Origin of the sequence: Sporolactobacillus sp. THM19-2, from assembly GCF_004153195.1 — a bacterium.
Taxonomy (GTDB): Bacteria; Bacillota; Bacilli; order Bacillales; family Sporolactobacillaceae; genus Sporolactobacillus.
In genome coordinates this window covers 1-115,343 of record NZ_SEMC01000008.1, presented here as the reverse complement: position 1 = coordinate 115,343, position 115,343 = coordinate 1, and the positions used below count along the sequence as shown (strand labels likewise).

The window sequence follows — 115,343 nt, the reverse complement described above, 5'->3', positions numbered from 1 at the left end:
GCAGAGTTCGGTCCGGAAGAATTGAAAACACATATGCATAAACATTACAGGCCGGATAATATTGTGGTATCCATTGCAGGGAATGTCTGTGATTCATTTATTAATGAAGTTGAAGCCATATTTTCAGGTTATCAGGTACCAGATCTGGAAGAGCCACAGCCGGCTCCTTTATTTCATCCTGGAAAAATTGCGAGAAAAAAGGAAACCGAACAGGCACATATATGTTTTGGCTTTCCCGGTGTTTCAAGCAGTAACAAGGCATCGGTCCCTCTTATCGTGATGAATAATATTCTGGGAGGCGGAATGAGCAGCCGGCTTTTTCAGGAAATACGTGAGGAAAAAGGGCTCGCTTATTCTGTTTTCTCTTTTCATACGGCGTTCAGAGACAGTGGCCTTCTGACGGTTTACGGAGGCACCGCAGCGGACAGAATCGGTGAACTCGGAGAAAATATGCTTAACAGCATACAGCGGATGATACACGAAGGGGTTTCAAAAGATGAGCTTGACAGCAGTAAGGCTCAAATTAAAGGAAATATTATTTTCGGGCTTGAGAGTACGAGCGGGCGGATGAGCAGAAATGCCAAAAATGAACTTATTCTGGGACATGACCGTCCGGTAGATCAGATGATCAGTGAAATTGATACGGTTACCGTGGATGATGTACACGATATTGCTGAAAAAATATTTCAAAAGCCCTACTCCTGTTCGATTGTCAGCCCGACAGGAGATCTGCCGGCAGCGATATAATAAAACTTGTTATCCCATGAAAAAGGGTCTGGTAAACTTTTACCGGGCTCCTTTTTTACGTGAAAAAAACTGAATTTTCAGCATGAAAGGGTTCAGGAAAAATGAAGCTTCACGCCGTGCAACGCGTCAGCCGGCAGGTTTTTCTTTACGTCTCGTGCTTTTCACAATGCCAGGTTTTTATCATAACATAAAGTGTTAAATGAAAACCGGCTATATAAATGGCTGAGCGGAGGGAAAGCCAGTGCTGACAGACAGACATATTGTGATCCTGGGGGGCGACGCCCGGCAGATTGAAGTGATCAATAAACTGGTTGCACTTGATGCCCGTTTGTCCCTCGTCGGCTTTGATCAGCTGGACAGAAATTTCAATGGCGCGATCAAAGTGAATATGGATGAAGTACAGGCCGATGCGGTTGACAGTCTGATTTTACCAGTAAGCGGTACAGATAAAAAAGGCTTTGTCGAAACAACGTTTTCAAACGAAAACGTTCAATTAACAGCCGAATGGCTGGAGAAAACACCGGAACACTGCACAATTTACTCAGGTATTTCGACAGATTACCTGGATAAAGCGGCAGTTGAGGCCGGCCGTTCGGTTGTCAGATTATTTGAGCGGGATGATGTGGCCATCTATAATTCAATTCCAACTGTTGAAGGAACATTAATGATGGTGATACAAAATACAGATATTACCATCCATAATGCTCAGGTGATGATTCTTGGCCTTGGCAGAACAGGAATGAGCCTGACGCGGGCTTTCCACGCTTTGGGTGCCCATGTCAAAGTCGGAGACAGGCATCCGGAACATTTGGCGAGGGCACAGGAGATGGGGGTTCAGACGTTTTATCTGACTGATCTGGAAAATCAGGTTCAGGATAATGAGATCTGTATCAATACGATACCGGCACTTGTGCTCACCAGTAAAGTTCTTTCCAGGATGCCTTCCGGAAGTTTTATTCTTGATGTCGCTTCACTTCCCGGAGGAACGGATTTCAGATATGCCAAAAAAAGGGGAATTAAAGCCATGATCACACCCGGTTTACCAGGACTGGTCGCTCCTAAAACGGCGGGCAGGATTATCGCAAATGTCATGGCAGAATTACTCCTTGAAAAATTTAACAAAGGAGGAAACCCGATATGAGCCTGAAGGGCAGACACATTGGTTTTGGCATTACCGGTTCTCATTGTACGTACAGTCAGGTCATCCCGGAAATAAAAAAGCTGATCACTCTGGGATGTCAGGTGACGGTTTTCGTTACCTATACCGTGAAAAATACCGTTACCCGTTTTGGAAGCGGTAAAGACTGGGTCAGTAAGGCCGAGGAAATCACGGGCAATAAAGTCATTGATTCGATTGTTGAAGCTGAACCCTACGGTCCGAAAAAACCGCTTGATTGTATGATTATTGCTCCTCTGACGGGAAATTCAATGAGTAAATTTGCCAATGCGCAGACAGACTCGCCGGTGCTCATGGCAGCAAAGGCAACCCTCAGAAATGGCAGACCAATTGTCCTTGGTATTTCAACGAATGATGGACTGGGACTCAATCTGCAGAACATTGCAAAACTGATCGTAACGAAGAACATTTACTTTATTCCGTTCGGTCAGGATGATCCGGTAAATAAGCCAAATTCCCTCGTTGGACATATGGATTTGATGCCTGAGACGGTTGAATCAGCTCTGCTCGGGAAACAGCACCAGCCCCTGCTGCTTGAAAAAAAGTAGTCAATCCGGTGATTGATCTCTCCTTCTGACAGGATTATGATAAAATAAGGTTGTCATGATGTATGCTGTCAGACTGATACGTTCATTTGCTTTTTAACCGGTAGTGGTCTGAGAGAATGATGCTCAGAATATCGTAACTGGCTGCAATCTGAATTTTGTTTTTTCCGGACATTGGCTGTATGTTGAGATGAAGAGAACCAGTGATCTCATGATATCACCCGGCCGGGATTCGGATGTACATGAAGGGATGTAAACGAATTTGAAAATAATTGTTCAAAAGTTTGGCGGGACATCCGTTCAAACTGCAGCAATGAGGAATCACGCTGTTCGTCATGTTGTGCAGGCAGTAAACATGGGTTTCAAAGTGATTGTCGTCGTTTCGGCCATGGGACGCTCGGGCGATCCTTATGCAACGGATACACTGCTGGGTCTTGTGAAGGAACATAACAGTTCTGCCCGTGAAAGGGATATTTTGATGTCATGCGGAGAAACCATATCCATGGTGGTCTTCTCCAGTTTGCTTAAGGCAGCAGGTGTCCGTTCTGAAGCGTTAACAGGTGCTCAGGCCGGATTTCGCACAAATGCGACATTTAATGAAGCAAAAATCGTGGAAATGAAAGTAAAGCCGTTGCTCCGCAGGCTCGAAAAACTGGATGTGGTCGTCGTTGCGGGTTTCCAGGGACAGACCCAGGATGGTGAAATCACGACGCTCGGACGCGGTGGAAGTGATACATCAGCTGCTGCTCTTGGAGCGGCAGTCGGCGCCGAGTGGATTGACATCTTTACCGATGTGAACGGCGTGATGACAGCCGATCCGAGAATCGTAAGCAATGCGCGACGACTTTCCGTACTCACATACAACGAAGTATGTAATCTGGCTTATCAGGGCGCTAAAGTGATCCATCCCCGGGCGGTTGAAATTGCGATGACTGCGAAAATACCGATCCATATCCGATCCACTGTTTCTGACGAACTCGGGACGCTGGTCACGACAATGACTCAGTCCGGAAGGGATCAGGATATCAGGGAACGCCCGGTAACAGGCATCACCTATGTAAAAGGGGTGACGCAGATTCGAGTACGGGCAGGAAAGGATGAATATGATCTTCAGGCAAAAGTGTTTAAAGCCATGGCAGAGCAAGGGATCAGTGTCGACCTGATTAATATAAGTCCTAATGGTGTGGTTTATACGGTAAACGGAAAGGCCAGTGAACGGGCGGTCAGTACATTGAAAAGTCTCGGATATACTCCGGAAGTTCTGACCGGCTGTGCCAAGGTTTCTGCCGTAGGAGCAGGAATGGCCGGCCTGCCGGGAGTCGCTTCACGGATTGTCAATGCCCTTACAGAAAAGGGAATTCGTATTTTACAATCCGCGGATTCACATAACACAATCTGGGTACTGGTTGATGAATCCAGAATGGAGCAGGCCGTAAATGCCCTGCACCATGCGTTTCATTTAGAAAAAGTTCAGGATCAAATTCAGACGGAGCAACAGAAACAGGAGTGAGGAGAATGGATTTTGGAAGTTTGCTGACCGCAATGGTCACCCCTTTTGATGAAAAAGGAAATGTAAGTCTTGAACGCACGACAAATCTTGTGGAACATTTACTTAAAACAGGATCAGAAGGCATTGTTGTAGCCGGAACAACCGGAGAGTCACCGACGCTTACAACAGATGAAAAGTTGCGTTTGTTTGAACATGTTGTCAAAACGGTCGCCGGGCGCGCTAAAGTCATCGTCGGAACGGGGGGAAATAATACCCGGACTTCTGTTGCGCTTTCAAAAGAAGCGGCAAAACTTGGCGTCGATGCCATCATGGCTGTTGCTCCTTTTTACAATAAACCGAATCAGGAGGGCATATACGCACACTATAAGGCCATTGCTTCGAGTGTGGATTTACCGTTAGTGATTTACAACATACCGAGTCGCTCGAAAGTGAATATTACGGCCGATACGATTATCCGCCTGTCCAAAATCGATAATATTGTAGCTGTTAAAGAAGCGAGCGGAAATCTTGATCAAATGGCAGCCATCATCAGCGGTACTGACGAACACTTTCACCTGTACAGCGGGGATGACGGCCTGACGCTTCCTGTTCTTTCCATCGGCGGGCAAGGCGTGATTTCAGTTGCTTCGCACGTTATTGGTCCGGAAATGAAATCGATGATTACAGATTATCAGGCAGGCAACAATCAGCGGGCGGCCGAAGCTCACCGGATGATGCTTCCGTTTATGAGAGAACTGTTTGCTGCCCCGAGTCCTGCTCCTGTTAAAACTCTGTTGAATGATCTGGGCATTGCCGTCGGTCCTGTACGTCTCCCGATGGTACCACTCAATAGCAGGGAGCATCAGTTACTGACTGAATCGTACACGGCCTTAAAGAACAAACAAAAGGTTCAGGATAAAGTTTCCAAATAATGATCACGATAAAGGTGAACGGTAAAGATCCGGTTCACCCTTTCTTTTTATGAGGACAGGCTGCCACTTGCGTCAGCAAGTGGCACGTGCTGATACCAAACGGGGAGTGAAGTGCGAACGGGAGGATTATGAACTGGCCGCTTTTTTTCCCTTTGTTAAAAAATTGTACTTTAGTGCACGTTTGGTTATAATGAGGTTAATGATTAGTTCGGATCAAAAGCGATGACTGCTCAATTAAATAGGAGGAATGCCCATTGTCACGTTCTAAGCAGGACAGTGTGAGAATTTACGCAATGGGCGGCGTTGGTGAACTGGGAAGTAATATGACAGTCATTGAAGTGAATCATGATTTATTTATTATTGATGCAGGTCTGATGCATCCGCACGAAGATATGCTTGGTGTGGATACGGTGATTCCGGATATATCTTATCTGGATACGAAACGTGATCTTATCCGTGCAGTTCTTCTGACACATGGCCATCAGGCCAACATCGGTGGCCTTCCTTATCTTCTGAACGATATTCATGCACCGGTTTACGGAACAGAACTGACTCTCGCCTTAGTGAGAGAGACGATGAGAGATGCTGGAGAAAAATATCGTAAAGACCAGTTTGTCACCATTGATCCTGATAAGGATCTGAAAATTGGTCATACACGTTTCTCTTTCTTTCGTACGTACCACAGTGTTCCGGATTCGATTGGTATTGCGGTGCATACTGCTCAGGGCATTATACTTCATACGGGTGATTATAAATTCGACTTTACACCTGTCGGTCGTATACGGACTGATGTCAGTAAACTTTCAGATTTTGGTGAGGAGGGTGTCCTGTGCCTGCTTTCCGACAGTAAGCATGCGGAAATACCAGGCACGGCACCTTCTGATTCCGTTATCGGAGATCAGTTCAGCCATATTTTTTATTCATTGGAAGGCCGGGTCATCGTGGCCATTCATGCGACAAATTTACATCGCATTCAGCAATTTATAGATGTGTGTGTCATGCATGGAAAGAAAATAGCCATTGATGGAGAATATTTGAACAGAATCATTTCGATAGCTGTAAGAAAGGGCTATCTTAAGATCCCGCATCATATTATTTTGTCCTGGGACAAAGCAATGAAATACCCGAACAATAAACTTGCGATCCTGACCAGCGGGGCTGATGGAGATCCACTGACACCATTAACCAGCATGGCTAATCATATGCATAAAAAATTAAAGCTTGAAAAAGACGATCTGATTATTTATTCTGCATCACGGACCCCAAGTAATGAAAAGACTGTAACCAATGCGATCGATCAGCTGATGAGTGAAGGCGCACAGGTGATCTTCGGCAGCAGCGTTCATGTTTCCGGACATGGGTCACAGGAAGACATTAAGCTTATGCTTCAGCTGACACGTCCAAAATATCTGGTTCCGGTTGATGGAGAGTTTAAAATGATGAAAACTCACCAGAAAATTGCCGAGTCAATGGGTATGCCTTCAAAGAATATCTATTTACTGGATAAAGGGGATGTGCTGGAGTTCACCGGTGGGGAAGCGAAGCAGACGGAATCTGTTCCAGCCGGCCAGCTTCTTGTCGACGGTCTCGGTGTTGGCGATGTAGGGAATATCGTCCTGCGCGACCGGCGCCTGCTGTCACAGGATGGTACAGTAGTCATTGTCGTTACACTCGGACGCAAGACGAAAAAGATTCTTGCAGGACCGGAAATCATTACCCGCGGATTTGTATATGTCAGAGAATCAGAAGATTTGCTGGATCAGGCTAATCAAATTGTTGCCGAAGTGCTTTCAAAAGCACTGACACAGCATGTTTCTGAGTGGTCATCGCTTAAAAGCGGAATTCGAGATGCATTGAGTCGTTACTTTTTTGATAAAACCAAACGCCGTCCAATGATATTGCCAATTATCATGGAATTCTAAAAAGGTCAGGCCCGGACAGGTCTGATCTTTTTTCACATCAGACAACCTTTGCGAAAATCAGGGCAGTAGAGTAAATTAGAAAGGGCGGGAGCAGTCTTCCGTCGCTATTTGTATAGCAGTTATCTGAAGCAGAAGATGTCATTGGATTAATTTAGAGGTGTATACATGGCAGGCAAGAGAAAGAAAAGAGCAGGCAAGTCAAAAAAAGGATGGAAGGGGACGCTGATTTATGAGGTAGGCGGTCTTTGTATGTTCTCCCTGACCTGTATCGGGATCAGCGGTCTTGGAGCAGCAGGAGAGGTGCTGAAGGAAATGGGCCGGTTTCTGACCGGTGACTGGTGGATTATCCCAATGCTCGCCGTCCTGGCACTGTCCGTCTATTATATTCTTTACCGCAGACAGCCGGCGTTTTTCACTCGGAAACTGACTGGTGCTTACCTGTTATCGCTGGCTATTCTGCTGATCAGTCACGTGAAATTATTTGAGACCCTTTCATCAGTAAACCAATGGCAGAATCGTTCCGTTATTTACAATACATTTGTTCTTTTTCGTGGTGAACTGAACGGGACGCTACCTGTTTACGGACTGGGCGGTGGAATGATCGGTGCGATCAGTTTTGCATTTTTCCATTATCTGTTTTCAACAACCGGCACGCTGTTCATGGCCGCTTTTCTGGTCCTGGTCGCCTCCATTCTGATTACCGGGAGATCTCTCAGAGATACAGGGAAAAAACTGTTCGGAGGTATGTTTAAAGGACTGAGAAGCAGCGGTAAAAAAGGGATCGAAGCTCTGCACGGGTATTTTTCCGGAAAGAAAAAAAAGAAACAGGCAGCCGGATCAGACGTGCATCATCCTCAGGAAAGAAACGAACCAGATCCTGTTGTTCGATCAGAATATGAACCGGAAATACATGACTTTAATGAACAGCAGACCCTTTTTCCTGAAACGGAAACCACACCGCAGGAGCACGCCGGAACAACAGCGAATGAAACAAAACCTGAAGATCAGGTGCCTGACTTTATGCAGGAGCACGTCGAAAATGAGGATTATCAGCTCCCGCCGATAGATCTGCTCAATCATCCCAGAAAGAATGCACAGAATAATGAGCGGAAACACATTTCCGAAAATGTTCGGACACTGGAACGGACATTTGAGAGTTTCGGGGTACGCGCATCGGTCCGTGAAGTCCATCTTGGTCCTGCAGTAACGCGGTACGAGGTGTATCCGGAGGCGGGTGTTAAAGTAAGCAGAATTCTTGGGCTCAGTGATGACCTGGCACTGGCACTGGCAGCCAGGGATATTCGTATCGAAGCGCCGATACCCGGAAAATCAGCAGTGGGTATCGAGGTGCCCAACCAGGAAATTGCCATGGTCGGTCTGCGTGAAGTTCTCGAATCGAACAATGCCAAAAAGGCACGTTCAAAACTGACCATTGGACTTGGGAGAGATATCTCAGGTGAACCCATCCTGTCCGATCTGAATAAGATGCCGCATCTTCTTGTTGCCGGGGCTACCGGAAGCGGGAAAAGTGTTTGTATTAACAGTATCATTGTGACACTTCTTATGAGAACGAAACCAAGTGAAGTTAAACTTTTTATGATTGATCCAAAAATGGTGGAACTGAACGTTTATAACGGCATTCCTCATTTACTGACACCGGTGGTTACGGATCCGGCCAAGGCAGCGCAGGGGTTGAAAAATGTTGTCGGTGAAATGGATCGACGCTATGAACTGTTCTCAGAAAGCGGTACGCGTAATCTGGAAGGGTATAACGAGCATGTTGCAAAATATAATTCGGAACATGAAGACAAGCAGCCCCTGATGCCTTATATCGTTGTGATTATTGATGAGCTGGCCGATCTGATGATGGTCGCATCAAAAGATGTGGAAGAGACAGTGACCCGGCTTGCGCAGATGGCACGGGCTGCAGGTATTCATCTGATCATTGCAACGCAGCGGCCTTCAGTAGATATTATCACCGGCGTGATCAAAGCAAATATTCCGTCACGTATTGCTTTCAGCGTCTCATCAATGATGGATTCACGTACCATTCTTGATTCCGGAGGTGCTGAAAAACTGCTCGGGAAGGGAGATATGCTGTTTCTCCCTATAGGTGCATCCAAACCGATTCGTATCCAGGGTGCCTTTTTGTCCGATGAAGAAGTGGAGCATGTTGTTCAGTATGTCATCAGTCAGCAGAAAGCAAATTATCGCAAAGACTTAATTCCTCAGGATCATCCTGAGCAGAACAGGGAGAAAGTTGACGACGATTTATTTGATGACGCTGTTCAGCTGGTCGTCAATATGCAGACAGCAAGTGTATCCATGCTGCAGCGCAGGTTCCGGATCGGTTATACACGGGCAGCACGATTGATTGACGCCATGGAAGACAGGCACATCGTCGGCCCTTATGAGGGCAGCAAGCCGCGCGCAGTTCTTGTTCCGAAACAGGATGATGAGGCATCCAGTCATAATTGAGCGACAGAGGTAAGGTGGACGAAGAGTCATGAGAAATATACTGATCACAGGTGCAAGTGGTTCAATTGGTCAGGCAGTAGCCGGGAGAATCGCAATGTCCGGTGCGTCTCTGTATCTTCATTACTGCACAGGTGTTGATCGGATTCAGAAACTTTCCGGCAAACTCAGAAATAAATTTCCTGAACAGTTTTTTACATGTGTTCAGGCAGATCTTGCAGATGAAAACGGGCCGGATAAACTGCTTCATCAGCTGGATCAGCAGGTTGACGGCGTTATTTATACAAGCGGGCAAAGTCAGGTCGGACTTTTCCAGGATGTCCCTTTAAAATCAGTGCAACAGCAGATCCAGCTCCAGCTGATCAGTCCGTTCCGTATCATTCAGAGCCTGATTCAACCGATGATCAGGGAAAAGCAGGGAAAAATTGTGATTGTTTCTTCCATCTGGGGACTGACTGGTGCTTCTACCGAAGTTCTGTATTCCATGGTCAAAGGCGGACAAAACACGTTCGTTAAGGCGCTGGCAAAAGAAGTCGCGCCCAGTGGTATTTCCGTCAATGCCGTTGCGCCGGGAGCTGTTGATACCCCCATGATGGACGAGTTCAGCAAACAGGATATCGCGCTCGTTAAAGAAGATATTCCCATGGACAGACTGGCTGAACCTGAAGAAGTCGCTTCACTCGTTGCCTTTCTTATGCGCCCTGAATCCAGCTATATCAGCGGACAGGTCATTTCGATCAATGGGGCATGGTACTGCTGACTGGAATTTCCGTAATAAAAGAGCAGAATCGAGACAACCTAAACATGCACAAAATATAGCAGGGAGGTTGTCTCATGTCTGTATTGGAAAACTGGGATAAATGGAAAACATTTCTTGGAGAAAAAGCAGATCAGGCGCAAAAAATGGGTGTAGATGAAGAAACGCTGACAGGTTTTGCAAAAAAAATCGGGGATTATCTCAGCCAGAATGTGGACCCGAAAACAGATCAGGAACGTGTGCTTTCCGATTTGTGGCATGTCGCAGAGGATCATGAGCGGGAAATGCTGGCTCACTTAATGCTTAAGCTTGTTGATCAGGATGCACACCGGATGCAGCCACAGAGTTGAACCTGAATAAAGAAAAAAGAGAGGCCCGATGGCGTCTCTTTTTTCTTGTACCCTGTCGTTAAAATGTAAGGTTTATGATAATATTAACTAAGGGTGTAAAGAAGGACATGTGCTGATATAAGGATGTGGACCTTCTTTCATTTTTCGGGCATCTTTATACGAAAGTCTGTTTTTACGGAGAGGGCAAGCATCCATGAACGACGGCAATGAATGGTATCTGGAATATGAAATACATAGAAATGAGCCGGGGCTTCTTGGAGATGTCGCATCGCTCCTTGGTAAGCTGGAAATCAATATTCTTACGATAAACGGTATTGATCATAAACGGCGCGGACTCCTTGTTTGTACGGATAAAGATCAACAGATTTATCGTTTTCTTGAAATTGTTGGAACCATGAAGAGGATACATTTGACGAAGGTACGTCGAACGACTTTAATGGACAGGCTGGCCGTACGCCACGGAAGATATGTCGAGAGGGATACAGATGACCGGAAAACTTTTCGTTTCACCCGGGATGAAATCGGACTTCTTGTTGATTTTATGGCCGAATTGTTTAAAAAGCCAGGTCATCTCCTGATCGGTATACGCGGGATTCCGCGTGTGGGAAAATCCGAATCCATTATCGCGGCAAGCGTATCCGCAAACAAACGCTGGATATTTGTCTCTTCGACTCTGCTCAGGCAGACCATCCGCACTCATCTGTCCGAAGACGAACGGTTAAACGATCATATTTTTGTCATTGACGGACTGGTCTCAATGAAACAGGGTACGGAATCTCACTGGAGGCTGATCCACCAGATCATGCGCCGGCCGGTTACCAAAGTTGTGGAACATCCGGATGTTTTTGTCCGTCATACGGAGTACACAATGGACGACTTTGATTATATGCTCGAGCTCCGTAATCATCAGAACGAAACCATTGATTACGATTCTTATATGAATGAACTTAATCTTTTCTGAAATTGATTTTAATAAGTATTGGTAGGTGTTTTTCATGAGTGAACTTGGTCAGGCATTGAAGGACGCCAGAGAAAATAAGGGACTGACTCTGGATGAACTTCAGGAACAGACAAAAATTCAGAAACGTTATCTCCAGGCAATCGAGGAGGGTCATTTTGAACGTTTACCCGGTGCATTTTATACTCGGGCCTTTATTAAGAGTTATGCCGAAACCGTCGGTCTCGATTTCGCAGAGTTGACAGAAAAATACGCATCAGAAATGCCGAAGGTTCATCATGAGTCTTCAGAAATTCGTACCCTTCCTCCTGATGGAACGGATGACTTGCCTTCAAGAGCTTCCCGTCCGGGCAAAAAAAGGTCTGGGAACTGGTCGTCTGTGATCAACAAAGCGATCATTATCGTCATCTGTCTCATCGTACTCATGATCGTATATATTCTGATTTCCAATTTTGCAGGAAGCCGTGCAGAAAAGGCTCCGGATACGAATCAGGGAACGGGCTCCTCCATTTCTTTCAGTGGGACCACTCATTCTGATTCAGGCAGTTCCATAGCCGATTCAGGAAACAGCCAGTCCGGATCCTCCCCATCGACATCGCAGAAACAGAGTCTGAAGCCGGAACAGACGCAGGGAAATAAGAGCACCTATACACTTACAGGAACAACGGAATTCAAAGTGAATATCGCAACGAAAAACGGTAACCCGGCCTGGTTCCGCGCTCAGGACGAAACGGGTAAAATACTTCTTGAAGGAACCGCTTCGGATGCAGGTAAAAAATCGTACAGCTTTGATGCAGGGAATGTGAAATCACTTTCTATCAAGTTCGGCAGCGTGCCCAACACTGAGTTTAAGGTTAACGGTCAAGCATTCCATTTTCCAAACAAAAATATAATCCAGACGATTATCATTAAATTCAACAAATAACCAGCCTGAGAACGGGGCTTGTCTGATGACGACAGCCCTTTTTTCAATGATGATATTTTGAAAAATATGATAGAAATGTGTCAGATGATCTTTTTGACAATAATTTTTGCACGTATAAGGAGGAATTTAATGTGAATATAGCCAATAAGTTAACTGTGTCCCGTATGGTTATGATCCCCATTTTTTTGATCTTTCTTCTGGCCCCTCTTCAACTGGGCACAATTGGCTCAGGTGATTTTACTCTTCCCGTATCTCAGATGATCGCCGGATTTATTTTTATGCTCGCTTCTTTCACCGACTGGCTTGATGGACAAATTGCCCGGAGAAGGCATCTTGTGACCAATTTCGGCAAGTTCTCCGATCCGCTTGCCGACAAACTGCTTGTCATGAGCGCGTTTGTTTCTTTTGTCGGAATGGGCAGGATGGCTTCCTGGATGATTATCGTGATTCTCGCCCGGGAATTTGCAGTAACCGGATTACGTCTTGTTGCAGCAGGAGAGGGGGATGTTATTGCGGCAGGAAAAATGGGAAAATGGAAAACATTGTTCCAGATGGTTGCTATTATTTTGTTCCTGTTCAACAATATTCCATTCGGTATCGATGGCTTTCCTCTTGATCAGATCATTCTCTGGATTGCGGTTATCCTTACCATTGTGTCGGGAGCTGATTATTTTTATAAAAACCGGGATGTGATTCTTCGGTCAAAGTAATTCTTTCCGGTTGCACTTCGCAACCTCCTGAATGATAATAAGATTAAAGAATGGAAGATTGTGCGATTAAGAATTGGAGTCCTGATTTCATGAACGCAGAGATTATAGCAGTTGGTTCTGAACTCCTGCTTGGGCAGATTGCAAATACGAATGCGCAGTTCATATCGGAGCACCTTGCCACACTGGGGATTAACGTCTATTTTCATACGGTATGCGGCGATAATCGCAACCGCCTCCGTGACACCATCAGACACGCTGAAGAAAGATCCGATCTGCTTATCTTTACAGGCGGTCTTGGTCCGACAAAGGATGATTTAACGAAAGAAACGGTTGCAGAATGTCTGGACAGAAAACTGGTGACGGATCCTGATGCAATGAATAGTATTATGGCTTATTTTAAGGAAACAGGCAGAGAAATGACGCCCAATAACCGGAAACAGGCACTGGTTATCGAAGGAAGCCGGGTATTGCCGAACAGGCAGGGAATGGCACCGGGAATGGTCGCTGAAAAGGACGGACGCATGTATGTATTAATGCCCGGGGTTCCTTCAGAAATGAAGCCCATGTTTCTGGAATTTGCCGCCAGTCACCTCGCTCTGAGCAGCAAAGAACACATTGAGTCTCGTGTGTTACGCTTTTTCGGTATTGGGGAATCTGCGCTGGAAACTAAAATTATCGATCTGATTGATAACCAGTCGAATCCCACGATTGCTCCGCTGGCCAAGGAAGGCGAAGTAACTCTTCGCCTGACGGCCAGACACCGCAGACGGGAGAGCGCCATTCAGATGCTTGATCGCGTTGAGAAGCAGATTGATGAGCGAACAGGCGGGTATCTGTACGGCTACGGCGAGGAATCACTGGCTGAGCACGTCTTTCGTTTGTTAAAAAAGAAGGGCAAAACCATTGCTTTTGCTGAAAGTCTGACCGGGGGCATGGCAGCGGAATGGATGACCGGTTTTTCTGGCGCTTCGTCGGTGTTGAACGGGGGTATCGTCTGCTACACAAATGAGGTGAAGGCCCATGTTCTTGGCATTCCCCAAACTTTGCTGCACTCTGCGGGAGCGGTCAGCGCGGAGTGTGCGAAACAAATGGCATCGTCCGTCAGAAATCTGTGTGCTTCGGACATTGGTGTGGGCTTTACAGGAGTGGCCGGACCGGAAAAAAGTGAGGGTAAAGATGTCGGCACGGTTTATATCGGTATTGCTGACCAAGATGGCTCAGAAAGTTATCTATACAAGTTGGCCGGTTCACGGAGAATGATCAGGATCCGTTCGGTTAAAACAGGTTACGACCTGGTCAGAAGGCATCTTCTGAAGTTACCTCTTATTGAACGGTTATAATGATACGAATAAATATTTGGGGAACACTTGTGCTTATTCATTAAAAAAGGTATGATTTAATAAGAAAGTTTTAAGGAGATGATCCGGGAGAATGGCTGGGAAAAATGACAGAAAGGCAGCACTGGACAGTGCACTGCGTCAAATCGAAAAACAATTCGGAAAAGGTTCGATCATGAGGCTTGGTGAACAGCCGGAGCAGCGTGTGTCGACCGTTTCGAGCGGTTCTCTGACACTTGATATCGCCATGGGTGTCGGAGGATATCCACGTGGACGGATCATTGAAATATACGGGCCTGAATCCTCAGGTAAAACGACGGTGGCCCTGCATGCTATTGCTGAAGCTCAGAAAGGTGGAGGACAGGCCGCCTTTATTGATGCAGAACATGCTCTTGATCCTGTTTATGCAGAACACCTGGGCGTCAATATAGATGAACTGCTCCTGTCACAGCCGGATACAGGTGAGCAGGCACTGGAAATCTGTGAAGCATTGGTCAGGAGCGGTGCCATTGATATTGTTGTTATCGATTCTGTAGCTGCTCTGGTTCCAAAAGCTGAAATCGAAGGTGAAATGGGTGATTCCCATGTCGGGTTGCAGGCGCGTCTCATGTCTCAGGCATTGAGGAAATTGTCAGGAGCCATCAGTAAATCAAAAACAACGGCTATTTTTATCAACCAGATCCGTGAAAAAGTCGGTGTGATGTTCGGAAATCCTGAGACGACACCAGGAGGACGCGCGCTGAAATTTTACGCCTCCGTCCGCCTTGAAGTCCGTCGCGCCGAAGCGTTAAAAGTTGGGAATGATATTGTAGGAAACCGTACAAGAATTAAAGTAGTGAAAAACAAGGTTGCCCCTCCTTTCAAACAGGCGGAAGTGGATATTATGTATGGTCATGGTATTTCCAGTGAAGGTGAGATCCTCGATATCGGTTCTGATCTGGATATTGTGGAAAAAAGCGGGTCCTGGTATTCATATCATAAAGAGCGGCTCGGTCAGGGAAGAGAAAATGCAAAATTATTTTTGAAAGAAAATGAGCCGATCAGGGAAGAAATCAAGAAACAAATCAGGCAGCATTATCATTTGGATGAAACACCAGATGAAACACCGGATGAATCAGCGGATAAAGAAGCTGTGGTTCATAGTTCGGATGCCCCCAAAAAATAATTGAAGGATATCAGGGAAAAAGATTGCGTCAGAGGAACGCAATCTTTTTTTATAGCCAGAATACCTTTGGGGTGATTTGCCTAAAACATGTAAGGTTGACAACCTATATACGCAACTATACAATTAACTTGTGACTTATCAGTCACATATTTCATGTTCATGTAAATTTTTCTGCCAGTAAGTGCTTAACGGATAATGTCATAATGACTGAAGGGAAGCTGTAAATAGAACCGGAGACAGATGAAAGCTGTTCATTGATTCCGTATCCCTCAGTTTCTTATCGTTTCTTTTAAGCACCATGCAAAAGTAAAAGTGACAGATTTTACTTCTTGACGATACGGAAAAGCAAGGAGGTGAAATGATGACGATTATTACAATCATCTCCATTGCGCTGATCTCTGTTGTTTGTCTGTTTGTTGGTTATTTTTACAGGAAAAAAATTGCTGAGGCAAAAATCGCTTCTGCTGAGGCAGCAGCTCATCGGATTATTGAGCAGGCCCGGCGTGATGCGGAAGCATTAAAGAAAGAAACTCTCCTTGAAGCTAAGGATAAGATTCATACGCTGAGGTCTCAGACAGAAAATGAAGCCCGGGATAGAAGAAATGAACTTCAAAAACAGGAAAATCGCCTGGTTCAAAAAGAGGATCTGCTCGATCGCAAAAGCGAATCTCTTGATAAAAAAGAAGGTTCATTAGAAAAAAGGGAGGAAGCACTTAGCAAGAAACACCGACAAATTGAAGAGATGGAAGGCAAAGTGGAGGAAACACTGCACAAGCAGCAGGATGAACTTGAGAGAATTTCCGGCCTGACGAATGATGAAGCAAAAGAATTGATCCTTAATCAGGTCAGACAAGAGTCATCACATGATGCGGCACAGATTGCCAGAGATATTGAAATGAAAGCGAAGGAAGATGCGGAGAAGAAAGCAAAAAGCATTTTATCCCTTGCCATTCAACGTTGTGCCGCTGATCACGTCACAGAGACAACTGTTTCCGTAGTCAATCTTCCAAATGACGAGATGAAAGGCAGGATCATCGGGCGTGAAGGACGTAACATTCGTACCCTTGAGACGCTGACAGGTATCGATCTGATTATCGATGATACACCTGAAGCAGTCATCCTGTCGGGGTTTGACCCGATCCGTCGTGAAGTGGCCAGAATTGCTCTTGAAAAGCTGGTTCAGGATGGTCGAATTCACCCGGCCCGCATTGAGGAAATGGTGGAGAAGTCACGCCATGAAGTAGACGAAAAAATACGTGATTATGGCGAACAGACCACCTTTGAAGTCGGAATTCACGGCCTGCATCCGGATCTGATCAAGATCCTGGGACGTTTGCATTTCCGTACCAGTTACGGCCAGAATGTGTTGCAGCATTCCGTTGAAGTTGCCTTTTTAACCGGGATGATGGCTGCGGAGCTTGGAGAGGATGAAATGCTGGCCAGACGGGCAGGACTGCTCCATGATATTGGTAAAGCCATTGATCATGAAGTTGAGGGCAGTCATGTTGAAATCGGTGTGGAACTGGCAACCAAGTATAAAGAACATCCTGTTGTGATCAACAGTATTGCATCACATCACGGAGATACGGAGGCTACTTCTGTCATATCTGTTCTGGTTGCGGCGGCTGATGCACTGTCTGCTGCACGGCCGGGCGCACGGCGCGAAACGCTTGAGAATTACATTCACCGTCTCGAAAAACTTGAAGAAATCTCTGAGTCGTTCGAAGGCGTTGAGAAATCTTATGCTATACAGGCAGGACGAGAGATCCGGATCATTGTTCAGCCGGATATCATAGATGATGCAAAATCTTACCAGCTCGCTCATGATATCACCAAAAAGATAGAAAGCGATCTTGACTATCCTGGTAATATCAAAGTGACAGTGATTCGTGAAACACGTGCTGTTGAATATGCAAAATGAAAAAGCGGCTTTAAGCCGTTTTTTCATTTTTACAGGAATGATTTACATTTCAGAGATGATACCGGATCAGGTTAAATAAGGCTCAGCCGGTAACAGAGGTCGGGCTCCGTCAGGTTTTCTTTATACGATAAAAAACAGAGAAAATAATAGGGCAGGATGTGACTATTTCTTGAAGATACTGTTCATTGGAGATATTTATGGCAAAACAGGAAGACAAATGATCGACAACTATTTACCTCAATTAAAAAGCCGCATTCATCCGGATGTGACGATTATTAATGCAGAGAACGCAGCTCACGGAAAAGGGATAACGCAAAAGATATATCATCATCTTCTTGAAAAGGGAGCAGATATCCTGACAATGGGAAACCATACATGGGACAATAAGGATATTTTTGATTTTATCGACCGGGCTGATCGTCTGGTAAGGCCGGCCAATTTTCCTGAAGGGACACCTGGAACAGGGATGAGAATCCTTCACGCCGGAAACAAGCATGTTGCAGTGATTAACTTGCAGGGCAGGGTGTTTCTTCCGGCCCTTGATGATCCGTTTCGATTGGCAGATCGCCTCGTTGCTGAAGCGAGAGAAAAAACGCCTGTTATTTTTGTCGATCTGCATGCTGAAACGACAAGTGAAAAATTGGCCTTAGGGTGGTATCTCGATGGAAGGGTTTCCGCAGTTATCGGGACACATACGCATGTTCAAACTGCTGATGAGCGGATACTTTCTCAGGGAACAGCCTATCTTTCGGATGCGGGGATGACCGGGCCTTATAACGGCATTATCGGCGTGACCCGGGAGGCGGTAACAAGGAGGTTTCTGACGGCAATGCCTGTCCGATTTGAAAGTGAAGAGGGTGAAGGACAGTTGGGCGGCGCGGTGATCACGGTAAATGATACAACAGGAAAGGCCAGTAAGATCGAACGGGTACTGATTAACCCGGATCACCCTTATTTTGATTAACATGGAGGGCTTTTTCAACCTTGTCAGATCCATGAGGGCATAGTCCCCTTTTTATGGGAATATAGTTTAATACGGGTAATTCTCAGAAGGAGATGACAAGCAGCCATGGATGTGTTAAAAGTTTCAGCAAAATCTGTTCCTAATTCTGTTGCCGGTGCCCTGGCACATGCGATGCGCGTGCAAAAATCTGCAGAAATTCAGGCTATTGGAGCCGGAGCACTAAATCAGGCTGTTAAAGCTGTCGCCATTGCAAGAGGTTTTGTCGCTCCAAGCGGGCTGGATCTGATCTGTATTCCAGCCTTTACAGATATTAAGATTGACGGTGAAGAGAGGACAGCGATTAAGCTGATTATCGAACCGAGATGAAAGTGTACAGGTTTTCTGGTGTCTTCAAGCAGTCAGGAAACCTGTTTTTATCCAGTGGTAATACCCTCCCACCTCAGAGTCATGGGGATAAACGAACACTTCCAGGTGGGGATCACTGCCCGCAGCAGCCCGATGGGTTCAACGAACAATCAGTGGAGTAGGAAGCGCCCACTGATTTGAAATTTCATTTTATTGAAAACGCATACATTATATGATGTATAATGAATAGTGAAGAGGGGGAGAGGAGCGGGTAAAGATGCTTGTCAGACAAGTCATGATTACAGATGTTGTATCCGTCCATGAAGATGATCTCATTTCAGTCGTACTTAAGAAAATGATTGATCATCGAATCGGTATCATCCCGGTTCTTGACAGTAAGGACAGACTGTCAGGCGTGATCACAGATGGTGACATAATGAGAACTCTGCTGCCAAAACAAATGACTGTTTATGATTGGTACAGCCTCATCGCGTCAGTGAAGGTGGAGATCACACGTGGCCATTTAGAAGATTTATTAAACAAAAAAGTCAGCAAGCTAATGAGAAAACGAAATATCCTGACTGTCACGGCTGAACGGGACCTGGGGGATGTGCTCCGAATGCTGTCGCATCATCATCTCAAACGCGTGCCTGTCATCGACAGGGAGCATCATGTCGTTGGTCTGATCGGCCGAAGTGACGTGCTCCGATACCTGGGTGAACAGGTTCTCGGAGAAGTATAAACCGGTCCATCTGCTGTCACAGCATGTTCACCTCACATTAATTACAAGGGTATCTTATTTTTCTTCTGCCTTCCCCCTACAAAGCCCTGCCCCGAACCATGCGTCGATTCTTCCATTCACACGCATAGTTTGTTATAATTTAAAGATTGAAATAAAAAAAGGGGGCAAAGCTGTGGTCGAGTCAAAATTCAGCAAAGTGGATTTTTCCAGGTACTTCCAGCCGCCTTCTCTTAAAGCGGCAAGAAGACGTCGCAGAGAAAAGGTTCATATCATAAATGATTTCAGTATTCCTGATGAAATGAAAGGTATCGGTCGAAATAAAAAGTACTTAATCGAAACCTATGGCTGCCAGATGAATGAGCATGATACCGAAGTCATGGCCGGTATTCTTCAAGAAATGGGGTACAGCGAAACAGCAGAAATTGCTGAAGCAGATGTCATTCTGATTAATACCTGTGCGATTCGGGAAAATGCAGAAAACAAAGTGTTCGGACATATTGGTTATCTGAAACCGCTCAAAAGAGAGAACCCCGGTTTAATCATCGGTGTCTGCGGCTGCATGGCTCAGGAAGAAACAGTAGTAAATAGAATTCTGCACAAATATCCTCAGGTTGATCTGATCTTTGGTACGCATAATATTCACAGATTGCCGCAATTGCTTCAGGAAGCCCTGTTCAGTAAAGAGATGGTCGTTGAAGTCTGGTCCAAGGAAGGAGATATCATCGAAAATCTTCCCCAGGCACGTAAAGGCCATTTTCAGGCCTGGGTTAATATCATGTACGGTTGTGATAAGTTCTGCACCTACTGTATTGTTCCTTATACACGCGGAAAAGAACGCAGCCGGCGTCCGGAAGAAATTATTGAGGAAGTTCGTGACCTTGCCCGACAGGGTTATAAAGAAGTGACGCTTCTGGGTCAGAATGTTAATGCTTATGGTAAAGATCTTAAGGATCTTGATCATTATGGACTGGGCAATCTGATGGATGAGATCCGCAAAATCGGTATTCCGCGTGTCCGTTTCATGACCAGTCACCCTAAAGATTTCGATGATCATCTGATCGAAGTACTGGGTAAGGGTGGGAATCTCTGTGAACATATTCATCTTCCTGTTCAGTCCGGTAATTCCGATATCCTGAAGATCATGGGGCGCGGATATACACGTGAACGTTACCTTGATCTCTTCTATAAAATAAAAAAAGTAGTTCCTGGTGCTTCATTTACAACCGATATCATTGTCGGTTTTCCGAATGAAACGGAAGCACAATTTGAGGATACCCTGTCTCTTGTCAGAACGTGCCGGTTTGATGGAGCCTATACGTTTATCTACTCTCCACGGGCCGGGACTCCTGCTGCACGAATGAAGGATAATATCCCAATGGAAGTCAAAAAGGAACGTCTGCAACGGCTCAATAAACTGGTTGATCAGCTGGCGGAAGAGAGTAATGCAAAATATCAGGATCAGGTGGTTGAAGTTCTGGTAGAAGGAACCAGCCGGAAAAATGCAGAAATGCTTACTGGTCATACCCGAACCAATAAAGTCGTTAATTTTTCCGGCCCTGAATCGCTGATTGGTCAGCTTGTGCAGGTCAAAGTGACTGAAACAAAAATGTGGTCACTGGATGGAGAGTGGCAGAGAGAGCCGGAGGTCAGCCAATCATGACCAGACCGCAGTATTCGAATGAGGAAATTATGGCGAAGGCAAAGGAACTGGCTTCACGAATGGGATCAACAAATCAGATTCAGTTTTATAAGCATGCCGAAGCCAAAATCAGCGCAAATCAAAAAGTCCTTCAGCTAATAGACCAGATCAAACGTTATCAAAAGGAATCAGTAAATCTACAGCACTTTCAGAAACATGAGGCATATAAACGAAATGAGGAGAAACTTCATCAACTTCAGGAGGAACTGGATGCTATCCCTGTCGTTCAGGAATTTAAACAATCCCAGGGAGAAGCAAACGATTTTCTTCAGCAGATTACACGCCTCATCTCCCGCCGTGTAACGGGAGATCAGTAAAAATAAAGAGATACTGACAGATGATTGTTTCCCTGCAATGGATGCAGGGATTTTTTTTTATATGCAGGTGTCACGAGAGATTCACACGTGTTATTCGCCCTGCATAACATGAAGTGAAGAAGGCAAAGGAGGTTTGTACTTTTGGCAGATCATGCTTACAGGGAAATCATCACGAAAGCTGTTTGCGGTAAGGGAAAGAAATTCAGCCAGTCCGCTCACACCTTAACACCGACGCATAAACCTTCGAACATCCTTGGATGCTGGGTCATCAATCATAAATATAGAACGAACTATCAAAAGGATGCAGTGGTCATCGAAGGGACATATGACATTAATACATGGTATGCCTATAACAATAATACGCGTACCGAAGTGGCCTGTGAAACGGTCAGCTATCGCGATAAAATCCGGCTGACCCTGCGCGACAAGAATCTGATTGCTGATAATGTCACGTGCAGCGTACGCCCGCTGCAGGGACCGAACTGCCTGGAAGCGAAAATTTCATCTTCCGGTAATAAAGTGATGGCTCAGGTAGAACGGGAATTTCTGGTTGAAGTGATCGGGGAAACAAAAGTTACTGTCCAAGTAGAAGGAGACGGGCTCGAAGAAATCGATTATGATGATGATGAGCTGGAGAAGGAACTTAATGGACTGGACTCCGAGTTATTAACAGATGAAGACGAGTGACAGGAGAAGAGGCGTCTCTCCTTTTTTTCTGAACGAAAAAAGATGGGTCAGTTCAAGACCCATCTTTTTTATCGTCATCTACTGAAGCGTTCAGGTTTTTCCGAGCGCGTATGAATCAGAAAGATGAAAAACGTGAGGAATGAGAGTACAGCCGACAGGATAAAAACGAATCGAACACCGAGTTGATCCGCAAGAAATCCGATCAGCACGGTGCCTGACCCGAACATGACCGATACGATCGCATCCAGTGCAGCATAGATCTTCCCCATTTTTTCTTTCTTCGTGTTCGTCTGAATCAAAGTCTGGAATGAAATCTCCTTCATCTGATTGGCCATTCCGACCAATAGAGAAAGGAAGAGGGCCAGCCATGGGTATGTGTTGCAGCCAAACCAGAGTGTCACAAGTCCGGTGATGAAAAGCCCGGCCAGTGCCGCCTGCTTCAGGTTATCCTGTATGAATGAGGACCAGCGCAATCCGGCTGCTCCGCTAATCAACAGTCCGGCGAAAAAGGAAAAATTAATATACCCCCAAAAGGCAGCTCCGACATGGAGGACTTCCTGGACGTAAACATAAATGATAGCTGCGATCCAGACGACAAAAGCCAAAGATTCCATTCCGTCAATGATCGCAATCACGCGCAGGACCGGCGTACGCCAGAGCATGATCCATCCATCCCTCACCGTTTGCCATGGACTTTCCCCGGACATGGGCTTTCTCCGGACACGATCATCCGTATAGCTGATCATGGCCAGACTTCCCGTAGAGAGGGCAAACAGAATACCGGTCAGCCAGATCATGGATGAACCTCCCAGCCAGGCGGCGAATACGCCTCCAACAGCCCAGCTGCTCATGTTGATACATTGATCAAGCATCGAGAGAAAACTGTTCGCCCTCACCAGTTTTTCAGGTACAACCAGGTTTGGAATCATGGCATTTCGTGACGGGGTTGCCCATCCGTCGAGAAAACTGATGATCGCAACGAAAAGAAAAATGACCCAGAGGGCATCCTTTATATCCAGTGATGACAGGACTGCAAAAAAGAGCAGCAGCAGGGTTTTACCAGCCTGAGAAACAACAAGCGTCCGTTTCACTCCTGCAGATTCGATCATTAAAGGAGCGGTGAGATCACCGGTAAACCTTGAAAGAGTGTTAACAAATGGAACAAGCGCCATCAGGAATGCTGAACCGGTGTCCGCGTAAATGACCGTCATCAGACCAACAACATAGAATACATCACCACAGTTAGCCAGCGACTGACCCATCCATAGATAACGGAATGCGTGATTTTTCGTCATCAAAGTTGCTCTCCTTTAAAATAGATATTCAATTTTTGAGAGATAACTTTGACGAAATCACATACTTGGTTTTTTCATTCCCCTCTGTCAGGTCTATTCTAGGATAAAGAATAAGAAAAGTATATCCAGTTCTGCTGATGGGATCAATCGTTATGGGCTGTTTTGTCGCGGGAGACTTCCTTTTCCCGGATTAAATGACGAATATGCTGCAATGACTGAAAAAAAGCTTTTGTTTCGCATGGCGATAACGCCTGTCGCCCATATCTCACTTTCTGATAACCGGTGATGAGCGGGAGGCCCTGACTGTAAAGGCCGATCCGCTGAAACCATTCAGAAAGCGATTCGCTGCTATATCTGGTGCAGTGATGTTTTGCTGCCAGCTTTTGAAGCTGGAAAATATTTTTTCTGACTGGATTCTTTGGCGGAATCAATCGTCCGAAACGTCTCCGTCTGTTTTTCTTGTCAGGATGACGGGGAGAGATAACCGACTGGACTCTGGCGGGCATGATCGCACCGGTCAGGTGGATTCTTCTTTTTTTGAAGAGCAGAATCAAAATCAGAATTACAGCTGCAATGATGCAGGCTCCAATCAGGAAACTGTAATCCTGATATGGCGGAATTTGCGACATTTTATCCGCTCGCTCATTCATCTGGTCTGACGCGTTTGAACCATGAAATGCTTCCTGAATCCGTGCACCGGTGTCTGCCCTGGTCAGACTGTTCAGGAGGGTATTTAAACCATCAGCAATAGCGTATAATATATTTTTAAAGAAAAAGTTGAAAATAAAATCATAGATCCACACGATGACTGGTTTAAGCAGAAGTATGATGCCGGTCAGCACGCCCATGCCGAAAAGGAAGAGCAGCGTCATTCCTGGGAGAAAACGGATAGCTTTCCTCTGCTCTGTGATGATAAATGCGGTCAGGAGTAGCAGTTCCGTAAGGAGAAGAAGAAACAGAAAAGAAGAATTCGGAAAAGTAAGGAACAGGTAATAGAAAACAGACACAACTGCCGATATCAGAAACAGACGCCAGAGGAAGTGGGATGTTCTCTTCTCCAGAGCGCTCATGGAAAGGGATGTAAAAAGCAGAATAACCAGACAGCTCGCTGTCAGGGTGAAACTGAAGAGAAAGTATGCCGCACCTGCGCTGAGTGTCGAGAGAGTCAAAACGAGTGACAGCCGGATTTCTCTTTTATTCAGAATAACTCTGATTACGCCCCCCTGAACGAGTAAAAGGATCAGAAGTGGGAAAAAGACACGCCAGCCCCACACAGTTAAAGGGATCAGTACCAGACAGGTAAATGTATAACAGAATCCGATAAAACAAAGAAAAGGTAAATCAGGCAGCCGTTTAAACACTCATCTCACCTCCTGAAGCGGGCACTGTACTGAAAAATAAGGCATCTCCTTCTATATGAAGGAAAAAGACAACGTGTCCAAAGTTCAGCCATTTAAGTAAATACGGGCTGTTTTCTGATACACGGTCCCAGTCCATGATAAAAAGGGTCTGTGATCTGCTTAGGATCTGATCTATTGCCCGCATAGACTGATCAACAGGTGTCTTAATCTGCCATTTCTGCATAAAGGCCAGAAATTCCCACGCTTTTCTCAGCTGTGCTGTACCGTGACCTTCCTCAAGTTCAGTGATGATCTTTTTGCCCATCGGTTTGTTGTTACAGTAAATAGAATAGGAGATCTGATTTTGACAGGAAAATTTCGTCATATAAGCGGTGGCTGAAATCCGTTTTTCAAAATCATCTGTCGTTCGGTTTGCGGTGTTCCCCGGATCTGTCAGGAACACAAAACACCAGGACAGGTGAGCCACTTTTTCGAACACTTTCGTTTGCAGCCTGCCTGATCTTGCACTTGCTTTCCAGTGGATGTATCGAAATGGATCCGATGTTAAATAATCCCTCGTACCGGACGGCGCGGTATCATCATGAAAAAGTGCATGCGCGGCAGGATCAAAACCGGGATGCCGGGGGCGTAACTGGCTGACATTAGCCACCGGCAGCGGCTTCGGATAAATGATGAGTCTGTTTCTGATCAGTTCATTCGGCCTGAGCAGGACGCGACAGATATGGAGCGGGTCCTCACAGGTCAATTGAAAGGAACGAATTCTTGCCGTGCCCCGGGAGATGGCAGTGATCGGACAGGTTATGCTAATCGTTTTACCGGCGGGAATGGAAAAGGTGAAAGTGCAACTCTGTGGATGTTCATGTGTACTTTCGCGAAATTCAGCGATCGCATCAATTTCCAGTTCTCCCTGAATTGAGAAAAAAGGAAGGCGCGAGGTGTTTGTGAACATCAGCGTCAGCTCCCCATTTTCGCCAATGGACAGACGGGTGTCTGTTTTCTTGTTAATCAGCATAAGATGGCGGGTAAGATAGAGCATATATTTTTCAGATGTGTAGCCAAGCACGATAAAGAACAGCCCAATAAAGAGCAAAAACGGCTTGAAACGTAAAAATCCGATGAAGAAAACAGCGACGCCGAGCAGATAGAACAGAGACTGCATCCGCCTGTTCCGATCTTCAACCGACCAGTTCATCGATGCTGTGCCCCCGATTCCACAGGAACTTCAACCTGCTCGAGTAATTGATTCAACAGTTTCTGTCTGGTTGTGTGCAGATTTCCCTCCATAGACAGGACAAGCCTGTGGGGCAGAACACAGGCTGACATCTCTTTAACGTCCTCCGGGATAACAAAAGATCTTTCTGACAGAAGTGCTTTAGCCTGAGCCGCTTTCATGAGTGCCAGTGTGCCACGGGGACTGACCCCGTTTGTAATCCACTCATGGTTTCTTGTTGCACGGACGATGTGGAGCAGGTAATCTTCAACCGTTTCATCCATTCTGATTTTTCTGGCCTCATCGTGAAGCGAACAGATCTCATCCAGTGTGAGGACCGGTTCAATCGTATCCAGTGGCTCCTGCTCGCGATACAGATGCATCATCTGTTTTTCTTCAGCTTCAGAAGGAAAACCGGAGGATAACTGCATGAAAAAACGATCCATCTGAGCTTCGGGAAGGGAGAATGTTCCCTGGGATTCAATTGGATTCTGCGTGGCAATCACGATAAACGGAGACTTGATCGGATAGGTTTTCCCTTCAATCGTGACCTGCTGTTCTTCCATGACTTCAAGCAGGCTGGACTGCGCGCGGGGTGTTGCACGGTTGATTTCATCCGCAAGCAGCACATTCGTCATGACCGGCCCGATCCTCAGCTCAAACGTTTCGGATTTCGGATTAAAATACTCAATCCCTGTGATATCGGATGGTAGAATATCCGGCGTAAACTGGATCCGTCTGAACTGCCCTTTAATCGATTTAGCTAGTGTTTTTGCGAGCATCGTCTTCCCTGTTCCGGGAACGTCTTCCATGAGAATATGTCCGTGACAAATCAGTGCAATCATTATATATTCTACGAGCTGATCTTTCCCTGTCAGGACTTTACTTACATTATTTTTCAAATTTTCGAATGCCCGGATCATTGAATGGTCCCCTTCCTCCTGCACGCAAAGTTTCATTTATTATATCACGAATCACTGGATGAGAAAGAGCGACTGATCCCGGCTGTACGGAAAACCATGTGTTATAATTGAGAGATGAGAAATACACGGTTGGAGTGGACGTGGATGAGTTATACACCAATGATTAAACAGTATCTGGCCATTAAAGCCCAGTACCCGGACGCTTTTCTATTTTTTCGTCTCGGCGATTTTTACGAAATGTTCTTCGATGATGCAGTCAAAGCGTCGAAAGAACTGGAGATTGCTCTGACTTCGCGGAACGGGGGCAAGGATGAATACATACCGATGTGCGGCGTGCCTTATCATGCTGTGAAACAATATATAAAAGTTCTGATTGACAAAGGTTACAAGATTGCTATCTGTGAGCAGATGGAGGATCCAAAACTTGCAAAGGGCATGGTGAAACGTGAAGTCGTCCAAATGATCACGCCCGGCACGATTATGGAAGATGATTCAATCGAACCGAAGAAGAATAATTATCTTGCCGCGCTCAGTGCGTTCAGTGATGGATCAGGCGGCCTTGCCCTGTGTGATCTGACAACCGGCGAAACAAAGGTTACTCTGATTTCGACATGGGATGCCGTACTGCAGGAACTCGCTGCAAATGATGTACGTGAGGTGGTCATTGATCCTGAATTTGACTCAGAGAAGCGCAGCAGCCTGACTGAACAGATGAACCTGACGATTTCTGAGGATGCCCGGGATGAGGTTCCGGCTCAGCTAACGCCTATTACAAAAGGGATTGATCAGGAAAAGTTGCTCCGGCCACTGGGCAGATTGCTGCATTATCTTGTGACCACGCAGAAGCGCACACTTGATCATTTGCAACCGGCAGATGTTTATCATATTAATGCGTATATGATGATTGATCAGCATTCACGGCGTAATCTGGAGCTCACGCACACGAATCGGGACAAAAAAGTCTATGGATCACTGCTCTGGCTTCTGGATGACGTTAAGACGGCAATGGGGGGCAGGAAGCTGAAACAATGGATTGAGAAGCCGCTTTTGAACCAGGAGGAGATTGAGGACCGACTTCATGCGGTGGCCGCACTGAAGACGCATATGCTGGAAAGGGAAACACTGCGCTCGGCACTCAGCGATGTGTATGATCTTGAGCGGCTCGTGGGTCGCGTCTCATTTGGCAATGTGAATCCACGTGAAGTCCTGCAGCTGAAACGGTCCCTGGATCAGATTCCTGCCATCCGCCAGACGCTTTCTGAAATTCCTGAGCCTTCCCTTAAAAAGTACAGTCAGGAAATGAACCCCTGCACAGAAATCCGCGATCTGATTAACTCGGCTATTGTCGATGACCCGCCATTCTCGACAGCAGAAGGCGGCATGATCAGAAACGGCTACGACAAAACGCTGGATACCTACCGCGATGCCACGAAAAATGGGAAGCGATGGATTGCCGAACTGGAAGCCAAAGAGCGTAAGGAGACCGGAATCAAATCACTGAAGGTCGGTTATAATCGCGTATTTGGCTATTATATTGAAGTTTCCAGGCCAAACCTGAAACTCCTGCCGGAAGGCCGTTATGAGCGACGCCAGACCCTTTCAAATGCAGAGCGCTTTATTACCCCGGAACTGAAAGAAAAGGAACGCGTCATCATGGAGGCGGAAGAAAAGCGCATCGGTCTTGAATATCAGCTGTTCAGTGATGTTCGGGCTAAAATCAAGGAACACAGTGCGGAGCTGCAGAAGCTGGCCCGCCTGGTCAGTGGCCTTGATGTCCTGCAGAGTTTCGCCTCGGTCAGTGACCGAAATGGTTATGTTGAGCCGGAGTTTTCTCATGACCGGACTCTGTCCATTTCAGGCAGTCGGCATCCGGTGATTGAAAAGGTAATGAAAAAGGGTGCCTTTGTTTCAAACGACATTCACATGGATGCCTCGAGTGATATGCTGCTGATTACCGGGCCAAACATGGGTGGTAAAAGTACCTACATGCGCCAGGCGGCACTGACTGCGATTATGGCGCAGATCGGTTGCTTTGTTCCGGCGGACAGGGCTGTACTTCCGATATTCGATCAAATCTTTACCCGAATTGGCGCAGCTGACGACCTGGTATCCGGACAGAGTACCTTTATGGTTGAGATGGACGAGGCCAGATATGCACTGACCCATGCCACACAGAACAGCCTGATCCTGCTGGATGAGATTGGACGCGGGACATCGACTTACGATGGCATTGCAATCGCTCAGGCGATAGTGGAATATATTCATGATCACATCGCGGCAAAAACCTTTTTTTCAACCCACTATCACGAGTTGACCTTTCTGGAGAACAAACTGGATAAGCTGAAAAATATCCACGTGGGAGCAATGGAGGAAAATGGAAACGTCGTCTTTCTTCACAAAGTCGTGGAAGGTCAGGCGGATAAAAGTTACGGCATTCATGTCGCAAAACTCGCCGGACTGCCTGACGACCTGATCCGACGCGCAGCTGAAATTCTTAGCGGGCTGGAAAAGGGAAATGATTCTCCGAAACATAAGCCGGTCGACGCCGGCGCCCGCCAGGAAACCGCAGTTGCCCGGGAAACTGCAGATGCAAAAGGCCCCGAGCAGCTTGCCCTGTTTCCGGAACCGGCGGGAAAGTCGAAACCGGGAGAAAAACATAGCCATAAAATAATTCGTGAACTGGAAAACCTGGATTTGCTCACAATGACACCGATGGACGCGATGAATCAGTTGTACAAGCTGCAAAAGGAAGTAAAAAAAGATCCGAAGAAATAAAGATAAGGGAAACACCGATTCAAGGAGGAACAGTGGATGGGTATCATTCAGAAACTGAGTGTGTCACTGGCAAACCAGATCGCTGCCGGAGAAGTCGTTGAACGCCCTGCATCTGTTGTCAAGGAACTCGTTGAAAATGCGATTGATGCTCAGGCAACAGCGGTTACAATTCTGATAGAAGAGGGTGGATTGAAATCCATCACCGTTCGGGACAATGGGGCAGGATTAGCACCGGAGGACTGCCAGGCGGCTTTTGAACGGCATGCAACGAGTAAAATACACAAGGATTCCGACCTCTTTCATATCCGGACCCTGGGCTTTCGGGGAGAAGCTCTGCCAAGTATTGCAGCTGTCTCTTATCTCGAGATGAAGACTTCCGACGGACAGCATCCGGGAATTCATCTGGTCCTTCAGGGGGGACATGTCATACAGTCAGGTCATACGGAAAGCCGGAAGGGGACCGAGATTAAGGTCAGCCGGCTGTTTTACAATACGCCTGCGCGTCTGAAGTATCTGAAAAGTTTTCATACAGAACTTGGGAAAATATCAGATGTGGTCAACAGGATGGCGCTTTCTTATCCGCATATTCAATTTACCCTGACTGAAAACGAAAGAACCGTTTTTCAGACGAACGGAAGCGGTGAACTCAGCCATGTACTCGCTGCCATTTATGGTGTGCGCACAGCGAAGGCTGCTGTCCCCTTTTCAGGTGATTCACTTGATTTTCATGTTGAAGGTCTGGCGGTGAATCCGCAGATCAACCGTGCCGGACGGCAATATGTCTATATATTTGTAAATGGCCGTTTTATTAAAAATTACCCGATCTTTAACAGTATTATTGAAGGTTATCATACACTACTTATGGTCGGGCGTTACCCGATCTGTGTGATTCATATTAAAATGGATCCATCACTGGTCGATGTGAACGTCCACCCGGCAAAACTTGAAGCGCGAATCAGTAAGGAGAAGGATTTGTGCACGCTTATCACAGGAACGATCCGTGAAGCATTTCACAGGCAGCGTCTGATTCCGGCTGTAGGCACAAAGATGCACCGCGAACATCCTCAAGTCGAGCAGCAGGCAATGGATTTTTCTCCTGATGTGGCCATCGGTCCGGATCTGTCCGCCTCAGGATCACCTGCTGCAGAACATTCACCGGTTTCTGAGGAGCAGCCTCCGAAAGAGACAATTTCCGGTACAGAGCGTATCGGTGAATCCATGGAGCAGTCCGGGGATCAAGTGTACCGGCGGTCGCTGCCTCAGGAAGGGGACGAAATGGAGCCTGCTTCTTCTTCTGAAGAGCCGTCAGATGAAATGAAAACTTCAAGCAGAATGCCGAAGTTATATCCGATCGGTCAGATGCATGGTACGTACATTTTCGCCCAGAATGAAGACGGTTTGTATATTATAGATCAGCATGCAGCACAGGAACGAATCAATTATGAATATTACCGGGAGAAAGTAGGTGAGAACGCCCGGGAGGTGCAGGAACTGCTCGTTCCCATGACATTTGAATTTACCCATTCTGAATATGAAACAGTCATGGAATATCACGATTATCTGAAGGAGATCGGGCTGGATTTTGAGTCGTTTGGCAATCGATCCGTTATTATCCGTTCCCATCCGACCTGGATGCCGAAGGGGAGAGAGCCACAGATGATTGAGGATATCGTTCATCAACTGATTGAAAGCGGGAAGATATCCATCAAAAAACTTCGGGAGGATCTGGCGAAGATGATGTCCTGCAAACGGGCAATCAAGGCGAACCACTATCTGAGAACCGACGAAATTCAGGCACTTCTGGACAACCTTGCTAAAGCAAAAGATCCGTTCACCTGTCCCCATGGACGCCCGGTTATCGTTCACTTCACGCCCTACGAAATGGAAAAGATGTTTAAAAGGGTACAGTAAAGGGGGCTTAAAGGGCAAAATAGATTTCTTCAGGATAGGGATCGTGACCCATCGCTTGACCCTGATTACAAACAGTATCTCGCAAATCTATTGTACAGGGAAAATTGAGCGATGGGTCTTTTTATCCCGAATGAACGGGCGGGCCCACCTCAGGGTCATGAGGATAAACGAACATGCCAGGGCGGGGGATCACTGCCCGCGGAAGTCTGATGGATTCCACTGGTTGAAGTATTACTTTATTTTCTAAGTGGTTGCCCTTAAAGGGTAAATTCAAGTCAAAAAAAAGCACACAGTTGTGTGCTTCAAAATCCGAAAATACAGATCCTCTTACTTCCGATAATCCGCACAGTGAAGCAGTTCTTCGGCATTCCTGATACGTTCATCGGTTGGGGGGTCTACGCCCTCGAGGCGGTAACGGATACCCAGTTCATGATATTTTGCAATGCCCATTGTATGGTAGGGCAGAATTTCCACGCGTTTGACATTTGTCAAGGTCTGAATGAACGCATTTAACTTTTTCAGATCTTCATCATTATCGGTCACACCGGGAACAAGAACATGGCGAATCCATATCGGTTTACCAATAGAAGAGAGGTAGCGACACATATCGAGAATATTCTCATTCGTGAAACCGGTCAGCTTTCGGTGCTTCTCCGGGTCAATCTCTTTAATGTCTACAAGAAGCAGATCCGTGACAGTCATCAGTTCGCGGAAGAGACTGAAAAACGGTTCTTCACGGGTAAAGGGATGTCCGCTGGTATCCAGACAGGTGTGAACCCCTTCATCTTTTGCCCTGCGGAACAGATCAAGGGCAAAATCAGGCTGCAGAAGGATTTCACCGCCGCTTAATGTAATACCTCCGTCTTTTCCCCAGAAGTCACGATACTGGAGCGCTTCACTCAGGACTTCGGCTGCTGATCGCTTCCTGCCGACACGCGTTTTCCATGTATCCGGATTGTGACAATACATACACCTCATATCACAACCCTGCATGAAGACAACGAAACGGATTCCTGGTCCGTCGACCGCACCAAAACTCTCTGTAGAGTGGATGTAACCGAGAACGCCTGGATCTCCTGATGTTTTATTTTGCTTGATTGTCATGGCTGATCATCTCACTTTTATAAAAAAAGCAGGCATCGGATCTGCCTGCTTTTCCGGCATAAGTACATTTACATACGGCTGTGGAAAGTCCGGGAAATCACGTCGTCCTGCTGTTCCTTTGTCAGGTCGGCAAAGTAGACGCAATAGCCGGAAACACGAATGGTTAAAGTTGGGTACTTTTCCGGATGTTTCTGGGCATCAATCAGTGTCTCACGGTTGAATACGTTGATATTCAGATGATGTCCGTTTTTGCGCATATAACCGTCTACCATACGGACAAGCGTATTTTTCTGAGTCTCGGAGTCAGCGCCCAGTGTGGAAGGCGTTACCGCAAAGGTATTGGAAATCCCGTCGGTTGCATAGCGATAAGGGATCTTTGCAACGGACATCAGAGAGGCGAGAGCACCACTTGTTTCAGAACCATAATAGGGATTTGCCCCGGGAGCAAATGGTTTGCCCTGCTCACGCCCGTTCGGAGTTGAACCGGTATTCTTGCCATAAACGACATTCGATGTAATCGTCAGAACAGAAGTGGACAGCTTGGCACCGCGATAAAGGTGGTGACGGGCCATCTTGTTATAGAAGGCTTTGATCAGCCAAACGGCTATCTCGTCGGCACGATCATCGTTGTTCCCGTATTTCGGGAAATCGTTATCCGCCTTATAGTCCACTGCAAGACCGTTTTCATCACGAATCACGCGGACATGCCCGTATTTAATTGCCGAGATGGAGTCAACGGCAACAGAAAAGCCGGAAATACCGGTCGCGAATGTCCGATCCACATGGGTATTCTTCAATGCCATTTGCGCTGATTCATAGTAATATTTATCGTGCATGTAGTGGATGATGTTCAGTGAGTTGACGTATTCATCCGCCAGCCAATCCATCATGGGATCGAATTTCTTCATGAATTCATCATAATCAATATATTCGGATGTGATCGGTTCATAAGCGGGGCCGACCTGTGCCTTTCCAATTTCATCGACTCCGCCGTTAATCGTATAAAGGATCGCTTTGGCGAGGTTAGCCCTGGCGCCGAAGAACTGCATCCCGTCGGCAACCGGCTGTGCGGATACGCAGCAGGCGATCGCATAATAATCAGTACCCCACTGTGTGCGCATCAGTTCGTCGTTTTCATACTGAATGGTTGAACTGTCAATCGATACCTGAGTCGCGTACCGTCTGAAACTTTCCGGAAGTTTTTCCGACCAGAGCAGGGTGATATTTGGTTCCGGAGAGGGTCCCATGTTCGCCAGCGTATTCAGAAAACGATAGGAAGTCTTTGTGACCATCGGCCGACCGTCCATTGCCATGCCACCGATTGACAGGGTTGCCCAGATCGGGTTGCCGGAGAACAGCGAATCGTATTCAGGAGTACGGATGTAAGCGACCATCCGCAGTTTCATAGTAAACTGGTCGATCAGTTCCTGTGCTTCCTTCTCGGTCAGTACGCCGTTTTTCATATCCCGATCGATGTAGATATCGAGGAATGCATCGATCCGTCCAATCGACATGGCGGCACCGTTCTGCTGTTTTATTGCTGCAAGATAGCCAAAATACAGCCACTGAATGGCTTCACGGGTATTTTTCGCCGGTTTTGAAATATCAATACCATAGCTCGCAGCCATTTCTTTCATTTGTTTCAGTGCACGGATCTGATCCGTTACCTCTTCGCGTAACTGGATCACTTCGTTGGTCATTTCACCATCGCCGATATTTTCGAAATCTTGCTTTTTGGCTTCAACCAATCTGTCAATGCCGTAAAGAGCGACACGGGGGAAGTCACCGATCAGGCGACCGCGTCCGTAAGCATCTGGCAGTCCGGTAATAATTTTATAGTGACGGCATGCACGCATTTTCTTATCATACACATCAAAAACGCCCTGATTGTGTGTTTTGTGATATTCGGTGAATACATGTTTGATTTCAGGGTCGATTTTCAGGCCGTGTGCCTCAAGTGCTTCTTCCGCCATACGAATCCCGCCGTACGGCATCAGAGCCTTCTTCAATGGTTTGTCGGTCTGCAGGCCGACAATCTTTTCAAGACTTTTATCCAGATAACCAGGCCGGTGGGAAGTGATCGTTGAAACAACCTTTGTGTCGGCATCAAGTACTCCGCCGGCTTCGCGCTCTTTAAGTTTCAGACTCATCAGTTTATTGTTCAATGTCGTTGTTGCATCAGTGGGACCGGTCAAAAACGATTCATTACCGTAATAGGGCTTGTAATTCAGGTTAATGAAATCACGGATATCAATTTCATCCAGCCATGCGCCCTTTTGAAAGCCCTTCCAAAAATGATCATAGTCATTTTTCTCAATGGTTTTTGTCTGTAACATATGTGTCCCTCCAATTCCTGTTCTCTTACCTTTCACGATTCCATTTTAGCGTATTTTATTGAAAAAAAGCGCTTTATTAACAATAATCCACAGAATGTTCATAAATTAAAGAGCCATTTTTAGCTGACAGGCATTCGCCTTACCTTTTCTGCTTCCTTACATCTCAGGTTTTACCCATTCGTTATAATGGAGGTTATATTTGCTTTATCAGTTTAAAGCGGATGTGCAAATACAGAGAGAAAGGACAGAAAATGATGGGTGTGACAGAGAAAAAGGGCGAATCACTCAGGCGTGGACTTGAGCCGCGTCATATTATGCTGATGGCTATGGCCGGGATGATCGGAACAGGAATTTTCAAAGGAAGCGGTGATACGTTATCTATCGCCGGTCCCAGTGTGACGATTGCGTACCTGGTCTGCGGCTTAATTTTATTTATTGTCATGGTGGCACTCGCAGAGATGGCGATTGCCTTTCCCGGTCTGAACATGCAGCATTTGATGTACAAGGCGTTTGGTTTCAGAGTATCGATTATGATCGGGTGGCTGTACTGGATTAACTGGATGATTGTGACTGTTGTAGAGGTGCTTGCGGCCGGAAGCTTCCTGAACTACTGGTTTCCAGGTGTCCCCCTTTGGTTGCTTGCCGGTCTGTGTGGCTTATTTATTATCATGATTAACCTGTTTCAGGTCAGCCTTTACGGAGAGTTCGAATTCTGGTTTGCCGGTATTAAAATAGGTGCCATTATTGTATTTATTATCCTGGGTTTTCTGATTTTGTTCGGGGTAATCCAGGGTCCCACGGGCCCCGCGGATCCTGTGAAAAACTTATTCGGATATGGTGGATTCTTTCCGAATGGCGTTGGAGGAATGGTCTCGGCACTTCTTGTTGTGATTTACTCCTATGGCGGGTCTGAGCTGATCGGGCTCACCGTGAATGAGGCGAGAGATGTGGAACACGTTCTGCCGAAGGTGATCAAGACAGTTGTGACTCGTGTTGCGATGTTTTATATTCTGCCGATTATCATCATATGCAGCCTGATGCCCTGGAACAGTGTTTCAGCGACTGAGAGCAGCCCGTTTGTTCAGGTATTTGAGGCGGTCGGCCTGCCGGGTGTTCCGCATTTGATGAATTTTGTTCTCCTGACAGCCGTGCTGTCTGCGGGGAACTCCGGCATTTATGCGACAACACGTACGTTATATGCAATGGCTGAACGTGGTGAAGCGCCCAGGTTTGCCAGAAAGCTGACCAAAAGGGGTGTACCACTTGGTGGAATAGGTCTGACTGCCGGGTTTCTGGCAGCTGGTGTTGTTCTTGCGTACCTTTCACCGAATCAGATTATCAATCAACTGATGAGTATCCCGGGGTTCACCATTTCTCTGGTCTGGATCGCCATTTGCCTTGCAGAATTGAAACTTCGGCCGAATTATGATCGTCTGCCGTTTTTCAGAATGGTGGGCTTTCCTTATATGACGATCATCGGTGCTGCAGCTTTATCACTGATTTTCATCACATTTGTTCTGAATCCGGCAAATCTGGTGGGGACACTGACATGTCTCGGAATCATGACCTTCCTGATTATTATCTCATTCTATATCCGGCCGGAGCAAAAACCTGCGACCGGCAAAACCTCTTCTGATGATGATTGAAAAAAAGATGTGTTTTAATAAACGAGGCTTTCAGCTTTTTGCTGAAAGCTTCTTTCTGATTAAAAAACATAAGTTCGTATCATTAGATCAAGGGGTAATCGGATGCGAAAGATTGTTATTTAAAATCATTTGTTGCTCTAATTGCCGTTGAGTAGCATTTTTTCAGAAAAACAAATATACTGGCAGATCGTCTGCTTCGTATTTCTTCAGTTGATCATGGATAAAGGACGATATGCTGTGCTACACTTGGTAGCATACAGGAAAATCGGAAAGCAGGTTCATCAGCAGACTCATGCATAAACAGATGATTGCTGTGGTTGGCCCCACAGCTGTTGGAAAAACAAAACTGAGCATCTTTCTCGCAAAACACCTTAAAGGCGAGATTATTAACGGCGACGCTTTTCAGGTATACCGGGGACTGGATATCGGTACAGCAAAAATATCAACAGAAGAAACAGAAGGCGTCCCGCATCATTTGTTTGATATTCGTAATCCCGGAGAGACGTATTCTGCAGCAGATTACCAGAAGGATGCCCGTCAAATAATCCGGGAAATTCAAAGCAGAGGAAACGTGCCGATTCTTGTTGGCGGGACCGGTTTTTATGTAAAAAGCGCGCTCTTTGACTATCATTTTTCGAATGTCGGTTCGAATCCTGAATACCGGATGTATCTGGAGGAGGCCGAAAAAAAGAAGGGATCAGGTTTTCTTTATGAACACCTGAAATCAGTTGATCCCGACGCGGCCTGCCACATCCATCCGAATAATCTCGTCAGGGTGATTCGGGCGCTTGAAGTGACCCATGAAACGGGCATTCCATTCAGCAGACAGCAAAAACAGGTTTCTGATGTGCCGCTGTTCCATGTCATGATTATTGGCCTGACGATGGCTCGCGAACTTCTTTACGAAAGGATTAATCAGCGGGTGAACCTGATGATGGGAAAAGGGTTGCTTCATGAGGTTCAGGAACTTTATGAAAAAGGCTTACGGGACAGTCAGGCGATGCAGGCCATTGGTTATAAAGAGTTTTTCCCTTACTTCGACGGGAAAATAACACTTGATCAGGCAGTCGATCAGCTGAAGAAAAATTCCAGACATTATGCGAAAAGACAGCTTACATGGTTCCGGCGGCAGATGGATGTCAGCTGGTTTGATATGACCGATGCGCTGAGCGACTTTTCAATTCAGGCGGATAAAATTCTGCAATTCGTGCAGAAAAAAATGTCGTGCTGATGATTCTTTGCAAATGATGGAAAATTAAAATATAATTATGATGTTAGGCTTTTTTCTGGCAGGATAGATTTTCATTCTTCTCAGAAAAATGATTTAATATTTTCATTTAATTATTGCAGGAAAAATTTAATCTAAAGCGAATAATTGTAGTTAGAGAGAAAAGAGGAGGAAGAAAATGAAACAGTCGATTAATATTCAGGATACCTTTCTGAATCAGTTGCGTAAAGACGGAATCTTCGTGACCGTATTCCTGGTCAGCGGTTTCCAGCTCAAGGGTAAAGTGAAAGCTTTTGATAATTTTACCGTCCTTCTGGACAGTGAGGGTAAACAGCAATTAATTTTTAAACATGCTATTTCGACATTCACCCCTTCACGGCCGGTGAATCTGACTAATCAGGAAGAATCGTAACGGAGGCTGTTCATCATATTGAAGAAAGTCGGTCAAGTCACTTTTTTCTGATCAGGCATAAATCCTCCAGCAAGATAGGAAGAGGCGGCAGCTGCTGCCTCTCTTGTTTTACATCCAATTATTTTAACGTATTTCTCCCTTCTGAATGTTCGACATGAATCATAAGATAGTTCTGTCAGCTGATTTACATAGGGCCAATCGTCATGAAATAAAACAGAAAAACAGCTGGCCGGAAAGTGAGTATGTTGCGCAACAGTGAGGGGGTTGCTCAGTGCGGGAGGCTTACACAAATATACAGAAGAGCCAGATCAACGTGATCTTTAACCAGAAAAAAGAAAATGCCGTTACACTTCCATTTCCTGTGGATGAGAAAATCAGTCATGCGCCTCTGGAGAAGATTGAAAACAGGCTCAGCAGGCTGATCGGTCTGGATGAAGTGAAACGAATGGTGAAGGAACTTTATGCCTGGCTGTATGTTTATAAAAGAAGAGAAGAAATGCAGCTCAAGGTCCGGAAACAGTCGTTTCATATGCTTTTTAAAGGGAATCCTGGAACGGGAAAGACAACGGTGGCCCGTCTGTTAAGCGATTTATTCCGGGAGATGGAGATACTGCCTAAAGGGCAGCTGATCGAAGCTGACAGGGCGGATCTTGTTGGTGAATATATCGGGCAAACCGCCCAGAAAACAAGGGTTCTGGTGAAAAAATCACTTGGTAATGTACTGTTTATTGATGAAGCATATGCGCTTGCCCGTGGCGGAGAGAAAGATTTTGGACGGGAGGCTATTGACACACTCGTTAAACAAATGGAAGATCATAAAGATGACTTTATTCTGATCCTTGCGGGTTACTCAAACGAAATGGATCAGTTTCTTGGTATGAATCCAGGCCTGTTATCACGTTTTCCTGTTATTCTGTCATTTCCTGATTTTTCAGGGAAGGAGTTACTCACTATTTCCAGACAGATGATCAGCGAACGCGAATACAGGATGACAAATGAGGCGGAGAAACGTCTGTCCAGACACCTGTATAAGGCTGCCATCCACCATGATAGCGAATTCAGTAACGGCAGATATGTACGAAATCTGATTGAAAAAATGATTCGTCAGCAGGCCGTTCGACTGGTTCGGGAAGGGACCTTCGACAGAGAGTCATTGATGACAATTCGAGCATGTGATCTTGTCATGGATGACGACAGATTATTACCCGAAACGGGCGAACCCTGACTTTATATGAAGCGAAATCAACAGACTCATTGAACAAAGTATGATAAAAAGAGGTTTATTATGGAGAATGTCATTCTCGCTTGCTGTCAGTTACCGGAAGTAACGAATGATTATTTTGAATCCTCACTTCAGGAACTGATCTCACTGACTAAGACGGCCGGCGGCCAGGTTGTATCGATACTGAAACAAAAAAGGCAGAAAATAGAACCAGCTACATACATAGGTAAAGGGAAACTGCACGAATTGTCTGCCCTTCAGAAACAGCTGAATGCGGAAACAATCATTTTTAATGGGGAGCTGTCCCCAGGGCAGCAGGGGCGGCTGAGCAGTATATTAATGGGAAAAGTACTGGACAGAACACAACTGATCCTTGATATATTTGCTATGCGGGCAAACTCACGAGAAGGAAAGCTGCAGGTTGAACTGGCTCAGCTGCAGTATCTGCTCCCGCGTCTCAGCGGGATGAGAGATTCACTGTCCCGCCTTGGCGCGGGAATAGGAACAAGAGGACCAGGGGAGACAAAACTGGAAACAGACCGGCGTTATATCCGCAGCAGAATGAAAGATATAGCCCATCGGCTGGATATTGTTGTCAGGCACAGACAGCAATACAGAGAGAGACGCGTCACGCAAAATCAGTGCCAGATTGCGCTGGTAGGTTACACAAATGCCGGTAAATCCACACTTTTCAATCAATTAACCTTGTCTCATACTGTTGAGGAGGACAAGTTATTTGCGACACTTGATCCATTAACCAGAAAATTAAGACTTCATGAGGGATTCACTTGCCTGTTATCGGATACCGTTGGATTCATTAAGGACTTGCCAATACAACTGGTAGCTGCATTTCGTTCGACGTTAGAGGAGGTTCTGGGCGCTCATCTGATTCTTCATGTGATCGATGCGTCAGATCCGGATCTACTTCGGCAGGAACAGACAGTTCATACCCTGTTAGCTGAACTTGGTGCAGACGACATTCCGGTCCTGAACATTTACAACAAAAAAGATTTGCTGACCACTCCATTTATTGTTCCACCTGATGCACTTCTGGTATCAGCGAGAAATGTTTCAGACCGGAAACGCATATTGGCTGCCATCCGGAAAAAACTGATTCATCAGATGAAGCCTTATCGATGCAGGATACCCGCAGGTGAAGGCGGCCTGCTTCAGGAAGCAAAGAGACATTCTATTATTTTGCAGCAGCAATTTGAGGCGGAGTCGCAAACCTATGTTACCGACGGCTATGTTTTTCCGGAAACCCCCACAGGATCAAAATTGATCACCGAAATTTTTTCAGACCATGAGGAGAATGAGTAATGTTTGAAACCATGACATTTGGCAGGCAACTGAGAGAACGCACAGAGGAGGTGGAAAATGAAATACAAAAACAGCTGGACTATATTGACAGGGTTGCTCAGGAGAATCAGTACCGCGTTCTTTCCTGTTTTAAGAAAAATAAAATCAGTGATGCACATTTTAATGGAACAACAGGTTATGGTTATGACGACTTTGGAAGGGAAGGAATAGAAGCTGTCTACGCCGACTGTTTTGGGGCGGAATCCGGACTCGTCCGGTCACAGATCATCTCCGGTACACACGCGATTACAATCGCTCTTTTCGGCCTGTTAAGGCCACATGACGAATTCATATACATAACGGGGAATCCCTATGACACATTGGAAGAAGTGATCGGCGGAGGCGTTTCCGGGCATGGATCACTGAGAGATTTTGGTATCCATTTCCGTACGATCCCGCTTAAAGATGGCCGAATCGATACGGATAAAGTGATCAGGGAAATCGGGCCTGCAACGAAAATGGTTGCGATTCAGCGTTCCCGCGGTTACAGTAACCGTCCGTCACTGACCGTACATCAGATTGGCGAAGCGATTGCCGCCATAAAAAAAGTTCATCCGGACGTGATTGTGTTTATTGATAACTGTTACGGCGAATTCACGGAGACCCTTGAACCCTGCCACGTCGGTGCAGATCTGATGGCCGGGTCGCTGATAAAAAATCCCGGTGGTGGTCTGGCAAAAACCGGGGGTTATATTGCAGGGAAGAAAAAGTTTGTAGACCTGTGTGCGGAACGCCTGACGGTTCCCGGACAGGGGAAGGAAGTGGGTCCCGCGCTTGGTGAACTTCAGAACCAGTATCAGGGGTTTTTCCTGGCTCCGCACATGGTTGCGCAGGCGTTGAAAGGGGCTGTTTTCACCGCGGCATTGATGGAAAGCATGGGCATGGAGACCACCCCATCATGGGATGCGACAAGGACGGATCTGATTCAAACGGTGACATTTCATGATCCCAGCCAGATGATTGCATTCTGCCAGGCTATACAAATGGCTTCGCCGATAAATTCTCATGTCACGCCTTATCCAAGCCCGATGCCCGGCTATCAGGACAAAATCATTATGGCTGCCGGTACCTTTGTCCAGGGGGCAAGTCTTGAGCTGACAGCTGATGGTCCGATACGCCCTCCATACACGCTTTACATACAGGGCGGTCTGACCTTTGAACATGTCAAAGCAGCTCTTCTGATGGCGTGTAATCATCTTGCTGAGAGAGGATTGCTTAAAATCTGAGAATACAAGCTGTTACAATACTGTTAAATTGTTCTGTCATTACACCGTAATATAACCTTACATCCATTGACAACTATATTATCGGACGTTATAATGTGCATAGGAAAGGAGCATGAGGCAATATGGATGACAGTGTACGCCGCTCAATGCCCTTGTTCTCCATGGGTATTGTCCAGAAACTTACCGGATTGTCTGCAAGGCAAATCCGGTACTATGAAGAAAATGAACTGATACATCCTGAGCGTTCTGCAGGTAACCGCCGCGTTTTTTCATTTAATGATGTAGATCGGTTGCTGGACATAAAATCCCTGCTGGATGAGGGCGTAAACCTGGCAGGGATTCGACGTGTGCTGAGCGAAAAACCTGTCCATCCTAATCGACCTGCAGACGCGAAGAAGAAACTGACGGAAGAAGAACTTATGAAATTCCTTAAAAACGAACTTGTCAATGCAGGCAAATTCGGAAAAGCATCACTGATACAAGGGGACCTTTCGCGATTTTTCAAGTGAATATTCCCTGTATATAAATTTGTTCTAATGAAACTTATTTTTGGGGAGGATCAAGAATGGCAAAGTTTACAAAAGAAGACATTATTTCCAAAGTAAATGAAGCGAATGTTAAGTTTATCCGTCTGCAATTCACTGACCTGCTCGGAATCATAAAAAATGTCGAGATTCCGGTCAGCCAGCTGGAAAAAGCACTGGATAACAAAATTATGTTTGACGGTTCCTCAATTGAAGGATTTGTAAGAATTGAAGAATCGGATATGCTCCTTTATCCGGATTATGACAGTTTCGTCGTATTCCCCTGGACGGCAGAAAAGGGTAAAGTTGCCCGTATGATCTGTGATATTCATACGCCGGATGGCAAGCCATTCTTTGGTGATCCTCGTAATGTGCTTAAAGCAGAATTAGAAGAAATGAAAAAGCTTGGTTTTACCGCATTCAATATCGGACCGGAACCGGAATTTTTCCTGTTTAAAGTTGATGAAAACGGAAAACCAACCATGGAACTGAATGATAAAGGCGGTTATTTTGACCTTGCTCCTACAGATCTTGGCGAAAATTGTCGCCGTGACATCGTGCTTGAACTCGAAGACATGGGCTTCGAAATTGAAGCTTCTCACCATGAAGTAGCACCTGGCCAGCATGAAATTGATTTCAAATATGCCGATGCGGTCAGAACATGTGATAACATCCAGACATTTAAACTGGTTGTCAAAACGATTGCACGCCAGCACAAATTGCATGCGACATTTATGCCGAAGCCTCTGTTTGGCGTTAATGGCTCAGGTATGCACTCAAACATGTCGCTGTTTAAGGGCAATGTCAACGCGTTCTATGACGAATCGTCGAGCGACGGTCTGAGCGAGACAGCTAAGTCTTTCATCGCAGGTGTATTAAAACACGCCCGTGCGTTCACGGCAATCACGAACCCGATAGTCAACTCGTACAAACGACTGGTTCCCGGCTATGAAGCACCCAGCTATGTGGCATGGTCTCTAAGCAACAGAAGTGCTCTGGTCCGCATCCCTGCTGCCCGTGGACTCAGCACACGTATTGAAGTCAGAAGCGTTGACCCGGCTACAAACCCATACCTGGGTATGGCTGCTATTCTGGCTGCCGGACTTGACGGTGTCAAAGAAAAACTGACTCCAATGGATCCGGTTGATCGCAGCATCTATGTAATGGATGACGAAGAACGTGAAAAACTTGGTATTCATGAACTTCCGGCTAATTTGAAAGATGCTCTGGCAGTTTTTAATGCTGATCCTGTGATCACTGGTGCTCTCGGTGAACATACTGTTTCCCGTTTCAATGATGCAAAGGACATTGAGTGGGATATGTTTAGAACTCAGGTACATCAGTGGGAAAGAGATCAGTATATGGAACAGTACTAATACTTATTATACAAAACTCCCCTGGCGCTCATGGCGACAGGGGAGTTTTGTTATGCCACCATCAATACGGCTGCTGTATGTCTAAGAGGGTGGATAGGATAAAATATTCGAGGGAAAGTTGATTGTTGCTCTGGCCGGTTAAAATGATGAAGACGATGAGGGGGAGAAGATAAATGAATAAGAAAGAAAAACTGGAATATGAAAGAAAACTAAAAGAGGCGAGAAAGAAATATCCGACTGTTCCTAAAGTTGATAAAGAAACATGGCTGCCTAAGTTCCACTGGTGGGATGAAGTCCCTGAAAACCTGAAAACGAAAACACAGTGGAGAAAAGAACATTTTAAGGTAATTAATGAAAATGAAATTGAAGCAATTATTGAATATCATGCAGGGACAAAATTAACGAGATACAAATTATATGAAAAATCGAACACCAAGACTACGAGACGTATCATTATAAAAATTGATGACATTGAACCAACAGATAAAAATTTGTCGGAAGCACTTTATCTCATCAATAAATCCGCTAAAAAATCAAGAGACACTAAAGGTAGAAATTATTCATCTGGAAATCATAGAGTTGTACATGCTGCCAAAACCCGACAGCAAAAATTATATGATCTGAAAGATGCTGTTATTGCTAAATTAATCAGTGAAAATAGAATGGAATTACTAGGTTATCACACACAAGATATAAAACATGAACAGGAAAATGAAGTGTGGGTAGGCGATCCGGAGGGTGAAAGTAAATATAACTCAGATAAAATGAGTGGAAAATTAGATTATCAATTTTGCGGGGATTATGATAATTGTGATTTTATGTATGGTGGGCATTATGAAATTATAAATGAAACTGTCTATGATGTAAATTATTTACTGTTGTATCAATTTGGTGATAATACTTTTCATGTTCCAGTTGACAATGTAGGAGAGGGAATCAAGAATCTTGGAGAGATCGGAATCATAGACGCAGAGCAGACTAAAAAGTACCATATCAAATTTACTGAAGCAGTCAAATTGTTAGAAAATTATATAGAAAGTCATAAAGAAAATAAACTACAGGAGGCATCCGAACAATGAAAAATCACTAAAGCAACAATTCACACACGCTCATGAACTAGAATATAATGTTGCCTATGTTAATTTTATCTATTCTGAAAAGTAAGACAATACGATTGAAGCGTACAACAAAATCGTAAAAGATAAACCATAAAATTTCACCTCATAAGGACAGGACGAAGGATAAAAGAGCCTGTCTATTTAAATGAACGTCACATGGGATCATCCCGTTTAAATTTTTTCTGTTCCTGATAAAAGGAATCATCGTTCATAATGTGATAAGATTATGGGTGATCAATTTGACGTGACGGGAGTTATCGTGATGCAGCACCGGCAAACCTACAGATTGGTGTTATTGAGCATATTTACGGCTATCATTATTTTACAGAATTTTATTCCTTTTCTTGGTTATATTCCAGTCGGACCATTCAGTCTGACACTGATTCATATTACCGTGATCATTGCGGCGCTTGTTCTGGGGCCCCTGGATGGCGCACTGGTCGGCGGAATCTGGGGTCTGATAACGTTTATTCGTGCCTATACCTTTCCAACCAGTCCAATCGCTCCCATTGTTTTTACAAACCCGCTGATTTCTGTATTACCGAGGGTATTAATTGGCTTAGTTGCGGGTTATGTTTACCTTGGCCTGAAAAAAGTTAAAGTGTTTGACTGGCTGTCAATGGTCATCGCCGGAGTGCTGGGTTCGCTGACAAACACGATACTCGTGCTGGGACTGATTTATCTGTTTTATCGCGTTCCCTATGCCAATGTTTTGCACATGGATGTTACGAAATTATTACCGGCTCTTCTCATGGTTGTTCTGACAAACGGGCTGGCGGAGGCCGTGGCAGCAGGTATCATCTCTCCAGCGGTTGCAGGCCCTCTGAGAAAAATCCGGAAGTATCGAAATCAATAGATTATGTACGAATCAGCCCGGCAGGACTGATTTACTGTAAGATATTTAATAATAAGGATAGGGATAGATAAACGGAGGTACGAAAAAGAAGAACGGAAAGAGGAACCGACGAAATCTCCTGAATCTTGGACGGTATCCATAGCCAAAAAACTGTCTGTCATCATCTCCATCAATATCTTCAGGAACGAGCATGATGATCCCCTGATCGTTCATACTTTCAATAATGCCTTCCTGTTGTGAGCCGTCTTTCAAACTGACGATCACATGATAATTCATGTATTTGTGGCACATATTACGGATACTTTCAATATCATCATTCCGGGGTAGAGTTGCGTTTTCTGGTATGAGGTGGGGCTCAAACAGAGTTGGCGTGTTGTTTGAATCCATTTGATTATATGACACTTTAATCCTCTCCTTTTCAACACTAGGATATTCACCCAGATGGAAGATGTGATTGAAAAAAACATGGATGAAATTGGAAATAAAATCAAAAAGGAACAGGTTAACTCAACGGAACAAGGAAATCAGGTGATCATTTGAGTAAGGGAGTCAGCAACAGGACAGGCAGTGCAGAACGAGTCAGAAGAATAGAAAGTCTTTTCAGATGCCCGGTGTGTGGATCTTCGATGAAGGTTACCGATTTAAAAAGTATGATTTGTATAAACCGACATACCTTTGATTTTTCCAGACAGGGTTATTTGAATCTGCTGAATAGAAAAGTACATGATGACTACGGTAAGGAACTTTTTGAAGCCAGACGAAAGGTCATGTTTGATCTGGGCTTTTTTAATCCCCTCATTCGGCAGATCACACAAATGATCAGAAAAGCAACGGGCATGCCAGGGAAAAATTTAAAAATTGCTGATATGGGTTGCGGGGAAGGGACTCATTTGGCAGCACTATGCCGCTTGCTTCAGAAAACGAATCATGTGACAGGTGTAGGAATGGATTTATCAAAAGCGGGAATCGAACAGGCCGCGAAAAAATTTCACAGTCAGACATGGATCGTAGCTGACCTTACTCAGCCTCCTTTTTTCCCGGGAAGTTTTGATATCATACTGAATATTCTTTCTCCCTCAAATTATCAGGTATTTGATCACCTGCTGCATCCAGACGGTTTTGTCATAAAAGTCGTCCCTGAAAGGCGTTATCTTCAGGAACTGCGTAGATATCTTTATAAAAATTCTTCAAGAGAAAAGTATTCAAATAGTGAGATACTGGCTCACTTTCGTCAGAATTACCCTGATTTTCAATCAAAACAGTTTTCATATACCTGTAAGATGGATGCAGCAGGGAGGCAATCGCTGATCTGTATGACGCCTCTTGCCTGGAATACGGATGATGACACCCGGAGAATCTGGGCGCTGGAAGGACCTGAGAAAGTTACAGTTGACGTCATGATTCTTATTGGGAAAAAACAGGACCTGAAGGATTTTAAGTGAAATTGACTTTATGCTTTTAGAAAGTATAAAATTTTTGCGGGAAAAGCTTCAAAAAAAAGTTGGACTTTTGGCGCCTCACATGGCGGGTCAGTCGGCTTCCACATGTATGCGCTGACAGAAAATGATAAATAATGATTGAATTTGAATGAAAGCGGTGTTACAATGACTTGTGGAGGGATAGGAAATGCTTGCTGAGAAAAGACAGCAGATTATCATGAAACAACTGACGGATCGGCATGTTGTCAAACTTCAGGATCTCGTATCCCTGATGCATGCTTCTGAATCAACGGTTCGACGCGACCTTCAGGAACTGGAGGGGAGACATTTGCTTCGCCGTGTACACGGCGGTGCCCTGTTGGTGCGTCCGCGTAATGATGAACCGGATATGGCGACAAAAACAGCCAGAAACATTCAAAAGAAAAAAGCGATTGCTAAATTTGCTGCAAGCCTGGTGAAAGACAAGGAATGTATTTACCTTGATGCGGGGACAACAACGCTTGAAGTGATACCCTTTCTTAAAGATAAGCATGTAACCGTTGTCACCAATGGTCCGAAGCACGGGGAAATGCTCGCTGAGCAAAATACAGTCTGCTACCTGATCGGTGGAAAAGTAAAACGGTCGACCAAAGCAGTTATCGGCAGCATTGCAGTCCAGACTCTCAATTTATTTCGATTTGATAAAGCATTTGTCGGTGTGAATGGAATTGACACTGAAATGGGCTTTACAACTCCGGATCCTGAAGAAGCTATGCTGAAAAAACATGCCAGTGAGCTTGCTGAACAGACATACGTGCTGGCAGACAGCAGTAAATTTTCCGAGATATCTTCCTGTAAAATAATCGATTTAAATCAGGCTGATGTGATTACCGATTCTCTTCCTGATACAGCAGGCTCTTCCATCTCTGAAATCACCAGAGTTTATTGTTGCAGTTAATGGTCCCAGGTTAAGAAAAGCTGGTCAGTTACAGACACCCGTTGTCCGGTTTCCCCGGTTACAAAAAAAGCGGCCGGGGAAAATAGGAGAGAAGGGACCAATGACCAGAGAGATGTTAACTTAAGTGCATCTATAGAAGTGGAGTGAAACAAAGTGAAAATAACAGATCTGATGATTGAACGCGCTATGGTCATGGATATGCATGCCAGGACTAAGGAAGAAGCTATTGACGAGCTTATTGCAAGTTTGGAAAAAAATGGCCGGATCAATGATCGAGCGACCTTTAAGAAAATGATTCTTAAAAGAGAAGCTGAATCAAGCACAGGCATAGGAGACGGCATTGCTATGCCACATGCGAAGACGAAGGCTGTGAATGAAGCAACCGTGGTATTTGGACGCAGTAAGGAAGGTGTGGATTACCAGGCACTGGACGGGAAACCATCTTATCTTTTCTTTATGATTGCTGCTCCTGAAGGCGCTGCAGATGTTCACCTGCAGACACTTGCCGCGTTGTCCAGATTACTGATTGATCAGGATTTTGTTGCACAGGTGAAAAAGGCAAAATCATCTTCTGAAGTTGTTCGTTTATTTGATGAAAAGCAGGCAGAGAAGGAAGAAAATAAACAGACTGACAGTAATCAACCTGCCGGCAGTGACAAGTTTGTCGTCGCTGTAACAGCCTGTCCGACGGGTATTGCCCATACGTATATGGCAGAAGATGCGCTGAAGAAAAAGGCAAAAGAAATGGGCGTTTCCATTCGTGTGGAGACGGATGGTTCTGAAGGCGTAAAGCACGTCCTGACGAAAGATGAAATTAGTCGTGCCGCGGGTGTTATTGTGGCAGCAGATAAAAAGGTAGAAATGGCCAGGTTTAATGGCAAAAAGTTGCTGCAGACGCCTGTAAGCGACGGGATTCGTAAACCGGGTGATCTGATTGATAAAGTGCTTGCCGGGCAGATTCCGGTCTTTCATGCAGAAGGTCATACAGATACAGAAGAAACCTCAACGAACAACGGTTCGATCTGGAGCCGGATATATAAAGACCTGATGAACGGCATTTCTCATATGCTTCCATTCGTTGTTGGCGGTGGTATTTTACTGGCTGTGTCGTTTCTATTTGAGCGACTGGGGAAGGATAATACAATCTTTCAGATGCTCAGTGCTATCGCAGGCGGTGGCACCGGTGCCTTCCACTTTCTGATTGCGATCCTGGCTGCATATATTGCCGTAAGTATCGGAGATCGGCCGGCGCTGATGCCAGGTATGGTCGGCGGGTTTATGGCTTACTCGTCTAATGCAGGATTCCTTGGAGGTCTGGCAGCCGGTTTTCTGGCAGGCTGGGTCGTTGTTCTCCTGAAGAAGTGTTTTAAGAACCTGCCGAAGACTCTTGATGGATTGAAGCCAATTCTGCTGTACCCTGTTTTAGGACTTCTGATTACCGGCGGTCTGATGTACTATATTCTAGATCCGTTTTTCAAGTGGATCAACACGGGCCTGATCAATGGCCTGAATAACCTTGGAACGGGAAATGCCGTTCTCCTTGGTATTGTTCTTGGCGGTATGATGGCCGTTGATATGGGCGGTCCGGTGAACAAAGCGGCTTATACGTTTGCTATCGGTGTATTTACAAGTGGTGCCGCAAATGGCGGGCTGATGATGGCGGCCGTTATGGCAGGAGGAATGGTTCCTCCGCTGGCCATTGCCCTGGCTACTACGATATTTAAAAACAAATTCACCGAAGACGAATATAAAGCAGGAATTACCAACTATATCCTGGGACTGTCGTTTGTAACTGAAGGGGCCATTCCGTTTGCTGCAGCTGATCCATTGCGTGTACTGTCATCAAGTATCGTAGGAGCAGCAATTGCCGGAGGGTTGACTCAGTTATGGAACATTAATATTCCGGCCCCGCACGGTGGGATATTTGTTATCTTCCTCGGGAATCATGGTTTCCTCTTCCTGCTGACCATCATTATTGGTGCAATCATTTCCGGCCTGATCCTTGGGCTGTGGAAGAAACCGCTGAAACAGGGATAAAAAATAAAATCATAATCATAAAAGAAGACAAAAGGGGATCCGGTCTGAATAGACCGGATCCTTTCCCGTTCATACGGGATAAAATTTTTACAGGGAAAAGTATCAGAAAAACAAATTTGGATGCTAAATGGAAATGAGGTAAACTTAACAAAGAAGACAAATTCAAAGTATAGGGTGATTTTATGGAGATAGGCTTAGTAGGTCTGGGGAAAATGGGATACAATCTGGCTCAGAATATGGCCGATCATCATTTCAAAGTTAAAGCATACGACGTGTCAGATGAGGCGATTAAAAAAGCTGAAGGAATACCGGACATACAAGGATTTTATTCTCTGGAATCATTGGTTAAGAGTCTGGAAAAGCCACGTGTGTTCTGGCTGATGGTTCCAGCCGGTCGGCCAATGGAAGAAACACTTAACACATTACTGGCTCTCATTGATCCCGGAGATATGGTACTTGATGGAGGAAATTCAAAATATACAGATTCCCTTCGTCATTACAGAATGTGCAGGGAACAGGGCATTTCTTTTATGGATGTGGGTACGTCGGGGGGGATGAGCGGTGCACGGAATGGTGCCTGCCTGATGATCGGCGGCGACAAAAAGACTTTCGATTATCTCAAACCTCTTTTTCAGTCTCTTGCAGTAAAGGATGGCTGCCTTTACACAGGGAAAGCAGGGAGCGGCCATTTCCTGAAAATGGTACATAACGGTATTGAATACGGTATGATGCAATCCATTGCCGAAGGATTTGAAGTGTTGCAGAAGAGTGAATTTGACTATGATAACAAGGCTGTAGCCAAGGTGTGGAACCATGGCTCAGTGATTCGGAGCTGGTTAATCGAACTTCTTGAAGATGCTTTCTCGAAGGACGGTAATCTGGAACAGTTGAGTGGAATTATGGCCTCTTCAGGGGAAGGAAAGTGGACATTGGAAACTGCACTGGACATGCAGGTTTCAACGCCTGTTATTGCCCTGTCTCTCTTGATGCGCTATCGTTCGCTTGAATCGGACACTTTTTCAGGGAAAGTCGTTGCTGCCCTGCGCAACGAGTTTGGAGGGCATGCTGTTGTAAAAAAATAACTCCCGATCACTGAAAGGCTATATAAATTCTATATGTTTATTATATTTCCTTAATATCAGAAATGGGCAGGGCCTGCTATTACCGCAGGATTTTAGATCTTTACATGAGACATGTTCATCGCTTAAGTGTAAAAAAGGCGTCCGGTTATAAAAAATTAACCGGACGCCTTTTTTAATTTAAATAATCACCTTATAAGAAACGTCTCGCGACATCTTTCATAGGTGGCATTTTTTCAAATTTATGGTTTTCGACCACGGACTTAGATGCGAATTTGGCATAGCCCTTCGCTTCATCCATGACTATCTTTCCAGGAAGCGGAGCTGCGTTTTCGTCTACAGCTACGTCAAGGATAACCGGTACATCAGAGTCTTTCGCTTTTTCAAATGCACCCTGCAGATCTTCATATTTTTCAACCCGGAATCCCTTGCCACCGCACGCTTCAGCAAATTTGGCATAGTCAATATCATGCAAATTAATGCCGTAGTTCAGCTGACCGGCAGATTGCTGTTCGTACTTGATAAAGGCAAGCTGTTTGTTGTTCAGGACGACCACAATGATCGGCCAATTATATTCGACTGCTGTGACAAAATCCTGCATAACCATAGCGAAGGCGCCATCACCACAGATTGCAATAGCCTGACGATCAGGGAATGCCTGTTTTGCGGCGATTGCTCCCGGGAGTCCGCATCCCATCGTTCCCAGCCAGGCGGAAACGATGAAGTCCTGATTCGTCACATGAAGATAACGAGTTGACCAGACCGTGGCTGTTCCGACATCAACGGAAAAAATCGCATTGTCTTCAGCGATGGACTGGACAGCCTTCATCACTGCCTGAGGAGCAATTGGCGTCTTATTCACGGATTTGTCTTCTTCCATCCAACTCAGCCATTTTGCCATCTTATCCTGGCAGGATTTAAGGAACGGACGGTCCTTGACCGGTGTGGTGTGTTCGTTCAAATATGCGAGCGCTTCAGCGGCATCTCCGACAACACCTGTCGTGACAGAATATCTCTTGCCAATCTTCACCGGATCAATGTCAATCTGAACGCATTTTGCACCCTCCGGAAGATATGCGGCATAAGGATAATCCGTACCCACCATAATCAGCAGATCTGCGCTCTTCATGGCTTCATAAGATGGTTTCGTACCGATTTTACCGATATTCCCCAGAAAATTCGGATGGTCATCAGGCAGTGCGCCCTTACCAGGCAGCGTGACACATACCGGGGCGGAAATTCGTTCTGCAAAAGCTTTTAGCTGCTTCTTCGCGCTTTTTGCGCCGACACCGGCAAGAATGACCGGATTTTTTGCCTTATTAATCAGAGAAACCGCATCGCTTAAATCATCCTGAACGAGTCCGGGAATTTTCTTTTCAAAAACTGTGGAAAGTTGAGCAGCCTGATCAGAGATTTCACCAAGCGGCACATCATCAGGAATAGAAAGGACAGCTACTCCACGTTCCTGATAAGCGGTCCTTATCGCCTGATTGACCACTACCGGGAAACTCTCGGCACTTGTCACTTCTTTGTTATATACCGCAACATCTTTATAAAGATCAACGGTATTGACTTCCTGAAAATAATCTGTCCCGGTCAGCTTCGAAGGAATATGTCCAACCAGTACAAGCATCGGAACATGATCCATTTTCGCATCATACATACCATTAAGCAGGTGGATGGCACCGGGGCCGCCAATTGCCAGGCAAACGCCAATCTTACCGGTCAGCTTTGCGTAGGCGGCGGCAGCAAGCGAGGCCACTTCTTCGTGGCGAACCGTGTAAAATTTAATTTTACTTTCTTTTTTTCTCAACGCTTCAACCATGGTGTCGATTGAATCGCCGGGGATACCGTAAATGTGATCAATTCCCCATTTTTCCAACAATGAAACAACTGCTTCACTTGCCTTGATTTTTCCCATAGGGATAATCCTCCTTCAAAAGATTACTTCTTCTGAAACATCGGTTCATGAATGGTTCAGAATTTTTCTCTATATAAATTTTACAATCCAGTGAACCTTATAAGTCTATTCTATGACTTCTGCCGAAAATTGCAATGTTTCCGCTTCTATAAACCTTAACGGTCTAAATTTGTTATGATAAGAAGGAGGGAAAGAGTGATATTTCATGTGGAAGGATGAATCTGTTTTATGAGCTTTGTTTCAATCATTGCATCAGATCAATGGGCTTCGGTAGTCAGTGACAACCACCTGGTGGATATGAATAAACAGGGGAAGATTGTGGTCAGACCGGGAAGTAAACCCAGTGCTCTGCGCATTTCCGACAGTCAGATTATTTGCTGTACAGGAAGTGCCTCTGCCTTACGTGAAATTAGAGAAAACTTTTTATTCCGTGATGAGGCATACAAGATCAGCCAGGATCAATGGGACTGGCTGACGACTCGTATTCGAAGGATACCCCATCAGGTGCAGGATGTACTGCTTGCTGTGGTAGATCACTCACAAAAGATGACTTGCCAGATGATTTCGAACCAGCCGGGAGATACCTGGCATCGTCTTTATCCGGAAGGCGAGAGATTGGCCGCTCTGTACATGGCTGGAAGGGGGGTGGATGAGTATCAGATCAGACAGATATCTGCTGAATGTTCACGACTGATCCGGAAATCAGGTAAGAATTCGGTAGAACAGGTCTCGAGTGCACAAAAAACATTGAACAAATTTGCCGGAGATTTGGACCATACAATTGGTGCACGAACTTTTTTACTTCATGTCTGATCAAAATCTCCCCGATCGAAAAATAGCCAGCAGGATGAGCAGGAACATAAAAGAACCTATGGCAAGAGCAATGTCGAGAACAGGTATATTTATGATAAAAGGGTGTTTTCCAAACGTTTCACTGATCATAAGTCCCGTCAGGATGATGCTGAATGCGAGGAGTATAATACTGAAAGAGATACGATTGGCTACCCGGTCAAGTTTTGAAAGAAGCTGTTCGAGCTGTGGGAGTTCCATTTCCACATGTGTCTGGCCTCTGTTCAGGTGAGTCAGTGCTTTTTTCAGGAGCGCGGGCAGACGGGAACTGTTTTCTGCAGCTTCGAAAATTCTGTTCCAAAGCAGTTTGCCGACTCGCTCCGGATTCAAACGGTTAAGCATGAGTTTTCGACCATATGGTTCAGCAAATTCCAGAATACTGAACTGATTATCCAGTCTGGTGATGAGCCCTTCCAGAGTAATCAGGGCTTTACCGAGAAGAGAATAGTTTTTAGGGATCGAGATATGATACCTTTTGGTTGTTTCAAAAATCTCCTGTATGACCTTTCCTATATGAATGTCCTTAAAGGGAAGGTCATAGTATTTATCTCTGAGCATTTCCAGATCTTCCTTAAACTGCCGCTCATCCAGATCGGCAGGCATGACCGACATATGGAAAATGGTACGGTAAAGAAGATTTGTATCGCCGTTCATCAGTCCGATAATCAGGTTAGCAAAATTCTGTTTCATCTCATCATTTAAAATGCCAACCTGACCGAAATCAATATAGGCGATTTTATTACCGGGAAAGAAAAAAAGGTTACCAGGATGCGGATCACCATGAAACGTACCAACAACCAGTGCCTGATCCAGAAATGACCGAACCAGTCTTTCAGCAATTTCTCTGCTGCTAAACTTATCGTTATGAAGGTGAAGCAGTTCATTGAATCGAACACCATGAATGTACTCGAGTGACAGGACCTTGCTGCTCGAGTACTTCCAAAATACTTTGGGAATGATGATATTTTCATTATCTGAAAAGTAACGGTTCAGTTTCTCCGTGTTTCGACCTTCTCTGAAATAATCCATCTCACTGCGGATAGCAGTTGAAAATTCTTCCACCAATGCGCTGATTTGAAAGTCTTTTGCCCATTGATAGTGCCTTTCCAGAAGAGCAGTAAGATCACGCAGGATATCGATGTCATTTACAATGATGTTTTCTATGTTTGGCCGTCTGATCTTTACGACGATTTCTTCACCGGATTTCAATGTCGCCCGATGAACCTGTGCTATTGAAGCAGCAGCCAGACAGTTGTCATCAAAAGAGGCAAAAATCTTCTCCGGAGGTAAACCAAATTCATCATGAATCACATGTCTAATCGAAGCAGGATCGATTGGAGTCACCCGATCCTGTAATTTTCGCAGTTCATTAGCTATATTTTCAGGTATAATATCCGAACGCAGACTAAGCAGTTGGCCGAGCTTGATGAATGTTGGTCCGAGTTCCTCAAACATCAGTCGAATTCTTCGCCCGACCGGCTTACGATTACTGCCGTTCCCTGAAAAATCTGATACCATCTGTTTTGGAAGCGACAGGAGATGGAGCAGACCCACATCCCGGACCATGTAGCCAAACCCATACTTAACCAGGACCGTAACAATCTCCCGATATCTTTTCATGTGGCGTATGCGTTTTCCAATCATGATCCTCACCTTGCTGAAGTTTATTGTTTGGGCGATTCCGTATCATTTATCGAGCCTTTTTTTTCAGATTCAGCAAGTTTTTGTTCCAGAATCTGTACACGTTCAGCCAGCTTCTGATACTTCTCTGAAGTAACAAACCCAAGATCAGCAATCGATTCACGAATATCCTTCTTCATGTCGTTTTGCCACTGATCCGTCTTAGTTTGACCTTTATCACTCAATTTTGATAAATAAGCTTTCGCTTCATCTGCTGCTGCACTGCCATTGTGAGACAGATTGCCAAACAGCTGATCCGCTTTCTCTTTACTGGCCAGGGTCGCGCCGAGACCCGTGAGAAAAATCTTTTTTAATTGTTCATTCATTTTCTATCCCTCCATTCTTTATATCTCTATTGTACCCAACTTTGAAAAGTATGTACACGCTGTCATGATGCAGGATTTGACAAATACATATAAAGTGCCCGAAAGAAACCTGATGTCTGTTTCTTCCGGGCATCTTAGATTCCGCTGTTAATGTATATCACGGAAAACACCGATCACTTTACCTAAAATGACACAATTATTTAAAATAATGGGATCCATCGCAGGATTTTCCGGTTGCAGACGGATGTGGTCTTTTTCTTTAAAGAAACGCTTAACGGTTGCCTCATTATCCTCAGTCATCGCAACAACAATTTCTCCATTTTCAGCTGCTCTCTGTTTGCGGACAATGACTTTGTCTCCATCAAGAATACCTGCCTGAATCATACTCTCCCCGGTGACATTCAGTATAAAAACTTCATCATCCTCTACCATAGAACGCGGTACCGGGAAATATTCTTCAATGTTTTCAACAGCGGTGATCGGCATACCTGCAGTCACTTTTCCTATTACGGGTACAGGTACAGCTTTTTCTTTATATGTATCGTCATCCTGATCCAGAATTTCAATGGCACGGGGTTTTGTCGGATCCCGCCGGATCAGTCCTTTTTTTTCAAGTCGTGCGAGATGCCCGTGAACGGTTGAACTTGAAGCAAGTCCTACAGCATCGCATATTTCACGTACGGACGGTGGGTAACCCTTTGTTGCGACTTCATGTTTAATGAAGTCCAGAATAGCTTGCTGCCGATTAGAGAGTTTTATCATACTGCATACTGCCCCTTTTCCCTTTTTTCTACCATTTATTATAACATCCAAAAAATTTATATGCAAACATTCGTTCGAATGATTGACACGAACAAATGTGCTGATTACAATAAAGAAGAACAAATATTCCCGGGAACGTAAATTCGTATATACACGGAGGAATGTGAAATGAATACAAGAGAGCAACACAAAAAATCAGGTACTTCATATATCATTGTTTTTATTATCCTTTCGATAACCCTTTTTCTTTTAATGGCGAAGAACGTTGTTGCAGATAATGATTCATATAAAGCAATAACCGTCCATGAAGGTGAAACTTTATGGTCCATAGCGGGACAATACGGGCAGGAAACGCCTGGATTAACCAGAAATGGTTTCATTCAGTGGGTAGAGGATCATAACAGGATCACCCGAAATCACATTGAGCCGGACCAGGAATTGTTTATTCCTGTACATAAATAAAAATGTTTATGGCAGGATACCTGTGCTTTAAGATTCAGGCCTGGGATAAATGCCACCATGTAAACAGCAAAACCCGTTTTTTCACAATCCCCAATTCACAGACAAGTGTGATTAATCGGGTGAACCTTTTAAAGGGTCACTCGTGAACCATCAGGGTGTCATACCCTTTACGCTGGATGACTTGACTGATGCTTCAAAATTATAAAGAAGGCATTGGATCGATTGATGCCGTGGTCTCTCCACTGTTTTAAATAGTAATAATTTTTTTCTCTGCCTGTTTGCATGGCAGTTTTTTTGTGGTATACTGTTATATAACAAAGGGTCATAAAAATCCATTGTAGTGATACAACATCAAACTCGTTTAATCGCGTGTATCGCAATTATGCGATGCCGATTAAAATATGTGAATTTCCTCTCGGTGAACTACCTTGCCTTTCACCGACCGGTTATTTTTCATCCTCCTTCAGAAGAAGGTAAGGTCCTGATATAATACAGGATCGGGCCTTCTCTTTTTTTACGCGGAATTTCACTGATGCAAGGTTGACCGCTTTTCCTGTGTTAGTGTAAACTGAGGTAGAATAGTTGGCACAAGGAGGAAACAGGCACATGCTCTGGTTATACATATTAGTGGGCGTACTCTGTCTTGCAGCAGGGGTCATTCTTGGCTTTCTGATTGCCCGTAAATATATGATGAACTACCTAAAAAAGAATCCGCCGATTAATGAACAGATGCTTCGCGTCATGATGACACAAATGGGACAGCACCCATCGCAAAAGAAACTCAATCAGATGATGAAAGCCATCAACAATCAGATGAAGTGAGGACGAAGAACCCATATCGGGTTCTTTTTCCTTTTATAAACGTATTTACAGGAGGGATTATGTGTTAAAAGTCGGAATTGTCGGTATCGGATCTATAGCCTCAAAAGCCTATTTGCCGGTTTTGTCCAAAAAAGAGGGTATAGAGTGTCACATCTGTACGAGAAACAGGGAAACTCTGCTGCGTGTTGGTCAGCGTTACAGGTGGCAGCATGTATATTCACAAATTGACCAGCTGATTCATAGTGGCATTCAAGTGGCTTTTGTCCATGCTGCAACACTCGCTCATCCGAAATTGGTCACTGAATTACTGAATCACGGCATTTCTGTTTACGTCGATAAGCCCATTGCTGACAGTTATGAAAAAGCAAAAGAGCTGACTGAACTTGCCAGAAGAAAACATGTCATGCTGATGACAGGCTTTAACCGCCGCTATGCTCCGCTGAACAGTGAAGCAAAAGCGGTCAAAAACAAAACGATGGTTGTTCTTCAAAAAAACAGAGTAAACGATCCAAAGGATGTGCGAACGTTTGTGTTTGATGATTTTATTCATGTCGTTGACACCATTCGATACGTCCTGGGGGGTCCTGTTCATGTTCTGACTGTCCGTGCTCAGAAAAATGAAACCGGTTTATTTACTGGATTGACCGTTTTATTTTCAACGAATGGGGAACAGGCTTGTGCATTAATGAATCGCACGAGCGGAGCCAATGAAGAAATCCTTCAGGTGATGTCTCCTCAGGGAGAATTTTGGGTTAAGAATCTGGTGGAGGGGGAATGGGTCCATGGAATGGATAAATCCATACGGTCTTTTAATGACTGGACCCCTACTTTATATAAACGTGGTTTTCCACAGATTGTCGATGCTTTTCTTGAGGCAGCAGCTAAAGGTAAAGCTGAAGCGATTTCTAAGGATGACGCCCTTGAAACGCATCGGCTTTGCGAGCAGATAGTCAGAATGGCAGAACACATCTAAATGCATTTAAGTCTAGTTGTCTAGACATATGGCTGTTGTTTGTGATAAAATAAAAGAAAAAGGAGATGCAATGATCATGCTTAAGAAAATTTCAGGTTGTTCCGTTTATTCAGATCAGGAATGGATCAATGAAGGAAGTCTTTCTTTTGATCAGGGGAAGATTGTGGCCGTCGGAAGATCGGCAGATCAGTCAGGAGACGAGGTTCTGCATTTTCCATCAGACTATAAGTGCATTCCCGGTATGATTGACATGCATATTCACGGAGCGAACGGATCGGATACAATGGATGCAACTCATGAAGCATTAAGTACGATTGCTGCCGCTCTCCCGAAAGAAGCAACCACTTCATTTCTTGCTACAACCATTACCCAGTCAGATGAGGCTATTGAAGCGGCACTTATCAATGCCGCTGAAGTGATCGGCCATCAGAAAGCCGGGGAAGCAGAAATTATCGGGCTTCATCTTGAAGGACCTTTTATAAGCAGTGAAAAAGCCGGTGCACAGCCAGAAAAATATATTGTACCTGCTGATATAGAAAAATTTGATCGCTGGCAGGAACAATCAAATCATAATATAAAGGAAGTCACGCTTGCTCCGGAAATAGAAGGTGGGCTGGAACTGATCCATCATCTTGCTAAGGAACATGTTGTCGCCTCAATTGGACACAGTAATGGTGTGGATGAGGATGTGATTAAGGCGATTGGCGCCGGTGCCACTCAGGTGACACATCTATATAATGGAATGCGTGGTATGCATCATCGTGAACCTGGTGTTCTCGGCGGCGCTTTGCTGCACCATAACTTATATACGGAACTGATTTGCGATGGAAAACATGTCTGCCAGGGAATGGTCAATCTTGCATATAAGCTCAAGGGAAGTGATCGGATTATTCTGATCACCGATGCTTTGCGGGCTAAATGTCTGAAAGATGGAGTCTACGACCTTGGTGGTCAGAATGTTCGCGTTAAGGACGGACTGGCAACACTCGCCTCAGGAACAATTGCCGGCAGTGTCCTGAAAATGAACCAGGCAATAAAAAATATACTTGCTTTTACTGACGCAACCCTGGACGACGTCATTCAAATGGGAGCGATCAATCCGGCACTGCAGTGCAATGTATTCGACAGAAAAGGATCACTGGAGATTGGAAAGGATGCAGATTTTGTTATTCTCGATGAGAACAACGATCTTGTTATGACAGTTTGTCGTGGAAAAGTAGCCTATGAGAGAGCAGGGGTGGGATTCAATTGAAATTAATAACGGTAGCGAATCAGAAAGCATTAAGCCAGAGGGCGGCTAAGGCGATCAGTGACTTTATTCATGAAAAGCCTCAGGCAGTACTTGGCCTGGCAACTGGAGGCACGCCTGAAGGAACATATAAAGAACTTGTCGAAGATTACAACAAAAATCACACCAGTTATAAACAGGTGACAACCGTTAATCTGGATGAGTATGTCGGATTAATTCAGGATGATCCTAACAGTTATCATCATTATATGAAAGAAAAACTATTCAACCATGTTGATCTTAGAGCAGATCATTGTTTTTTACCGGACGGGAACGCAGCATCCCTGAAAGAAGCCTGTCTGAAGTATGATCGGTTAATTGAGCACCTGGGTGGAATTGATCTCCAGCTTCTCGGGATTGGTCAGAACGGGCATATCGGCTTCAACGAACCGGGGACCCCTCACGATATCGGGACGCATGTCGTCACACTGACACCATCAACCCGTGCAGCGAATGCACGCTATTTCAGCAGTTTGAGTGAGGTTCCGGAAAAGGCGATCACCATGGGTATCGGAACAATTTTAAAGAGCAAAGCCATCCTCCTGATTGCATCAGGAAAGGCAAAAGCTGAAGCCATGAAAGAACTGCTGTCATCCACAAAATCTGACGAAAAATTCCCTGCTTCAGCACTCATTCAGCATCCCAATGTGACCATAATAGCTGATGAAGCGGCGCTGTCACTTGTACCGGGCAAAGTGGTGAGACCCTGAATGATTGATCGGCAATCGCCCGTTCCGGTATATTATCAGATAAAGCAGTATATCGAAGGGCTGATCAGGAATAAGAACCTGAAATCAGGCGATAAAATTCCGTCTGAAAGGGAGTTTACTGAAAAATTTCACGTGTCACGGATGACTATCCGCCAGGCTGTTATGGAATTAGTTAATTCCGGGGTTCTGATTCGAAAAAAAGGGAAGGGGACTTTTGTCTCCGATCAGAGAAAGATCGAAAAAGCTCTGAACCAACTTAATGGATTCACTGAGGATATGCTGAACCGTGGACTGAACCCCGGCAGTAAACTCCTGGGTTTTGATCTGATTTCGGTCGGAATAGAAATTGGTCGCAAGCTTCAGCTTAGTGAAAGTGAACAGGTCTATCAGATCAGGAGGACCAGATACGCAGATCAGCGCCCTATGGCGATTGAAACAACATATATCCCGGAGAAGATTGTTCCAGGACTGACATCTTCAGAAGCGGATACATCACTGTATGACTATGTTGAAAAATCACGCGGACTCAAAATTGATCATGCCGAGCAGTCACTTGAAGCGGCTCTGGTCACCGCTGAAGAAGCTCATTTACTTGACGTACCAGAGGGGTCACCCATTCTTGTCATCGAACGTATTTCGTTTTTGAAAAATGGGACAGCTTTTGAATTCACCAGGTCATTATATCGCGCAGATCGTTATAAATTTATCGTTCAGCTCACTAAATCGACCTGATGGCCTGTTCAAATCGCAGGATATTCCATCTATAATTAAATGAATGTAATTGATGCGGTCACTGATAAGAAAAACTTATCAATGTGGATCGCATTATTTAATTTTACTTATTTGAGTCATTCCCTTAATATTAAGTTAGGAACCTTTTATAGATTGAATAATTAAAGGAAGGTGAATGACATGGCGACATCAGCGGAAACAAAGACTTCAGGCGTAACAGATATGTTTCATGCACGCCAGACATTTAAGAGTGCCGGAAAAACATATTGCTATTATCAGCTTGATGCATTGAAAGCGTTCGGGGATATTGAGCGCCTGCCCTATTCAATCAAGGTATTACTGGAAGCGCTTTTACGCCAGTGTGATGGCGTTGTTATTAAAAGAGAACATGTTGAAAATCTGGCAAGATGGGGTACGGATGATCTGAATAAGGGGATTGATGTCCCCTTCAATCCCGCACGCATTATTTTACAGGATTTTACCGGTGTACCGGCAGTTGTTGATCTGGCTTCTTTAAGAAAAGCAATGGCTGATCTTGGTGGAGATCCGGAGAAAATCAATCCTGAAAAAACGGTAGACCTGGTCGTGGATCATTCTGTGCAGGTCGACCGCTTTGGTACGACGGACGCACTGAAAGTCAACATGGAAAAAGAATTTGAAAGAAACGGCGAGCGCTATAAATTTTTAAAATGGGCACAGAAGTCGTTTGAAAATTTTCATGCGGTTCCTCCGGCTACCGGCATTGTTCACCAGGTTAATCTGGAGTATCTGGCTTCTGTTGTCCTTCATAAAAAAGAAGAAGACGGCAGTTTACTTGCCTTTCCGGATACTCTGATCGGTACCGATTCACACACGACGATGATCAATGGACTCGGCGTTCTCGGCTGGGGTGTCGGTGGCATCGAAGCAGAAGCGGGTATGCTGGGGCAGCCTTCGTATTTCCCGGTTCCTGATGTCGTTGGTGTCCGAATTACCGGGAGCCTTCCTGAAGGGACCACGGCGACCGATCTTGCGCTCAGTGTCACTCAGATGCTTCGTGAAGAGAGTGTTGTCGGCAAGTTTGTTGAGTTTTTCGGCCCGAGTCTTTCTCACATGTCACTGGCTGACCGGGCCACCATTTCAAACATGTCACCTGAAAACGGTGCAACAGCAACTTTCTTTCCCGTTGATCGCGTGACTCTGGATTATTTACGACTGACCGGTCGTTCTGAGGAACAGGTACAGCTTGTTGAAGATTATTGCAAAGAAAATCATCTGTATTATACACCAGATGCTGCAGATCCAAGATTTACAAAAGTCGTTGATCTGAATTTATCAGAGATACAGCCATCTGTTTCCGGGCCTAAGCGTCCGCAGGATCGGATTCCTTTGACCGGGATGAAAAAAGAGTTTGCTGCTTCTCTCACAAGACCATCAGGAAATCACGGGTTTGGATTCGGTGATGAGGAGATCAATAAAGAGGCTGTTGTGACACATCCGGATGGAAGTCAGGTCACATTGAAAACCGGTGCGGTTGTCATCGCGGCGATTACGAGCTGCACTAATACCAGTAATCCCAGCGTGATGATTGGTGCCGGGCTGGTTGCAAAGAAAGCTGTCGAGAAGGGCCTGTCGGTGCCTTCATATGTAAAAACCAGCCTTGCACCTGGTTCAAAGGTGGTTACTGACTATCTGGCACAGGCAGGACTGACTCCTTATCTGGAAAAACTCGGATTCAATCTCGTCGGATATGGATGCACCACCTGTATCGGTAATTCAGGACCACTTCCTGAAGAGGTCGAAAAATCTGTCGTAGATGGCGATCTTACGGTGGCTGCGGTATTATCAGGAAACAGAAACTTCGAAGGTCGTATTCATCCGCTGGTACGCGCGAACTATCTGGCCTCACCCCCGCTTGTGGTTGCGTTTGCGCTTGCCGGCTCGGTCTACTTCGATATGCAGCATGATTCATTTGGTAAAGATAAAGATGGCAATGAGGTCTATTTCAAGGATATCTGGCCCTCGAGAGCAGAAATCGATGCAGTCATGAACCGGTCGGTCAGTCCTGAGATGTTTAAAAAGGAATATTCCCGCGTCTTCACGGAAAATCAGCGCTGGAACAACATTCAGACTAGTGAGGGAGAGTTGTACGACTGGGATCCGGATTCGACCTACATTCAAAATCCACCGTTTTTCAAACACTTGTCTGCAGACCTTAATGAAATCAAACCGCTTGAAGATCTGCGTGTTATTGGCAAGTTTGGTGATTCCGTAACGACTGACCACATATCACCTGCCGGGAGTATAGCCAAAAAAAGTCCCGCCGGGCAATATCTGCTGAGTAAGGGTGTAAAATGGTTTGATTTCAATTCTTATGGATCAAGACGTGGCAACCATGAAGTGATGATGCGTGGGACCTTTGCTAATGTACGAATCCGTAATCAAATCGCCCCTGGAACAGAAGGTGGCTATACCACCTACTGGCCGACAAATGAAGTGATGCCCATCTATGATGCAGCAATGAAGTATAAAGAAAGCAACACCGGTCTGGTCGTTCTTGCCGGAGATGATTATGGCATGGGCAGTTCGCGTGACTGGGCAGCCAAGGGAACCAATTTGCTTGGCATCAAAGCAGTTATCGCCCGAAGCTTTGAACGCATTCACAGAAGTAATCTGGTTATGATGGGCGTCCTGCCGCTTCAGTTTAAGAAAGGCGAGAGCGCAGATTCACTGGGCCTGAATGGAAAGGAAAAAATAACAATCCATCTTGACGAAAAAGTCACCCCCGGACAAACACTTCAGGCGAAAGCTGTATCGGAAGAGGGTAAAGAAACGAAGTTTGAACTCACGGTAAGATTCGACAGCGAAGTGGAGATCGAATATTACCGCAACGGAGGCATTCTCCAGATGGTCTTACGCCGGAAATTAAATAAGAATGAATGATTTGAATCTCCTGAATGATTTTTAACATAAAGGAAAGACTAATTTCCGGAGAAGAAAGAAATGGTTTTGACATGTTTATGGCGGGGATTCCATCGCTAAGACGAACTTAGTCGATGCATCCCGAAAGCGCCGGATACGGATAGGGGTCGTATCTGATTCATGGATAAACATTTTTATCTTCTTCAACTAAAGGGCTGTCCGGCGGGCAGCCCTTTTGCTGTGAGCCTTCGTGTGCAGATTCGAAATTGAAGAATGTCTCCTGCCCGATTTTCATCATGGGTTTAAGAACTGAATTTTTCGGGAATAACATAATATAATGAAAAATTCACACAATATCAGATGATGACGTGTAATAGCTTACAATATGTGTAGAGCCAGGAAGGCGGTGATTTCATGAGGAAAAAATATACCTACAAGGAACTGGTTTTGAAGAACAAATCAGAAATTCTTCAAAATGAAAAAGCCCTCGAAAAAATTGAGGATAAAATAGTTCAAAGGCGTACAGTGAAATAAAAGACTTGTTCAGGCAGCGGAATATCCCGCTGCTTTTTTACTGACTTATTTCTCTGCCCGATACCCTGTGATAAACTGGTAACAATGCGAATTCTGTGATAAATTTGTTGATAAAAGTCGGAGGCGGTGAAATATGGTGAGACATGTTGTCGTAACTCCCTATCAGGAAACCTGGGAACAAGCGTACAGACATGAGTCTTCCAGACTGTTACATCATGTCAATACCCTCCTGCAATCGGTTTATCATGTCGGGAGCACATCGATACCCGGGATGGCTGCTAAACCGACGATAGATATATTGGCGGAAACCTTGTCCATTCAGGAGGTTGATTCATGGAATCAGACATTTGAAAAGCTGGGCTATCAACCACTGGGTGAGAACGGTATTAAGGGCAGACGTTATTTCTGTAAGGAGGATGCGGAGGGAAACCACTTAGTTCATCTTCATATTTTTGAAAAAGATTCCGAAGAAGTAATCAGACATCTCGCTTTTCGTGATTATCTCAGGACGCACAGTGAGGATGCCGATTTTTACAGCGGGTTAAAATTACAGTTGGCTGAAGCCTTTCCTTATGATGCTGAAAGTTATCAGTACGGGAAAAGTGCGGCAGTTAAGAAAATTGAAGAGCGTGCACTGGACTGGTGGTATGCATAAATCAAGTGTAGATGGAGAGGGTACCGGATGAAAAGAATGAAAAGAACGATAATCATTTTATTTATTCTTCTGGTACTCGTTGCTGCCGTTTTTGGTCTTTATCACCTGTTGTCAAGGGACAGAGAAGAAAAACCGGTGACTTATTCTTATCAGATCACTGCTCTTGGAGACTCACTGACAGAAGGTGTTGGTGATGAAAAAAATAAGGGCTATGTCGGGAGGACGGTACAGTCTTTAAAAAAGCAAAAACAGGTACGTCAGGTCTCTTTTAAAGATTTCGGTCATCGCGGAGATACGTCGAGAGATCTCATTATCGTACTGAATAAACCGGAAGTCAGAGAATCTATTAAACAATCAAATACCATATTCCTGACGATCGGCGGTAATGATATCGTTCGGGTCCTGAGAGAACATTTTATGGATCTGTCAACCGCAGACTTCGAAAAACAGCAGAAGATTTTTGGTAAAAATTTAAATATCATTTTTTCAGAACTTCGGAAAATTAATCCTGAAGCACATATTTATTTTTTGGGCCTTTATAATCCATTTGAAGAATATTTGGGCGATGCAAACCGGGATTTTGTTCCCCTTCTGAACAAATGGAATGAGGGAAGCAAATCCATCGCGGAGAAATATCGGAATATTACCTTCATACCCACTTCGGATATTTTTCGGGGATCCGGAGATTCATTACTTTATGAAGATCATTTTCATCCCAATAACTCAGGTTATCAGAAAATGTCCCGGAGGCTTTTGTATGCCATAGACAAAAGAAGATAAGCATGTACACGTTGCCGGCCGCAGGATGACGGTTTTCAAATCAGATTTGTCTGTCTGGAAAATAAAGAATATGCTAAAATGATCTGTATGAAACGCTTGATTTTCGTCTGACAGGGAGGAATATAATTTGTCATTCATTTTATATCAGAATCAATTGTTGCCAAGAGAAAAGGGTAAAGTGGACATGGAGGACAGGGGCTATCAATTTGGGGACGGCATTTATGAGGCAATAAGAGTGTACTCCGGACAAATGTTCCTTTTAGAAGGACATATGAAGAGGCTGGTACGCAGTGCACGGGAACTCAGGATTAAATTACCCTGCAGTATAGAAAATTTAACTGATAACCTGAAGCAGCTGATTAAGCGTAATGCAATTGGCGATGGAATGGTCTATTTTCAGATAACGAGGGGAGCTGCTCCGCGCAAACATTATTTTCCGGATGGCGTTTCCCCAGTACTGACAGGGTCAGCAACCCTCTTTCCCCGTGATAAACACAGAGAGGAAGGAATAAAAGTTGTTCTGGCGGAAGACATTCGCTGGCTGCGTTGTGATATAAAAACCCTGAATCTGCTGGGCAACGTTCTGGCTAAACAAAAGGCGCATGAAAATGGGGCGGAAGAAGCAATTCAGCACCGTGGAGATATAGTAACTGAAGGGGCATCAAGTAACGTTTTTATCGTCCGGGGCGGGAAGCTGATCACTCATCCTGCAGATCATTATATATTGAATGGCATCACCAGACTTTTCGTTCTTGATCTTGCCTCAAAACTCAATATTCCTGTTGTTGAACGTACGTTTACTCTTGAGGAACTGTTTGCTGCTGATGAGGCCTTTATCACCAGTACAGGGAACGAAGTCAAACCGGTTACTCAAATTGATGATCACCCGGTGTCGGACGGAAAAGCTGGAGAGATCACATTAAAGCTGGCAGAGGCTTTTGATCGTGCGGTGAACCGTGTGAAAGGGGCAACATTATCCTGATGAAGAAGGAGAATACAAAACAGGTCCGGTGATTCATTATTTACTCACCGGACCTGTTTTATTTTTTAGAAATGAACTTATTCCATACGTGTCAAAGGCCACCATCGAAATCCATCTTTTGCTAAAAGCTTGTCGGATGATTTCGGCCCCATCGTCCCTGCTTCATAGTAGTCCAGAGGGACGCTGTTCCAGGTAGCGACGATGGAGTCTGTCAGTGCCCAGGAGTAGGCCACTTCATCCCAGCGTGTAAAATTGGTCGAATCGCCTTTAAGACAATCAGAAAGAAGACGTTCATAAGCATCAGGCACGACGTTCTTACTTTTTCCTGTGCGGCTGAAATTCATCGATACAGGAGAAGTTTCTCCGTCATCACTGAACTGCTTGACATTGAGCTTCAATGAGAGCCCGGCATCCGGTTGAATATGAATGACAAGAAGATTGGGACCGATATGGGTAAACTTATGAAAGTAAGGGTTGTTTGGTATATCCTTGAATTCGATCACGACTTCCGTGCATTTCGTTGCCATGCGCTTTCCCGTCCGGATATAGAAGGGGACACCTGTCCACCGATAATTATCAATAAAAAAGCGTGCAGCCACGAAGGTCTCGGTATCAGATGTTTCATTGATGTTATTTTCTTCATGATAACCGCTTATACGTGTTCCGTCAGGCATGACTCCGGCTTTATACTGGGCACGAACAATCTTATCAGCGATATTGTCGCGTGACATCGGACGTATGGACTTCAGTACTTTAACCTTCTCCTGACGTATATCTTCCGGATCAAACTGGCTCGGCGGTTCCATCGCTGTCAGCGTCAGAAGCTGCATAATATGATTTTGAACCATATCAAGAAGGGCACCCGTCTGGTCGTAGTAATTCGCGCGATCGCCGACGCCGAGAGTTTCACTGAGTGTGATCTGTACGTTTGCGATACTGCGGTGATTCCATACGGATTCAAAAACCGGATTAGCAAAGCGGAGGGCTTCGATATTCTGAACCATTTCTTTCCCGAGATAATGATCAATTCGATAAATTTCCGATTCATCAAAAACCTTCAGTAATTCACTGTTCAGCTGACGTGCGGAAGCCAGATTATTTCCAAAAGGTTTCTCGATCACAAGTCGTTTCCATCCGTCTGTTTCAGTCAGACCGGATTTTTTTAAATGAATCGTTGCCGTTCCGAAAAAACGCGGGGCAAGCGATAAATAAAAGATACGGTTGCCCTTCAGGTGATATTGTGAATCAATCTGATCGCTGATATTTTTCAGTAATACAAAATGATTTGGGTTACCAATATCCAGTGGCTGATAATAAAAGCGTTTAAGAAAGCGTCTCCGTTGATCAGCTGACGGGTTCAGTGTACGATCAATCATGCTGCGATAAGATTCATGTGTATGTTGTCGTCTTGCCATCCCGATCACGGCAAATTTATAGTCTTTCCTGAATAATTCATACAGAGCCGGATAAAGTTTTCTCCTTGCCAGATCTCCTGTGGCTCCGAACATAAAAATAAGGACGGGCCCCCGTGTTGCCTCAACCATCATCTGTGTCCCTCGTTCCTCTTTCTGTCTATCCAAATGTTATCACATTTATTCATTAATGTGCCACACTTAAATATACCATTTATGAATAGATAGTTAAATCTTTTGTTTCATGACAAAAATAAAAGCATGGAAAATATTTCAGCAGAGATAGGATGAATCCGTTGCATTTCATTTGGGTAAATGTTATTGTGAATTTATGTGCTTAGGCAATCATAAGGATGGAAGAGGTCAACACTTGAAAACAAAGGTGATTTCTACTCGATGTTTCGCAGGCATTTTCCGTCCGGTGCGGGGAATGCCTGATCATTTGAATAAAAACCGAACGTAAAAAAGGAGACTGTACTATTTAATGAAATTCTCAGAACTTGATGTAAGTGAAGAAATAAAGAGAGCAACCGCCAGAATGGGGTTTACCGATCTGACTCCGATTCAGGAACAGGCAATTCCCGTAGCGAAAACAGGAGCTGATTTAATTGGCCAGGCTCAGACAGGAACCGGCAAGACTACTGCTTTCGGTATTCCGCTGATCGAGGCAGCAGATCCGGCCGATCGCGAGATACAGGGCGTTGTTATTACGCCGACAAGGGAACTGGCGATACAGAATGCACAAGAACTAAATGCACTCGGGTTTTACAAAAAAGTCCGAACGGTAGCCGTTTACGGAGGACAGGATATCCAGCGGCAGATCCGTGATTTGAAGAGGCATCCCAGTATTATTTCTGCAACTCCCGGACGTCTTCTCGATCATATTAAGCGGCGCACCATCCGACTCAATGCGATCAAAACGATTGTTCTCGATGAAGCCGATGAAATGCTGAACATGGGATTTATTGACGATATTCATGAAATTCTGGAAAATACCCCGCAGGAACGTCAAACACTTCTCTTTTCAGCAACCATGCCTGGACCCATTCAGCATCTTGCAGAAAAATTCATGAAAAATCCCCACATGATCCGAATCAAGGCAAAAACGCTGACCGTTTCCCTGATTGATCAAATATACGTCAGAATCAGAGAATCAGAAAAGTTTGATGCTTTAACACGTTTTCTTGATATTCAGACACCAGAACGCGCTATTGTGTTCGGCAGAACGAAAAGGCGTGTAGATGAGTTAATGAGAGCATTGCAGCGCAGAGGATATGAGGCTGAGGGTATTCATGGGGATCTTACTCAGTCCAGACGTGACATGGTACTTCGCCGTTTTAAACAGAATGAAGTCAAATTGCTGGTTGCTACTGATGTCGCAGCCCGTGGGCTGGACATCAGCAATGTCACACATGTTTATAACTTTGATTTACCTCAGGACCCGGAAAGCTATGTACACCGTATCGGGCGTACCGGCCGTGCAGGAAAATCAGGAATGGCGGTTACTTTTGTGACACCGAGTGAAATGTCGCATCTTCGTGCCATCGAGCGCCTGACAAAACAGCCAATGAAACAGGTGAAAGCTCCCACCTATGAAGAGGCACTGGCCGGACAGCAGCAGGTGGCCGTGGATACATTAAAGGAATCTCTGGAAAAAGAAAATTATCATGGATATAAGAATAAGGCAGAACAGCTTCTTTCCGACAATGACGCTGCCAATGTTGTAGCGGCCGCTCTTAAAGTTCTGACTAAGGAGCCCGATCAAACGCCGGTCCGCCTGACACGCGAGTCACCCCTGATGGTTAAGCGGGGTGGCAGGAGATCATCGCATCACAGAAGTTCAGGACGCGAAAAAAATTATTATTCAAAATCACGTGATAAAAGGCATTACGGCAGTTACAGAGGCAGAGGAAGGCAGAAATCACAGCACTATTGATTTCCGGCTTCTGCCGTAAACAAATAGAGACACAGAACTCCTTAGCTGGAAGTTAATCCTGCTGAAGGAGTTTTTTGTACTTAAAGAAAGGTTCAGAAGAGCCCACACCTGCGGTTTATCAATCGCCGGATTTTCTTAACATTCCAGTCATCTGGTATAATTTTGCAAATCATAATTATTGGAAAAGTTGAAAGAAAATAAATAAAAATGGTTGTAACTTTCAGAAAAGTATTGTAGAATGTTAAAAAGTGCAAAGGGGGGGCAATTAAAGATGAACAATGATCACTCGTTACAGCAAAATACAAAGGCTCTTGTTCTCTATAAAGAACAAAAGGCGAAGGTCTCGGTTATCGAAATGTATGCCCAAATGGTCCTGGATGAAATGGAATTTAATCAGAGAGTGAAGCTATTGAAGGCGAAGATAGATGCAAGCCTGGATTCCGGGGACAAAGCACTGTTTATGAAATTGACAGATGAATACAGGGAACTGTTACGCTGACACTTTACTTTCTATAGATACCGATTTTTAATTGGCTGCAGGAGTCAGGGCACGTCAAGGGAAAAAGGATCCTTAAAGGGATCCTTTTTTCGTACTCTAAGAATCACTTTTTTTGCGGAAGGTTCAGCAAAACTTGCCAACTGGCAAGTCTTTCTTCATCAGTCTGTATGGCCTACTGTTACTGTTCTGTCCGCTTTTTTCCTGATGGCCATTCGGCAAACAGCATACCGATTAAAATAAGCGTGCAACCAATCAGTTCCGTTTTTCCAAGTATGACATGCTGAATAATCACGGATGTCCAGGCGGCAAAAACGGGTTCCATGATAAAAATCAGACCGACATGAGTAGCCGGTGTGACTTTTTGCAAATCTGTCTGAAAAAGATAAGCAAATGCGGTGGCGAACACGCCCATAAAAAGGATAACTGCAACAATATCAGGCTCCAGAAGGGCGGATATATCTAAAATCCTCAGCCCGTCAGTTGGAAGACCAAAGGCAAAACTGTAAAGAGCGACCGCTGTCAGCTGAATGATTGTCAGGGAAAGACTGTTATATTTTTCCGTTACCCTGGCTGTAAAGATGATATGCAGGGCGAAGGCGGCGGCGCAGACAAGCACAATCAGGTCTCCGCGATTGATGACGAACTGCCCTTTTGTAGTCAGAAAGAACAGACCTGCGGCAGCCAGCAGAATTCCAGCGAGAGCAGCTTTACCTGGTGTTCTTTTTAGTATGAATATAGAAAAAAGCGGTACAAGGACCACACTCAACCCTGTGATAAATGCGGCGTTCGAAGCTGACGTGTATAACAGGCCGACAGTCTGACAGATATATCCGATAAACAGAAAAGTACCAAGCAGCAATCCTGAACCGATCAGCCGTACGCTTTTGCGGGCGGAGACCGGCCTCCATCCTCTGAAACACATCTTCCAGCAGGTCAGTATGATGGCTGCCGTCAGAAAACGCCAGGCGTTGAATTGCAGGGGCGTGAGCTTGTCCAGCACATTTTGAACGATAATAAATGTAGTACCCCATACAAATGTAACAGCCAGCAGTCCGGCGTCAGCTGCAAGAGAACGTTTCAGATTCATATCTGATCCCCCTCACTTAATTGTATCCGCTGTTCTCTGATTGCCTGACGTGCCAGTTGATCGGCATTGCGGTTTTTCTCGTCAGGGATCCACTTACAGAAGAACAGATCGAAATGTTGAATCAGATCCATTGCCTGTTCCAGATAGCCCGCAAAAATGCTATTTTTTACGTGTCTGATCTCAATAGCGTGATCAACCAGCTGTGAATCGGTACGAAAAAAGGCCGACAGATATCCGTGTTCGTGGCAGAACTTCAGTGCGGCAACCATGGTTGCAAATTCAGCTTCGTGGTTACTGGAAAGGACGCCCAGGTGAACAGTCCTGCGGATTTCCCTTCCATCACCAAGGTTAATATATATTCCGCCACCGGCAATTCCGGGATTTCCGCCTGCTGCTCCATCGACAAATACCTCAATCAAACAACCGCACCTCTTCCAATATATTCAACCTGTTTTTTACAGCATACAACAAATTATAGCATTTAGCAGTTTTTTAATGAAGATATGGACTGATGGTTCAATGTGTTATGATTAAACTGGATAGAAAATGAAGTAAAAAAATTTTAGCGGATAGGTGATCAGCGAAAAATGGTTGAAGCAGAAAAAAAGGTGAAGTCTGATATCGAAATTGCTCAGGAAGCGACACTTGAGCCGATTGAACGCATTGCTTCAGAACTTGGGCTTGATGAGGAAGACTGGGAACCCTATGGTCGTTATAAGGCTAAAGTATCTGTACATGTCCAGAAGAAGTTACAGAGCAGGCCTGAAGGAAAGGTCATTCTTGTGACATCGATTAATCCAACACCTGCAGGTGAGGGAAAATCAACCGTTACGGTCGGACTTGGACAGGCATTAAATAAGATTGGCAAGAAGGCAGTGATTGCCCTGCGCGAACCTTCCCTCGGGCCAACAATGGGCCTGAAAGGCGGAGCTGCCGGCGGAGGTTACGCACAAGTTGTGCCAATGGAAGATATCAATCTGCATTTTACAGGGGACTTCCATGCTATCACTGCGGCACATAATGCGTTGGCTGCGTTTCTGGACAATCATATCCATCAGGGAAACGCACTGAATATTGATCCGGGAAGAATCATCTGGAAGAGAGTCGTGGATTTAAATGACCGCGCACTGCGGCATATCGTGATCGGTCTTGGCGGCCGGGCGAACGGCGTGCCGAGAGAAGATGGATTTGACATCACTGTTGCTTCTGAAATAATGGCCATTCTCTGCCTGTCAGAAAATCTGACAGATCTGAAAAACAGACTCAGTCAGATGCTGATCGCTTATACATATGACCGGCGTCCTGTATATGTTAAAGATTTAGCCGTGGAGGGTGCCCTGACTGTTCTGCTGAAAGATGCGATTCATCCGAATCTTGTACAGACCCTTGAGAACACTCCGGCTTTTGTTCACGGGGGACCGTTCGCTAATATTGCCCACGGATGCAACAGCGTTCTGGCAACGAAAATAGGGGCCAGACTGGGGGACTATCTTATCACTGAAGCCGGTTTCGGTGCGGATCTCGGGGCGGAAAAATTCCTTGATATTACAACCCGTGCCGGCCACATTAAACCCAGTGTTGTTGTTATCGTGGCGACAATCCGTGCGTTGAAAATGCATGGTGGCGCAGCAAAAGATGAATTGAAACATGAAAATCTGGATGCCTTATCAAAGGGTATGGAGAACCTGTCCAGACATATCGACACCATTAAAACGTTTGGTCTCCCATATGTTGTGGCCATTAATCATTTTATTTATGATACGGACCGGGAAGTCGCATTTGTGAAAGAATGGTGCCGGACGAACGGTCATCCGGTTGCACTTGCCCGGGTCTGGGAAGATGGTGGAAAGGGCGGGGAAGACCTCGCCCGGCTTGTCGTTCATACAATTGAAAAATCTGAGAATCATTTCAGTCCTATTTATGATCTGGATGATTCAATAGAAGAAAAAATCCATGCCGTTGTCACAAAAGTTTACGGTGGCAAAGACGTTGCTTTTTCACCCAAAGCACGCAGACAATTAAAGAAAATCAAGGAAAATGGATGGGATAAATTACCTGTCTGCATCGCCAAGACACAATATTCGCTGTCCGATAACCCGAAGCTGATTGGCAGGCCGAAAAATTTTACTATCCATGTGCGTGAGCTGAAACCTTCTCTGGGCGCCGGTTTTATTGTTGTGATGACCGGCAAGGTTCTGACTATGCCGGGTTTGCCGAAAAAGCCTGCTGCTCTGAATATGGATATCGATCGGGATGGCAAGATTGTTGGCCTGTTTTAATTGAAAAAATGATCAACGCCTCATTTCACAGTAAGAGGCGCTTTTTTATGTCAACCACCACGCCTGAAGGACGCGGCCTGTAAGCCGTAAAGCCTGACGGTTCCAAACCACAATTTATGTAGTGTGTAGATAGAGACAACTTGCCTGGCCAACCGAAATTGCAGGCCCGGCATCGCTGTCAGGTGTCTCTATATATTAGACGGAGAAATTCCGCTTAGCAAGTAATTAAGGATAATAAGGAGCTTCAATAGACGGAGGGATTCCGCCTATTAACTCAAAAACATGAAAAGGGGGGGATCTTTCATTGCCTAATCGGAAAACTTCCGCTTATGATACATTGAAACCAGTTTTATTCTGCATTTAAGTGGAAAATCTCTGCTTATTAAGCAAACGATTATATTTACATCCTGTCAATCGTCTGGTTCGTGCGGTGGCGCTATCCATTCTGAGCTAGGCGTCACTCATGACGGGCAGGATCAACACGTCGATTCAGGTTACGGCGCAACACTTCACGACTTTAAAACACCTGTGCACTTCTTTCTGAACCGAACAGATGTGCTTAATTGACAGCTATGGAGGTTGAATGATGGAGCTGCCCAAGAGACAGAAAGATGAAATGATCGAGAAGCTGAAATCCTGTTATTTTGATACGTATCATGAGGAGCTTGGCATCATAGGTGCTGAGAATCTGTATTCCTGTTTTATGGAGGCGTGTGCTCCATATATTTATAATCAGGCTTTGAAGGATGTTAAGAAAGTAACATCCCGGCAGTTTGTATCCCTTGAAGAAGAAATTGATGTTCTTGAGAAAAAACTATGAATAATGATAATGATAATTAAAATCATCTGAAGGTTAAAGACTGATAACACCTTTCATAGCAGTCTTTATCCCTCTTTTATTATTGTTATAAACAGATAATAATTATATTTGAAAGCTGATGATGAGCATGTTATGATTTGAATGTCTGAGGCGGGTACTTATGATTTTTAACTATATCTCGATGAGTCAGATGGTTGCTGTTGGAAGCAGCCATTTACTCTGTTTCCCGCCTATCATGAAGAGAGTAAAAGACAGGTGTGTAAAAGATGACAGTGAAGAGCAAACGACTTCTGTATTATCAAAGGCAAGTGTTATTACATTTATCACTTTTCCGTTACTGGGAAAAGCATCTGATTATCGAGCATAATCGAAAGACTTATGGGAAAATTGCTGTTGAGGAAGAACGCCTCGCCTCAGCCATTTGCCCGGATCACCCGAACATGGAAAACGTTAATCACTTCCGCTTTTTTGTAGCATTAAGCAAATTGCTCGGCTTTACCTTTGTGACACAACTGATGATGAAAGCGAAAAAGAAGCGTATTAAAAAACTTTCAGAATCCTCCATCGTTCCAGTAAAGTACATTCAACTTGCCAGAACCGTCTTTAAGCAGGAAAAGGATTTAATTGCTCAGTTGAGGGAACGCCGGCTTGATTTTGTCGGTGCGATTATTCTGGGAATGAATGATGCACTGGTTGAGATTACGGGCAGTGTGGCCGGTTTCACTCTATCGATGTCCAATACCAAAATCATCGCCGTTGCAGGACTGATCACCGGCGTTGCCGCCTCTTTGTCTATGGCAGCCAGTGAATTTATGGCTGAACGTTCAGAGGGAAATATGAAAAAGGCGGCCAGGGCAGCGATATATACCGGTGGGTCATATTTTCTGACTGTGGTATTACTGGTTTTGCCGTTCTTTATTCTGCCTGCCCAAAGCTATATACCCGCTCTGATACTGACGGTGATCATCGCGGTAGCGGTCATCTTTATTTTCAGCTTCTATATGTCAGTAGCCAAAGAGATCCGCTTCAGTCAGCGCTTCTGGGAAATGGTTATTGTCAGCCTTGGCGTTGCCGTGCTGACCTTTTTCATCGGATTTATTGTTAAAACGTATTTCGGCATCGCCGCGTGAGTACTGTTCGGAACCGTCAGGTCAGGATCTGACGGTTTCTGCATTCAATGCAGCTGATTTTCCTGCAGCGTGACCGGTAGCAAATGCCGCTGTGATATTGTACCCGCCGGTATATCCGTGGATATCCATAATTTCACCGCAGAAATAGAGTCCAGGCATGATTTTTGATTCCATGGTTTTCGGATTGATCTCTTTCAGAGATACTCCGCCACCTGTGATGAATGCTTTCTCGAGTGGCAGGGTGCCATTAACATGAACAGGGAATGCCTTCAGATATTTCACCAGTATCCGAACGCTTTCTGATTTCAGGTTGTGACCCGTCATCTCCTCCGAAAGTCCGGAGCGCTCACATAAGTAGAATAAATAACGTTCCGGAACCAGGCCTTTCCAGACCTTCTTTAACGCCCGGCCGGGGGTATCGCGGGATAATCGGATCAGTTTATGAAAGAGTTCATTTTCTTGAACATCAGGAAAGGTATCGATCGTTACCATGATTTCCGGTACTCTGTATTTTTTCAAAGCCTTCACGACAAACTGGCTGAGCCGAAGAATGGCAGGACCGGACAAACCGAAGTGGGTGAAGAGCATGTCCCACCGGTGCGTCTGTATCGGCTTTCCTTTCGGGGACAGAAGGGTAACGGCACAGTCACGCAGGGACAGCCCCTGAAGTCGCCGGGATTGAATAAAGGACTCAGTTGAAGTAAGAGGGACTTCTGTCGGATAAAGGTCAGTAATTGTGTGGCCGGCAGCTTTTGCCCAGGCATATCCGTCACCTGTCGAACCCGTCCGGGACACTGATTTGCCTCCAACCGCAACAACCACGCAGGATGCAGAAATTTTTCTGCCGGATACGGTTTTCACACCCCGGACTTTTTTACCAAACAGGACAGCCTGAACAGGTTCGCAGGTTTTTATTGTGACAGAAAGGCTGCGTACTTTTCTGACCAGCGCCTGAACAACAGACTGTGCACTGTCGGACACAGGAAATACCCTCCCATGATCCTCTTCTTTTAGACGAATGCCCAGATCTTCAAAAAAGCGTATGATGTCCCGATTACTAAAGGAGGCAAGGGCGCTGTATAAGAACCGGCCGTTTCCCGGTACATGCCTGATCAGCTCATCAATCGACATGGCATTCGTGACATTGCAGCGTCCACCGCCTGAGATACCCAGCTTACGTCCCAGTCTGTCTCCCTTATCCAGCAGACAGACTTTCGAACCATTTTCTGCTGCAGCGATGGATGCCATTAATCCGGCAGGTCCACCGCCTGCAACCAGTACATCAAAGTGTTCGACCACTGTTTTTCACCAGCCCGTTCATTGTTCTTTCAGCATAACCAATCAGGAAGAAAAAATAAAGTAAAACTTCAATCAGTGGGTTCATCATCCCCACTGATTGTTCGTTGAACCTGTCAAGCTCCTGTGGGATAAAGTCCGACCCTCTAAAGTGATATTTGTCACATTTGAAAAAATCTGATAGGATATGGTGTGAATCTTGTGTACGTTTTACGTTTCTGTCACTGTTTTCAGGCAATATTTTCAGAGGTGAAGATGATGGACAGTCAAAAAAAATACCGGGTTTTACTGTATTATAAATATGTGACGATTGATGATCCAGAAGCCTTCGCGAAGGAGCACCTGGCATTCTGTAAACAGCTGAATCTGAAGGGGCGGATTCTTGTCGCAAAAGAAGGGCTGAATGGCACACTTTCCGGAACGCGGGAAGAGACACAGATCTATATGGATACCCTTCATCATGATCCACGTTTCAGTGATATGGTGTTCAAGACAGACCAGGCAGACGGACATGCTTTTAAGAAAATGCATGTCCGTCCGCGTAAGGAGATCGTGGCCTTTAAGCTGAAACATGATATCGATCCCCATAAGCTGACCGGTAAGCATCTGAAACCAGCAGCGTTTTATCAGGCACTTCAGGATAAAAATACGATTGTGATTGATGCCAGGAACAACTATGAAACGCAGATTGGTCATTTCCGCAATGCGATTCTTCCGAAAGTCGAAACCTTCCGGGAACTTCCAAAATGGATTGAGCAGCATCTGTCTGAATATAAGGACAGGAAAGTATTGACCTACTGTACAGGGGGAATCCGCTGTGAAAAATTCAGTGGTTATCTCCTCAGAGCGGGTTTTAAGGACGTCAGCCAGCTGGATGGTGGTATTGTCGAATACGGTAAGGATCCTGAAGTCAGAGGAAAGCTGTATGATGGGAAGTGCTATGTCTTTGATCAGCGAATATCCGTACCCGTTAATCACACAAACGAAGATGTGATCGTGGGTCACTGCCACCATTGTGGCAAACCATGCGACCGGATTGTGAATTGCGCGAACCCGGAGTGCAATAAACAGTATATCTGCTGTGAGGCCTGTGAAGAAAAATATCACCGCTCCTGCTGCGACGCCTGCCGTCAGCATCCGAGAAATCGATACAATCTTCAACACGCAAAGACAGATGAACGGAAAACAGTTGATCTAAAGTAATTTCCAGGATTCTTTTTTCATCCGGTTTCTGATTGATTTCAGGACGTTCACGCCTTCTTCAACCTGAACCCAGATATTGACCAATGCGTTCGTAAATCCAGTCACCGGCTGTGCTTTTATGATAACTGACCTGGAAGACCCTTCCGCGTGTATAAACTTCATAATTCAGCCAGTTTTTCCGGGTCATGTGAATATGATGCTCAAAGATTTCATCTTTATTGATTCTCATGTCTGCTGTGACCCGGTTGATGGCTATATCTATGACATTCAGATAGGCTGTTTTAAATTTCGTCCGGGTCAAAGCAATAATCCGTCTGTCCCGCTCCAGTGCCATACGGATCAGTGGAAGAAAGATGTACCGCCGGATCATCCGTTTTTCGGTTATCGTTAATTCACTGCCATTCATTTAAATCACCCGAAACTATTATATGCGAACATAGGTTCTTTTATCAATATGGAGGGAATGAATGATTGCATTTTCGACTGTTGACCGATGGCCCGATGTCGATTAAAATGAGTGCATCATTTATACTGGTATCGTATGGTTACAGAAAAGAGGACCGGCGGTGAAGCAGACCAATAGAAGCATTGTCATGACCGGTCTCATGATCGGAACATTTCTGACAGCGATTGAAGGAACGGTAATCAGTACGGCCATCCCAAGCATTGTCAGTGATTTACACGGAATCCGGATCATGGACTGGGCGTTTTCCATATTTATGCTGACGTCTGCTGTGACTGTCCCTCTCTTTGGTAAACTGTCTGATGTGTTTGGCAGGAAACGTCTGTTTACCATTGGAACGGGGTTCTTTCTGTTCGGTTCTGCTCTTTGTGGCCTTTCCTGGTCCATGGAATCTTTTATCACGGCCAGAGGGATTCAGGGGATTGGCGCAGGCGGTGTGATGACGATCAGCACAACGATTATCGGCGATATTTTTCCGATAAAAACCCGGGCGAAGATGTTTGGAATGATCGGGATGATCTGGGGTGTCGCGGGAATCTTCGGACCACTTGTTGGCGGTTTTTTTGTCGACGCTCTTTCCTGGCACTGGATCTTTTTTATTAATATACCTTTTGGCCTGACCTCAGTTTTCCTGATTACAACAGGTTTTAAAGAAAACAGGCGTAGAAAAAAGCAGAAAATTGATGTGGCGGGTGCAGCGTCGTTTACAATTAGTATGGCTGCCCTTTTATATGGACTTCAGAGAGCAGGGGAAAGCGGAAGATGGCTTGATGCTCAGAATCTGATCCTGTTTACCCTTTTTATTACTGTACTCGCTCTATTTCTGTATATTGAAACAAGGGCAGAAGATCCAATGATTCCTGTCTCCGTCCTTTGGCAGCCAATCGTTGCCATTACAAATGGCCTGGCACTTGTGGCAAGTGCCATTCTGATGGGCAACGACATGTATATGCCAATGTGGCTGCAGGGCCTGCTCGGGTACAGCGCAACGGCATCCGGCTTTGTACTGACGCCGATGTCCATCACCTGGATGGTTGGATCTTTTCTCTGCGGATGGCTTCTGGCCCATAGTGGTGTCCGAATCAGTGGATTCATCGGCACCGGGCTGCTTCTGGCGGGAACGTTCTGGCTGGAATTGCTGGACCCGGGGGTAAACCCGCTACTGTACTATCTGATCACGTCGCTTCTTGGACTTGGCTTCGGTCTTGCTCTGACATTAACCACGTTATGCGTTCAGTCTGCAGCAGGACATCAGATGCGTGGTGCGGCAACGGCTTCAAACCAGTTTTTTCGAAGTGTCGGCCAGGCCATAGGAGCTGCAGTTTTCGGGGCTTACTTTAATACAAGTGCAGCGGAAAGAGCACTCTGTCACGGCCAGGATCCGGAACGGGTGTTGAACGGGCTTAATGCGATGCTTCACTCCGGGGGCGGGCGTGATCATCCATCTTATGGTCAGATTTTTCAGGACGTCCTTTTTTTCAGTATTCACCACGTGTTTGTCGTGATGACCATTCTTGCGATTGCTGCCGTAATCATCGCTTTCTTTCTGCCGGGTCAGTTACCTGATGAGAAAGATCATAAGGTATAAAATGAGGTCCCGGCTGCGACCCGGATACTGTCCATTCGTGATCCGTCTGCCAGCGATGAAAGGGCGAGATAATCCGGACGGGTGGCTCCTGTCATCAGGAAGGCGGAAACACGTGCGCCTCTGCGCCTGTATTTATTTAATTCCGCGATGATCTCATTGGCTCGATGGATGCCAATCCCGTGGCCATAGTATAGCCCGCCGGAAAGATCTACGGCGTTTTCACCCTGCCACTGTGGTGTCTGAGGATTGACTTCCGGATTTTTAAAATAACGAACATCTCCGGGGATCCCTCCCCCAACGCGTCCGGCGTTTCTCAGAGGAAAGAGCGGGTGGTTCTGCCAGTCCCAAAGATACAGGTGCTGAAAAATTTCATTAAATCTGTGATCTGAAATCGTTTCAATCAATGCTTTGTAAAAGACAATCATCATTGCCGTAGCGCATTCAAAGGCGTAGGCCCTGCCATTTGTATAAATATCCCTTATGGCGTCTGCCGGTCGCCGTTCCGGTCTGAGTTCAAAACCTCCGTCTCCTGTAAGCAGCCAGAAATTTTCATTACAGGTGGAGTAATAAAAGGTTGCGAAAGCAGATCCGCTTTCGAGAAGGGCATGTGAGGCTTCGATTGTTTCATTTCTCATTTTTATTTCAAAGACCAGCTCTCTTTGCGATGGATAAGCGAACCATTCTCCGGATTCGGCCATTGATCGGAATATTTCAACCGAATAACGTCCGTAATCTGTATATTGCCCGTACATATCTGCATTCAGAACCTGATTTGCTGCAATGATCATGTGCCTTCACCTCTGATTGTCAGGACATTCAGCGATTTCAGCTGTTTCTGAAGTGGCAGACTGATCCATCTTCTCCATTGGCCGGGCTGCTGTTTTCTCAGGCCGGCCGAATAAGCGGCTAAGAAGACCTGCGTCTTGCCGGGAAGTTTTACAAAATCTGAATAAGTCTTCTGTTCATCCGGCAACAGGTTCTGGATCGGTTCACCGCTTCCGGGATTTACTGTTTTTCCAAGATATTTGGCGCTGTAATGAATCCGGAACGGTCGCCCGTCCGGCAGGGCATCATTCGTCTCGCCTGTATAAACGAGATAATTGCCGTTTTCCTCATACCATGTTTCAAACGCAAGAAAAGCCGTTTTATTGTCGGCGGCATGACGTACCTCGGGAATAAAACCGAGAAGCCGGCGGGCATAATGACTTTCTACATTCTGATCAGAAAGCAGATAATTACTTATGTGAACGAGCATCACCGGATTTGCTGTCTCAAGCATGGCACTGATCAGATAATGCCTCTGGCTTTTATTTTTATAACGATAGAATATCAGATTAACCATTTCGCGAATCCAGTCCTGATGAAAAGTATGGAGGATATGGATGGCCGTCTGATCAATAACCTGGGTGTAATCGGTGGAGATGATATTTTTCCAGCCTGATCTGAGAATCCACAGCAGGGAGTCCACGACCAGATCATGCTGCTCGGGAAACGGGGCATCTGCCTGGATACCCAGATCTGCACCATGAAGCACATTCTGTATATGCGCAAGAGCAATTTTCGGACGGTCATCAATTTCGGATCCCCGCATGTCCAGCTGGTCCCGAAGAAGAAACAGTACCGGAAATTCCAGCTGCGGATCATTAATCAGTGAGGCTGCATAATCCCTGCCCATACGCAGATTTTCCGCCCATTTCATCGGCAGCATTTCCGGCCGGTTCCGGCGGAGTGTGTTCAGATCATTAACGGATCCATGATCTCCGGACATATCAGCACCTCCAGGGGGTGTCAACACTGTAATATTACCTATATGAGCGTTCAGAAATGTTTATGCGGATTAACGGATCCGTCCCAGGATACGGATATCAATCGTGACAGATAAGATATGTTACACTTATTAAGAAAACCCGCGGGGGAGGGATGAAGCCCTCCATGAATTAAAGTTTCACTTTATACTTTCTTTAAAGAGCAGAAAAAAGAAATAAACAGACAGGGATGATGTGTTTATGAAGCAGTACCTTGATCTCTGCCGGAGGGTCCTTGAAGAAGGGCACCGGAAATCCGACAGGACGGGAACAGGAACAATCAGTGTGTTTGGCCACCAGATGAGTTTCAATCTGCAGGATGGATTTCCACTTTTAACAACAAAAAAGCTGCATGTGAAATCGATTATATATGAGCTGCTCTGGTTCCTGAAGGGGGATACCAATGTCAGGTATCTGCAGGAACATGGGGTGAGGATATGGAATGAATGGGCGGACGAACATGGAGAGCTGGGGCCGATTTACGGTCATCAGTGGCGTTCCTGGCCAGGAAAGAACGGACAAACCATCGATCAGATCAAATGGGTTGTGGATCAGATCAGAAAACATCCGGATTCGAGACGATTAATTGTTACAGCCTGGAATCCGGCAGACGTTCCCGAAATGGCTCTTCCACCGTGCCATTGCCTTTTTCAGTTTTATGTAAATGAAGGCAAACTGAGCTGTCAGCTGTACCAGCGCAGTGCCGATATTTTTCTCGGTGTGCCCTTTAATATTGCTTCATATGCGCTTCTGACGCATATGATTGCTCATGTGACCGGCCTTCAACCGGGAGTGTTCATTCATACGCTGGGCGATGCGCATATTTATCTGAATCATGTCAATCAGGTCAAAAAGCAGCTTGAACGTACACCACGGCCTCTGCCACAGCTGAAGATTATGAGGGATGTATCCTCAGTGTTTGATTTCCGATATGAAGACTTTAAAATAGAAGGGTATCATCCCTATCCGCACATTAAAGGCGAGGTGTCCGTATGATCTCCTTTCTTGTCGCTATGGACATCAATGGACTGATTGGTCGCAAGAATAAATTACCCTGGCATCTTCCCGCAGATCTGAAATATTTTAAAAAAGTCACCATGGGACATCCCATCATCATGGGAAGAAAAACATTTGAATCGATAGGAAGACCTTTACCCGGGAGAAAAAATATTGTTTTCACTCGTCATACCGATTTTAGCCATGAAGGTGTGACTGTATTCCATTCTTCTGATGCGTTTCTGAAAAGTGGCATCCCTTTTGGCCGGGAATGTTTTATCATTGGCGGAAATCAGATTTTCCAGACCTTTGCTCCGTATGCCGATCGGCTGTATCTGACCCGGCTCCATGCTGCATTTGAGGGCGATACTTATTTTACCGCTTTCCATGAGAAAGAGTGGAAGCTTGTTTCAGAAAAAGAGGGGAAAATGGATCAATATAATGTATTTCCCTACACCTTCCAGATCTATGAACGTGCATAAAATGGAGTGGACGGTGTTCCGTCACCCTTTAATGAATATGTGAATATCCTGTTAAAAAGGGTTACGGAGTTGAAAACTATGGGCATATATCATCTGCAGCTTCTATCCTGTTATGTCCTGGTCGGCCTGCTGATGGGCTGGACGCTTGGCTTTCTGCCGTTTTGGTACGCATGGCGGAAAAAACATCTGGCACTCCTTATTATATTGACGATGACCTGGCTTCCTGTTGCTATTGCTGCCCTGCTCGTTGCACCGATTTTCAACACATTTTATTCAGAAAAACGTGGGGAAGTAAAATAAAACGACTCCGAACGGATGGAGTCGTTTTCTCTGTACCTGAATTCGCGACTTCATTTAACTTCAGGCAGGTAAAAACGGACAAGCTGACGCATCGTATGAAAACAAATTTATGCCAGGTGTCTTTAAACAATAAATTAATTTTCTTGAAAAAAATTTGAAATGGCTTTAAATCGACCAAATAATTGGGTAAGATAATAGTACTGTGTATGTGTTATTTGACCCGTAAATCCTCTGACCCTGAGCAAAATACTGGAAAATGAGAAGACTTCATGCAATGATGTTTCTATAGAGATCTCATGGATAGTGAAATCTATTGCTTCACATAGCGCATGGGAAAGAAAAAAATTGTCAATGGTTTCTGATCAATTGGCAAATAAAAGGAGTAATGAACATATGGCTTCAAATGTTTCAGAACTGACCACTTATGATGCGTATTTAGCCGGTGAGTGGAAAAAGAGCTCTTCTGGTGAGACGATTGCCATACAGTCCCCGTATCTTCATGATACGATCGGACGCGTTCAGGCTGTGACACAGGATGAAGTGGATCAGGCAATCAAGGCTGCCCACAAAGCGCAGAAAGAGTGGGCATCGCTTTCGCTCAGCGAACGCGGAGCCTTTCTGAATCGATGGGCCGATGAACTGGTCAAAAATGAACAGGATATCGCCAGATCCGTTATGAAGGAAGTAGGGAAGGGATTCAAAGATTCCAGAAAAGAAGTCGTCCGGACTGCCGATCTGATCCGTTATACTGTTCAGGAAGCTCTGCATATGCATGGAGAAAGCCTGAGAGGTGACGGATTCCCGGGCGGACCACAGAAGAAACTGGGTATCGTTGAGCGTGTTCCGCTGGGTGTCGTTCTTGCCATTTCACCATTTAACTACCCGATTAACCTGGCTGCATCAAAGATTGCACCTGCGCTCATGGCCGGTAATGGCGTGATTTTCAAACCGGCCACACAGGGTTCAATCAGCGGCATAAAGATGATCGAAGCGCTTGACCGTGCAGGACTGCCAAAGGGGCTGCTGAGTCTGACTACCGGCCGTGGTTCTGTCATTGGTGATTACCTTGTCGAACATAAGGGAATCGACATGATCAGTTTTACCGGCGGCTCAAAGACCGGACGTCATCTGTCTAAACAGTCTGTGATGATTCCGCTTGTACTGGAACTTGGAGGAAAGGATCCTGCCATTGTCTGTGACGATGCCGATATGGATGTTGCCGTAAAAAGCATCATGAACGGTGCCTTTTCATATTCCGGTCAGCGCTGCACGGCGATCAAGCGTGTCCTGGTCAACGAAAAGGTTGCCGATGAGCTTGTGAACCGGCTGAAAGCAGAAGTTGAAAAACTGACTATCGGATCTCCGGAAGACGACAGTACGATTGTACCTTTGATTAGTGATAAATCTGCTGATTTTGTCCAGAGTCTGATTGACGATGCTCTGACTAAAAAAGCGACACTCGTTACAGGAAATAAACGTGAACGGAATCTGATCTATCCGACACTTCTTGATCATGTAACAGAAGATATGGATGTTGCCTGGATTGAACCATTTGGACCTGTACTGCCGATCATCCGTGTTTCATCAGATGAGCAGGCTGTCGAAATGGCTAACAAGTCGGAATACGGTCTGCAGGCCAGCGTTTTCTCTCAGGATATTGACCGCGCCCTGGAAGTAGCAAAAGAGGTCGAAGCAGGTACGGTTCAGATCAACGGACGTACGGAGCGCGGGCCGGACCACTTCCCGTTCCTTGGTGTCAAAGCATCGGGCATGGGTGTCCAGGGTATCCACAACAGTCTGGTTTCCATGTCACGCCAGAGAGTAACGGTTATGAACCTGAAATAAAATATTTTATCTGAAGAGGCGATTATAGCCTCTTTTTTTGTATTATTTCAATGCAGAAGGCAGACCTTGCCTGTCCATCAGCAAGGTGGGGTAAAGATACCCCCTGAATCAATAAAATGGTCCCGGTCCGTAAGATGGTCCGTAAGGCGGCTGAATATAGGGTGGATAAGCAGGGGCAGGGGGGCCAAAGGGATAAGGACGGATTCCGATGATGGTACTCAATCCGATTCCAAGCAAACTCCCGGCAAAGCCGCCCCAGAAAGCCTGCTGACCGAAACCTGGTCCAAAAAATCCCGGATTTCGCCCATCTCTTCGCTCGTTTATTGCGTCGAATGGTAAAATATAGACATGATCCTGATCTACGGATTCAATGATACCTGTAAGTATGGATCCGTCATCAATCTGTATTTCAACAGGCAGATGAATAAATGACTGATAATAATCTGATCCAGACACGTTCAATTCCTCCTCCGGGCAAATACAAATCCTCAGATGCCTATACTTAGTGTATGCATCAGGCCGGAAAGCGGGCAGGCGGTCGCCCAGATCGGTATTTTCTGCCTGTTCCTGTCTGCCGGGCGCACGGCTGATGTAAGTAGAAAGGGATGAACAGAATGTATGACGTTCGGGAAATTGCAGATGATGAGCATGAAGCCATCGGACAGCTCGCAAAGGAGCTCTGGGGCGATCAAATCATGGTTGTCCACAATGAAATATTTGACCTTTCCTGTTTTCCCGGCTTTCTGGCTGAAGAAAATGGAAAAATCATCGGCTTTCTGACGTACAGACAGATGGGACACGAGGCTGTTGAGATTCTGTCTCTGGACAGTTTTACAGAAAACAGAGGTATCGGTTCCGCCTTACTCGATGCTGTCATACATTACTGTGCCAGAAATTGTGTTCATCGTCTTTTTCTGACGTGCACCAATGATAATTTTCGTGCCCTCGAATTTTATCAGAAACGAGGGTTTACTCTAACTGCTTTTCGAAGAGGAGCAGTAAACGAGGCAAGAAAACGAAAACCGTCGATACCGTTACGCTCAAAAAATGGTGTACCCATCGAACATGAACTGGAACTGGATTATTTCCTGCCGGATTCAGTTTGATCTGGCACGCAAATTGCAGTAAAATGAATATATCTTTTGAAGGGAAGTGGAAGCCTGATGTTCTTATCCGATGTTCTTACACTCAAATTGGCCTGAGATGGGTGAAGTCTGCCTATTTATTAACAACGGCCAATCGAGTACGGAATTCGGATAAGGGACAGCTTCTGCTTAATCGTGATTATTCTGCGAAAGGGACGGGGCCGTCTGGCTCCGTCCCTTTTTTGATACCGTCGTGCCCTTCTGGCTCTGACGTACCGATGGCCATGAAAGGGGAAGAAATATGTTATTGGTTGAAGCAAAAAATGTATCTTTTTCATATGGTGACAAACTGATTTACAGAAAAATGAATTTCAGGCTGCTCGAGGGCGAACATATTGCGCTCGTCGGCAGAAACGGGGCGGGTAAGTCAACTTTCCTGAAATTACTGACAGGGCAGCTGCTTGCTGACGGCGGCAGCATTGAAAAAAGGCGCAATCTGCATATTGGGCTGATTGAACAACATCTTCATTTTCGAAAGCATCATACGATTTATACCTTTATGAAAAGTGCCTTTCAGGATCTTCTGAATGCCGAATCACGGATGAATGAACTGACTATGAAAATGCAGCAGCCGGATGTTGATCCGGCGTGGATTGATGAATACGGCAGACTTCAGGATAAGCTGCTGGCTCATGACTTTTACACCATTGACGCCAGAATCAGTGAAATGGCTGAGGGTCTTGGACTGTCGGCCCTGGGTATGGATACCCCTGTCAATCGGATGAGTGGCGGTCAGCTGACAAAACTGTGCCTGGCCAGGCTATTGCTTGAAGCGCCTGAGATGTTATTGCTTGATGAACCGACTAATTATCTTGATGTGGCACATATTAACTGGCTGACAGACTATCTGAGAGATTATCCGCATGCGTTTATCGTTGTTTCGCATGATACAGCTTTCTTGAACCGTATCGCAAATGTCGTTTATCATCTTGAAAATCATGAACTGATACGCTACGTCGGTAATTACAACTCTTTTATGAAACAGCATGAACTGCGCCAGGAACAGCTGGAGATCGCCTATCGACAGCAGCAGCGAAATATAAAGAAACTCGAAACGTATATCCAGAAAAATAAGGTGCGGACTGCTACCGCCCGGCAGGCAAAAAGTCGTGAAAAACAGCTGGATAAAATAGAGCGCATGGATCCCCCTGCGACCGTTCGAAAGCCTTCCTTCCATTTCAAAGTCGACAGACAGCCTGTGCGGACGATCTTCGCCGCTAAAAGACTAACGGCAGGATATGATCATCCGCTCCTTCCTCCTGTAGATGCGGAAATCATTCGCGGGGAAAAGATCGCACTGGTTGGCCATAACGGGATTGGTAAAACCACTTTTTTAAAAACACTGCTTGGTTTGATCCCGCCATTGTCCGGCAGAGTGGTTACAGGGGATCGGGTGATGCCTGGTTATTTTGCACAGATTTCTGCACCTCCGGATCTGACGCCACTTGAATGGATGAAAGAGCAATTTCCCCGTCTGGAAGAAAAAGTGATTCGTCAGCATCTGGCGCAGTGCGGGGTTTATGCCGAACATATGCGCCAGCCGATGAACACGTTAAGCGGGGGCGAGGAGACCAAAGTGAGAATTGGGCAACTGATGCTCCTGAAAAGCAATGTCCTTATTTTTGACGAGCCGACGAATCATCTGGATGTCGATGCGAAGGAAGCATTAAGTGAAGCATTGGAGAAATATACCGGGACTGTTCTTGTCGTCAGCCATGAAAGCAGCTTTTTCAAACGATGGGTAACAAAAGTCTGGAATATTGAAAATTGGTCATCACAGAGCAGGGCGGATCATGTACGGGGATAAGAATATCCGCCTGATGAATGGACAGGTGCCGCGCCTCCGAAATGTGTTTGTTCATAATATAGGGGAGAAGTACAATGCGTGAGGGGGTAATCCATTGGCTTATGACGATCTGCATGAGAGATGCAGAGGTTTACTCAATCAGTGTGTCGAGATTCGCTGTCATGATGGTTCGGTTCATCGCGGGACGCTGAATCATGTTGACGGGCAATTTGCTTATTTGACACCTGAAGAGGATATCGGTCATGACGGACCCGGTTTGTTTTTATGGGGCTGGGGCTGGGGTGTTCCTGTTGCTCTGGCTTCGATCGCTGCGATATTTGCACTTGGTTTCCTGTGGTAATTCATCCTGCAGGTATAAAAAGAGGCCTTTAATGGGAAGGCCTCTTTTTCGTATTCAAAGGGAAATCGGTGTTGATCTCTGTTTTTTCGATGAAAAAGTTGTTATGCTGGTATTAAGAAATTTATTATTGAATGGGATACAGGTGAAAATCAGAGGGTGGCAAAAATGAATAAGAATGAAGCACTTAACCTGTTAAAAACAAAGGGTTTTAAACATACAGATAAACGTGAAGATATCCTGGATCTGTTTGAAAGTAAAACGGGCTATCTATCCGCTAAAGATATTCAGAACGCCCTGAAAGATAATTATCCAGGATTGAGCTTTGATACCATTTATCGTAATCTTTCATTGTTCAGAGATCTGCTGATTCTGGAGGAAACAGAACTTGACGGCGAAAAAGTTTTTCAGTTCCATTGTTCGGAGCATCATCACCATCATCTGATCTGTCTTCGCTGCGGTAAAACGAAAACCATCGAGGTCTGCCCGATGCGGGACCTTTCGACACTTGATCCTGAATTCAAAGTGACCGGTCATAAATTTGAAATTTACGGGTACTGTAAAAGCTGTCAGGCAGAAATGAAACGTTCGAATCAGAAGGAGCCGGAGGAGCAGGTTTAGAGCCGAATATCGATAACGGCAACACCTGATGCCTGATTTTTCCACATCAATTCTTCAACAGCATCCTGCAGCCTGTCTTCGCAGGAGATGAGCAGAAGTATTTTTGAAACCGGTTCTTTGTGCCGCTTGAATTTTGTATAGATATAATCAACGAAGAGACCAACGACAAAACCAATCAGACTTGCGCTGATTCCCCAGAGAATCGGACCAGGGTACAATCTGTAACCGATACATGCCCCGATTACGCCAGCCACTGTACCTGAAACAAACCCTAAATCCACAAAACTTTTCCCATCATACGGTTTGGAATGACCGGGCGGATGTTTCAGAGGAACAGCACCTATATTTTTTAGCCCGTGTTCCATGTTTTTCAGGGAAGTCAAAGCGATCTCAACGAAGATAGAATGTTCAAACATGGCCAGTATGATTTTCAAGGATACATCCTGCCCTTCTTATACAGGAAACGCCAGTCCGGCGACCAGTTGTCCTTCAGATAATCATCCAGTTCCTTATCAAAGAGCCGGTTGGAGGCAATCGTGGAGGTATAGGCATCAAAGGCGGATCCGAAAATGAGTGAGGGAAAAAACAGAATCCATTCCATATCAATGACCTGCGTAGATTCAGTCACGCAGCCGTTCATCAGGAGTACCAGTCCCTGCAGGTCGTGCGAAAAATAAGTAATAACTAATGTCCAGAGCAGGAGAGAGAAAGCCGTCAATGTACGACGGGCATATAGCTGGCCCAGACCGGGAAACAGGAGAGACCACGCCGCTGAAATCCAGGGGATCCGCTTGTCCAGATAACAGATCTCAAAGTCATTCATATCAAATACTTTCATCCGGACAGGCTCCGGATCAACCAGACAGGTCAGTTTATTCATGTCAACTGCTGAGCGGTAGCTGTCCCAGATGCAAAAGGAGTAAAAAGGCAGGTAGATAAGCGACCATCTGGGGTCAAGCACGAGTCCGGCCTCTTCAAATGCTCCTGTGAATGTATACATCATAGACAGGTTTAATCTGGAAAAGACATTGATGAGAATTTCGCACAGAAACAGAATATTGCCCTTTAAATGCATGTTCAGAAGCATATGTCCAAAACCCGGGAAGGCTGCCGACCACCAGGCGATCACAATGGGATTGCGTTTATAGATCTGTACGGTTCCGAAACAGCTCAGATAAGCCTTATTACGTCGAGTCATCCATTTTCCTTTCAACATCAATACATACACCGGATTCATATTTCTGGAGTCATGTTATTGTTCTGCAGGAATAAAATTAATATTCACAGACAGAGAAAAGTGATCTCAGGCGGGTCAGAGCGAAGAGCTCAATTACATCCTCAGGCACTATCCGGATATTAATCTTCTATTCAGAAATATCTTGTTATCTATGTAAAAACACGTTAATATTAATTTCATAGAACTATTTCGATCGATTTGTCAGTGATATAAACCCGGATCATAAAGTCGTTCCCGTCCTGTGGAAACGGCTTTATGTCTGATTGATGAATAGGGGACGATGGTTATGATCTTACCGACTCACCTGGACGAAGGAGACACAATCGGTATCATCAGTCCGGCAGGTCCTCCTGACCCTGTGAATCTGGAAAGAGCGCTCAGCTGGCTGCGTGAGCTCGGATTCAAGATACTTCTCGGGAAACATGCAGGTGAATCACTGGGCTATCTGGCGGGTCCTGACGAGCATCGGTTAAGTGATCTGCATGAAATGTTTGCCAATGACCGCTGTAAAGCGATTATCTGTTCACGCGGCGGTTATGGAACAGCCCGCTTTGCTGACCGGATTGATTATCAGCTGATTCGTTCTCATCCGAAAATTTTCTGGGGTTACAGTGATATTACCTTTCTTCATACAGCGATCAGGCAGAATACCGGGCTGGTGACTTTTCACGGTCCCATGCTTGCATCGGATCTGGGACTGGAAAATGTACCCTTACTTTCCAGACAGTTGTTCTCACAGCTGTTCGAACCGGCTACGCTAAGATATGATGAATCTGTATCGCCTCTTCAAACCCTTTGCTGCGGAAGCACGGAAGGGGAGCTGGTCGGTGGTAATCTGTCTCTGTTGGTGAGTTCGCTGGGGACACCTTTTGAAATTGACACGAGAAATAAAATTCTTTTGATAGAAGATACGGGGGAAGCCCCTTATCGTGTTGATGGTATGCTTAATCAGCTGCGTCTTTCGGGTAAACTGGCACAGGCTGCCGGCTTTATTGTTGGAAATTTCCGGATCGAGACATCTGATGAACAGGAATCTGTCTCCATTGAAGAGGTGATCAGCAGCTATCTTTTACCTCTTGACAAACCGGCTTTAGGTGGTTTCCTGATTGGCCACTGCCAGCCCCACTTTGCTGTGCCACTGGGTACAGGAGCCTTACTTGACGCAGACAGAAAGCAGCTGTGGATTCAACCGGGTGTGAAATAAGTGAACAGAGGGATAACATGAAAATCGTTGATATTCATACCAGAAAATTAACCGTTCCACTGATCAAGCCCTTTAAAACGGCACTGAGAACCGTCTCGACAGCAGAAAGTATCATTGTATTTGTTACCTGTGATGACGGCACCGTCGGTTTTGGTGAGGCACCTCCCACGCATGTGATCACAGGAGACAGCCTTGAAAGCATAGATTATGCCATTATGCAGGTTATCCGCCCACAACTCATCGGCCTTTCCATTGAACATCGGGAACGGATCAGCGACATTCTGGAAAAAGCGATGGTACATAATACAAGCGCAAAAGCGGCTCTTGACATTGCGGTTTTCGACTGTCTCGGTAAACTTGCCGGCATGCCGCTTTATCAGCTGCTCGGGGGTTATACGAATCGGATTGAAACAGATTATACGGTCAGCGTGAATCCGAAAGATGAGATGATACAGGATGCTCGGAATCTGGTCGATAAAGGGTTCAATACGCTGAAAATTAAGGTGGGCAACGCAGCCACAGCGGCGGAGGATATAGAGCGGGTTACAGGTATCAGGAAAGCGGTCGGCAGCCATGTGAAATTACGCCTCGACGCCAATCAGGGCTGGACTGTCAAACAAGCCATTTCGGCGATCCGAAAAATGGAACGGATGGATCTCAATATTGAACTTGTCGAACAGCCGCTTCCTGCCTGGGACTTTGAAGGTATGAAACAGGTCACTGACAGCGTAGAAACGCCAATCATGGCTGATGAAAGTGTTTTTAGTCCAGGAGATGCTGCGCGGCTTCTGGCGATGCGCGGATGCGATATCATAAATATTAAATTAATGAAGGCCGGCGGGATAACAGGAGCGGAGAAAATCAACAATCTGGCAGAGGCATACGGTATAAAATGCATGATCGGATGTATGATAGAATCCAAAGTGGCGGTTTCAGCAGCCTGTCATTTTGCAGCTGCTAAAAAGAATGTGACTCGCTGTGATGTGGACGCTCCGATGATGTTTGCCTCAGATCCGGTCAACGGCGGCATCCGTGTCCGAAAGAACGAAATCTTCCTGCCGGATGCACCAGGGCTCGGCATCCATAAAGTGGTTTTCTAAAGATGAAGGTAATCGGGTTGCTGATTGCGCGGCTAATGTAAAAGAATAAGAGAGGAGGTGCCGGCAATGGGAAGAAAATGGGTTTCCGTACCTGTAGCGACTGTATGGACGAATCCGGGGTCTGTAAGACCTGTTGATCAACATGCTTTCAGTGATATACCGGATTTATCCGCATGGCTCAGACAAATGACAAACGAAGAGAAGATTGCATTATGCCGGGAAAAGCGTCTTCAGTCTCAGGTTCTGTTTGGAGATGAGGTCATTATTGATGAAACGCACGGAGACTGGGTAAAAGTTGTGGTTCCTTCCCAGAGTTCAGCGAAAGATAAGCGCGGTTATCCCGGCTGGATGCGACGGGCACATATTGCAGATACCCGGTATGATCCTGCAGGAATGGAAAGGGTGATGGTTCAGAGTAAATTCGCCCGGTTGTACCGGAAACGTGGTGAACCGGTGTTTGAACTCAGCTTTGGAACCTGTCTTCCGCTGGTCAGCGAGGACGACAGGGTCGTTAAGGTACTCAGCCCGGCTGGCGAGGGCTATATTCATCGCAATGCCGTTGCTTTTCCAGCCAGAAGGGCACCGCTTACCGGACATGAAATCGTTAAAAATGCGTTTAGATTCATGGATCTGCCCTACCTGTGGTCGGGAATGAGTGCCTATGGATATGATTGTTCCGGATTCAGTTATTCGATGCTGAGAGCTGCCGGATACCTGATTCCCCGCGATGCTGATGATCAGTCCAGGTATGGCCTGCCGATTCCAGAAGATGACATGCTTCCGGGAGACTTGCTGTTTTTCGCCTATGAGGAAGGAAAAGGGTACGTTCATCACGTGGGTATCTATGCAGGCGACGGAAAAATGATCCATTCCCCGACCCCTGGTAAAATTGTCAGTCTGACGACACTTTCCGGCACCCTCTTGGAGAAAGAACTGTGTGCTGTCAGACGCTACTGGAAGGAATAATGGTATCATCGACGCGTCAGTGAAGGAAGGGCAGACACATGAATCCGGATGAAGCATTTACACATGATTTATCAGCGCTTGTAAAACCTTTTGGTCATCATATAGCGGTCGAAGCAGTCGGTTCAACAGGTTTCCACTATGCTCATCATGCTGATGTTCCGATGTTGTCGGCCAGCCTGATTAAATTGCCAATTCTGTTGTATGCGGTTCACAGGTCGTTGTCGGATTCGGACTTTTTTGACCGAAAAGTGAGACTTCCTGATGAAAACAGAGTTGGCGGTTCGGGTGTCCTGCAGATCTTAAGCGGGCGGGACTGGTCGGTCCGAGATCTGCTTGCTCTGATGATCAATGTGTCGGATAATACGGCAACTAATCTCATGCTGGATCTATTAGGCATAGGCCCTGTTCAGACCTGGGCCAGGCAGCATGGGTTTACAGACTTACGGATGGAAAGGAAAATGATGGATACAGCTGCTGAAAAAGCGGGGAAGAAAAATATGATCAGCGCTCACGATGCATGTCGCGCTATAGAACTTATTTTTCCCGGAGGACAACCTGTATCCGAAGAAATCGGGAACTGGTTTCTGCATCAGCAATTTCGTCATAAGCTCCCCGCATTATTTGACGAACTTCCTGATCCTGTAAAAGTCTATAATAAGACCGGTGAAATGAATGAAGTCGATCATGACGCGGCGCTTTTCACTTATCAGGGGCATGATCTGTATCTGGCTGTCCTTTCTGAAGGAGTAAAAGACAGGCAGGCCGTTCTGAATACAATTCAGAGGATCGGACTCCGTGCACGGGATTATATCCTGAAAACAGCCATGCAGCATTGATGGCTGCGATCCTGTTCACGCATGGACTGTTTGACAATCCTTGTAAGGGGTTCTAAAATGAACCTGAATTGTATGGATAATCGGACACAAATAGAAAAAGCCTCTCGAATTCAAGGGAGGCCATTTTTTTAAGAAAGTCAAATTGAAACAGACAAATATCCGATATCGGAGGTTCTTAAATGACGTCTATGAATTTCATCCGGGTTGCGTCCGCATGCCCGGTAACCCGTGTTGCCGATGTGGCTGCCAATGTAGAAAACATTAAGACGTGCATCAGTATGGCGCTTGAGAAGGAGGCAAAGCTTGTCGTGTTCCCGGAACTGTGCCTGACATCGTATACTTGCGCAGATCTGTTTCTGCAGGAAACACTTCTGGATCAGGCGGAGCAAGGGATTAAAGATTTATGCGCTTTTTCAAAGAATAAAGATATCGTGATCGCTGCAGGCGCCCCTCTGAATGTCCATACGTCCGTTTATAACTGCGCTTATATTTTGTTCCATGGGCGTATTCTGGGTATTGTCCCGAAGAGTTACATCCCGAATTATGAAGAATTTTATGAAATGCGCTGGTTTACACATGGTCGCGACATTATCAGCGAAACAGTCGATCTTCCCTTCCAGAAAAACGTACCTTTCGGAGTGAATCTGCTGTTCCATGCCGGTGTTTTTCAATTTGCTTTTGAAATCTGCGAAGATTTATGGAGCGTTGTGCCGCCAAGCAGTCACCTCAGCCTTGCCGGAGCGAATATTATCGGTAATCTTTCTGCTTCAAACGAAGTGGTCAGTAAGTCCGATTACCGGAAACAGCTTGTTTCTTCCCAGAGCGCTTCCTGCGTGTCCGCCTATATTTATTCAGGTACCGGAACTGGCGAATCGACAACGGATGTCGTATTCGACGGCGAAATGCTCATTTCCGAGAATGGAAAAATACTGAATGCCAATCAACGCTTTCAAAGAGAAAATCAGGTCCTAACATCGCTGATTGACGTGGAAAGGCTGAATCTCCAGCGGATAAAAAATATCAGTTTCCGGGAAGCAAGGTCGGTGGTCCCGTGGAAGCCGGTAGATATTCACTTCGAGTTTGATCAGCTGTCATTCGGAACGTTTGACCGAAAAGTGCCGCAGCATCCCTTCGTTCCTGCAGACGAAGGGAAGCGGGAAGCACGCTGCAAAGAAATTTTCAGTATTCAGACGGCAGCACTGGCTAAACGTATGGAACATACCGGATTAAAAAAAGCGGTTATCGGCATTTCCGGTGGGCTGGATTCCACTCTTGCCCTGCTTGTTATCGCGAAAACATTCGATCTGATCGGACTTCCCCCCAAAAATATCATCACAGTGACGCTTCCGGGTTTTGGAACAACCGACCGAACCTACAGAAATGCTGTTGACCTTTGTAAACAGATCGGTTCTGATTTCCGTGAAATCAATATTGTTGCTGCCTGTCTGCAGCATTTTAAGGATATCGGACATGACCCTGAGGTGCATGATGTGACGTATGAGAATGTCCAGGCACGTGAACGCACACAAATTCTTATGGACATGGCTAATAAGGAGGGGGGACTGGTGATCGGAACAGGGGATCTTTCAGAAATGGCCCTTGGCTGGAGTACCTACAATGGGGATCAAATGTCCATGTATGCAGTGAACTGCTCGGTTCCTAAGACCCTGGTCAGATATCTGGTCAGATACGCCGCAGACAGGGAGACTCCGAAGGAAACGGCATCCATTCTTCTCGATATACTTGAAACGCCGGTCACGCCTGAACTGCTTCCAAAGAGTGCTGAGGGGAAACTCATTCAGAGAACTGAAGATATTGTTGGTCCCTATGAACTACACGATTTCTTTCTCTATTACTTTATCCGTTGTTCTTTTACACCGGAACGTATTTTATTTCTGGCGAAAGCAGCATTTTCCGGTGTGTACGATGAAAAAACCATACGTAAATGGCTGAAGGTCTTTCTGAAACGGTTCTTTACACAGCAATTTAAACGTTCTGCTATTCCGGACGGGCCAAAAGTCGGCACGGTCAGCCTGTCACCAAGAGGCGACTGGCGTATGCCTTCTGATGCATCCTTTCAGACATGGCTTGCTCAACTGTGAATTCGGCAACAGAACTCCTGGAAAATAGCGGATATATGACATATTATGTGACTTCGGAACCTGTTTTTCACGACAGGGTACCTGTCAATTGGCAGGCCATGGCTGGCACCAGACTTTTTTTCTTAACATTTCATGTGCAAAAGATCCTCCTGTTTTCGCAGGAGGATCTTTTGCATGGTCAGGTTTTCGTAAAATGGACGTTCTGTCAGGCATGGCTGGCTGTGGCCAGAAGATCATGCGGATTTTTATATTCATAACCGTGTGCGTCAGCCACTGCTTTAAAGGTCACATAACCGTCCAGCGTATTCAGACCCTTCAGCAGGGCTTCATCTTCGAGGCATGCCTTAACGTAACCTTTCGCCGCAATTTTTGCTGCATAAGGGATGGTTACATTTGTCAGTGCCAGAGTCGACGTTCTTGGCACAGCACCCGGCATATTGGCTACTGCGTAATGGATCACATCATGCTTGATATAAGTCGGGTGATCATGTGTGGTACTGTGATCCGATGTTTCAACAATACCTCCCTGGTCAATGGCAACATCCACAATAACAGAGTTCTTTGGCATGGCAGCCACCATTTTTTCTGTAACGAGTTTTGGAGCCTTTGCACCGGGAATCAGAACACAGCCGACAACAAGGTCAGCGTCTTTCACGGCTTCGGCAATGTTATAGGGATTGGACATCACCGTGTTCACAGAGGTACCGAAAATATCATCCAGGTCGCGGAGACGGTCGGCACTGATATCAAGGATGGTGACATCTGCACCAAGTCCAACCGCAATTTTTGCTGCATTTGTCCCAACGATGCCGCCACCGACAATCGTGACTTTGCCGCGTGAAACCCCGGGGACGCCGCCGAGGAGAATGCCTTTGCCGGCCCCGTCACTGAATTTTTCCAGATACTGAGCGCCGATCTGGACCGCCATTCTTCCGGCTACTTCGCTCATGGGCTGAAGGAGAGGAAGAACTTTGTCCGCACGCTGGACCGTTTCATAAGCAATAGAAACGACTTTGCTGGCAACAAGTGCTTTTGTCAGAGCTTCTCCGGCGGCAGGAGCAAGGTGCAGATAGGTGAACAGAATTAACCCTTCATGGAAGAAATGGTATTCTTCAGGTTCCGGTTCTTTGACTTTAATGACCATTTCTGAAGACCATGCTTTTTCCGCCGATGTGATTTCAGCCCCTGCAGATTTATATTCTTCGTCAGAAAAACCTGCACCTGCGCCTGCGTTTGTTTCCACATAAACCGTATGGCCTTCCTGAACCAGATGGAACGTACCTGCCGGTGTAATAGCCACACGACGTTCATTGTTCTTCAGTTCCTTAGGTATTCCGATAATCACTTTCCATTCCCCCTTCTGATATTCGGACTGGATCCACCGGTCATTACAGCCTGATCGCCTTGTGTGAGATCAACTGATCGGTGTATGTTATCCTATAGTTAGAATAGTACAAAGAATTTGGATGGAATGCATCATACATTGTGTCTACTTATTTGACAATGAAATTGACATTTTTGATAAATGGTATGTAAAATAACAATTTATGATATAAAATATGACATAAAGGGCGGGATCATAAATGGTTGAAGAGATGTCTTTCAGCGTTAAAGATGTTCTGGAACGTCCTTTATTCGGCCGGTCAAAACTAATTGCCGGGAAAGACGGTATTTACCGCGAAGTCCGTTGGGTTCATATCCTGGAGATTACCCATGCTGCGCCCTATGTCAGTAAAAATGACCTGATTTTAACCACAGGATTATGGCTGAAGCGATCGGTCCAATCCGGGCTTGAGTATATGCGTCAGCTTATTGAACATGAGACAGCCGGGCTGTGCATCGAATTCGGGACAACTATTGATGAAATACCTGATGAAGTGATTGACCTTTGCGATGCCTGTCATTTCCCGTTAATCTTGTTCAGGCAGCCTGTCAGATTCGAAGAAATTACTCAGGATATCCACTCTTATCTGATCAACCGGCATTTTGGGCTGATGAAAAATCTTGAAAAGTTCTCTCAGCAGCAGCAGCATCTGATTTTACAGAGTTCCGATATTCCGGCTATCCTCCGTCTGCTGCAGAGTTATTCAGGAAGACAGATTATTTATCTTTCATCGATCAATACCAATAAGTATTTTCCGGCAGTGGGTAAAAGGGAGGCGGAGCAGATTAATGCCTTCTTTCATGATAAAATCTCTTATTCCGGACAATTGCAGGAAACGAAAGTCTGGCAGATGGATGACAGTCACTTCATTCTGATTCAGCCGGTGATTTGTTTTGGCCAGGTTTTTTCATTCGTCGGTATCATCTTTTATCAGCCCAGCCCTTCAGAATATATGACCCTTCTCCTGGATTATACGGTTAAAGCGGTGGCAACAGTCCTCCTCAGAACGCAGTTTCTTGAAGAAAAGATCCTGAGAAATCAAAATGAACTGATACAGGACCTCATCAGCCGGCGGATTGATAATGAAGATCAGGCACGTATGCGGATGGGTCTCCTGTCCATGGCCGAAGGGAATTATTTATTTATCGGGGGCATCATAGAATTTAAACATAATGTGCTCGAAGCAGGACCGGAGCGGATGGAAACGATTAATCAGGACATTTCCGTGCTGACCCGTTCGTTACTGAAACGCTACCGGATGCATCATCTGATGATGATGCAAAATAACCAGATTTATATTTTATGTGCCAGGGAGAAAGTAAATGAGCAATCACCGGCTTCTCTCAGAAACGGCATTCAAAGATTAATTGACGGGCTCAGGCATTTCGCTGATCAGGCACTTGGGGGACTGGTTTTTCATGCCGGTTTCGGTAAAATACGCAGGCGGCTGACTGAGGCAGGCCAATGTTTTAAGGAAGCCTGTCAGGTGATTGAGGTGTCTCAGTCAACAGACAGTATGAAATCCTGCTGTTTTTATGAGGATATGGGTATTTATCAATTGTTGAAGGCGGTGCCTGAATCGTTCTTAAGGGCCTTTCTATCCGATCATCTTGGTAAACTGATTGCGTATGACCAGACCCACCATCTGGACTTGGTCCATACTCTGTCTGTTTATTTCAGGTACAGGGGATCCAAGGGGGAGACGGCCAGTCAACTGTATATTCACAGACAGACATTGTATAACCGTCTTGATAAGATTAAAGCGATTCTTGGCGAGAATTTTTTTGATTCGGATAAGCGTTACTGTCTGGAGATGGCTCTTTTGAGTTATGAAATGCTGGGTAATGAGAAAACCGATCAAACAGACAGATAAAGAGAAAAGTTCACCGGAATCAGGCTGGCTTCAGGATCAGCCTGACCGTTCTAATTTTCCGGTTTCAGAAATGATTCAATCCAGGAAACGTATTTTTTTCGATCGTAATCCCGGTACATACCGGAAGCAAGTCTGACCGGATCACCGAAAAAGTAGCGCTCATACAGCATCTGTCTTCCCGCAAAACTGCTCATCGACAGATCCCAGGCCAGGCGAAACAAACGGACTTTATCAAATCCGTTACGATCTGATGCCTGAAGATATCGGTTCAGATCCTCTTTGTTTGAGGATGAGAAATCCCGTTCGGCCGGAATGGAGACGAGTCCGCTTGCTCCGATCAGCTGCACGATCTCTGTCAGACGGGGATAAATGCGCGGAAAGTAAAGCATGGCCGTCATCAGCGGGGCCCGGTCCGGAGTCATTGTCCCCCATTGATCAGGAGCGGCATGAATTTCAGAAGCGCTTAACAGGGCCTTCAGGATCTCAAGGGCGGCGATCACTTCCGTCACTTTTTCCTGAACATGGTGGTATTCTGCAATATGAATGGCATCGACGAGTGATTGAACAACGCCGAGAATGAATTCTGTCTTCACAATATTCCGCGAAGTAACCTGATGAACCTGCTGCGGCAGAAAACCGCTGTCCGTATAGAGCCGGCTTGCAATCTCGACATTTCCATTCAGAAAAACTCTATCCCAGGGGACGGTCACATGATCAAAAATCACGAGGGCGTCAGGCTCATCAAAACGAGAACTGAGCGGATGATCGTACGGACTGTTCCCGCCTGAAAATGGCGTGCGACAGATGAACTTCAGACCGGGCGCGTTTGAAGGGATTGAGAACGCGTAGGCACAGGCTTCATCAAAGTGGAATGCGCCTGTCGGAAAGACAAGCAGTTCATCCGTCATGCCGCCCTGCGTTGCGAGCAGCCTTGCGCCATGAATGATGATTCCTTCGCTGTCTGAGCCAATCACCCGTGCAGCAATCGGTTCCTCACTGCTTTCAAAGTAAACGGATGACCGGTTAACCTGGGGCTGAATAAAGGTGTGCGTCAGTGAAATATCCTGTTCCATACAATAGTTATAGAAACGACGCATATTATCACTGTATTTCTTTTCACCGAATAATTCGGCGCACGCGGCGAAGGTCATGACGACCGTATTCATATAATCCGGTGAACGCCCCATCATTCCTGCGCTTTCCTTCGCCCAGATCTGGAAAGACTTCCTGCGTTTTGCCAAATCTTTTTTTGTCTTTGGTTCCAGATAAGAGGTGCCCGCCCGGTTACTGCTTCCTTCAGGACAAAAAGTCAAGATATTTTTACAGGCTTTTTCAAACTGCATATCATACAGTCTGGCCTGGCTTTTCATGACCCCTGAAAATGCCGGGTGTTCGGAAAGATTGCCCAGGACTTTTTCCCCGTTGATCCAGACCTGATTGTGAAGCGCATCAATGCGCCTGATATATGTTTTCCCGTTGATGCAAGTCACTTTTTGCTCCCACCTGTCTTTTTTCACTTTATGGCTTATCGTGTGAGTCCCACTCTGACTCGATCCCAGACCAGAGGCGAGGATCCACCGGGCTTTTCTCCCCATAACAGAGATTATGAATTTGTGTTTTGTCTCAGCACAGAAATTTCCAGACCGGAAGTGTTCATCAATGGGGAATGGGTATACTTATAAGAGAGTCTCACTTTATTTGCCGGAGGATTTTATGCCATTCGTACAGGCTGATGGAATTCGCATTTATTATGAAAAGTATGGTGAGGGACAGCCGATTGTTTTCGTGCATCCCCCGCTTATGGGGCATGTTGTTTTTCATTACCAGAAAGTACTCGCCTGTGACTATCAGATCATCTTATACGACCTTCGCGGACATGGACGCAGCAGTTATCGCTTTTCAAGAGGGTATGACACCGTTATTTCGGAAAATGTCCGTGATTTACGATTACTGATTACGGCGCTGCATATTTCCGATCCGGTCATTGTCGGATACTCTAATGGAGGACTGATTGCTCTGGCGTATGCCTGTAACTACAGAGATGACGTACGTGCTCTGATTCTGTCCGGCGGGTACCCAACTGTCGATTCGCTGCTTCTTTCCGGGGAATATCAGGCCGGAGTGCTATTGATGATTCTGAAGCAAAAACGTCTATTAAGTCTGCTGCTCGCCTTCAGTCACCAGGTGAAGAAAAGTGATCGGGAGTATTTGTTTCACTATGCAATGAAGGCAGAGTATCAGGCCGTACTGGATTTATATCGAGCGGGCAGATGTTTTAATGCGGTCGATCAGCTTCCGAGTCTTCAATCGTTACCGCTTCTGGTGCTTTATGGAACACGCGACCGCTTCGTCAGCAAGCATAAAAAATATTTTGCATCCCTCAGTTGTGCTGAAATCGTCTATATTGACCATGCCTTTCATCAGTTACCGATGCGTCAGTATGATGTGTTCAATCGGCTGGTTGACCGGTTTATTAAAGATCGGCCGGGTAAGTGAGCTTGTTGATTTACGCCTCCTTGACACGACACTTGCGAAAAGGTATATTTATTTTATCAAACGTACAAAATTAATTGTACGTTAATAAGTCGGGATGGCTGATATGGAGAACATTTATTATATTCAGGATCTGGAGCAGCTTAGAGTATTGAGTGATCCGCTCAGAGTAAAGATCCTCTGGTCTTTCAATGGAAAGGAAAAAACGGGGAAGATGCTGGCAGACGAATTTCAGATGGCCCCATCCAAGATTCGCTATCACCTGACCGAACTTGAACGGGTCGGATTAGTCGAAGTCGTACGGACCGAGCTGAAAAACGGAATACAGCAAAAGTTTTATCTCCCTGTCGCCGAAACATTTTCCCTTGAGAAAATGGCTTCTTTGCTCAATGGAGAGGATGTATCTCAACTGGATGATGCAATAAAAGAGAGTGCATTTCTATCACTTGAGGAACTGCGTCAGAAACTGACTGAAGCGAAGCTCAGAAAGCATGAAATGATTCAGATTCCGTATACAGTCAGGCTGACAAAAGAGGAGAAGAGAGCCGTGGCGGATAAACTGATGGATATCTACCAGTTACTTAAACGGGCCAGTAAACGAAGAACAGATGAACCTGTTGAAGAATGCTATCTGAATCTGACCATGTTTCCTATGGAATAGATGGGAAGGTACAGAATAATTTTTTGCCGTACGTACAAATTTATTTGTACGTACATATATTTTAATGTGAAGGGATGAAAATATGATGGATTTGCTTCTTCATAATAGGGCTTATCTGATGCTCTGGTTATCGACACTGACCACGCGTTTCGGAAACGCGCTGACGCTGACGGTTCTCATGTTTATGATTGGGTCAAGTGCAAAAAGCCCGCTGATGATCAGTCTTGTTCTGCTTGCTCAGATGACCCCGATGATACTTATTGGTCTGTTTGCCGGAACAATTGCCGACCGGCTGCCGAAATTTGCTGTCATGATGGGGAGTGAATATTTTCAGTTACTGACGGTTATCGCGATGACCCTGTTTCTGGATCAGCCGCAGGTGCTTCTCCTCCTGATTTTTCTTCAGGGGACAGGTGCTGCATTTTTCAGTCCGGCAAAAACAGCTTTTATCTCTGAAATTGTTGCTAAGGATAAAATACCAGATGCCATCGGGCTGTCTCAGGGAGTTGGCCAGGCAACAGATCTGATCGGACCTCCATTAGCTGGTGCATTGCTGCTTCTGATACCGGGCGGAGATATTCTTATAATCGATGCTGTCACCTTTTTCATTTCAGCGTTTCTGATTTTTGTATCATCACGATTTGCCCAAATTAATGGTATCTCAAATGGAGGCAGACAGAAGGAACGTCTCCTTCAATCGATTACCTGCGGCCTGAAGGAGGTCGCAACATTACCGGAATTACAGTTTCTCATTATCATTGTTTTTGTGCTGATGCTTGCTGCGGGTGTGTTTAATGCCACGTCTATAGCGATTGAACTTCAGGTTTTTGGCGTCAATGGTTTTGAATATGGTCTGCTCGAGGCTTTAACCGGCTTCGGAGCAATAACCGGATCTCTTGTCGGTCCCCTTCTGATTAAACGGATCCGTCCGGGACAATTTATTGTCAGTTCAGGAGTCGTTCTTGGATTGTGGATGGCTTTGATCTATGTTGTTTCACTGATTTATCCGGTGACCGGTCTTTATGCCTTATCTGTTTGGGTTATCGGCCTGGGCCTGCTCAACTCGTGTCTGAACATTCCCGTCAGTTCTCTTTTCCTCCTGGTGACGCCTCCTGCTTTCAGAGGGCGTGCTGCCGGAATCCTGCAGATGTTTTCCTTCCTGGGCTGTGTGATCGGGATACTGGCAGGAGGTGCTCTGTCCGTACCGCTTGGCGTGATACCCGTGACTATTTTTGCCGGCCTTCTGATGGGAGTCGTTTCATTCGGCATGTGCCTGACAGCGGGATACAAACGACTGATTACCATCCAGACTGAAAAGAAAAGCGTCACATCGTCACGGGGAATATGATATAATCAGTTTTGTGAAAAAATTTTTTCAGGTTTTGCCGGTTAAACAACGAGGTGTATTATGAGCAAGTACTGGAATGAACGTGTACAGCGTCTGGAACCTTACGTTCCGGGGGAACAGCCAAAAGATAAAAAATATGTAAAACTGAATACCAATGAAAATCCCTATCCACCGTCGCCAAAAGTGATTCGTGCCATTAAAGAAGCGGCCGACGACCGTCTGCGCCTTTATCCTGATCCTGAAGCGGAACAGCTGCGGGCAGCACTTGCTGATCATTATCATTTATCTCCTGCCCATGTGTTTATCGGAAATGGATCGGACGAAGTTCTGGCTTTCAGTTTTATGAGCTTTTTTTCTCCTGAAAAACCGGTGATGTTTGCAGATATTACTTACAGTTTCTATAAAGTATATGCCGATCTTTGCGCCTTGCGTCCTGAGATTATTCCTCTTGATGAGGCGTTCCGGATTCCGGTTCAGGACTTTTGCCGGCCAGGCGGCGGGGTTGTCATTCCGAATCCGAATGCACCGACCGGGCGCGGGATCACGACGGAATCGATTCGGAAAATCCTTGAGGCTGATCCTGACCGTGTCGTGATTATCGATGAGGCTTATGTTAATTTTGGTGGTACTTCCGTTGTGCCTTTAGTTAAAGAGTACCCGAATCTGCTTGTTGTTCAAACCCTTTCCAAGTTCTGCGCACTTGCCGGAATCCGTGTCGGTTTTGCCTTTGGATCCCCTGAATTGATTGACGGACTCAATCGGCTGAAAAATTCGATTAACTCTTATACGATAGACAGGCTGGCGCTCACCGGTGCCCGGGCGGCTGTAGAAGACCTGTCATATTCCCGTCATATGGCTGAACGCGTCATCACTACCCGGGAGCAAGCGGAAAGAAGTTTGCGGGAACTTGGCTTTCAGATCATTCCGTCTGAGTCGAATTTTATTTTTATCACGCATCCGGATTATGAAGCAGAGCAATTGTTTAATCAATTAAAGCAGAAGGGGATACTTGTTCGATACTTCCACCAGCCACGCATTTCGAATTATCTGCGTGTCACAATCGGTACCGATAATGAAATGAATCAATTGATTGCTGCAATGAAGAAGCTTCTGAATCATTAACTGTTTCTTTCATTTTTATAACTTTTTCATAACAACAAGAGGATCGTGTATGATTTGGGAATTAGTGACATTGACGGATAGAACGTCAGTGTCTTATTTTTGTTACAGAAGTATAAATAGATCAGGACGGGCTGTTCCGTTCCGGTCAGATAGAGGAACAGCCGAATTGTGTTTTCATCCTGATGGATCAATCGGTGATTGAACTATACGGATCTGATGTTCCACCTGGAAACCCGGCAAAGTCCAATTAGATGATGTAAATGACATCAGAGAGGCTTGATAAACAGATGAGGCAATGGAATAAACGGACTGGCCAGCCGAAAAAAAAGGTTATGCAGGACGCCATACATAATGTTTCAAATTCGAAAAACGTGACGAAACATAAAAGAAGATACATGCCCGGACTTGATGGTTTGCGGGCGATTGCTGTATTTGCTGTGATCTTTTATCATTTTGGTTTTCCGTGGGCAAGTGGCGGATTGCTCGGTGTCAGTATTTTTTTCGTGTTATCGGGATATCTGATCACAGATATACTTTTGAATGAATGGGAGAAAAACGGACGGATCAGTTTAAAAACGTTCTGGCTAAGACGGGCCAGAAGACTGCTTCCTGCGCTATTTTTTATACTGTTTGTTTTATTTATCTGGCTGATTCTTTTTCGTCCGGATCTGATCGCTCACTTCCGGAAGGATGCCGTCGCAGCCATCTTCTATGTCAGCAACTGGTGGTATATATTTTATAATGTATCTTATTTTGACAGCTTTAGTAACCCGTCATTGCTGACTCATTTCTGGTCACTGGCCGTTGAAGAACAATTTTATCTGATCTGGCCATTATTTTTGATTATTGTTTTGAAATTTAAAAAGATCAGGCGTCACCTTTTTGTGATTACCGTCTTCATGGCCCTGTTTTCTGCTGTTTTGATGGCGTTTCTCTATCAGCCGGGTACGGATCCAAGCCGAATTTATTATGGTACGGACACGCGGGCTTTCTCTATACTTATCGGTTCGGCACTGGCTATGGTGTGGTCAGGCAGAAAATTAACCGATTCCGGTCGTAAATGGCCGATCCGCTTTCTTGATCTGGCAGGCGTTCTGGCTTTCATACTGATCCTTATCCTGATGATGACTTCTAATGAATATGATCGTTTTATCTATCAGGGCGGTATGTTCCTTCTCTCTCTGGCGTCTGCTGCTGTTATTGCCGCATGTGCCCATCCGTCTACGTGGCTGGGAAAATTTCTTGGGATGAAACCCCTGCGCTGGATCGGCATTCGATCCTATGGGATGTATCTCTGGCAGTTTCCGATTATCATGCTATCAATGAATAACTTTGATTCAGGTATGCCACGCTTTGCGCGTTTCTTTGTTGAAACGGCCCTGGTGATTATTGTATCAACTTTATCGCTGCAATTAATTGAGAATCCTTTTCGATCCGGTTTGGTCGGCAGATGGTTTCAGAGCCACTTTTTAAAAAAGCCACGTCGTGTACGCCTGCGTACGACAGCTCTGACTCTGTCTCTCCTGTTTCTGTCTTTATCCTGTATAATTGCCTGGTCACAGACGCGTATAACTGCGGCTTCCGGGAACGTGCCTGCCGGAAGCGGGGAGTCGGCGATTTCTGTGCAGAAGCATGTACCGGCAGAGGAACATCAGGAGAAAAGTGAGCAGCCTTATAAAAAGGGAGATTCATCAGAATCAAAGGGTCAATCACAAGTCGCCCGCGGTGAAACGCCCCGTTCCAGTGATTCAGGTCATGCTTCTGGTCGCAAATTGGAGGAAGAATCAGGCCAAAGGGTAACAGCCATAGGGGATTCGCTGATGCTTGACATTAAGCCTTATCTGGAAGAACGCTTCAAAAAGATTGAGATACAGGCAAAAGTCGGGCGGCAGTTCACAGAAGCAAAATCGATTGTCCAATCATTAAATAGTCAGAAAAAAACGGGTCAGGTCGTGATTATAGAATTGGGAACGAATGGTCCGGTCACCATGAATCAAATGCATGATTTAATGGAAACCATTGACCCCAAAACCCGGGTTATTCTGACAACCACCCGTGTACCCAGACCGTGGGAGGGTGAGGTCAACCAGACCATGCGTAAGAGTGCCGGGGTTTTTGATAACGTCCGGCTGGCCGACTGGTACAAAGAAAGTGCCGGTCATCCTGAGTATTTCGCACCGGATACCATTCATCTGAACGAAACTGGATCAGCGGCGTATGCCAATATGCTGTTACGGACGGTTAAATCCAGTCAGCGTTAAAAGAGGTAATCCCTGAAAAAGCAGATATCCCGCCAGAAGTCCGTAAATGATGCCACAAAAAACAGAGGCACGCGATTCTTGAGAAGGAAATACTCTGCAAACATGCAATCATCCAATTAAAACGCTGATAAATTAAGGGTTCTTTATGTCAGAAGGTTATCTGCCTGTTATTCTGCAGTAGTTTTAACTCGGAAATTCTCATTGAGACGGCGCCCGGGTTTCTGCGGGAAAATACAAATATCACATGCAGGATGAGTGCATTGAAGGACTCTGAATCAGAAGTGATCAGGGCAAATAAAAATTTTGACAAGTCTCTTGTTACAGCGTTATCGTTAAAAAGACATGAAGTGTTCATATTTTACAGATAGCAGGTGGTTTTTTGGTTTCGCAAGTGGTAGACCACGCACAGGTGATCCGGCAGCCAGGAAATGACGACAGCCGGCTTGTCAGTCTGACGAGAAAAATACAATCGGCAGATCCGATCGCCTTTTACCAGTCGGGTGAAGGGATGTTCCAGGGGAAGCGCTTTTACTGGGAGAATCCTTCCGGACAACTGATCATGGCAGGATTAGGATTTGTGGAAAACATACATATAACCGGTGAAGCGCAGAGATTTCAGAGGATAAGAGATAACTGGTCCGATATTGTCTCAGGGGTGAACAGGATCGGAGTGACAGGAATTGAAGCGACCGGGCCGGTTCTGTTTGGCGGATTTTCTTTTGAAAGCGAAGACAACGGGATGAATTTATGGCAGGCGTTTGGAAACGGTTGCTTCTATTTGCCCGAATTTTTACTTACTGTCGTTGAGGGATGTTCATATCTTACACTAAACGTCTGTTGCCCGAAATCTGGTTCTCCGGACGCTGTGCTTACAGAAAAGGAACGTCTGGTGGCTGATCTTCTCAGGAAAAAGGCGAGCCATTCACCTTCTTCCGGGCCGTTCTATCCGGATCACATCGAGAAACAGGATATGGCCGCCTGGTCATTCATGGTCAATAAGGCGCTGCAGAATATAATGACCGGCTCTATTGATAAAGTTGTTCTGGCAAGAACCGTTCAACTGCATTATGATCAAAAGCCGAAATCAGAACGGGTGTTGAACAGGCTTAGAAAAGAGCAGTGCGGGAACTATATTTTCTGTCAGGAATCCGGCCAGGATTATTTTATCGGAGCAACGCCTGAACGCCTGATACGGAAGGAGGGGGATAAGCTGTATTCTACATGTCTGGCCGGTTCTGCTGCACGCGGGAAAAATGCGGAAGAAGACAGGGAACTTGGGAGAAAACTTCTCCATGATCAGAAAAACAGGAAGGAGCATCAGTATGTCGTCTCGATGATCAGAGAGGTATTTCAGAATCTGTGCAGCAGCGTTGCTATTCCGGAAAAACCGATTTTGCTGAAGAACCGGGATGTTCAGCATCTGTACACCCCGGCATGTGGGAGATGCAGAAGAGACGTCTCCCTCTTTGACCTTGTCTCCCGTCTTCATCCTACCCCGGCATTGGGCGGTTTACCGAGAACGGCAGCTGTTCAGTGGATCCGGGAAAATGAAACGGAGAGGAGAGGGCTGTACGGATCGCCAATAGGCTGGTGTGACGCAGAAGGTAACGGGGAGTTTGCTGTAGGTATCCGCTCCGGGCTGGTCAAACCGAAGAAGGCGATCCTTTATGCCGGATGCGGGATCGTGAAAGACTCGGTACCTGAAACGGAATACCGGGAGACACAGATGAAATTCAGACCTATGATGAGTGGACTGGGGGTGTCTTCTTTTGGAACATGCTAAAATCATGACCGCCTATCTCCGGTCGGTTATTCATTCCTGTATAAAAAATGGGATAAGCGACGTGGTGATCAGTCCGGGTTCCCGCTCTACACCGCTTGCTCTGCTATTTGCTGAATACCGGGAGATCCACATGTACCTTGATATAGACGAACGTTCTGCGGCTTTTCTTGCCCTTGGTATGGCAAAAGCCAGGCGAAGGCCTGTCGCTCTGTTGTGTACATCGGGAACGGCCACGGCAAATTATTATCCGGCCATCATTGAAGCTTATTATGCAAGGGTTCCGCTCGTTGTCCTGACGGCCGACAGACCACATGAACTGCAGGACGCCGGAGCCCCTCAGACCATTGACCAGGTGAACATGTATGGCAGCCATGTCAAGCGATTTGATGAGATTGAAATCCCTGAACAGGATCTGAGTCTGCTGGATCATACGCGAAGACTCTGTACCCGTGCCATAGCAACAGCCATGAGGCGTCCGCGCGGTCCGGTACATTTGAATGTACCGCTGCGTCAGCCGCTGCTTCCCGCCAGGGGATCACTGAAGGATTTTCAGGCGGAAGACAGAACCGTACACGTGAGTCCCGGAGAACCCGTACTGCCGGAGCATGAGCTTAACAATTACGTGCAGCTGATCGGGCGTGCGAAACGTGGGGTTATCATCTGCGGCGAGGTGGAGTCGACGGGGTTCAGAAAGGCCATTTCTTCGTTCTCCGAAAGACTGGGTTTTCCGATTCTCGCGGATCCGCTTTCTCAACTGCGCTGCGGAGTGCCTCCTGTGCGGCATGTTGTGGACTGCTATGATACTTTTTTACGTGATGAAAAGGCAGCATCTGCCCTCTGTCCGGATCTGATCATTCGGTTCGGAGCCGTACCTGTTTCAAAGGGGCTGAAACTTTGGCTGAAACGACAGGAGGCAGCCTGTCTGGTGATCGACAGCGGGCAGCGCTGGCGTGATCCTGATCAGCTTGCTACTCATATGATTTATTGCGATGAAACATGGTTCTGCAGTGCACTCAGTAATTGCCTTGACAGAAGAGCAGATCAAAACTGGCTGAAGCACTGGGAAGCGATAAATGAGACTGCGAAATTCGTTAACTCGGAATATATGCAGGATGATTCACTGACTGAGATGAATGTATTTGCCAGACTACTTAACAGGCTGGTTCCATCGGGGGCCTCTCTTTTTTCCGGAAACAGTATGCCCATTCGTGAGCTCGATACATTCCTGTTTACGAGTGATCGCGATGTCCGGTTATTTGCCAACCGCGGGGCAAACGGGATTGACGGCGTTGTGTCTACAGCTGTCGGTGTCAGCCTGGTCTTGAAGCGCACCGTACTTTTGATCGGTGATTTGAGCTTTTTTCATGATATGAACGGTCTTCTTGCAGCGAAACAGAACAAAGCCGACCTGACGATTATTCTGATCAATAATGATGGAGGCGGAATCTTTTCATTTCTTCCGCAGGCGACACGTCCGGAGTACTTTGAACGCCTGTTCGGTACGCCGCATGGAATGGACTTTGCCCATGCCGCCCATCTTTATGGTGCGCATTATAAAAAAGCCTCGGATATGCCGACTTTTGAAAAGGCTTTTGCTGATTCGATGACACGTAAGGGTGTAACGATTATCGAGGTACCGGCAGACCGCTCTGAAAACGTCCGTGATCATCAGCGGATGCATGCACGTGTACATGATCGTCTTGCTCAATTAAGGTGGGATTAAATCTGTGAAATGGATCATTCGAGATGTTGTTTATCATATTGAAGATACCGGGAAGGGTTCACCTGTTGTTCTCCTCCATGGTTTTACGGGAAGTCTTCATGCCTGGGACTTTCTTATCCCCCGCTTATCAGACCACTTTCGCTTGATACGGGTTGATATTATCGGACATGGTACGACAGAAGCGCCGGATCAGCCTGCCAGGTATGCCATGGATGAGGTCTCAGAAGATCTTGATGCAATCATGAATCACCTGAAGATCAGCCAGGCTGTTGTGCTGGGATACTCCATGGGTGGAAGGCTTGCCCTCAGTTTTGCGGCACGTCATCCGGAACGCGTTCATGCACTGATTCTTGAAAGTGCGTCTCCCGGGCTGCGTACGGAGCAGGAAAGGGTGAGCAGGAGGGCACATGATAACCGGCTGGCAGCTGCACTGGAGCAACAAGGGATTCGCCGGTTTGTTGATCAATGGGAGATCATCCCGCTTTTCAGGAGCCAGGAAAATTTGCCTGATGAGGTCAGGAAAAAAGTCAGGCGCGGACGTCTGGCTAACCGGAAAAAAGGACTGGCGAACAGCCTGAGAGGGATGGGAACCGGCCAACAGCCATCCTGGTGGGACGACCTGCCCCATGCAGAGATGCCTGTACTTCTGATCACGGGACGTCTGGATGAAAAATTCTGCAGGATAGCCCGCAAAATGGACCAGCTCCTGCCCCACTCTGAATGGATTCCTGTGACAGGAGCCGGGCATAATGTGCATCTGGAAAAGCGTTGTGCCTACATCGATATCGTCCGGCATTTTCTGATTTGGACAGAAGAGGGCAGTGAGAGGAAAAAATGAATCTGTCAAGCGTGACATTGCATTTAATCGAGTCGCCATTGAACACGCCGTTTATCACCCATCTCGAGAAGGTTGGCAAACGACAGGCCATTATCATTGAAATCCGTGATTCTGACGGGGCAGTCGGATGGGGTGAAGCTGATCCGTTTACCAGTCCCTGGTATACAGAAGAAACAATAACCACGTGCTGGCACGCGCTGAAGGATTTTCTGATTCCGCTTATTCTAAAGCATAGACTAACAACGCCAATAGAGGCGGAAAGACTCTCAAAGCGAGTCCGTGGTAATCAGATGGCAAGGTCCGGACTGAGCCAGGCACTGTGGGATCTTTATGCCAGGGAAAAAGAGGTTTCGATCAGTCACTTGTTTGGTGCGACGCGAAAAAGGGTAGAAGCCGGAGCGGTAATCGCTGAGGCAGATCCATCTAGAGCCGCCCGACAGATTGAGCGCCTTTCCGCAGCGGGTTATAAACGCTACAAAATAAAAATCTCTCGTGAAAATGATCTGCAGATGCTTGTTGCTCTGCGACACCATTTTCCAAAGGCTGAACTGATGGCAGACGCTAACTCTGCCTATTCCCTGAAAGATCTTGATCATCTGAAAAAAATGGATGAATTCCATCTGCAAATGATTGAGCAGCCTTTCGCCTGGCGCGATCTGGTAGATCATGCCAGGCTGCAGCAAGAAATAATAACCCCGATTTGTCTGGATGAAAGTATTGACAGTTTAGCTGCCTGCAGGGCGGCTCTTGCCCTGAACAGTTGCCGGGTCGTCAATATTAAAATGGCCCGTGTCGGCGGCTGGTCGGAAGCCGTAAAGATTCATGACCTGTGCAGGCAGCATGGCGTTCCGGTCTGGTGCGGCGGGATGATTGAATTTGGAATAGGAAGGGCTCACAGCGTGGCGCTCGCTTCGCTTCCAGGTTTTACGCTGCCGGGGGATCTTTTTTCCTCATCACGATACTGGAAACAGGATATCATTGAACCAGAAATACAGGTGAAAAACGGTTATATATCTGTTTCAGACAAACCAGGGACAGGGGTAGATATGAACGATGAAGTGCTGCGTAAACTGACGCTGAAACAGTTGATCATAAAGAAGGATGCAATCTGAACGTAGGTCAAGTCTTTTTTTATGTGTAAATTACCTCAGCCAGGATAGGGTTGATTATCCTGGATAAATGGCTGTCACTTTACTGGAATTAGCCACTTTGGGTTGTTTCGCTTTCCAGTCAAAATAGTCATCCATTCTCAGGTAGCGCCGGCCGTTCGACCACTTTTCGTCCTGCTCCATGAGAACAGAACCCATGAGGCGGATGACTGACTCGCGGTTAGGAAAAATACGAATGACCTGCTCCCGACGGCGAAATTCTTCATTGAGGCGCTCCATACCGTTTGTCGTTCGCAGGCGGCGACGATACGGCTCCGGAAGTGAAAGGACTGCAGTG

At 45.7% G+C, this 115,343-nt stretch carries 103 protein-coding genes (1 of these 103 running past the window's edge); 79 read left to right on the top strand and 24 right to left on the bottom strand.

The features are described from left to right. The 21 genes from EWH91_RS08525 to cotE all read left to right on the top strand — a co-directional run. Positions 1–747: the 3' portion of a M16 family metallopeptidase gene (locus tag EWH91_RS08525; protein WP_129929618.1), read on the top strand. Its footprint begins 489 nt before the window's first position; 747 of the gene's 1,236 nt are visible here — the last part of the coding sequence; its start codon lies beyond the left edge, outside the window; the stop codon is at positions 745–747. Between the two features lie 241 nt (positions 748–988). Further along, on the top strand, positions 989–1,888 hold the full coding sequence (gene dpaA / locus EWH91_RS08520; protein WP_129929617.1) for a dipicolinic acid synthetase subunit A: 900 nt from the start codon (positions 989–991) through the stop codon (positions 1,886–1,888). Continuing rightward, the gene (locus EWH91_RS08515; protein ID WP_129929616.1) at positions 1,885–2,472 is read left to right on the top strand and encodes a dipicolinate synthase subunit B; all 588 of its coding nucleotides are present in this window, start codon (positions 1,885–1,887) and stop codon (positions 2,470–2,472) included. Before dpaA ends, EWH91_RS08515 begins: the two co-directional genes overlap by 4 nt. A gap of 259 nt (positions 2,473–2,731) precedes the next feature. Then, positions 2,732–3,979 carry an aspartate kinase gene (gene dapG, locus EWH91_RS08510; RefSeq protein ID WP_129929615.1) on the top strand — a complete coding sequence of 416 codons (1,248 nt, stop codon included), beginning with the start codon at positions 2,732–2,734 and terminating at the stop codon, positions 3,977–3,979. A gap of 5 nt (positions 3,980–3,984) precedes the next feature. Beyond that, entirely contained in the window at positions 3,985–4,890 is a 906-nt protein-coding gene (gene dapA, locus EWH91_RS08505) for a 4-hydroxy-tetrahydrodipicolinate synthase (protein ID WP_129929614.1), read from the top strand. 254 nt (positions 4,891–5,144) lie between these two features. Then, positions 5,145–6,812, top strand: coding sequence for a ribonuclease J (locus EWH91_RS08500; protein ID WP_129929613.1), 1,668 nt, complete (start codon positions 5,145–5,147; stop codon positions 6,810–6,812). A gap of 165 nt (positions 6,813–6,977) precedes the next feature. Continuing rightward, positions 6,978–9,290, top strand: a complete 2,313-nt coding sequence (locus tag EWH91_RS08495) for a DNA translocase FtsK (protein ID WP_129929612.1) — start codon at positions 6,978–6,980, stop codon at positions 9,288–9,290. Between the two features lie 28 nt (positions 9,291–9,318). Continuing rightward, the gene (gene ymfI / locus EWH91_RS08490) at positions 9,319–10,047 is read left to right on the top strand and encodes an elongation factor P 5-aminopentanone reductase (protein ID WP_129929611.1); all 729 of its coding nucleotides are present in this window, start codon (positions 9,319–9,321) and stop codon (positions 10,045–10,047) included. A 74-nt stretch (positions 10,048–10,121) separates the two neighbouring features. Then, positions 10,122–10,394: a DUF3243 domain-containing protein gene (locus EWH91_RS08485; RefSeq protein ID WP_129929610.1), complete on the top strand. Its 273-nt coding sequence runs from the start codon at positions 10,122–10,124 to the stop codon at positions 10,392–10,394. 193 nt (positions 10,395–10,587) lie between these two features. Further along, the gene (locus EWH91_RS08480) at positions 10,588–11,355 is read left to right on the top strand and encodes a DUF3388 domain-containing protein (RefSeq protein WP_129929609.1); all 768 of its coding nucleotides are present in this window, start codon (positions 10,588–10,590) and stop codon (positions 11,353–11,355) included. 34 nt (positions 11,356–11,389) lie between these two features. Further along, positions 11,390–12,277: a helix-turn-helix domain-containing protein gene (locus EWH91_RS08475; RefSeq protein WP_129929608.1), complete on the top strand. Its 888-nt coding sequence runs from the start codon at positions 11,390–11,392 to the stop codon at positions 12,275–12,277. A gap of 131 nt (positions 12,278–12,408) precedes the next feature. Further along, positions 12,409–12,987, top strand: a complete 579-nt coding sequence (gene pgsA / locus EWH91_RS08470; RefSeq protein ID WP_129929607.1) for a CDP-diacylglycerol--glycerol-3-phosphate 3-phosphatidyltransferase — start codon at positions 12,409–12,411, stop codon at positions 12,985–12,987. 89 nt (positions 12,988–13,076) lie between these two features. Further along, positions 13,077–14,327, top strand: coding sequence for a competence/damage-inducible protein A (locus tag EWH91_RS08465; RefSeq protein ID WP_129929606.1), 1,251 nt, complete (start codon positions 13,077–13,079; stop codon positions 14,325–14,327). A 91-nt stretch (positions 14,328–14,418) separates the two neighbouring features. Further along, positions 14,419–15,489, top strand: a complete 1,071-nt coding sequence (gene recA, locus EWH91_RS08460) for a recombinase RecA (protein ID WP_129929605.1) — start codon at positions 14,419–14,421, stop codon at positions 15,487–15,489. Between the two features lie 358 nt (positions 15,490–15,847). Beyond that, complete coding sequence (rny, locus tag EWH91_RS08455) at positions 15,848–17,410, top strand: ribonuclease Y (protein WP_129929604.1); 1,563 nt, start codon at positions 15,848–15,850, stop codon at positions 17,408–17,410. Between the two features lie 169 nt (positions 17,411–17,579). After that, positions 17,580–18,374, top strand: a complete 795-nt coding sequence (locus EWH91_RS08450; RefSeq protein WP_129929603.1) for a TIGR00282 family metallophosphoesterase — start codon at positions 17,580–17,582, stop codon at positions 18,372–18,374. A 105-nt stretch (positions 18,375–18,479) separates the two neighbouring features. Further along, positions 18,480–18,740 carry a stage V sporulation protein S gene (locus tag EWH91_RS08445; RefSeq protein WP_129929602.1) on the top strand — a complete coding sequence of 87 codons (261 nt, stop codon included), beginning with the start codon at positions 18,480–18,482 and terminating at the stop codon, positions 18,738–18,740. 256 nt (positions 18,741–18,996) lie between these two features. Further along, complete coding sequence (locus EWH91_RS08440; RefSeq protein WP_129929601.1) at positions 18,997–19,461, top strand: CBS domain-containing protein; 465 nt, start codon at positions 18,997–18,999, stop codon at positions 19,459–19,461. A 145-nt stretch (positions 19,462–19,606) separates the two neighbouring features. After that, a complete protein-coding gene (gene miaB, locus EWH91_RS08435) occupies positions 19,607–21,121 on the top strand; it encodes a tRNA (N6-isopentenyl adenosine(37)-C2)-methylthiotransferase MiaB (RefSeq protein WP_483315829.1) in 1,515 nt (504 codons plus the stop codon). Continuing rightward, entirely contained in the window at positions 21,118–21,477 is a 360-nt protein-coding gene (locus tag EWH91_RS08430) for a YlbF/YmcA family competence regulator (protein ID WP_129929599.1), read from the top strand. The genes miaB and EWH91_RS08430 overlap by 4 nt, the downstream gene beginning before the upstream one ends. 141 nt (positions 21,478–21,618) lie before the next feature. Beyond that, positions 21,619–22,164 carry an outer spore coat protein CotE gene (cotE, locus tag EWH91_RS08425; protein WP_129929598.1) on the top strand — a complete coding sequence of 182 codons (546 nt, stop codon included), beginning with the start codon at positions 21,619–21,621 and terminating at the stop codon, positions 22,162–22,164. Positions 22,165–22,238: 74 nt separating this feature from the next. Here cotE and EWH91_RS08420 read toward each other — a convergent pair whose 3' ends face one another. The 4 genes from EWH91_RS08420 to EWH91_RS08405 all read right to left on the bottom strand — a co-directional run bounded on the left by EWH91_RS08420 (position 22,239) and on the right by EWH91_RS08405 (position 26,953). Next, positions 22,239–23,459 carry an MFS transporter gene (locus EWH91_RS08420; RefSeq protein ID WP_129929597.1) on the bottom strand — a complete coding sequence of 407 codons (1,221 nt, stop codon included), beginning with the start codon at positions 23,457–23,459 and terminating at the stop codon, positions 22,239–22,241. A 143-nt stretch (positions 23,460–23,602) separates the two neighbouring features. Further along, the gene (locus tag EWH91_RS08415) at positions 23,603–24,820 is read right to left on the bottom strand and encodes a hypothetical protein (protein WP_129929596.1); all 1,218 of its coding nucleotides are present in this window, start codon (positions 24,818–24,820) and stop codon (positions 23,603–23,605) included. After that, the gene (locus EWH91_RS08410) at positions 24,813–26,012 is read right to left on the bottom strand and encodes a DUF58 domain-containing protein (protein WP_129929595.1); all 1,200 of its coding nucleotides are present in this window, start codon (positions 26,010–26,012) and stop codon (positions 24,813–24,815) included. The genes EWH91_RS08415 and EWH91_RS08410 overlap by 8 nt, the downstream gene beginning before the upstream one ends. After that, positions 26,009–26,953 carry an AAA family ATPase gene (locus EWH91_RS08405; protein WP_129929594.1) on the bottom strand — a complete coding sequence of 315 codons (945 nt, stop codon included), beginning with the start codon at positions 26,951–26,953 and terminating at the stop codon, positions 26,009–26,011. Before EWH91_RS08405 ends, EWH91_RS08410 begins: the two co-directional genes overlap by 4 nt. 144 nt (positions 26,954–27,097) lie before the next feature. Between EWH91_RS08405 and mutS the strand changes: the two genes are divergently transcribed. Next, complete coding sequence (gene mutS, locus EWH91_RS08400) at positions 27,098–29,728, top strand: DNA mismatch repair protein MutS (protein WP_129929593.1); 2,631 nt, start codon at positions 27,098–27,100, stop codon at positions 29,726–29,728. Positions 29,729–29,764: 36 nt separating this feature from the next. Beyond that, positions 29,765–31,639, top strand: coding sequence for a DNA mismatch repair endonuclease MutL (gene mutL, locus EWH91_RS08395; RefSeq protein WP_129929592.1), 1,875 nt, complete (start codon positions 29,765–29,767; stop codon positions 31,637–31,639). Positions 31,640–31,966: 327 nt separating this feature from the next. Here mutL and pflA read toward each other — a convergent pair whose 3' ends face one another. Continuing rightward, positions 31,967–32,743: a pyruvate formate-lyase-activating protein gene (pflA, locus tag EWH91_RS08390; protein WP_129929591.1), complete on the bottom strand. Its 777-nt coding sequence runs from the start codon at positions 32,741–32,743 to the stop codon at positions 31,967–31,969. A gap of 68 nt (positions 32,744–32,811) precedes the next feature. After that, a complete protein-coding gene (gene pflB, locus EWH91_RS08385) occupies positions 32,812–35,079 on the bottom strand; it encodes a formate C-acetyltransferase (RefSeq protein ID WP_129929590.1) in 2,268 nt (755 codons plus the stop codon). 251 nt (positions 35,080–35,330) lie between these two features. Here pflB and EWH91_RS08380 point away from each other — a divergent pair, with 251 nt between their 5' ends. The 10 genes from EWH91_RS08380 to EWH91_RS08335 all read left to right on the top strand — a co-directional run bounded on the left by EWH91_RS08380 (position 35,331) and on the right by EWH91_RS08335 (position 46,046). After that, complete coding sequence (locus EWH91_RS08380) at positions 35,331–36,725, top strand: amino acid permease (protein ID WP_129929589.1); 1,395 nt, start codon at positions 35,331–35,333, stop codon at positions 36,723–36,725. Positions 36,726–37,017: 292 nt separating this feature from the next. Continuing rightward, positions 37,018–37,956, top strand: a complete 939-nt coding sequence (miaA, locus tag EWH91_RS08375) for a tRNA (adenosine(37)-N6)-dimethylallyltransferase MiaA (RefSeq protein ID WP_129929588.1) — start codon at positions 37,018–37,020, stop codon at positions 37,954–37,956. A gap of 175 nt (positions 37,957–38,131) precedes the next feature. Further along, positions 38,132–38,365 (top strand): RNA chaperone Hfq, encoded by a 234-nt coding sequence (gene hfq, locus EWH91_RS08370; protein WP_129929587.1) that lies wholly within the window; start codon positions 38,132–38,134, stop codon positions 38,363–38,365. A gap of 271 nt (positions 38,366–38,636) precedes the next feature. Continuing rightward, positions 38,637–39,590, top strand: a complete 954-nt coding sequence (locus EWH91_RS08365) for an AAA family ATPase (protein WP_129929586.1) — start codon at positions 38,637–38,639, stop codon at positions 39,588–39,590. 60 nt (positions 39,591–39,650) lie between these two features. Further along, positions 39,651–40,907: a GTPase HflX gene (hflX, locus tag EWH91_RS08360; RefSeq protein ID WP_129929585.1), complete on the top strand. Its 1,257-nt coding sequence runs from the start codon at positions 39,651–39,653 to the stop codon at positions 40,905–40,907. Continuing rightward, positions 40,907–42,172, top strand: coding sequence for a methionine gamma-lyase family protein (locus tag EWH91_RS08355; RefSeq protein ID WP_129929584.1), 1,266 nt, complete (start codon positions 40,907–40,909; stop codon positions 42,170–42,172). The genes hflX and EWH91_RS08355 overlap by 1 nt, the downstream gene beginning before the upstream one ends. A gap of 122 nt (positions 42,173–42,294) precedes the next feature. Then, positions 42,295–42,681, top strand: coding sequence for a MerR family transcriptional regulator (locus EWH91_RS08350; RefSeq protein WP_129929583.1), 387 nt, complete (start codon positions 42,295–42,297; stop codon positions 42,679–42,681). Positions 42,682–42,737: 56 nt separating this feature from the next. Next, positions 42,738–44,072 carry a type I glutamate--ammonia ligase gene (gene glnA, locus EWH91_RS08345; protein ID WP_129929582.1) on the top strand — a complete coding sequence of 445 codons (1,335 nt, stop codon included), beginning with the start codon at positions 42,738–42,740 and terminating at the stop codon, positions 44,070–44,072. A gap of 173 nt (positions 44,073–44,245) precedes the next feature. Beyond that, positions 44,246–45,151 (top strand): hypothetical protein, encoded by a 906-nt coding sequence (locus EWH91_RS08340; protein ID WP_129929581.1) that lies wholly within the window; start codon positions 44,246–44,248, stop codon positions 45,149–45,151. A gap of 265 nt (positions 45,152–45,416) precedes the next feature. Further along, positions 45,417–46,046 carry an ECF transporter S component gene (locus EWH91_RS08335; protein WP_256359834.1) on the top strand — a complete coding sequence of 210 codons (630 nt, stop codon included), beginning with the start codon at positions 45,417–45,419 and terminating at the stop codon, positions 46,044–46,046. A 45-nt stretch (positions 46,047–46,091) separates the two neighbouring features. Here the strand turns inward: EWH91_RS08335 and EWH91_RS08330 are convergent, their stop codons facing one another. Further along, complete coding sequence (locus EWH91_RS08330; protein ID WP_240697305.1) at positions 46,092–46,448, bottom strand: hypothetical protein; 357 nt, start codon at positions 46,446–46,448, stop codon at positions 46,092–46,094. A gap of 209 nt (positions 46,449–46,657) precedes the next feature. Here EWH91_RS08330 and EWH91_RS08325 point away from each other — a divergent pair, with 209 nt between their 5' ends. The 4 genes from EWH91_RS08325 (at position 46,658) to gnd (ending at position 51,541) form a co-directional block, all read left to right on the top strand. Next, positions 46,658–47,488 carry a methyltransferase domain-containing protein gene (locus tag EWH91_RS08325; protein ID WP_326407568.1) on the top strand — a complete coding sequence of 277 codons (831 nt, stop codon included), beginning with the start codon at positions 46,658–46,660 and terminating at the stop codon, positions 47,486–47,488. Between the two features lie 184 nt (positions 47,489–47,672). Then, a complete protein-coding gene (locus EWH91_RS08320) occupies positions 47,673–48,422 on the top strand; it encodes a DeoR/GlpR family DNA-binding transcription regulator (RefSeq protein ID WP_129929578.1) in 750 nt (249 codons plus the stop codon). Positions 48,423–48,575: 153 nt separating this feature from the next. Continuing rightward, the gene (locus tag EWH91_RS08315; RefSeq protein ID WP_129929577.1) at positions 48,576–50,459 is read left to right on the top strand and encodes a PTS fructose transporter subunit IIABC; all 1,884 of its coding nucleotides are present in this window, start codon (positions 48,576–48,578) and stop codon (positions 50,457–50,459) included. Positions 50,460–50,641: 182 nt separating this feature from the next. Continuing rightward, positions 50,642–51,541: a phosphogluconate dehydrogenase (NAD(+)-dependent, decarboxylating) gene (gnd, locus tag EWH91_RS08310; RefSeq protein ID WP_129929576.1), complete on the top strand. Its 900-nt coding sequence runs from the start codon at positions 50,642–50,644 to the stop codon at positions 51,539–51,541. A 190-nt stretch (positions 51,542–51,731) separates the two neighbouring features. On the opposite strand, the gene EWH91_RS08305 is transcribed toward gnd, so the two are convergent. Continuing rightward, positions 51,732–53,459 carry a pyruvate oxidase gene (locus EWH91_RS08305; protein WP_129929575.1) on the bottom strand — a complete coding sequence of 576 codons (1,728 nt, stop codon included), beginning with the start codon at positions 53,457–53,459 and terminating at the stop codon, positions 51,732–51,734. Between the two features lie 228 nt (positions 53,460–53,687). Between EWH91_RS08305 and EWH91_RS08300 the strand changes: the two genes are divergently transcribed. After that, a complete protein-coding gene (locus EWH91_RS08300) occupies positions 53,688–54,272 on the top strand; it encodes a hypothetical protein (protein WP_129929574.1) in 585 nt (194 codons plus the stop codon). Here EWH91_RS08300 and EWH91_RS08295 read toward each other — a convergent pair whose 3' ends face one another. The 3 genes from EWH91_RS08295 to lexA form a co-directional block, all read right to left on the bottom strand. Further along, positions 54,273–55,952 (bottom strand): ABC1 kinase family protein, encoded by a 1,680-nt coding sequence (locus tag EWH91_RS08295; RefSeq protein WP_240697304.1) that lies wholly within the window; start codon positions 55,950–55,952, stop codon positions 54,273–54,275. A gap of 20 nt (positions 55,953–55,972) precedes the next feature. Further along, positions 55,973–56,314 carry a phasin family protein gene (locus tag EWH91_RS08290; protein WP_129929573.1) on the bottom strand — a complete coding sequence of 114 codons (342 nt, stop codon included), beginning with the start codon at positions 56,312–56,314 and terminating at the stop codon, positions 55,973–55,975. 147 nt (positions 56,315–56,461) lie between these two features. After that, the gene (gene lexA / locus EWH91_RS08285) at positions 56,462–57,076 is read right to left on the bottom strand and encodes a transcriptional repressor LexA (RefSeq protein ID WP_129929572.1); all 615 of its coding nucleotides are present in this window, start codon (positions 57,074–57,076) and stop codon (positions 56,462–56,464) included. Between the two features lie 168 nt (positions 57,077–57,244). Between lexA and yneA the strand changes: the two genes are divergently transcribed. The 11 genes from yneA to dat all read left to right on the top strand — a co-directional run bounded on the left by yneA (position 57,245) and on the right by dat (position 67,915). Further along, on the top strand, positions 57,245–57,538 hold the full coding sequence (yneA, locus tag EWH91_RS08280) for a cell division suppressor protein YneA (protein ID WP_129929571.1): 294 nt from the start codon (positions 57,245–57,247) through the stop codon (positions 57,536–57,538). Positions 57,539–58,144: 606 nt separating this feature from the next. After that, entirely contained in the window at positions 58,145–58,360 is a 216-nt protein-coding gene (locus EWH91_RS08275) for a YneF family protein (RefSeq protein ID WP_129929570.1), read from the top strand. Between the two features lie 61 nt (positions 58,361–58,421). Further along, positions 58,422–59,333 (top strand): Gfo/Idh/MocA family protein, encoded by a 912-nt coding sequence (locus EWH91_RS08270; RefSeq protein ID WP_129929569.1) that lies wholly within the window; start codon positions 58,422–58,424, stop codon positions 59,331–59,333. Positions 59,334–59,409: 76 nt separating this feature from the next. Continuing rightward, the gene (gene nagA, locus EWH91_RS08265) at positions 59,410–60,585 is read left to right on the top strand and encodes an N-acetylglucosamine-6-phosphate deacetylase (RefSeq protein WP_129929568.1); all 1,176 of its coding nucleotides are present in this window, start codon (positions 59,410–59,412) and stop codon (positions 60,583–60,585) included. Beyond that, positions 60,582–61,331, top strand: a complete 750-nt coding sequence (gene nagB / locus EWH91_RS08260) for a glucosamine-6-phosphate deaminase (protein WP_129929567.1) — start codon at positions 60,582–60,584, stop codon at positions 61,329–61,331. The genes nagA and nagB overlap by 4 nt, the downstream gene beginning before the upstream one ends. Beyond that, positions 61,332–62,063, top strand: coding sequence for a GntR family transcriptional regulator (locus tag EWH91_RS08255; RefSeq protein WP_129929566.1), 732 nt, complete (start codon positions 61,332–61,334; stop codon positions 62,061–62,063). It begins immediately after the preceding gene. Between the two features lie 180 nt (positions 62,064–62,243). Further along, a complete protein-coding gene (acnA, locus tag EWH91_RS08250; RefSeq protein ID WP_129929565.1) occupies positions 62,244–64,985 on the top strand; it encodes an aconitate hydratase AcnA in 2,742 nt (913 codons plus the stop codon). Between the two features lie 393 nt (positions 64,986–65,378). Then, positions 65,379–65,498 carry an FbpB family small basic protein gene (locus EWH91_RS08245; protein ID WP_129929564.1) on the top strand — a complete coding sequence of 40 codons (120 nt, stop codon included), beginning with the start codon at positions 65,379–65,381 and terminating at the stop codon, positions 65,496–65,498. Between the two features lie 133 nt (positions 65,499–65,631). Beyond that, a complete protein-coding gene (locus EWH91_RS08240; protein ID WP_129929563.1) occupies positions 65,632–66,153 on the top strand; it encodes a GrpB family protein in 522 nt (173 codons plus the stop codon). Between the two features lie 27 nt (positions 66,154–66,180). Beyond that, a complete protein-coding gene (locus tag EWH91_RS08235; protein WP_240697303.1) occupies positions 66,181–66,933 on the top strand; it encodes an SGNH/GDSL hydrolase family protein in 753 nt (250 codons plus the stop codon). Between the two features lie 127 nt (positions 66,934–67,060). Beyond that, entirely contained in the window at positions 67,061–67,915 is an 855-nt protein-coding gene (gene dat, locus EWH91_RS08230) for a D-amino-acid transaminase (RefSeq protein WP_129929562.1), read from the top strand. Positions 67,916–67,992: 77 nt separating this feature from the next. Here the strand turns inward: dat and zwf are convergent, their stop codons facing one another. Continuing rightward, positions 67,993–69,459, bottom strand: a complete 1,467-nt coding sequence (gene zwf / locus EWH91_RS08225; RefSeq protein WP_129929620.1) for a glucose-6-phosphate dehydrogenase — start codon at positions 69,457–69,459, stop codon at positions 67,993–67,995. Between the two features lie 352 nt (positions 69,460–69,811). Between zwf and cshA the strand changes: the two genes are divergently transcribed. Continuing rightward, on the top strand, positions 69,812–71,263 hold the full coding sequence (gene cshA / locus EWH91_RS08220) for a degradosome RNA helicase CshA (protein ID WP_129929561.1): 1,452 nt from the start codon (positions 69,812–69,814) through the stop codon (positions 71,261–71,263). A gap of 271 nt (positions 71,264–71,534) precedes the next feature. Further along, complete coding sequence (locus tag EWH91_RS08215; RefSeq protein ID WP_129929560.1) at positions 71,535–71,762, top strand: IDEAL domain-containing protein; 228 nt, start codon at positions 71,535–71,537, stop codon at positions 71,760–71,762. A 178-nt stretch (positions 71,763–71,940) separates the two neighbouring features. On the opposite strand, the gene EWH91_RS08210 is transcribed toward EWH91_RS08215, so the two are convergent. Then, the gene (locus tag EWH91_RS08210) at positions 71,941–72,849 is read right to left on the bottom strand and encodes a DMT family transporter (protein ID WP_129929559.1); all 909 of its coding nucleotides are present in this window, start codon (positions 72,847–72,849) and stop codon (positions 71,941–71,943) included. Next, positions 72,846–73,268 (bottom strand): reverse transcriptase-like protein, encoded by a 423-nt coding sequence (locus EWH91_RS08205; protein ID WP_129929558.1) that lies wholly within the window; start codon positions 73,266–73,268, stop codon positions 72,846–72,848. The genes EWH91_RS08210 and EWH91_RS08205 overlap by 4 nt, the downstream gene beginning before the upstream one ends. A 168-nt stretch (positions 73,269–73,436) precedes the next feature. On the opposite strand from EWH91_RS08205, the gene EWH91_RS08200 reads away from it, so the two are divergent. The 3 genes from EWH91_RS08200 to EWH91_RS08190 all read left to right on the top strand — a co-directional run bounded on the left by EWH91_RS08200 (position 73,437) and on the right by EWH91_RS08190 (position 77,078). Further along, on the top strand, positions 73,437–75,128 hold the full coding sequence (locus EWH91_RS08200) for a formate--tetrahydrofolate ligase (RefSeq protein ID WP_129929557.1): 1,692 nt from the start codon (positions 73,437–73,439) through the stop codon (positions 75,126–75,128). 586 nt (positions 75,129–75,714) lie between these two features. Beyond that, positions 75,715–75,948: a DUF2164 family protein gene (locus EWH91_RS08195; RefSeq protein WP_129929556.1), complete on the top strand. Its 234-nt coding sequence runs from the start codon at positions 75,715–75,717 to the stop codon at positions 75,946–75,948. 266 nt (positions 75,949–76,214) lie between these two features. After that, entirely contained in the window at positions 76,215–77,078 is an 864-nt protein-coding gene (locus EWH91_RS08190; protein WP_129929555.1) for a VIT1/CCC1 transporter family protein, read from the top strand. 21 nt (positions 77,079–77,099) lie between these two features. On the opposite strand, the gene EWH91_RS08185 is transcribed toward EWH91_RS08190, so the two are convergent. Further along, the gene (locus EWH91_RS08185) at positions 77,100–78,377 is read right to left on the bottom strand and encodes a BaiN/RdsA family NAD(P)/FAD-dependent oxidoreductase (protein WP_256359833.1); all 1,278 of its coding nucleotides are present in this window, start codon (positions 78,375–78,377) and stop codon (positions 77,100–77,102) included. Positions 78,378–78,632: 255 nt separating this feature from the next. Between EWH91_RS08185 and trhO the strand changes: the two genes are divergently transcribed. Beyond that, entirely contained in the window at positions 78,633–79,577 is a 945-nt protein-coding gene (trhO, locus tag EWH91_RS08180) for an oxygen-dependent tRNA uridine(34) hydroxylase TrhO (protein WP_129929554.1), read from the top strand. A gap of 58 nt (positions 79,578–79,635) precedes the next feature. Here trhO and EWH91_RS08175 read toward each other — a convergent pair whose 3' ends face one another. Next, positions 79,636–79,983 (bottom strand): YhjD family protein, encoded by a 348-nt coding sequence (locus tag EWH91_RS08175; protein ID WP_129929553.1) that lies wholly within the window; start codon positions 79,981–79,983, stop codon positions 79,636–79,638. A gap of 160 nt (positions 79,984–80,143) precedes the next feature. Between EWH91_RS08175 and EWH91_RS08170 the strand changes: the two genes are divergently transcribed. Continuing rightward, on the top strand, positions 80,144–81,628 hold the full coding sequence (locus EWH91_RS08170) for an MDR family MFS transporter (protein WP_129929552.1): 1,485 nt from the start codon (positions 80,144–80,146) through the stop codon (positions 81,626–81,628). Here EWH91_RS08170 and EWH91_RS08165 read toward each other — a convergent pair. Together EWH91_RS08165 and EWH91_RS08160 are read right to left on the bottom strand one after the other, a co-directional pair. Then, positions 81,616–82,416 carry a protein-glutamine gamma-glutamyltransferase gene (locus tag EWH91_RS08165; RefSeq protein ID WP_129929551.1) on the bottom strand — a complete coding sequence of 267 codons (801 nt, stop codon included), beginning with the start codon at positions 82,414–82,416 and terminating at the stop codon, positions 81,616–81,618. The genes EWH91_RS08170 and EWH91_RS08165 overlap by 13 nt on opposite strands. Then, on the bottom strand, positions 82,413–83,396 hold the full coding sequence (locus EWH91_RS08160; RefSeq protein WP_129929550.1) for a hypothetical protein: 984 nt from the start codon (positions 83,394–83,396) through the stop codon (positions 82,413–82,415). Before EWH91_RS08160 ends, EWH91_RS08165 begins: the two co-directional genes overlap by 4 nt. A gap of 238 nt (positions 83,397–83,634) precedes the next feature. Here EWH91_RS08160 and EWH91_RS08155 point away from each other — a divergent pair, with 238 nt between their 5' ends. From EWH91_RS08155 to EWH91_RS08140, 4 genes are all read left to right on the top strand, one after another. Further along, entirely contained in the window at positions 83,635–84,429 is a 795-nt protein-coding gene (locus EWH91_RS08155; RefSeq protein ID WP_129929549.1) for a thymidylate synthase, read from the top strand. Beyond that, a complete protein-coding gene (locus EWH91_RS08150) occupies positions 84,426–84,911 on the top strand; it encodes a dihydrofolate reductase (protein ID WP_129929548.1) in 486 nt (161 codons plus the stop codon). The genes EWH91_RS08155 and EWH91_RS08150 overlap by 4 nt, the downstream gene beginning before the upstream one ends. A gap of 78 nt (positions 84,912–84,989) precedes the next feature. Next, positions 84,990–85,211, top strand: a complete 222-nt coding sequence (locus EWH91_RS08145) for a hypothetical protein (protein ID WP_129929547.1) — start codon at positions 84,990–84,992, stop codon at positions 85,209–85,211. 393 nt (positions 85,212–85,604) lie between these two features. Beyond that, on the top strand, positions 85,605–87,056 hold the full coding sequence (locus tag EWH91_RS08140) for an NADP-dependent glyceraldehyde-3-phosphate dehydrogenase (protein ID WP_129929546.1): 1,452 nt from the start codon (positions 85,605–85,607) through the stop codon (positions 87,054–87,056). Positions 87,057–87,164: 108 nt separating this feature from the next. On the opposite strand, the gene EWH91_RS08135 is transcribed toward EWH91_RS08140, so the two are convergent. Then, positions 87,165–87,512, bottom strand: coding sequence for a hypothetical protein (locus EWH91_RS08135; RefSeq protein WP_129929545.1), 348 nt, complete (start codon positions 87,510–87,512; stop codon positions 87,165–87,167). A 158-nt stretch (positions 87,513–87,670) separates the two neighbouring features. On the opposite strand from EWH91_RS08135, the gene EWH91_RS08130 reads away from it, so the two are divergent. The 4 genes from EWH91_RS08130 to EWH91_RS08115 all read left to right on the top strand — a co-directional run bounded on the left by EWH91_RS08130 (position 87,671) and on the right by EWH91_RS08115 (position 90,966). Next, entirely contained in the window at positions 87,671–88,162 is a 492-nt protein-coding gene (locus EWH91_RS08130) for a GNAT family N-acetyltransferase (protein WP_129929544.1), read from the top strand. A gap of 280 nt (positions 88,163–88,442) precedes the next feature. After that, positions 88,443–90,008 (top strand): ABC-F family ATP-binding cassette domain-containing protein, encoded by a 1,566-nt coding sequence (locus EWH91_RS08125; protein ID WP_129929543.1) that lies wholly within the window; start codon positions 88,443–88,445, stop codon positions 90,006–90,008. Positions 90,009–90,102: 94 nt separating this feature from the next. Further along, positions 90,103–90,348: a hypothetical protein gene (locus tag EWH91_RS08120; RefSeq protein WP_129929542.1), complete on the top strand. Its 246-nt coding sequence runs from the start codon at positions 90,103–90,105 to the stop codon at positions 90,346–90,348. A gap of 165 nt (positions 90,349–90,513) precedes the next feature. Further along, positions 90,514–90,966 (top strand): Fur family transcriptional regulator, encoded by a 453-nt coding sequence (locus tag EWH91_RS08115; RefSeq protein WP_129929541.1) that lies wholly within the window; start codon positions 90,514–90,516, stop codon positions 90,964–90,966. On the opposite strand, the gene EWH91_RS08110 is transcribed toward EWH91_RS08115, so the two are convergent. Both EWH91_RS08110 and EWH91_RS08105 read right to left on the bottom strand, forming a co-directional pair. Then, positions 90,963–91,400 carry a hypothetical protein gene (locus EWH91_RS08110; RefSeq protein ID WP_129929540.1) on the bottom strand — a complete coding sequence of 146 codons (438 nt, stop codon included), beginning with the start codon at positions 91,398–91,400 and terminating at the stop codon, positions 90,963–90,965. The two genes, EWH91_RS08115 and EWH91_RS08110, sit on opposite strands and share 4 nt — an antisense overlap. Further along, positions 91,397–92,164, bottom strand: coding sequence for a hypothetical protein (locus EWH91_RS08105; protein ID WP_129929539.1), 768 nt, complete (start codon positions 92,162–92,164; stop codon positions 91,397–91,399). Before EWH91_RS08105 ends, EWH91_RS08110 begins: the two co-directional genes overlap by 4 nt. 325 nt (positions 92,165–92,489) lie before the next feature. On the opposite strand from EWH91_RS08105, the gene EWH91_RS08100 reads away from it, so the two are divergent. From EWH91_RS08100 to EWH91_RS08080, 5 genes are all read left to right on the top strand, one after another. Continuing rightward, positions 92,490–93,407, top strand: coding sequence for a S66 peptidase family protein (locus EWH91_RS08100; RefSeq protein ID WP_129929538.1), 918 nt, complete (start codon positions 92,490–92,492; stop codon positions 93,405–93,407). 17 nt (positions 93,408–93,424) lie between these two features. Beyond that, positions 93,425–94,507, top strand: a complete 1,083-nt coding sequence (locus tag EWH91_RS08095) for a mandelate racemase/muconate lactonizing enzyme family protein (protein WP_129929537.1) — start codon at positions 93,425–93,427, stop codon at positions 94,505–94,507. 66 nt (positions 94,508–94,573) lie between these two features. Next, entirely contained in the window at positions 94,574–95,473 is a 900-nt protein-coding gene (locus EWH91_RS08090) for a C40 family peptidase (protein WP_129929536.1), read from the top strand. Between the two features lie 38 nt (positions 95,474–95,511). Then, positions 95,512–96,309, top strand: coding sequence for a serine hydrolase (locus tag EWH91_RS08085; protein WP_129929535.1), 798 nt, complete (start codon positions 95,512–95,514; stop codon positions 96,307–96,309). Between the two features lie 179 nt (positions 96,310–96,488). Further along, on the top strand, positions 96,489–98,411 hold the full coding sequence (locus EWH91_RS08080) for an NAD(+) synthase (RefSeq protein ID WP_129929534.1): 1,923 nt from the start codon (positions 96,489–96,491) through the stop codon (positions 98,409–98,411). A gap of 205 nt (positions 98,412–98,616) precedes the next feature. Here the strand turns inward: EWH91_RS08080 and ald are convergent, their stop codons facing one another. Next, entirely contained in the window at positions 98,617–99,756 is a 1,140-nt protein-coding gene (gene ald, locus EWH91_RS08075; protein ID WP_129929533.1) for an alanine dehydrogenase, read from the bottom strand. A 238-nt stretch (positions 99,757–99,994) separates the two neighbouring features. Here ald and EWH91_RS08070 point away from each other — a divergent pair, with 238 nt between their 5' ends. Next, complete coding sequence (locus EWH91_RS08070; protein ID WP_129929532.1) at positions 99,995–101,668, top strand: PucR family transcriptional regulator; 1,674 nt, start codon at positions 99,995–99,997, stop codon at positions 101,666–101,668. Positions 101,669–101,718: 50 nt separating this feature from the next. Here EWH91_RS08070 and hpaB read toward each other — a convergent pair whose 3' ends face one another. Beyond that, positions 101,719–103,158, bottom strand: coding sequence for a 4-hydroxyphenylacetate 3-monooxygenase, oxygenase component (gene hpaB / locus EWH91_RS08065; protein WP_129929531.1), 1,440 nt, complete (start codon positions 103,156–103,158; stop codon positions 101,719–101,721). 223 nt (positions 103,159–103,381) lie between these two features. On the opposite strand from hpaB, the gene EWH91_RS08060 reads away from it, so the two are divergent. From EWH91_RS08060 to menC, 9 genes are all read left to right on the top strand, one after another. Then, positions 103,382–104,164: an alpha/beta fold hydrolase gene (locus EWH91_RS08060; protein WP_165364281.1), complete on the top strand. Its 783-nt coding sequence runs from the start codon at positions 103,382–103,384 to the stop codon at positions 104,162–104,164. A 103-nt stretch (positions 104,165–104,267) separates the two neighbouring features. Next, complete coding sequence (locus EWH91_RS08055; protein ID WP_129929529.1) at positions 104,268–104,822, top strand: winged helix-turn-helix domain-containing protein; 555 nt, start codon at positions 104,268–104,270, stop codon at positions 104,820–104,822. Between the two features lie 85 nt (positions 104,823–104,907). Next, entirely contained in the window at positions 104,908–106,170 is a 1,263-nt protein-coding gene (locus tag EWH91_RS08050) for an MFS transporter (RefSeq protein WP_165364280.1), read from the top strand. Positions 106,171–106,230: 60 nt separating this feature from the next. Then, complete coding sequence (hisC, locus tag EWH91_RS08045) at positions 106,231–107,292, top strand: histidinol-phosphate transaminase (protein ID WP_129929527.1); 1,062 nt, start codon at positions 106,231–106,233, stop codon at positions 107,290–107,292. A gap of 287 nt (positions 107,293–107,579) precedes the next feature. Then, complete coding sequence (locus EWH91_RS08040) at positions 107,580–109,553, top strand: acyltransferase family protein (protein WP_165364279.1); 1,974 nt, start codon at positions 107,580–107,582, stop codon at positions 109,551–109,553. 379 nt (positions 109,554–109,932) lie between these two features. Continuing rightward, a complete protein-coding gene (locus EWH91_RS08035; protein WP_129929525.1) occupies positions 109,933–111,336 on the top strand; it encodes an isochorismate synthase in 1,404 nt (467 codons plus the stop codon). Next, entirely contained in the window at positions 111,323–113,059 is a 1,737-nt protein-coding gene (menD, locus tag EWH91_RS08030; RefSeq protein WP_129929524.1) for a 2-succinyl-5-enolpyruvyl-6-hydroxy-3-cyclohexene-1-carboxylic-acid synthase, read from the top strand. Before EWH91_RS08035 ends, menD begins: the two co-directional genes overlap by 14 nt. Positions 113,060–113,063: 4 nt before the next feature. Beyond that, the gene (gene menH / locus EWH91_RS08025) at positions 113,064–113,897 is read left to right on the top strand and encodes a 2-succinyl-6-hydroxy-2,4-cyclohexadiene-1-carboxylate synthase (RefSeq protein ID WP_129929523.1); all 834 of its coding nucleotides are present in this window, start codon (positions 113,064–113,066) and stop codon (positions 113,895–113,897) included. Then, a complete protein-coding gene (menC, locus tag EWH91_RS08020) occupies positions 113,894–115,009 on the top strand; it encodes an o-succinylbenzoate synthase (protein ID WP_129929522.1) in 1,116 nt (371 codons plus the stop codon). The genes menH and menC overlap by 4 nt, the downstream gene beginning before the upstream one ends. 54 nt (positions 115,010–115,063) lie before the next feature. Here the strand turns inward: menC and EWH91_RS08015 are convergent. Next, positions 115,064–115,343 (bottom strand): transposase (locus tag EWH91_RS08015; protein WP_206184312.1); only part of this gene is annotated, 280 nt, incomplete at its 5' end.

Bases quoted from the DNA above. Each gene is read 5' to 3' on its own strand.
- EWH91_RS08145 (WP_129929547.1), top strand. From the start codon at position 84,990: ATGGGCATATATCATCTGCAGCTTCTATCCTGTTATGTCCTGGTCGGC.
- EWH91_RS08305 (WP_129929575.1), bottom strand. From the start codon at position 53,459: ATGGGAAAAATCAAGGCAAGTGAAGCAGTTGTTTCATTGTTGGAAAAA.
- glnA (WP_129929582.1), top strand. From the start codon at position 42,738: ATGGCAAAGTTTACAAAAGAAGACATTATTTCCAAAGTAAATGAAGCG.
- EWH91_RS08445 (WP_129929602.1), top strand. From the start codon at position 18,480: ATGGATGTGTTAAAAGTTTCAGCAAAATCTGTTCCTAATTCTGTTGCC.
- EWH91_RS08165 (WP_129929551.1), bottom strand. From the start codon at position 82,416: ATGATCATTGCAGCAAATCAGGTTCTGAATGCAGATATGTACGGGCAA.
- EWH91_RS08350 (WP_129929583.1), top strand. From the start codon at position 42,295: ATGGATGACAGTGTACGCCGCTCAATGCCCTTGTTCTCCATGGGTATT.
- EWH91_RS08155 (WP_129929549.1), top strand. From the start codon at position 83,635: ATGAAGCAGTACCTTGATCTCTGCCGGAGGGTCCTTGAAGAAGGGCAC.
- trhO (WP_129929554.1), top strand. From the start codon at position 78,633: ATGGACAGTCAAAAAAAATACCGGGTTTTACTGTATTATAAATATGTG.
- EWH91_RS08410 (WP_129929595.1), bottom strand. From the start codon at position 26,012: ATGAACTGGTCGGTTGAAGATCGGAACAGGCGGATGCAGTCTCTGTTC.
- EWH91_RS08485 (WP_129929610.1), top strand. From the start codon at position 10,122: ATGTCTGTATTGGAAAACTGGGATAAATGGAAAACATTTCTTGGAGAA.
- acnA (WP_129929565.1), top strand. From the start codon at position 62,244: ATGGCGACATCAGCGGAAACAAAGACTTCAGGCGTAACAGATATGTTT.
- nagA (WP_129929568.1), top strand. From the start codon at position 59,410: ATGCTTAAGAAAATTTCAGGTTGTTCCGTTTATTCAGATCAGGAATGG.
- EWH91_RS08060 (WP_165364281.1), top strand. From the start codon at position 103,382: ATGCCATTCGTACAGGCTGATGGAATTCGCATTTATTATGAAAAGTAT.
- ymfI (WP_129929611.1), top strand. From the start codon at position 9,319: ATGAGAAATATACTGATCACAGGTGCAAGTGGTTCAATTGGTCAGGCA.
- menC (WP_129929522.1), top strand. From the start codon at position 113,894: ATGAATCTGTCAAGCGTGACATTGCATTTAATCGAGTCGCCATTGAAC.
- EWH91_RS08150 (WP_129929548.1), top strand. From the start codon at position 84,426: ATGATCTCCTTTCTTGTCGCTATGGACATCAATGGACTGATTGGTCGC.
- hisC (WP_129929527.1), top strand. From the start codon at position 106,231: ATGAGCAAGTACTGGAATGAACGTGTACAGCGTCTGGAACCTTACGTT.
- EWH91_RS08130 (WP_129929544.1), top strand. From the start codon at position 87,671: ATGTATGACGTTCGGGAAATTGCAGATGATGAGCATGAAGCCATCGGA.
- EWH91_RS08050 (WP_165364280.1), top strand. From the start codon at position 104,908: ATGGATTTGCTTCTTCATAATAGGGCTTATCTGATGCTCTGGTTATCG.
- EWH91_RS08495 (WP_129929612.1), top strand. From the start codon at position 6,978: ATGGCAGGCAAGAGAAAGAAAAGAGCAGGCAAGTCAAAAAAAGGATGG.
- mutS (WP_129929593.1), top strand. From the start codon at position 27,098: ATGAGTTATACACCAATGATTAAACAGTATCTGGCCATTAAAGCCCAG.
- yneA (WP_129929571.1), top strand. From the start codon at position 57,245: ATGAATACAAGAGAGCAACACAAAAAATCAGGTACTTCATATATCATT.
- EWH91_RS08245 (WP_129929564.1), top strand. From the start codon at position 65,379: ATGAGGAAAAAATATACCTACAAGGAACTGGTTTTGAAGAACAAATCA.
- EWH91_RS08465 (WP_129929606.1), top strand. From the start codon at position 13,077: ATGAACGCAGAGATTATAGCAGTTGGTTCTGAACTCCTGCTTGGGCAG.
- EWH91_RS08070 (WP_129929532.1), top strand. From the start codon at position 99,995: ATGGTTGAAGAGATGTCTTTCAGCGTTAAAGATGTTCTGGAACGTCCT.
- EWH91_RS08200 (WP_129929557.1), top strand. From the start codon at position 73,437: ATGGTTGAAGCAGAAAAAAAGGTGAAGTCTGATATCGAAATTGCTCAG.
- EWH91_RS08335 (WP_256359834.1), top strand. From the start codon at position 45,417: ATGGGTGATCAATTTGACGTGACGGGAGTTATCGTGATGCAGCACCGG.
- EWH91_RS08515 (WP_129929616.1), top strand. From the start codon at position 1,885: ATGAGCCTGAAGGGCAGACACATTGGTTTTGGCATTACCGGTTCTCAT.
- EWH91_RS08480 (WP_129929609.1), top strand. From the start codon at position 10,588: ATGAACGACGGCAATGAATGGTATCTGGAATATGAAATACATAGAAAT.
- pflB (WP_129929590.1), bottom strand. From the start codon at position 35,079: ATGTTACAGACAAAAACCATTGAGAAAAATGACTATGATCATTTTTGG.
- mutL (WP_129929592.1), top strand. From the start codon at position 29,765: ATGGGTATCATTCAGAAACTGAGTGTGTCACTGGCAAACCAGATCGCT.
- EWH91_RS08105 (WP_129929539.1), bottom strand. From the start codon at position 92,164: ATGACTCGACGTAATAAGGCTTATCTGAGCTGTTTCGGAACCGTACAG.
- zwf (WP_129929620.1), bottom strand. From the start codon at position 69,459: ATGGTTGAGGCAACACGGGGGCCCGTCCTTATTTTTATGTTCGGAGCC.
- EWH91_RS08190 (WP_129929555.1), top strand. From the start codon at position 76,215: ATGACAGTGAAGAGCAAACGACTTCTGTATTATCAAAGGCAAGTGTTA.
- EWH91_RS08140 (WP_129929546.1), top strand. From the start codon at position 85,605: ATGGCTTCAAATGTTTCAGAACTGACCACTTATGATGCGTATTTAGCC.
- EWH91_RS08080 (WP_129929534.1), top strand. From the start codon at position 96,489: ATGACGTCTATGAATTTCATCCGGGTTGCGTCCGCATGCCCGGTAACC.
- EWH91_RS08290 (WP_129929573.1), bottom strand. From the start codon at position 56,314: ATGAATGAACAATTAAAAAAGATTTTTCTCACGGGTCTCGGCGCGACC.
- EWH91_RS08195 (WP_129929556.1), top strand. From the start codon at position 75,715: ATGGAGCTGCCCAAGAGACAGAAAGATGAAATGATCGAGAAGCTGAAA.
- EWH91_RS08085 (WP_129929535.1), top strand. From the start codon at position 95,512: ATGAATCCGGATGAAGCATTTACACATGATTTATCAGCGCTTGTAAAA.
- lexA (WP_129929572.1), bottom strand. From the start codon at position 57,076: ATGATAAAACTCTCTAATCGGCAGCAAGCTATTCTGGACTTCATTAAA.
- EWH91_RS08295 (WP_240697304.1), bottom strand. From the start codon at position 55,952: ATGATTGGAAAACGCATACGCCACATGAAAAGATATCGGGAGATTGTT.
- EWH91_RS08055 (WP_129929529.1), top strand. From the start codon at position 104,268: ATGGAGAACATTTATTATATTCAGGATCTGGAGCAGCTTAGAGTATTG.
- pflA (WP_129929591.1), bottom strand. From the start codon at position 32,743: ATGACAATCAAGCAAAATAAAACATCAGGAGATCCAGGCGTTCTCGGT.
- EWH91_RS08160 (WP_129929550.1), bottom strand. From the start codon at position 83,396: ATGTCCGGAGATCATGGATCCGTTAATGATCTGAACACACTCCGCCGG.
- EWH91_RS08090 (WP_129929536.1), top strand. From the start codon at position 94,574: ATGGGAAGAAAATGGGTTTCCGTACCTGTAGCGACTGTATGGACGAAT.
- EWH91_RS08215 (WP_129929560.1), top strand. From the start codon at position 71,535: ATGAACAATGATCACTCGTTACAGCAAAATACAAAGGCTCTTGTTCTC.
- EWH91_RS08275 (WP_129929570.1), top strand. From the start codon at position 58,145: ATGCTCTGGTTATACATATTAGTGGGCGTACTCTGTCTTGCAGCAGGG.
- EWH91_RS08235 (WP_240697303.1), top strand. From the start codon at position 66,181: ATGAAAAGAATGAAAAGAACGATAATCATTTTATTTATTCTTCTGGTA.
- dapA (WP_129929614.1), top strand. From the start codon at position 3,985: ATGGATTTTGGAAGTTTGCTGACCGCAATGGTCACCCCTTTTGATGAA.
- recA (WP_129929605.1), top strand. From the start codon at position 14,419: ATGGCTGGGAAAAATGACAGAAAGGCAGCACTGGACAGTGCACTGCGT.
- EWH91_RS08300 (WP_129929574.1), top strand. From the start codon at position 53,688: ATGAGCTTTGTTTCAATCATTGCATCAGATCAATGGGCTTCGGTAGTC.
- EWH91_RS08040 (WP_165364279.1), top strand. From the start codon at position 107,580: ATGAGGCAATGGAATAAACGGACTGGCCAGCCGAAAAAAAAGGTTATG.
- EWH91_RS08420 (WP_129929597.1), bottom strand. From the start codon at position 23,459: ATGACGAAAAATCACGCATTCCGTTATCTATGGATGGGTCAGTCGCTG.
- EWH91_RS08095 (WP_129929537.1), top strand. From the start codon at position 93,425: ATGAAAATCGTTGATATTCATACCAGAAAATTAACCGTTCCACTGATC.
- EWH91_RS08340 (WP_129929581.1), top strand. From the start codon at position 44,246: ATGAATAAGAAAGAAAAACTGGAATATGAAAGAAAACTAAAAGAGGCG.
- EWH91_RS08355 (WP_129929584.1), top strand. From the start codon at position 40,907: ATGTTTGAAACCATGACATTTGGCAGGCAACTGAGAGAACGCACAGAG.
- EWH91_RS08210 (WP_129929559.1), bottom strand. From the start codon at position 72,849: ATGAATCTGAAACGTTCTCTTGCAGCTGACGCCGGACTGCTGGCTGTT.
- EWH91_RS08125 (WP_129929543.1), top strand. From the start codon at position 88,443: ATGTTATTGGTTGAAGCAAAAAATGTATCTTTTTCATATGGTGACAAA.
- EWH91_RS08115 (WP_129929541.1), top strand. From the start codon at position 90,514: ATGAATAAGAATGAAGCACTTAACCTGTTAAAAACAAAGGGTTTTAAA.
- cshA (WP_129929561.1), top strand. From the start codon at position 69,812: ATGAAATTCTCAGAACTTGATGTAAGTGAAGAAATAAAGAGAGCAACC.
- EWH91_RS08405 (WP_129929594.1), bottom strand. From the start codon at position 26,953: ATGATCCGGGCATTCGAAAATTTGAAAAATAATGTAAGTAAAGTCCTG.
- hflX (WP_129929585.1), top strand. From the start codon at position 39,651: ATGGAGAATGTCATTCTCGCTTGCTGTCAGTTACCGGAAGTAACGAAT.
- gnd (WP_129929576.1), top strand. From the start codon at position 50,642: ATGGAGATAGGCTTAGTAGGTCTGGGGAAAATGGGATACAATCTGGCT.
- EWH91_RS08440 (WP_129929601.1), top strand. From the start codon at position 18,997: ATGCTTGTCAGACAAGTCATGATTACAGATGTTGTATCCGTCCATGAA.
- EWH91_RS08380 (WP_129929589.1), top strand. From the start codon at position 35,331: ATGATGGGTGTGACAGAGAAAAAGGGCGAATCACTCAGGCGTGGACTT.
- EWH91_RS08255 (WP_129929566.1), top strand. From the start codon at position 61,332: ATGATTGATCGGCAATCGCCCGTTCCGGTATATTATCAGATAAAGCAG.
- EWH91_RS08175 (WP_129929553.1), bottom strand. From the start codon at position 79,983: ATGAATGGCAGTGAATTAACGATAACCGAAAAACGGATGATCCGGCGG.
- EWH91_RS08100 (WP_129929538.1), top strand. From the start codon at position 92,490: ATGATCTTACCGACTCACCTGGACGAAGGAGACACAATCGGTATCATC.
- EWH91_RS08320 (WP_129929578.1), top strand. From the start codon at position 47,673: ATGCTTGCTGAGAAAAGACAGCAGATTATCATGAAACAACTGACGGAT.
- EWH91_RS08240 (WP_129929563.1), top strand. From the start codon at position 65,632: ATGGTGAGACATGTTGTCGTAACTCCCTATCAGGAAACCTGGGAACAA.
- rny (WP_129929604.1), top strand. From the start codon at position 15,848: ATGATGACGATTATTACAATCATCTCCATTGCGCTGATCTCTGTTGTT.
- miaA (WP_129929588.1), top strand. From the start codon at position 37,018: ATGCATAAACAGATGATTGCTGTGGTTGGCCCCACAGCTGTTGGAAAA.
- EWH91_RS08430 (WP_129929599.1), top strand. From the start codon at position 21,118: ATGACCAGACCGCAGTATTCGAATGAGGAAATTATGGCGAAGGCAAAG.
- EWH91_RS08475 (WP_129929608.1), top strand. From the start codon at position 11,390: ATGAGTGAACTTGGTCAGGCATTGAAGGACGCCAGAGAAAATAAGGGA.
- hfq (WP_129929587.1), top strand. From the start codon at position 38,132: ATGAAACAGTCGATTAATATTCAGGATACCTTTCTGAATCAGTTGCGT.